105 protein-coding genes, 4 tRNA genes, 1 other RNA gene, 1 pseudogene and 2 riboswitches (1 of these 113 only partly in view) are annotated in these 115343 nt (G+C 44.5%); of the genes and pseudogenes, 93 read left to right on the top strand and 18 right to left on the bottom strand.

Going from position 1 to position 115343, the window contains the following annotated elements; all coding sequences use genetic code 11:
• The 3 genes from DYE66_RS08835 to yghU all read right to left on the bottom strand — a co-directional run.
• Nucleotides 1–279, bottom strand: partial view of an FAD:protein FMN transferase gene (locus DYE66_RS08835; protein WP_002996453.1) — the beginning only. It extends 669 nt beyond the left edge of the window; the window shows 279 of its 948 coding nt (coding positions 1–279); its start codon is at nt 277–279; its stop codon lies beyond the left edge, outside the window.
• Nucleotides 263–1207, bottom strand: coding sequence for a DHH family phosphoesterase (locus DYE66_RS08830; RefSeq protein WP_115325128.1), 945 nt, complete (start codon nt 1205–1207; stop codon nt 263–265). The genes DYE66_RS08835 and DYE66_RS08830 overlap by 17 nt, the downstream gene beginning before the upstream one ends.
• 103 nt (nt 1208–1310) lie before the next feature.
• Nucleotides 1311–2102 carry a glutathione-dependent disulfide-bond oxidoreductase gene (gene yghU, locus DYE66_RS08825; protein WP_002996478.1) on the bottom strand — a complete coding sequence of 264 codons (792 nt, stop codon included), beginning with the start codon at nt 2100–2102 and terminating at the stop codon, nt 1311–1313.
• Nucleotides 2103–2289: 187 nt separating this feature from the next.
• Between yghU and add the strand changes: the two genes are divergently transcribed.
• From add to rplS, 8 genes are all read left to right on the top strand, one after another.
• Nucleotides 2290–3297, top strand: coding sequence for an adenosine deaminase (gene add, locus DYE66_RS08820; RefSeq protein WP_115325127.1), 1008 nt, complete (start codon nt 2290–2292; stop codon nt 3295–3297).
• A 66-nt stretch (nt 3298–3363) separates the two neighbouring features.
• Nucleotides 3364–3807: a flavodoxin gene (locus DYE66_RS08815; RefSeq protein ID WP_002997124.1), complete on the top strand. Its 444-nt coding sequence runs from the start codon at nt 3364–3366 to the stop codon at nt 3805–3807.
• Between the two features lie 141 nt (nt 3808–3948).
• Nucleotides 3949–5334: a Fe-S cluster assembly protein SufB gene (gene sufB / locus DYE66_RS08810; RefSeq protein ID WP_002997459.1), complete on the top strand. Its 1386-nt coding sequence runs from the start codon at nt 3949–3951 to the stop codon at nt 5332–5334.
• A 453-nt stretch (nt 5335–5787) separates the two neighbouring features.
• The gene (locus tag DYE66_RS08805) at nt 5788–6639 is read left to right on the top strand and encodes an IS982 family transposase (protein WP_115325126.1); all 852 of its coding nucleotides are present in this window, start codon (nt 5788–5790) and stop codon (nt 6637–6639) included.
• 360 nt (nt 6640–6999) lie between these two features.
• Complete coding sequence (locus DYE66_RS08795; protein ID WP_115325125.1) at nt 7000–7686, top strand: VTT domain-containing protein; 687 nt, start codon at nt 7000–7002, stop codon at nt 7684–7686.
• Between the two features lie 60 nt (nt 7687–7746).
• The gene (locus DYE66_RS08790; RefSeq protein ID WP_002997097.1) at nt 7747–8013 is read left to right on the top strand and encodes a chorismate mutase; all 267 of its coding nucleotides are present in this window, start codon (nt 7747–7749) and stop codon (nt 8011–8013) included.
• 158 nt (nt 8014–8171) lie between these two features.
• A complete protein-coding gene (locus DYE66_RS08785) occupies nt 8172–9359 on the top strand; it encodes a voltage-gated chloride channel family protein (protein ID WP_002997240.1) in 1188 nt (395 codons plus the stop codon).
• Nucleotides 9360–9457: 98 nt separating this feature from the next.
• Nucleotides 9458–9805: a 50S ribosomal protein L19 gene (rplS, locus tag DYE66_RS08780; RefSeq protein ID WP_002962071.1), complete on the top strand. Its 348-nt coding sequence runs from the start codon at nt 9458–9460 to the stop codon at nt 9803–9805.
• Between the two features lie 52 nt (nt 9806–9857).
• Here rplS and DYE66_RS08775 read toward each other — a convergent pair whose 3' ends face one another.
• Nucleotides 9858–10193: a MerR family transcriptional regulator gene (locus DYE66_RS08775; RefSeq protein WP_002962070.1), complete on the bottom strand. Its 336-nt coding sequence runs from the start codon at nt 10191–10193 to the stop codon at nt 9858–9860.
• A gap of 295 nt (nt 10194–10488) precedes the next feature.
• Here DYE66_RS08775 and DYE66_RS08770 point away from each other — a divergent pair, with 295 nt between their 5' ends.
• The 25 genes from DYE66_RS08770 to DYE66_RS08655 all read left to right on the top strand — a co-directional run bounded on the left by DYE66_RS08770 (nt 10489) and on the right by DYE66_RS08655 (nt 36430).
• The gene (locus tag DYE66_RS08770; RefSeq protein ID WP_002997185.1) at nt 10489–11148 is read left to right on the top strand and encodes an NAD(P)-dependent oxidoreductase; all 660 of its coding nucleotides are present in this window, start codon (nt 10489–10491) and stop codon (nt 11146–11148) included.
• A 94-nt stretch (nt 11149–11242) separates the two neighbouring features.
• Nucleotides 11243–11314: transfer RNA gene (locus DYE66_RS08765), tRNA-Arg, on the top strand.
• Nucleotides 11315–11449: 135 nt separating this feature from the next.
• Nucleotides 11450–11905 carry a class Ib ribonucleoside-diphosphate reductase assembly flavoprotein NrdI gene (gene nrdI / locus DYE66_RS08760; RefSeq protein ID WP_002997280.1) on the top strand — a complete coding sequence of 152 codons (456 nt, stop codon included), beginning with the start codon at nt 11450–11452 and terminating at the stop codon, nt 11903–11905.
• A 209-nt stretch (nt 11906–12114) separates the two neighbouring features.
• A complete protein-coding gene (locus DYE66_RS08755; RefSeq protein WP_002996425.1) occupies nt 12115–12456 on the top strand; it encodes a metal-sulfur cluster assembly factor in 342 nt (113 codons plus the stop codon).
• Nucleotides 12457–12540: 84 nt separating this feature from the next.
• Nucleotides 12541–14238 carry a dihydroxy-acid dehydratase gene (gene ilvD / locus DYE66_RS08750; protein ID WP_002996669.1) on the top strand — a complete coding sequence of 566 codons (1698 nt, stop codon included), beginning with the start codon at nt 12541–12543 and terminating at the stop codon, nt 14236–14238.
• Nucleotides 14239–14526: 288 nt separating this feature from the next.
• Nucleotides 14527–14676, top strand: a complete 150-nt coding sequence (locus DYE66_RS10825; RefSeq protein WP_002996858.1) for a hypothetical protein — start codon at nt 14527–14529, stop codon at nt 14674–14676.
• A gap of 107 nt (nt 14677–14783) precedes the next feature.
• Nucleotides 14784–15050 (top strand): hypothetical protein, encoded by a 267-nt coding sequence (locus DYE66_RS08745; protein ID WP_128861656.1) that lies wholly within the window; start codon nt 14784–14786, stop codon nt 15048–15050.
• A gap of 270 nt (nt 15051–15320) precedes the next feature.
• Nucleotides 15321–16307, top strand: coding sequence for a YeiH family protein (locus DYE66_RS08740; protein WP_115325124.1), 987 nt, complete (start codon nt 15321–15323; stop codon nt 16305–16307).
• 62 nt (nt 16308–16369) lie between these two features.
• On the top strand, nt 16370–17602 hold the full coding sequence (locus tag DYE66_RS08735; protein ID WP_002997308.1) for an FtsW/RodA/SpoVE family cell cycle protein: 1233 nt from the start codon (nt 16370–16372) through the stop codon (nt 17600–17602).
• Nucleotides 17603–17746: 144 nt separating this feature from the next.
• Nucleotides 17747–18307, top strand: coding sequence for an HAD-IA family hydrolase (locus tag DYE66_RS08730; protein ID WP_044123714.1), 561 nt, complete (start codon nt 17747–17749; stop codon nt 18305–18307).
• Between the two features lies 1 nt (nt 18308).
• Nucleotides 18309–20261: a DNA topoisomerase (ATP-hydrolyzing) subunit B gene (gene gyrB, locus DYE66_RS08725; RefSeq protein ID WP_002996773.1), complete on the top strand. Its 1953-nt coding sequence runs from the start codon at nt 18309–18311 to the stop codon at nt 20259–20261.
• Nucleotides 20262–20532: 271 nt separating this feature from the next.
• On the top strand, nt 20533–22257 hold the full coding sequence (gene ezrA, locus DYE66_RS08720) for a septation ring formation regulator EzrA (RefSeq protein WP_002996980.1): 1725 nt from the start codon (nt 20533–20535) through the stop codon (nt 22255–22257).
• Nucleotides 22258–22561: 304 nt separating this feature from the next.
• Nucleotides 22562–23800 (top strand): GTPase HflX, encoded by a 1239-nt coding sequence (gene hflX / locus DYE66_RS08715; RefSeq protein ID WP_002997293.1) that lies wholly within the window; start codon nt 22562–22564, stop codon nt 23798–23800.
• Nucleotides 23793–24446, top strand: coding sequence for a cystathionine beta-lyase (locus DYE66_RS08710; RefSeq protein WP_044123738.1), 654 nt, complete (start codon nt 23793–23795; stop codon nt 24444–24446). Before hflX ends, DYE66_RS08710 begins: the two co-directional genes overlap by 8 nt.
• 56 nt (nt 24447–24502) lie before the next feature.
• Nucleotides 24503–25432, top strand: a complete 930-nt coding sequence (gene rnz / locus DYE66_RS08705) for a ribonuclease Z (protein WP_002997191.1) — start codon at nt 24503–24505, stop codon at nt 25430–25432.
• Nucleotides 25429–26202 (top strand): SDR family NAD(P)-dependent oxidoreductase, encoded by a 774-nt coding sequence (locus DYE66_RS08700; protein ID WP_002997002.1) that lies wholly within the window; start codon nt 25429–25431, stop codon nt 26200–26202. The genes rnz and DYE66_RS08700 overlap by 4 nt, the downstream gene beginning before the upstream one ends.
• Entirely contained in the window at nt 26199–28421 is a 2223-nt protein-coding gene (recJ, locus tag DYE66_RS08695; RefSeq protein WP_115325123.1) for a single-stranded-DNA-specific exonuclease RecJ, read from the top strand. The genes DYE66_RS08700 and recJ overlap by 4 nt, the downstream gene beginning before the upstream one ends.
• 276 nt (nt 28422–28697) lie before the next feature.
• Nucleotides 28698–29246, top strand: coding sequence for a GNAT family N-acetyltransferase (locus tag DYE66_RS08690; protein WP_002997026.1), 549 nt, complete (start codon nt 28698–28700; stop codon nt 29244–29246).
• Nucleotides 29243–30523, top strand: a complete 1281-nt coding sequence (gene spxR, locus DYE66_RS08685; protein WP_002996702.1) for a CBS-HotDog domain-containing transcription factor SpxR — start codon at nt 29243–29245, stop codon at nt 30521–30523. The genes DYE66_RS08690 and spxR overlap by 4 nt, the downstream gene beginning before the upstream one ends.
• Before the next feature lie 124 nt (nt 30524–30647).
• Entirely contained in the window at nt 30648–31508 is an 861-nt protein-coding gene (locus tag DYE66_RS08680) for a methionyl aminopeptidase (protein ID WP_002996587.1), read from the top strand.
• 4 nt (nt 31509–31512) lie between these two features.
• Complete coding sequence (locus tag DYE66_RS08675) at nt 31513–32496, top strand: YihY/virulence factor BrkB family protein (RefSeq protein WP_029236785.1); 984 nt, start codon at nt 31513–31515, stop codon at nt 32494–32496.
• A 185-nt stretch (nt 32497–32681) separates the two neighbouring features.
• Nucleotides 32682–34091, top strand: coding sequence for a dipeptidase PepV (gene pepV / locus DYE66_RS08670; RefSeq protein WP_002997466.1), 1410 nt, complete (start codon nt 32682–32684; stop codon nt 34089–34091).
• Between the two features lie 146 nt (nt 34092–34237).
• Nucleotides 34238–34822 carry a uracil-DNA glycosylase family protein gene (locus DYE66_RS08665; RefSeq protein ID WP_002997110.1) on the top strand — a complete coding sequence of 195 codons (585 nt, stop codon included), beginning with the start codon at nt 34238–34240 and terminating at the stop codon, nt 34820–34822.
• Complete coding sequence (locus DYE66_RS08660; protein WP_002996582.1) at nt 34819–35580, top strand: DUF4931 domain-containing protein; 762 nt, start codon at nt 34819–34821, stop codon at nt 35578–35580. Before DYE66_RS08665 ends, DYE66_RS08660 begins: the two co-directional genes overlap by 4 nt.
• Nucleotides 35581–35860: 280 nt before the next feature.
• A complete protein-coding gene (locus DYE66_RS08655; protein WP_002997105.1) occupies nt 35861–36430 on the top strand; it encodes a hypothetical protein in 570 nt (189 codons plus the stop codon).
• 391 nt (nt 36431–36821) lie between these two features.
• Here the strand turns inward: DYE66_RS08655 and mnmE are convergent, their stop codons facing one another.
• Nucleotides 36822–38192: a tRNA uridine-5-carboxymethylaminomethyl(34) synthesis GTPase MnmE gene (mnmE, locus tag DYE66_RS08650; protein ID WP_002997096.1), complete on the bottom strand. Its 1371-nt coding sequence runs from the start codon at nt 38190–38192 to the stop codon at nt 36822–36824.
• A 148-nt stretch (nt 38193–38340) separates the two neighbouring features.
• Here mnmE and rpiA point away from each other — a divergent pair, with 148 nt between their 5' ends.
• The 16 genes and pseudogenes from rpiA (at nt 38341) to DYE66_RS11145 (ending at nt 51192) form a co-directional block, all read left to right on the top strand.
• Nucleotides 38341–39018 carry a ribose-5-phosphate isomerase RpiA gene (gene rpiA, locus DYE66_RS08645; protein ID WP_044123737.1) on the top strand — a complete coding sequence of 226 codons (678 nt, stop codon included), beginning with the start codon at nt 38341–38343 and terminating at the stop codon, nt 39016–39018.
• Nucleotides 39019–39167: 149 nt separating this feature from the next.
• Nucleotides 39168–40379: a phosphopentomutase gene (locus DYE66_RS08640; RefSeq protein WP_002996476.1), complete on the top strand. Its 1212-nt coding sequence runs from the start codon at nt 39168–39170 to the stop codon at nt 40377–40379.
• A 12-nt stretch (nt 40380–40391) separates the two neighbouring features.
• Entirely contained in the window at nt 40392–41162 is a 771-nt protein-coding gene (locus tag DYE66_RS08635) for an EcsC family protein (RefSeq protein ID WP_002996769.1), read from the top strand.
• 28 nt (nt 41163–41190) lie between these two features.
• Entirely contained in the window at nt 41191–41760 is a 570-nt protein-coding gene (locus DYE66_RS08630) for a nucleotidyltransferase family protein (RefSeq protein WP_002997117.1), read from the top strand.
• Between the two features lie 13 nt (nt 41761–41773).
• Nucleotides 41774–42583 (top strand): purine-nucleoside phosphorylase, encoded by an 810-nt coding sequence (locus tag DYE66_RS08625; RefSeq protein ID WP_002996561.1) that lies wholly within the window; start codon nt 41774–41776, stop codon nt 42581–42583.
• 13 nt (nt 42584–42596) lie between these two features.
• Nucleotides 42597–43304 (top strand): glutamine amidotransferase-related protein, encoded by a 708-nt coding sequence (locus DYE66_RS08620; RefSeq protein ID WP_002996848.1) that lies wholly within the window; start codon nt 42597–42599, stop codon nt 43302–43304.
• Entirely contained in the window at nt 43301–44533 is a 1233-nt protein-coding gene (locus tag DYE66_RS08615; RefSeq protein WP_002997033.1) for a chloride channel protein, read from the top strand. Before DYE66_RS08620 ends, DYE66_RS08615 begins: the two co-directional genes overlap by 4 nt.
• A gap of 11 nt (nt 44534–44544) precedes the next feature.
• Nucleotides 44545–45252 carry a purine-nucleoside phosphorylase gene (gene deoD, locus DYE66_RS08610; RefSeq protein WP_002996865.1) on the top strand — a complete coding sequence of 236 codons (708 nt, stop codon included), beginning with the start codon at nt 44545–44547 and terminating at the stop codon, nt 45250–45252.
• A 1-nt stretch (nt 45253) separates the two neighbouring features.
• Nucleotides 45254–46018 (top strand): hypothetical protein, encoded by a 765-nt coding sequence (locus DYE66_RS08605; protein ID WP_002996472.1) that lies wholly within the window; start codon nt 45254–45256, stop codon nt 46016–46018.
• Between the two features lie 20 nt (nt 46019–46038).
• Nucleotides 46039–46500, top strand: a complete 462-nt coding sequence (locus tag DYE66_RS08600; RefSeq protein ID WP_002997340.1) for a COG2426 family protein — start codon at nt 46039–46041, stop codon at nt 46498–46500.
• A gap of 146 nt (nt 46501–46646) precedes the next feature.
• Nucleotides 46647–47348 carry a lantibiotic protection ABC transporter ATP-binding protein gene (locus tag DYE66_RS08595; protein ID WP_002997138.1) on the top strand — a complete coding sequence of 234 codons (702 nt, stop codon included), beginning with the start codon at nt 46647–46649 and terminating at the stop codon, nt 47346–47348.
• A gap of 1 nt (nt 47349) precedes the next feature.
• Nucleotides 47350–48087, top strand: coding sequence for a lantibiotic immunity ABC transporter MutE/EpiE family permease subunit (locus DYE66_RS08590; RefSeq protein WP_115325120.1), 738 nt, complete (start codon nt 47350–47352; stop codon nt 48085–48087).
• A complete protein-coding gene (locus DYE66_RS08585) occupies nt 48087–48833 on the top strand; it encodes a lantibiotic immunity ABC transporter MutG family permease subunit (protein WP_002996543.1) in 747 nt (248 codons plus the stop codon). Before DYE66_RS08590 ends, DYE66_RS08585 begins: the two co-directional genes overlap by 1 nt.
• A gap of 31 nt (nt 48834–48864) precedes the next feature.
• Complete coding sequence (locus DYE66_RS08580; RefSeq protein ID WP_115325119.1) at nt 48865–49524, top strand: response regulator transcription factor; 660 nt, start codon at nt 48865–48867, stop codon at nt 49522–49524.
• Nucleotides 49515–50893 (top strand): annotated as a pseudogene (locus DYE66_RS08575) (HAMP domain-containing sensor histidine kinase). Before DYE66_RS08580 ends, DYE66_RS08575 begins: the two are co-directional and overlap by 10 nt.
• A gap of 194 nt (nt 50894–51087) precedes the next feature.
• Nucleotides 51088–51192 carry a putative holin-like toxin gene (locus tag DYE66_RS11145; protein WP_019782358.1) on the top strand — a complete coding sequence of 35 codons (105 nt, stop codon included), beginning with the start codon at nt 51088–51090 and terminating at the stop codon, nt 51190–51192.
• A 439-nt stretch (nt 51193–51631) separates the two neighbouring features.
• Here the strand turns inward: DYE66_RS11145 and DYE66_RS08565 are convergent, their stop codons facing one another.
• The gene (locus tag DYE66_RS08565) at nt 51632–52537 is read right to left on the bottom strand and encodes a LysR family transcriptional regulator (protein ID WP_002996828.1); all 906 of its coding nucleotides are present in this window, start codon (nt 52535–52537) and stop codon (nt 51632–51634) included.
• Nucleotides 52538–52727: 190 nt separating this feature from the next.
• On the opposite strand from DYE66_RS08565, the gene rfbA reads away from it, so the two are divergent.
• The 14 genes from rfbA to DYE66_RS08495 all read left to right on the top strand — a co-directional run bounded on the left by rfbA (nt 52728) and on the right by DYE66_RS08495 (nt 66645).
• Nucleotides 52728–53597 carry a glucose-1-phosphate thymidylyltransferase RfbA gene (gene rfbA, locus DYE66_RS08560; RefSeq protein ID WP_002996479.1) on the top strand — a complete coding sequence of 290 codons (870 nt, stop codon included), beginning with the start codon at nt 52728–52730 and terminating at the stop codon, nt 53595–53597.
• The gene (locus DYE66_RS08555; protein ID WP_002997398.1) at nt 53597–54190 is read left to right on the top strand and encodes a dTDP-4-dehydrorhamnose 3,5-epimerase family protein; all 594 of its coding nucleotides are present in this window, start codon (nt 53597–53599) and stop codon (nt 54188–54190) included. The genes rfbA and DYE66_RS08555 overlap by 1 nt, the downstream gene beginning before the upstream one ends.
• A gap of 442 nt (nt 54191–54632) precedes the next feature.
• Nucleotides 54633–55679, top strand: coding sequence for a dTDP-glucose 4,6-dehydratase (rfbB, locus tag DYE66_RS08550; protein WP_044123736.1), 1047 nt, complete (start codon nt 54633–54635; stop codon nt 55677–55679).
• A 370-nt stretch (nt 55680–56049) separates the two neighbouring features.
• Complete coding sequence (locus tag DYE66_RS08545; RefSeq protein ID WP_002996429.1) at nt 56050–56514, top strand: hypothetical protein; 465 nt, start codon at nt 56050–56052, stop codon at nt 56512–56514.
• A 141-nt stretch (nt 56515–56655) separates the two neighbouring features.
• Nucleotides 56656–57450 carry a dihydroorotate dehydrogenase electron transfer subunit gene (locus tag DYE66_RS08540; RefSeq protein ID WP_002996687.1) on the top strand — a complete coding sequence of 265 codons (795 nt, stop codon included), beginning with the start codon at nt 56656–56658 and terminating at the stop codon, nt 57448–57450.
• A 9-nt stretch (nt 57451–57459) separates the two neighbouring features.
• The gene (locus DYE66_RS08535; RefSeq protein WP_002997220.1) at nt 57460–58398 is read left to right on the top strand and encodes a dihydroorotate dehydrogenase; all 939 of its coding nucleotides are present in this window, start codon (nt 57460–57462) and stop codon (nt 58396–58398) included.
• Nucleotides 58399–58422: 24 nt separating this feature from the next.
• Nucleotides 58423–58908, top strand: coding sequence for a YbaK/EbsC family protein (locus tag DYE66_RS08530; RefSeq protein WP_002997435.1), 486 nt, complete (start codon nt 58423–58425; stop codon nt 58906–58908).
• Nucleotides 58909–59515: 607 nt separating this feature from the next.
• Nucleotides 59516–60214 carry an orotidine-5'-phosphate decarboxylase gene (pyrF, locus tag DYE66_RS08525; protein WP_002996482.1) on the top strand — a complete coding sequence of 233 codons (699 nt, stop codon included), beginning with the start codon at nt 59516–59518 and terminating at the stop codon, nt 60212–60214.
• Between the two features lie 128 nt (nt 60215–60342).
• Nucleotides 60343–60972 carry an orotate phosphoribosyltransferase gene (gene pyrE / locus DYE66_RS08520; RefSeq protein ID WP_002996781.1) on the top strand — a complete coding sequence of 210 codons (630 nt, stop codon included), beginning with the start codon at nt 60343–60345 and terminating at the stop codon, nt 60970–60972.
• A gap of 50 nt (nt 60973–61022) precedes the next feature.
• On the top strand, nt 61023–61370 hold the full coding sequence (locus tag DYE66_RS08515) for an MmcQ/YjbR family DNA-binding protein (RefSeq protein WP_002996986.1): 348 nt from the start codon (nt 61023–61025) through the stop codon (nt 61368–61370).
• Nucleotides 61371–61380: 10 nt separating this feature from the next.
• Nucleotides 61381–61881 (top strand): YbhB/YbcL family Raf kinase inhibitor-like protein, encoded by a 501-nt coding sequence (locus DYE66_RS08510; RefSeq protein ID WP_002997282.1) that lies wholly within the window; start codon nt 61381–61383, stop codon nt 61879–61881.
• Between the two features lie 9 nt (nt 61882–61890).
• The gene (locus tag DYE66_RS08505) at nt 61891–62544 is read left to right on the top strand and encodes a uracil-DNA glycosylase (protein ID WP_002997441.1); all 654 of its coding nucleotides are present in this window, start codon (nt 61891–61893) and stop codon (nt 62542–62544) included.
• 115 nt (nt 62545–62659) lie between these two features.
• Nucleotides 62660–63928 (top strand): dihydroorotase, encoded by a 1269-nt coding sequence (locus DYE66_RS08500; protein WP_002996611.1) that lies wholly within the window; start codon nt 62660–62662, stop codon nt 63926–63928.
• Between the two features lie 137 nt (nt 63929–64065).
• The gene (locus DYE66_RS08495) at nt 64066–66645 is read left to right on the top strand and encodes a 5'-nucleotidase C-terminal domain-containing protein (RefSeq protein WP_115325118.1); all 2580 of its coding nucleotides are present in this window, start codon (nt 64066–64068) and stop codon (nt 66643–66645) included.
• A gap of 153 nt (nt 66646–66798) precedes the next feature.
• Here the strand turns inward: DYE66_RS08495 and plsY are convergent, their stop codons facing one another.
• Nucleotides 66799–67440, bottom strand: coding sequence for a glycerol-3-phosphate 1-O-acyltransferase PlsY (gene plsY / locus DYE66_RS08490; protein WP_002996516.1), 642 nt, complete (start codon nt 67438–67440; stop codon nt 66799–66801).
• A gap of 152 nt (nt 67441–67592) precedes the next feature.
• Here plsY and parE point away from each other — a divergent pair, with 152 nt between their 5' ends.
• The 9 genes from parE to DYE66_RS08445 all read left to right on the top strand — a co-directional run bounded on the left by parE (nt 67593) and on the right by DYE66_RS08445 (nt 77028).
• Entirely contained in the window at nt 67593–69536 is a 1944-nt protein-coding gene (gene parE, locus DYE66_RS08485) for a DNA topoisomerase IV subunit B (RefSeq protein WP_002997362.1), read from the top strand.
• Nucleotides 69536–70666: a hypothetical protein gene (locus DYE66_RS08480; protein ID WP_115325117.1), complete on the top strand. Its 1131-nt coding sequence runs from the start codon at nt 69536–69538 to the stop codon at nt 70664–70666. The genes parE and DYE66_RS08480 overlap by 1 nt, the downstream gene beginning before the upstream one ends.
• Before the next feature lie 342 nt (nt 70667–71008).
• Nucleotides 71009–73468 carry a DNA topoisomerase IV subunit A gene (gene parC / locus DYE66_RS08475; RefSeq protein ID WP_115325200.1) on the top strand — a complete coding sequence of 820 codons (2460 nt, stop codon included), beginning with the start codon at nt 71009–71011 and terminating at the stop codon, nt 73466–73468.
• Between the two features lie 141 nt (nt 73469–73609).
• Nucleotides 73610–74632, top strand: a complete 1023-nt coding sequence (locus DYE66_RS08470) for a branched-chain amino acid aminotransferase (RefSeq protein WP_002996663.1) — start codon at nt 73610–73612, stop codon at nt 74630–74632.
• A gap of 183 nt (nt 74633–74815) precedes the next feature.
• Nucleotides 74816–75046, top strand: a complete 231-nt coding sequence (locus DYE66_RS08465; protein WP_002996503.1) for a DUF2969 family protein — start codon at nt 74816–74818, stop codon at nt 75044–75046.
• 51 nt (nt 75047–75097) lie between these two features.
• Nucleotides 75098–75178: transfer RNA gene (locus tag DYE66_RS08460), tRNA-Tyr, on the top strand.
• A gap of 150 nt (nt 75179–75328) precedes the next feature.
• A tRNA-Gln gene (locus DYE66_RS08455) sits at nt 75329–75400 on the top strand.
• 116 nt (nt 75401–75516) lie between these two features.
• The gene (gene rpsA / locus DYE66_RS08450) at nt 75517–76719 is read left to right on the top strand and encodes a 30S ribosomal protein S1 (RefSeq protein ID WP_002997242.1); all 1203 of its coding nucleotides are present in this window, start codon (nt 75517–75519) and stop codon (nt 76717–76719) included.
• 237 nt (nt 76720–76956) lie between these two features.
• A tRNA-Arg gene (locus tag DYE66_RS08445) sits at nt 76957–77028 on the top strand.
• A 108-nt stretch (nt 77029–77136) separates the two neighbouring features.
• Here the strand turns inward: DYE66_RS08445 and DYE66_RS08440 are convergent.
• On the bottom strand, nt 77137–77739 hold the full coding sequence (locus DYE66_RS08440) for a VTT domain-containing protein (protein WP_002997216.1): 603 nt from the start codon (nt 77737–77739) through the stop codon (nt 77137–77139).
• Nucleotides 77740–77814: 75 nt separating this feature from the next.
• Here DYE66_RS08440 and ssrA point away from each other — a divergent pair.
• Together ssrA and DYE66_RS08430 are read left to right on the top strand one after the other, a co-directional pair.
• Nucleotides 77815–78163, top strand: a transfer-messenger RNA (tmRNA) gene (ssrA, locus tag DYE66_RS08435).
• Nucleotides 78164–78202: 39 nt separating this feature from the next.
• Nucleotides 78203–78838, top strand: a complete 636-nt coding sequence (locus tag DYE66_RS08430) for a DUF3862 domain-containing protein (protein WP_002996643.1) — start codon at nt 78203–78205, stop codon at nt 78836–78838.
• 81 nt (nt 78839–78919) lie between these two features.
• Here DYE66_RS08430 and DYE66_RS08425 read toward each other — a convergent pair whose 3' ends face one another.
• The 4 genes from DYE66_RS08425 to DYE66_RS08410 all read right to left on the bottom strand — a co-directional run bounded on the left by DYE66_RS08425 (nt 78920) and on the right by DYE66_RS08410 (nt 82482).
• Nucleotides 78920–80446, bottom strand: a complete 1527-nt coding sequence (locus DYE66_RS08425; protein WP_115325116.1) for an IS1182 family transposase — start codon at nt 80444–80446, stop codon at nt 78920–78922.
• A 141-nt stretch (nt 80447–80587) separates the two neighbouring features.
• The gene (locus tag DYE66_RS08420; protein ID WP_002997350.1) at nt 80588–81373 is read right to left on the bottom strand and encodes a hypothetical protein; all 786 of its coding nucleotides are present in this window, start codon (nt 81371–81373) and stop codon (nt 80588–80590) included.
• An 11-nt stretch (nt 81374–81384) separates the two neighbouring features.
• Entirely contained in the window at nt 81385–82083 is a 699-nt protein-coding gene (locus tag DYE66_RS08415; protein ID WP_002996521.1) for an ABC transporter ATP-binding protein, read from the bottom strand.
• A gap of 24 nt (nt 82084–82107) precedes the next feature.
• Entirely contained in the window at nt 82108–82482 is a 375-nt protein-coding gene (locus DYE66_RS08410) for a GntR family transcriptional regulator (RefSeq protein ID WP_002960650.1), read from the bottom strand.
• 182 nt (nt 82483–82664) lie between these two features.
• Here DYE66_RS08410 and DYE66_RS08405 point away from each other — a divergent pair, with 182 nt between their 5' ends.
• The 16 genes from DYE66_RS08405 (at nt 82665) to DYE66_RS08325 (ending at nt 102278) form a co-directional block, all read left to right on the top strand.
• Nucleotides 82665–85772 carry a DNA polymerase III subunit alpha gene (locus tag DYE66_RS08405; RefSeq protein WP_002996606.1) on the top strand — a complete coding sequence of 1036 codons (3108 nt, stop codon included), beginning with the start codon at nt 82665–82667 and terminating at the stop codon, nt 85770–85772.
• Between the two features lie 81 nt (nt 85773–85853).
• Nucleotides 85854–86867: a 6-phosphofructokinase gene (pfkA, locus tag DYE66_RS08400; RefSeq protein ID WP_019783115.1), complete on the top strand. Its 1014-nt coding sequence runs from the start codon at nt 85854–85856 to the stop codon at nt 86865–86867.
• A 73-nt stretch (nt 86868–86940) separates the two neighbouring features.
• Entirely contained in the window at nt 86941–88443 is a 1503-nt protein-coding gene (gene pyk, locus DYE66_RS08395; RefSeq protein WP_002996925.1) for a pyruvate kinase, read from the top strand.
• A 268-nt stretch (nt 88444–88711) separates the two neighbouring features.
• On the top strand, nt 88712–89272 hold the full coding sequence (gene lepB / locus DYE66_RS08390) for a signal peptidase I (protein ID WP_002996498.1): 561 nt from the start codon (nt 88712–88714) through the stop codon (nt 89270–89272).
• Nucleotides 89273–89705: 433 nt separating this feature from the next.
• The gene (gene glmS / locus DYE66_RS08385) at nt 89706–91517 is read left to right on the top strand and encodes a glutamine--fructose-6-phosphate transaminase (isomerizing) (RefSeq protein WP_002997329.1); all 1812 of its coding nucleotides are present in this window, start codon (nt 89706–89708) and stop codon (nt 91515–91517) included.
• Nucleotides 91518–91873: 356 nt separating this feature from the next.
• On the top strand, nt 91874–93652 hold the full coding sequence (locus DYE66_RS08375; RefSeq protein WP_019788263.1) for a PTS mannitol transporter subunit IIBC: 1779 nt from the start codon (nt 91874–91876) through the stop codon (nt 93650–93652).
• Nucleotides 93653–93757: 105 nt separating this feature from the next.
• Nucleotides 93758–95713 (top strand): BglG family transcription antiterminator, encoded by a 1956-nt coding sequence (locus tag DYE66_RS08370; RefSeq protein ID WP_019788262.1) that lies wholly within the window; start codon nt 93758–93760, stop codon nt 95711–95713.
• 2 nt (nt 95714–95715) lie between these two features.
• Nucleotides 95716–96153, top strand: coding sequence for a PTS mannitol transporter subunit IIA (locus tag DYE66_RS08365; protein WP_019783752.1), 438 nt, complete (start codon nt 95716–95718; stop codon nt 96151–96153).
• 36 nt (nt 96154–96189) lie between these two features.
• On the top strand, nt 96190–97350 hold the full coding sequence (locus DYE66_RS08360) for a mannitol-1-phosphate 5-dehydrogenase (protein ID WP_115325115.1): 1161 nt from the start codon (nt 96190–96192) through the stop codon (nt 97348–97350).
• A 539-nt stretch (nt 97351–97889) separates the two neighbouring features.
• Nucleotides 97890–98294 (top strand): hypothetical protein, encoded by a 405-nt coding sequence (locus tag DYE66_RS11055; RefSeq protein WP_241208432.1) that lies wholly within the window; start codon nt 97890–97892, stop codon nt 98292–98294.
• 476 nt (nt 98295–98770) lie between these two features.
• Nucleotides 98771–99148 (top strand): hypothetical protein, encoded by a 378-nt coding sequence (locus DYE66_RS11050; protein WP_029236860.1) that lies wholly within the window; start codon nt 98771–98773, stop codon nt 99146–99148.
• Nucleotides 99149–99220: 72 nt separating this feature from the next.
• A complete protein-coding gene (locus DYE66_RS08345; RefSeq protein ID WP_002997323.1) occupies nt 99221–99454 on the top strand; it encodes a hypothetical protein in 234 nt (77 codons plus the stop codon).
• Nucleotides 99455–99639: 185 nt separating this feature from the next.
• Entirely contained in the window at nt 99640–99972 is a 333-nt protein-coding gene (locus tag DYE66_RS08340) for a zinc ribbon domain-containing protein YjdM (RefSeq protein WP_019788432.1), read from the top strand.
• A 158-nt stretch (nt 99973–100130) separates the two neighbouring features.
• A complete protein-coding gene (locus tag DYE66_RS08335) occupies nt 100131–100772 on the top strand; it encodes an amino acid ABC transporter permease (RefSeq protein ID WP_019788431.1) in 642 nt (213 codons plus the stop codon).
• A 12-nt stretch (nt 100773–100784) separates the two neighbouring features.
• Complete coding sequence (locus DYE66_RS08330; protein ID WP_029237197.1) at nt 100785–101414, top strand: amino acid ABC transporter ATP-binding protein; 630 nt, start codon at nt 100785–100787, stop codon at nt 101412–101414.
• 15 nt (nt 101415–101429) lie between these two features.
• Nucleotides 101430–102278, top strand: a complete 849-nt coding sequence (locus tag DYE66_RS08325; RefSeq protein ID WP_115325114.1) for an amino acid ABC transporter substrate-binding protein — start codon at nt 101430–101432, stop codon at nt 102276–102278.
• A gap of 914 nt (nt 102279–103192) precedes the next feature.
• On the opposite strand, the gene DYE66_RS08320 is transcribed toward DYE66_RS08325, so the two are convergent.
• From DYE66_RS08320 to DYE66_RS08295, 6 genes are all read right to left on the bottom strand, one after another.
• Nucleotides 103193–104389 (bottom strand): cation diffusion facilitator family transporter, encoded by a 1197-nt coding sequence (locus DYE66_RS08320; RefSeq protein ID WP_002961980.1) that lies wholly within the window; start codon nt 104387–104389, stop codon nt 103193–103195.
• 321 nt (nt 104390–104710) lie between these two features.
• Nucleotides 104711–106084, bottom strand: a complete 1374-nt coding sequence (locus tag DYE66_RS08315; RefSeq protein WP_002996819.1) for an alanine/glycine:cation symporter family protein — start codon at nt 106082–106084, stop codon at nt 104711–104713.
• Between the two features lie 134 nt (nt 106085–106218).
• A riboswitch (glycine riboswitch) is annotated at nt 106219–106323 on the bottom strand.
• A 3-nt stretch (nt 106324–106326) separates the two neighbouring features.
• A riboswitch (glycine riboswitch) is annotated at nt 106327–106417 on the bottom strand.
• Between the two features lie 202 nt (nt 106418–106619).
• Entirely contained in the window at nt 106620–107756 is a 1137-nt protein-coding gene (locus tag DYE66_RS08310) for an ABC transporter ATP-binding protein (RefSeq protein WP_002997074.1), read from the bottom strand.
• 173 nt (nt 107757–107929) lie between these two features.
• Nucleotides 107930–108766, bottom strand: a complete 837-nt coding sequence (locus tag DYE66_RS08305) for a sugar ABC transporter permease (RefSeq protein WP_002997177.1) — start codon at nt 108764–108766, stop codon at nt 107930–107932.
• The gene (locus DYE66_RS08300; RefSeq protein WP_002996523.1) at nt 108766–110127 is read right to left on the bottom strand and encodes a carbohydrate ABC transporter permease; all 1362 of its coding nucleotides are present in this window, start codon (nt 110125–110127) and stop codon (nt 108766–108768) included. The genes DYE66_RS08305 and DYE66_RS08300 overlap by 1 nt, the downstream gene beginning before the upstream one ends.
• Before the next feature lie 147 nt (nt 110128–110274).
• Nucleotides 110275–111501, bottom strand: coding sequence for an extracellular solute-binding protein (locus DYE66_RS08295; protein ID WP_002996932.1), 1227 nt, complete (start codon nt 111499–111501; stop codon nt 110275–110277).
• A 273-nt stretch (nt 111502–111774) separates the two neighbouring features.
• Here DYE66_RS08295 and DYE66_RS08290 point away from each other — a divergent pair, with 273 nt between their 5' ends.
• From DYE66_RS08290 to DYE66_RS08280, 3 genes are all read left to right on the top strand, one after another.
• Nucleotides 111775–113409, top strand: coding sequence for a glycoside hydrolase family 13 protein (locus tag DYE66_RS08290; protein WP_115325113.1), 1635 nt, complete (start codon nt 111775–111777; stop codon nt 113407–113409).
• A gap of 229 nt (nt 113410–113638) precedes the next feature.
• The gene (locus DYE66_RS08285) at nt 113639–114658 is read left to right on the top strand and encodes a LacI family DNA-binding transcriptional regulator (protein WP_002997083.1); all 1020 of its coding nucleotides are present in this window, start codon (nt 113639–113641) and stop codon (nt 114656–114658) included.
• A 70-nt stretch (nt 114659–114728) separates the two neighbouring features.
• Nucleotides 114729–115163: a DUF7679 family protein gene (locus tag DYE66_RS08280; RefSeq protein ID WP_002996635.1), complete on the top strand. Its 435-nt coding sequence runs from the start codon at nt 114729–114731 to the stop codon at nt 115161–115163.
• Nucleotides 115164–115343 lie beyond the last annotated feature (180 nt).

The raw sequence follows: 115343 nt of genomic DNA, 5'->3' as shown, positions 1-115343 counted from the left end.
ACCAATAGCAATGTTAAGATGGCTGGCGGGAGCCAGGCTATGCTTTTTGCCCAGAGCAATCAACTCAAAGAGCTGAGGATGGACGACCACAGCTTCTTGACCGGCTGCTTGATTGATGGCCATCAATTCCGAACGGTCATCATTGGCAGAAAAACGGTGGTTGTAGAGGTGGAGTAACTCCTCCACCTGATCCAAAATAGGCTGGGGGTTGCTGGCATAAATAGAGGTGTCAATGGTGGTTCCCATCAGATGAACCTGGCGATTAGTTAGGCTTAACATGGGCGACGACCTCTTTAATTTCTTGATAAATTTGCTCGTTTTCTTCTAGACTGTAGGAGTTGGCGCCACTAGCAAGGGGGTGCCCCCCCCCATCGTGCCTTTTGGCAATCTCGTTGATGATGGCCTTTTTACTGCGCAGGCGGACCCGATAGTGGCCCTCAGGTTGTTGGACAAAGATGGCCCAGGACTGGATGATATCAATTTTGCCGGGCGTGCCAACGATGGCGGAACTCTCAGCCTCGCTGACCCCAAAGTCTTCTAAAACTTGGCGACTTAGGAGGAGGCGGGCAGCCCCATTTTCATCCACTTCTAGATGCTCAAAGACATAGCCCTGGAGCTTGGCAATTTTAAAGGAAAAGCTATCCATTTGCCGAGAAATGGCCGCAAAATCAAAGTCGAATTCTCGCAAATCTGCGGCAATTCTCAGAGTTTTAGGACTAGTTGCATCGTAGAGGAAGCGTCCCGTATCACCGACCAGACCGGCATAAAGTAGGCGAGCGGCCTCATCCGTCAATTCCAGTCCAGTCTCTTGGGCAAAGTTAGTAACGATTTCGCTGGCTGAGGAGGCCTTGGTATCAACATAGAGCAGGTCACCATAGGGGTCCTCATTAGGATGATGATCTATTTTTATAAGAAAGTCTCCCTGATTAAAGCGGTCATCATCAATTCGAGGAGTATTAGCTGTATCTGTGACAATGACGAGACTGCCGATATAATCTTCGTCAGTCACTTGATCCATCTGATCCAGCCAAGCCAGACTAGGCTCATCGCTACCAGTCGCTAAAATACTTTTATCAGGGAAGTTGTGGCGCAGAATCTCTCTCAGGCCCAACTGACTGCCCAGAGCGTCAGGATCGGGTCTTTGGTGACGATGGATGATAATCCTATCGTAGCTTTTAATTTTTTCCAGAATTTGCTTGAAGGTCATAGTCGTCTCCATCCTTGTTTTTGAGGCTATTATAGCATAATTTATAGGACCTGAAAGGCCTGAAAAAGCCAGCCAAGAATCACCTTGACTGGTTTTCTAAAGCTTATTTGATGGACTTGTATTGGGCAGCCAGGCCACGTTTGACAGCAGGTCGCTGGGCAATTTTTTCGGTCCAGGCTTGCAGGTTCTTGTATTCCTTGACATTGAGGAATACACCTGCCCGATCCCAAATCTTATCTTGGGCCAGACGACCGTACCAACCCCAAATAGCTAGGTCAGCAATAGTATAATCTTGACCTGCTATATAAGGTTTTTTAGCCAATTCCTTGTCTAGGACATCCAACTGGCGTTTGGCTTCCATGGCAAAGCGATTGATGGCATACTCAATCTTTTCTGGCGCATAGTGGAAGAAGTGGCCAAAACCACCGCCCAAGAATGGGGCAGCTCCGGTCTGCCAGAAGAGCCAGTTGAGAACTTCATTGCGCTCGGTAGGGTCACTTGGAATTAATTTTCCAAATTTTTCAGCCAGGTAGAGCAGGATATTAGCTGATTCAAAGACTCGAACAGGCTTGTCACCCGATAGGTCAAGCAGGGCAGGAATCTTTGAATTGGGATTGATAGCTACGAAGTCGGAGCCAAATTGGTCACCTTCACCAATGGCAATCTTGAGGAGGTCATAGCCAGCACCCTCAACTCCCAACTCCTTTAATTCTTCAAACATGATAGTAGCCTTGATGCCATTTGGTGTTCCCAAGGAATAGAGCTGGAAGGGTTGGTCGCCCTTAGGTAAATGCTGCTCAAAGCGAGCACCAGCAGTTGGTTGATTGAGAGAGCCCCAAGTCCCCCCCATTTGGGCTGGATTTTCCCAAACTTCTGGTAATTGATAATCAGACATAGTCACATCCTCCTTCTTGTCTTTTCAGATTTTATCCTAACAGAAAGACCAAGAGATTACAAAAGTTTGACACGTGCTCGAGATGATCCTGCAAGCGTGTCTCAAACCATAAAAACTGTGAAATTGTCTCTTGAATTTCCTCTCATTTATGATAAGATAGGAAAAATTATTTGTAAAAGGATTTATCATGTATCAAAAGCTTGCCAAAACCGAACTCCACTGTCATCTTGATGGCTCACTCTCCTTACCGACTATTCGACAACTGGCTCAGATAGCTGACATTACCATTCCAGCTTCAGATTCTGACTTGAGAGCTTTGGTAACAGCGCCCCAACATTGTCAAAATCTGATGGATTACCTCAGGACCTTTGACTTTATCCGTCCCCTCTTACAAACCCAAGAGGCCCTTGAGCTGGCAGCCTATGATGTTGCCCGCCAGCAGGCTCAGGAAAATGTCATCTACAGTGAAATTCGCTTTGCTCCTGAATTGTCTATGGACCAGGGTCTGACAGCCAGTCAGACTATCCAAGCTGTTCTCGCTGGTCTCAAGCGGGCCCATGAAGGCTTTGGTATCGTTAGCAGGGCCTTGGTTTGTGGTATGCGCCAATCAGATCCGGACTTGACCTGGGACATCCTCTCAGAGGTTGCCCATCTGGCCCCTCAAGGCCTAGCTGGTTTTGACTTTGCTGGGGATGAACACGCCTTTCCGCCTGCCAAGATTCAAGAGTTAATTAAGAAGGTTCAAGACTTAGGTTATCCTCTAACCCTGCATGCTGGTGAATGTGGCTGTCCCCAGCATATCGTTCAAACCCTGGAGATGGGAATCAAGCGGATGGGGCATGCTGCCGCTATCACCCACCATCCAGAGATTATTGCTGAATTTGTGAAAGAAGGAGCAGTAGCCGAGCTCTGTTTGACCAGTAATCTCCAGACCAAGGCCGCTCCGAGTTTAACCGACTATCCCTACCAGGAATTGCGAAAGGCAGGGGCTAAAATCACCATCAATACTGATAATCGGACGGTTTCTGATACCAATTTGACTAAGGAATACCGACTTTTTAACCAGTATTTTGCCACCAGCCCAGCTGATTTTCTAACCTTCAATCAAAACGCTATCTCCGCTGCCTTTACCAGTCAGGAGGAAAAGGACCAGTTATCTCGGATGCTAGAAGAGGCTTACCAGCCCTATTTATAGGCTGACTCCCTATAAAATTTTCAGGGAATGTGGTATAATCGAAACACTGATGATTTGGAGGAAACTATGGCTTTAGCTAAGATTGTATATGCGAGTATGACGGGCAATACTGAAGAGATTGCCGATATTGTGGCTGAAAAATTAGAAGAACTGGGGCACACTGTTGATGTTGATGAGTGTACAACAGTTGATGCAGCTGACTTTGAAGATGCGGACATGGCCATCGTTGCCACCTACACCTATGGCGATGGTGACCTGCCCGATGAAATCGTTGATTTTTACGAAGATTTAGCTGATGTTGATCTTTCGGGTAAGATTTATGGGGTGGTTGGCTCCGGCGATACCTTCTACGATTATTTCTGCAAGTCTGTCGATGAATTTGAGGACCAATTCGCTCTGACAGGTGCCAGTAAGGGTGCTGATTCTGTCAAGGTAGACCTGGCAGCAGAGGATGAGGATATTGAAAATCTCGAAGCCTTCGCCCAAACAATGTCTGACAAATTAGCCTAGATAAAAAATAGAGAAATCGGCAAAACTGTCGGTTTCTTTTTCGTGAAAATTCTACTCAAAGACGTTATAATGAGAGTTAGCTAGTTAAAGCGAGACTATAAGAATCGGCAAAAGTCGTTTTTTCAGATAGATGGAGGAAATATGGCTAAGAATAGAGATTATGCTTTTGGTTTCCATGATGAGGTCAATGCCCTGGTTTCAACAGGTAAGGGCTTGACCGAAGAAGTTGTCCGTGAAATTTCTCGAGTGAAAAATGAACCTCAATGGATGTTGGATTATCGCCTCAAATCCTTGGAGCTCTTTCACAAGCTCCCCCTACCCAAGTGGGGGCCAGACCTTTCGGGTATCAATTTTGATGATATTATCTACTACCAAAAGCTATCCAAGGACCGTTCGCGTTCTTGGGAAGAAGTCCCCGATAAGATTAAGGAAACCTTTGACCGCTTGGGGATTCCTGAGGCAGAAAAGCAGTACCTGTCTGGTGCGGCTGCCCAGTATGAGTCCGAAGTGGTCTACCACAATATGAAGGAAGAGTTTGAAAAGCTGGGGATTGTCTTCACCGATACGGATACAGCCCTGCAAGAGTACCCTGAGCTTTTCAAGGAGTATTTTGGGACGGTTATTTCCAATGCCGAACATAAGTTCGCGGCCCTTAACGGAGCTGTTTGGTCAGGGGGAACCTTTATCTATGTACCTAAAGGCGTTCAATGTCCCATGCCAGTCCAAACCTATTTCCGGATTAACAGTGAAAATGCTGGCCAGTTTGAGCGCTCTCTGATGATTGTTGATGAAGGAGCTTCTATCCAGTATATCGAAGGTTGTACGGCCCCATCTTATACGACCAACAGTCTCCACGCTGCTAGCGTTGAAATTGTTGTTAAACGGGACGCTTCCTTCCGCTACACGACCATCCAGAACTGGTCGGATAATGTCTATAATCTGGTAACCGAGCGGGGAACCGTTGAAGAAAATGGAACCCTGGAGTGGATTGATGGAAATTTGGGAAGTAAGGTCAATATGAAATACCCTTGTTCCCTACTCAATGGCCCCCATGCTCGCTGTTCGGTCCTTTCCATGGCCTTTGCCAACTATGGCCAACACTTGGATGCGGGCTGTAAGGTCTATCACAATGCTCCCAATACCTCTAGTACTCTGATTTCTAAATCTGTAGCCAAGGATGGTGGTCGAACTGATTATCGGGGAACTGTTCGCTTTGCCCCAAATAGCAAGGGTTCCAAGTCCCACATCGAGTGTGATACCATTCTTATGGATGAAGAGTCAAGCTCAGACACCATCCCCTTCAATGAAATTCATAATTCAGATGTTGCTCTGGAGCATGAGGCCAAGGTGTCTAAGGTTTCTGAGGACCAACTCTACTATCTGATGAGCCGTGGCGTCAGCGAAGAGGATGCTACAGCCATGATTATCAATGGTTTCATGGATCCTATCACTAAGGAACTCCCTATGGAGTACGCCGTCGAACTCAACACCCTCATCAACATGAGCATGGAAGGCTCGGTAGGGTGATAGAAAAACATTTCTATGACCCAAAGGATCTAAGAAATGAACGGCTAGCACTATGGTGTCTAGCCTATTCCTATCACTTACTCCAAACGGGAAGCAACATCGGCTTCCCGTTTTTACGTGTCGTAACCTAAGGAAATCTAACTAAGACATAAAAGTCTTGCTAGATTACGGCAAGCACTAGGGGTGCCTGACTATCACTAACCTTAAAAGGGAAGCATTGTTGGCTTCCTTTTTTATATTAGACTTGTTCGGAAACAAGTTCACTTACCTTAAATACTTCCTTTAGAAGAAGTACAGAGATATTTAATTTACCCGTTGTGCTAGTTAACACTAGCCAAAATAAAAAACTTTGCCTATCATAAACTCAGAACAACCACGAAATGAGGGAATGATAGGCAAAGCCAAGACTATTATCTCGCAAATCCACATCAAACACAAGATATTTTTTCAGTTTTGCTAACAAAAGTGAGTACACTTTATGACCGGTTCGTTCCCTACTGCGTGAGGCATCGGCGAAACGTTCACTTACAAAAGCAACCCGATGTCATTATCATCGCCAGCTATCTCTGGGCCATTCAAGAGGGGTGCCGAACAGCCAGCTCAATTTATCGAGCCATTCGTCATAGCCTTTTTCCTAATGACTTTCCAGAACGTTCCCGCTTTTGTCGGATTTGTCAAAACCTTTCCCAAAGCATCCAACGCATACGCTACTTTATGGTATCCTCCCTTTGTGAGACCTCTTCATTTGGCCTGATTGACAGTTTTCCCTGTGCCTTATGTCATCCCATCCGTAATCTAAGAGCTAGCCTTTTATCAGAAGTCGCTAACATCGGATACAACGCCACGAAGAAGATTCACTACTACGGGGTGACGTTCTCCGTTTTAGTCAGCGATAGGGGCTTTCCTTTGGATTATGTAGTAACGTCAGCCTCTGTTTACGATAGCCAAGTGGCTTTTGAATTACTGGAACACAGCTCTATTCCACTGATTTATGGAGACAAGGGCTATATTGACAAGCAGGTTAAGAAAGAGTTGGCCAATTGTGGTATCACCTTAATTTCTCAACTCAGGAAAAATATGGCGGACTATTCTTGGTTTGAGAACTATAAAATTAGTCGATTGCGCAAACCGATTGAAACCGTCTTTTCGAGCTTAGAACAGTTTGGCATTGAGAATTTACGCTGTCGAAACCTTCAGGCATTACAGTTTAGAGTAGAAGCTATTTTACTCATCTATTTACTCATGCTGGAAAATAGTCAAAATGAATTTGGGCTGAGTTTGAAGTATTCTAAGGCTTATGCCTGATTAACTAGCACAACGGGTATTTAATTTATTAAATTTTAGGGGGGAGGTAATTGAGGTGAAGCTAGACGATACTTTCGCCGTAGTGGTATTATTAGCAACACCCCTTTTTGTTGCTAATAACGGATTTTTTGAAGAGATTTTGTCCAGAGGACAAAATCTGCCTGAGCCAAAAAAAGAAAAGCGAAGGGCTCAAAAAATAGGAATGGAACGCCAACGGTGGTCTCTTCCGTCCGCACTACTTAAGAAAGTATCAAATTTGATTTTAACTAGGCATACTTTCCGAACAAGTCTATTCTAAGGTTTTGATAAATTGATCACCCTCATCTTGAATTTCACTCAGTAATTCCCTATAATAGGCCTATGCCTTTCAAGAAAATTAATTTAAAGAGTCGGAGCTTGCGCTATTTGCTAGCCTCGCTGGGCCTGCTTATTGGCCTGATTTATCTGGGCTTTTTTGCCTATCGCTTCTGGGATAATCTGAGCGATTTCTTTAATGTTGAGAAGCAGGTAGTTTCCTTTGGTCGCCAGTTTTCGACGGCCAATCTCTTTAATTTCTGCGTTCTGATTCTACTGACAGCTCTGGGTTCGGCGGTTCCCTTTCTTTCCAATGCTGTGCTTGCGGTCTTCAATGGAGTCGTCTTTGGCCCCTGGTTGGGCTTTGTCATGAATCTGCTGGCCAATTCTTTGGGAAATTTTCTCTCCCTAAAGCTTCTCTCCAAGATAACGATTACGGAGCGAGAAAAATCCTTTTCAGATAAGCTGGATTTTCTTAAGAAAATAAATAATCCCTATCTCGCCATCAGTTTGGGTTATATGGTACCAGTTTTTCCAACTCTTCTTGTCAATTATTTGGTGATGGAAATGAACTTGCCCCTAAAAAAATGGTTGCCCTGTGTTTTAATAGGTGTCTTCCCTACCTCCTGTCTATACGCCTTTGGTGGGGATGCTATTATCAAGGGAAATATCAAACGCATCCTCGTCCTCCTAGTCTTGACCCTCTTGGTCTACCTAGTAGTCAAGTGGATGCTAAAGCGAAAGAAAGCCTAGTTTTGCTGGGCTCTTTTTGCTATAATGAGGTGTTTTGAAAATCATGAATAGGAGCTTTTTATGGATTTAGAAAACATTCGCCACAATATTGATAAGATTGATAGGGATCTGGTGGCCTTGATTGAAAAGCGGATGGAGCTGGTCGCTCAGGTGGCAGCTTATAAGAAGGCGACAGGTAAAGCCATCTATGATCAGGCCCGCGAAGAGGCTGTTTTGGACAAGGTATCTGGTCTGGTTCAAAATCAAGCCTTTGAGCCCTTTATCCGGGCCAGCTTTGCAGATATTATGAAAGAGTCTCGTGCCTATCAAAGTCAAGAGTTGAACTAGGCTAATCCTAGGCAACCAGGCAGTTCTGCTGAATTTTTGCGGGCATCGTTGTAAACCAAGAATTGGACGAATTTGAGCTCAAGCAGAAGGGTATTTCACTTGGGGGGGCTCTATCCTAAATGAGCAAAGGCTCTTGCTCTTAGTCATGGAGGAATTTTGTGTATCACTCATTAAAAAATAAGGCGCTACTGATTGTCGCAGCGGTCATTATCGGTCTGGTGATTGGGACAATTGACACGGTTTTCGGCCAGGTTTTGCTTTTTGTTAGTGCTTTTCGTGACAGTCACTTGGTCTGGACCCTACCTTTTCTAGCTCTAGCTGGTCTCGTCAGTATCTGGCTCTACCAACGCTTCGGCGGTGACGCCAGTAAAGGAATGGGCTTAGTTTTTGAGGTCGGTCATGAAAGGCGAGAGAGTATTCCTAAAGTCCTGATTCCCTTGATTATGGTGGCGACCTGGCTGACCCACCTTTTCGGAGGAAGTGCTGGTCGAGAAGGAGTAGCGGTCCAAATTGGGGCCACGGTTTCTCATTGGTTTGGCAAGCTGATTCCTCTAAAGAATAGCTCTCGTATCTTTTTGGTAACAGGGATGGCGGCAGGTTTTGCCGGTCTCTTTCAGATTCCTCTGGCAGCGACCTTCTTTGCTATTGAGGTACTAGTCGTTGGCGAGCTAGCTTTTTCAGCCCTATTGCCAGCCTTGATTGCTTCCCTGGTGGCCAGTCAGACCTCCCATGTGCTGGGCTTGGAAAAATTTGCCGTTTCCGTCTCAGTTCATTTGCAATTGGAACCCCTTGTGGTTGCCAAGTTGCTGATTTTGGGCCTTTGCTTTGGCCTTGTTGGCAGTCTCTTTGCGGCTAGTCTGGCCTGGGCCAAGAAGCAAGTGAGTCATTATTTTAAAAATCCTTATTGGCGGATTGCCATCATCAGTATTGGCTTGACCTTCCTTCTTTTCTTACTTTGGAATGGACGCTATACGGGTCTGGGAACCAATTTGATTTCAGCCAGTCTCATGGGAGGTAAGATTTATGCTTGGGATTGGGCATTGAAATTACTGCTGACGGTCATCACCCTAGCAGCTGGTTTCCAAGGGGGTGAAGTGACGCCCCTCTTTGCCATCGGAGCTAGCCTAGGGGTGGTTCTAGCAGGTTTCTTTGGCCTGCCAGTTGCTCTAGTGGCAGGACTGGGCTATGTCAGCGTCTTTGGTTCAGCTACCAATACCCTCCTAGCCCCAATTCTCTTGGGCGGTGAGGTCTTTGGCTTTGCCAATACCCCCTACTTTGCTATCGTGGCAGTCGCAGCCTTTCTCTTTAGCCATAAACATACGATTTATGCCTTGCAAAAACGCTAATCATAGTGTAAAATATTTCTATGTGTGTAATGGACACACGAAAATACGGCTAATCCGCTGGGACAAGCACCTAAGATTAGTAAGATAGGAGAAAATAAATGAATCCATTAATCCAAAGTTTGACTGAAAGTCAACTTCGTACTGACATCCCTGACTTCCGCCCTGGTGACACCGTTCGTGTTCACGCTAAGGTTGTCGAAGGTAACCGTGAACGTGTTCAGATCTTTGAAGGCGTTGTTATCTCTCGTAAGGGTCAAGGCATTTCAGAAATGTACACTGTCCGCAAGATTTCAAGCGGTATCGGTGTCGAACGTACTTTCCCAGTTCACACACCACGTGTTGAAAAGATTGAAGTAACTCGTCATGGTAAAGTCCGTCGTGCTAAATTGTACTACCTGCGTGCCCTTCAAGGTAAAGCTGCACGTATTCAAGAAGTCCGTCGTTAAGACTAATAAAAAAGGTTCCAATCGGAACTTTTTTTATTAGTCTCAACCTCAATTACTTGTCAATATCTTTCAGTTCTTCTACCAAATTTTTAAACATAGCGTTTAATGCAGCTAATCGCTTTTCAACCTTTTTAGCGGCAAAATCCAAGGTGAAACCTTCCTCAAGCATTTCCTGAATCAAAAGCATTTTTTTGATATTTATATAATCAAATCTTCTGGTACTGCCCTCTTTACTATCTTGAGAGTTAATGATACCTTTTTCTTCCCAATAACGAATTTTTCTAACTGGGATGCCTGTTATTTTAGAAACTTCCCCAATGCCAACGACTAACTTTTTTATCAAGTTAACATCAAGAAGAGCAGAATAATCATCAAAATCCTTTTTCATGCCATTTCAATCCTTTTCGCTGTAAATTTAGTTACTGTGTTATTCTATAACAATTGAGAAAAATCTACAATTTTTTCTTGACTATCGAAATAATTTTAGGTATATTATTTGTAGATTATCTACAATTAAAATAGATTATTTACAAGAAACGTAAAAAATATAGGCTAACGATTATGAAAATTGTGGTGACCAGTTTGGTTCCCTATGCAATCAATTATTGTTGTTGACATTTAAACGCTTCTTATTTTGTAATTAATGTCTACCTATGGTTAGTTTGGAGATTCAGGAGGATCAGATGATAAATGTTTTAGTTCTAGGGGCAACAGGCAGAACTGGCCGCTTAATCATAGACGAACTGATCAAACAAGACTCTGTCCAGATTTTAGCAGGACTAAGAAAAGAATCAGACAAGGCCAGATTGGCTCCCTTAAGAAAAGCAGTGAGAAGCACTGTTATTGATATAGAAGATGAAGGAAAATTGCAAAGAGTACTACATGATCATGATATTGATATTGTCGTTCAGGCTATTCGTTTAAGAGAAGATATACCAGATGACGCTTTAGTTCAATTAGAGCAGCGCCTTCGTCGAGCCTTTCCTTTTTCAAAAGAATTCCGTATAGTAACCGTAGGGGGAGCAGGAGCATTAAGGCTTGAGAATGGACAGCGCTTCTGGGAGACTGATTGTTTCCCTGCAATGACTTTGCCACGTGGAGCTGCACATGCTAAGTTGAGGGATTACTTAGAAGAATCATCTCTTAAAGATTCTTGGACTTATCTTATACCGCCCCCTGTTTATCGTCCAGATGGAAATAGGACGGGGAGCTATCAGAGGCACTCCCCAACAATGGCAGAAGATTTTTTTCTTAAGAAAGAAATCTCCTATGCTGATTTTGCCCTTGCGGTAGCGGACGCTGTCGTAAAAGAATGGCGGGGGACCTATCTCATTTCGATTTAGGAACTATGAATGATTTAAATTTGGCATAGGACTTTTTTAAAGTTGCATTCATCCGTAGTCTAGGGTACAATATAAGGGATTGGTACGTTAATGTGTCTCCTTAGTTAAATGGATATAACAACTCCCTCCTAAGGAGTAGTTGCTGGTTCGATTCCGGCAGGGGATATGATTTCAATGCTTCGCTCAGCCGAGGCTTTTCTTTTTTCTCCAAATAACTTGACCCCACCTTTGCCTAGTGCTACAATATCTTGTAGATTAAATCTAGGAATACCACAATATCTAGTGGTTGAAGGAGCAAACTGTGAAATTTGTCTATATTTCTTTGAGTGGGAACACCAAGGCCTTTGTCCAAAAGCTGGTTGATTATTTTGCTTTCAATCACGCCGAGATTCCGGTTGAGACCTTGGATGTTAAGGAGCTGGTCAAGGAGGGGCAGGCCTATCCTGACCTCGGCCAGCCCTATGTGGCTTTTCTGCCAACTTATTTGGAAGGTGGTAATGGTGTCGATAATGGCGACCAGGAGATCCTGACCACCGATTTACGCAAGCTAATTGCTAAGGGCAATAATGCTAGAAATTGTCTGGGCATTGTCGGAAGTGGCAATCGCAACTTTAACAACCAATTTTGTCTGACGGCCTACCAATACTCCGAACAATTCGGTTTTCCAGTCCTCGATACTTACGAAATGCGGGGCTTGACAGCTGATGTCGAAAGGATTGCTGAGAAAATAGTGACTGTCTACGGTTCTGAAAAATAAAGAAGGCTTACTTCAAAAGCAGCAGCGATTTAAATCGAGGGCAAACTAGAGAGACCTCTGGTTTGTCTTTTTCTTTTATCTTGAGTTGGCTTCAAGCCCATCTTATCAGACTTTTCTGACCTTCCTCAATCCTTATTTATAATGATTTTCATCTAGACAAATTGTCTGAATTGTGCTACAATTATGAATTATAGAAGGGAGGATTCTTAATGAGGGATGACATCAAGTTAAATGACCGTGCCAAGGCTCTCAGCCAAGACTTGGTTGAAAAGTTAGAGACCGTCTATGACCCGGAAATCGAGTTGGATATTTATAATCTGGGCTTGATTTATGAAATCACCATTGATGAAAAAGGTCATTGTCAGGTGGTCATGACTTTCACCGATGTAGCCTGTGGCTGTGCCGATACCCTGCCCCTTGATTTGGCTGAGGTTCTTAAGACCATTGATGGAATAGAGTCAGCCAGTGTTAAGGTGGTCTGGAAGCCGGTTTGGAAATTGACACGCATCAGTCGCTTGGGTCGGATTGCCTTAGGAATCAGTCCCCGATAAAATTTTGTTTATATTTCTAACTGATGAGGAGACCCTCCTGACGTCGGTTAGATTACTATATTTTTCTAGAGAGAAGGAAATCTTATGTCAGATGATATGAAGAAGCTTCGTCATCGTTCAGCTGTTTATGATAGTATGGTCAAGTCACCCAACCGTGCCATGTTGCGGGCGACAGGGATGACCGATAAGGACTTTGATACACCCATTGTTGGGGTCATTTCAACTTGGGCTGAAAACACGCCTTGTAATATCCACTTGCATGACTTTGGTAAATTGGCCAAAGTCGGTGTTAAGGACGCCGGTGCTTGGCCTGTGCAATTCGGGACCATTACTGTTTCTGATGGGATTGCCATGGGGACCCAAGGGATGCGTTTCTCTTTGACCTCGCGGGATATCATCGCTGACTCCATTGAGGCAGCCATGGGTGGTCATAATGTTGATGCTTTTGTCGCTATCGGTGGTTGTGATAAAAATATGCCAGGCTCTTTGATTGCCATCGCTAATATGGATATTCCAGCTATCTTTGGTTACGGTGGGACCATTGCTCCAGGGAACTTGGATGGTAAGGATATCGACCTAGTATCAGTCTTTGAAGGGGTTGGTCACTGGAACCATGGCGATATGACCGAAGAAGAAGTGCGGCAGATTGAATGTAATGCCTGCCCTGGCCCTGGTGGTTGTGGTGGTATGTACACCGCCAACACCATGGCAACAGCTATAGAAGTTCTGGGAATGAGTCTTCCAGGTTCCTCTTCTCACCCAGCAGAATCCGCTGAAAAGAAGGCAGATATTGAAGAAGCTGGTCGTGCAGTCGTCAATATGCTTAAGTTGGGTCTCAAGCCTTCTGACATTCTGACCCGGGAAGCCTTTGAGGATGCCATTACCGTTACCATGGCCCTAGGTGGTTCAACCAATGCGACCTTGCACCTTTTGGCGATTGCCCATGCCGCTAATGTTGACTTGACCTTGGAAGATTTCAACACCTTCCAAGAAAAAGTGCCACATTTGGCCGACCTTAAGCCATCTGGTCAGTATGTTTTCCAAGACCTCTACAATGTCGGTGGGGTACCAGCCGTTATGAAATACCTTTTGGCTAATGGATTCCTCCATGGTGATCGGATTACCTGTACAGGTAAGACAGTAGCTGAAAACTTGGCTGACTTTGATGATTTGACACCGGGCCAAAAGGTCATTATGCCTTTGGATCATCCTAAACGTGCCGATGGACCTTTGATTATCCTCAAGGGTAACTTGGCTCCTGATGGTGCCGTTGCTAAGGTTTCTGGAGTTAAGGTTCGTCGCCACGAAGGTCCTGCCAAGGTCTTTGACTCTGAAGAAGATGCTATCGAAGCAGTTCTGGCTGATGACATCGTTGATGGCGATGTTGTTGTTGTCCGCTATGTTGGTCCTAAGGGTGGTCCTGGTATGCCTGAAATGCTCTCTCTATCTTCCATGCTGGTTGGTAAGGGACAAGGTGACAAGGTTGCCCTGATTACCGATGGTCGCTTCTCTGGTGGTACCTACGGCCTGGTTGTTGGTCACGTAGCTCCCGAAGCTCAAGATGGTGGTCCAATCGCTTATCTGAGAACTGGTGATACCGTTATTGTTGACCAAGATACCAAGGAAATCACCATGAAGGTTTCTGAGGAAGAACTGGAACGTCGTAAGGCTGAAACAACCATCCCACCACTTTATTCACGTGGTGTCCTCGGTAAATACGCCCATATCGTTTCCTCGGCCTCCAAGGGTGCCGTAACCGACTTCTGGAACAAGGGTGAATAAGGCTTGAGGCTGGTGGATAAGGATTTTCGCTGAAGGCCAGCTCGCCTGAATCTTGATTCCTGACTAAGTTAGATAATATCATAATAGCTCAGTTTCGGCTGGGCTTTTCTATAGCTCTTAATGAAGCAAGCCATAATGGCGAAGCTGAATTTAGAGCTATTGATGCAGTTTTAGCACAGTTAAAACTACGTTCCGAATGATACAATTTTTTTGATGCCCAGATTTTCCTTGCAGGAGGTTAGCAGATTTGTTATACTTTTTATAAGTTTATTTTAAGGATGTGTTTTTATGAAAAAGTCAATGACAGTGGGAGCCTTTAGCCTCCTGGCCTTTACCCTAATTGGTCTAAGTGTTGGTCTGCTTTATCTCTTTAAAAAGTGTTTTACTATTTTATTGGGTAGGACTAAAAAAGCTGATGACTTTTCTGGTCTCAAATAACGAAGGAGAGTTCTCATGTCTGACAAAAATGATTGTAGTCGAAAGGCTGAGCAAAGGCAGAGGATTAAATTTATCTGTCTAAGCGCCTTTTTTCTTGGCCTATTTTGATGATTTTACTAGCAGCTTGGCAACTTAGAACGGAAAATCCAATGAGCAAGGCTCCCGAATCAACCTCAAGCACAAGAGAATTAACCGACCATGAGAAACAGCTGGCCTATGCTAAAAAGCATCAGGAAAAGATTAACGAGTATGTTTTGCATCATGGCCTTGGCCGAATTGAAAGTGTGCAGATCAACTGGGAGCAGACAAAATGGGAACCGGCTCCCTTCATTGGTCCCGAATCAATGATTTTGGCTGGGACGGTTAATGGTTGAGAGGATTCTAGCTGGTACCTATCCATTGTAATTGGCGATGATGACAAACCTGATATGAAAAAGAAGACCTTGTTGAGTATTACCCTAGGTGATGATGTCATCTGGGATGATGATTGGAATCATCATTTTTGATAATGAGTTTGTGAACTTTTGCAAAACCTGCCCTAATTGGCTCACTGGGCTCTTGAGTCTATCATTTAGCCCATTTTGGGCTTGATTGCTTCTTTAAAAGTGGTAACATAGAAGCGATAATATTTTTTGGAGGTTTCCATGGAAAAATTGCAAGCCTATCTGCCTGGTTTTGCATTGACAGCAAGTCTAGCTCTGATGGCCATGATTTTGGGGAATTTCTTTCCTCTAATCGGCTCTAGTGTTTTTGCTATCATTTTGGGCATTTTGGTCAATAATCTTTTTGGGCTGAAAGAAGGTTTCCAAGCGGGGGTTGCCTTTAGTGGTAAGAAAATTCTCCAGTATTCGATTATTGTTCTAGGTTTTAGCATGTCCATTCAAGAGGTCTCAAAGACTGGCTTGTCCTCCTTGAAAATTTCGATTACGACGATTTTAATTTCTTTCATGGTCTCTTACTTGGTTGGTCGCTGGCTCAAACTATCGAAAAACTTGGAGACCTTGATTGGTTTTGGGACAGCCATCTGTGGGGGTTCTGCCATCGCAGCCGCCTCCCCTATCTTAGAAGCAGAAGATGACGAGATTGCCCTCTCCATGTCCACCATCTTTCTTTTTAATATTATAGCGGTCTTTCTCTTTCCGGCTCTTGGCCACCTGATGCAGATGTCTGACTATAATTTTGGTCTCTGGGCAGGGACAGCTGTCAATGATACTTCCTCAGTTGTGGCTGCAGGGTATAGTTATAGTCGGAAGGCTGGTGACTTTGCGACCATTGTTAAATTGGCTAGGGCTCTAATGATTGTGCCTTCCTGCCTGATTTTGGCTGGTCTTAAATTCTATCAATCCAGAAAAAGTCAACAGAATTTTTCATTTATGAAAATCTTCCCTTGGTTTATCCTCTGGTTCGTCGTGACCTCTATCCTATCTTCCTTGGGAATTTTTCCTAGGGTAGCCATCCCCTATGCGAAGTCAGTTTCGCAATTTTTGATGGCCATGGCTCTGGCTGGTATCGGTTGTAAGGTTTCCTTTCAACAATTTAGGAAAGCCGGTCACAAACCTCTCTTGACAGGTCTGATTACCTGGGCAGCAGTTGCAGGGTCGAGTCTAATTTTACAATATTTTGTCTTTTAAGGTCATGCCTTTGTCATGATTACATGCTATAATGGATACTAGTTATTTTAAGGAGTGTGGCAATGCCCAGAAAAAGAAAAAGACCTTTAGATAGTCGCATTGACTATACGGTCATCCTTCCTGTTTTTCTCTTAATCTTAATCGGGATGGTGGCCATCTATACAGCGACCAGCCATGATAATCCCCATTCTGTCCTCTCGGTTATTATCCAGCAGGTCATCGGAATTGTGGTCGGCTGTATTATTGCTTTTGTCGTTATGTTTTTCGATGTCGAGCGGCTCTGGAAACTGACCCCCTACCTCTATGGCGCGGGTCTGGCCTTGATGGTTTTACCCCTCTTCATTTATAGTCCAACCCTGGTTGCTTCAACAGGGGCTAAGAACTGGGTCAGCGTTGGCTCGGTCAGTCTCTTTCAGCCCTCGGAATTTATGAAGATTGCCTATATTCTCATGTTGGCTCGAATGGGGGTCTGGTTCAAGGATGAGTATAAGGAAGAAGAGCCTTCGCTCAAAAAAGACGGCCGACTGATTCTCATCTATCTTGCTGTAACGGCTCCTGTCCTCTTGCTCTTAGTATTGCAGAAGGACATGGGGACAGCTATGGTCTTTCTGGCTATTCTGGCCGGCCTGATAGTCCTATCCGGCGTCTCCTGGCGGATTATTCTATCGGCTCTCTTGGTGGCGGGGCTCGGCTTTGGCCTTTTCCTCCTCATCTTTACTAGTGATTGGGGCAAGGAGTGGCTCTATCATATGGGAATGGAAACCTATAAGATTAACCGGGTGGCTGCCTGGCTGGATCCCTTTGCCTATGAGTCAGGCATTGCCTACCAGCAGGTCCAGGGCTTGATTTCTATCGGTAGTGGTGGTCTTTTCGGTAAGGGCTTTAATATTGCTGAGTTATCAGTACCTGTTCGTGAATCAGATATGATTTTCACGGTCATTGCTGAGGACTTCGGGTTTGTTGGCTCGATTGTCGTTATCTTGCTCTATTTAATTCTCATCTTCCGTATGATTCGAATTACGATTGAGTCCAATAATGTCTTTAACACCTACATTGCGACGGGATTCATCATGATGATTCTCTTCCACGTTTTTGAAAATATTGGTGCGGCTATCGGAGTTCTTCCCCTGACAGGGATTCCACTTCCTTTCATTTCCAAAGGGGGTTCCTCACTCATGTCCAATTTGATTGGGGTCGGTCTGGTTCTCTCCATGTCCTACCAGAATTCTTTGGCAAAGGAAAGACGAATTGACGAAGGTTTGAGCCGCAGTAGTTGGAACAAATATTGGATTTAAAAGCAGGCTTAGGAAGTTTCTTTCCTAGGCCTTTTGATTTGGAAAAAAAGTAGAGGGCTATTTGCCTCAAAAATGGCGTGAAATGGGGCTGGAAATAGGACAAGCAAGGTGCAAAATAGAGCGAAATATGCTATAATAAAGATTATGAAATTTCATGATTATATCTGGGATTTAGGCGGTACTCTGCTTGATAATTATGAGACCTCAACGCGGGCCTTTTGTCAAACCTTAAAGGAATTTGGCCAGAAGGCTGATCACGATCAGGTCTATGCTAAATTGAAGATTTCAACAGATGCGGCTATTGCTCATTTCATTCCTGATCAACCCTCCTTTCGGGCCCACTATAAGAACCGCGAAGCTCAAGCTTTAGCGAAACCGGTTCTATTTGCAGGTGCCAAAGAATTGCTGGCAAAAATTGTTAATCAGGGTGGACGGAATTTTATGATTTCCCACCGCAACCATTTGGTCTTAGATATTCTAAAGAAGGCGGGAATTAATCAGTATTTTACAGAAGTGGTGACTAGTGAGTCGGAATTTGCTAGAAAACCCAATCCCGAATCCATGCTTTATCTTAAGAATAAGTACGCCATGACTAGCGCTCTGGCGATTGGTGACCGAGAAATCGATTTGCAGGCGGCTCGAGCAGCGGGAATTGAAGCTCAGCTTTTCGATGGTGAAAAATTATTATTAGAAACGGTAGTGTAAGATGACAGAAGAAAATAAAAATCGCGAGGATCTGGCTCAGGAATATGATGCCAGTCAGATTCAGGTCTTAGAAGGGCTGGAGGCTGTTCGGATGCGGCCTGGTATGTATATTGGGTCAACTTCAAAAGAAGGGCTGCACCATTTAGTCTGGGAAATTGTAGATAACTCCATTGACGAGGCTCTAGCTGGTTTTGCCAGCCATATTGAGGTCTTTATTGAGGAAGACGATTCTATTACTGTTGTTGATGATGGCCGAGGAATCCCAGTTGACATTCAAGAAAAGACTGGTCGTCCCGCTGTTGAAACGGTCTTCACCGTTCTTCACGCCGGTGGTAAGTTTGGCGGAGGCGGCTACAAGGTTTCCGGTGGTCTGCACGGGGTTGGTTCTTCCGTCGTTAATGCCTTATCAACCTCTTTGGAAGTTAAGGTCCATAAGAATGGCAAAATCCACTTCCAAGAGTACAAGCGTGGCCTCGTAGTTGCAGACCTCAAGGTCATCGGGGATACGGACAAAACAGGAACCACTGTTCACTTCACACCTGACCCAGAAATTTTCACCGAAACGACGGAATTTGATTTTGATAAGCTGGCCAAACGGATTCAAGAGTTGGCCTTCCTCAATAAAGGGCTTAAGATTTCCATTAGCGACAAGCGTGAGGGCAAGGAGCAAAGTCAGGTTTACCACTACGAAGGTGGGATTGTCAGCTATGTTGACTACCTCAACGAAAACAAGGAGGTCCTCTTTGAGAATCCTATCTACACTGATGGCGAAATGGATGGCATTTCAGTTGAAGTGGCCATGCAATACACTGGTACCTACCATGAGAATGTCCTCAGTTTTGCCAATAATATTCATACCCACGAGGGCGGTACCCATGAACAAGGTTTTCGGACCGCTCTGACGCGGGTTATCAATGACTACGCCCGGCAAAACAAGTTGCTCAAAGAAAAAGACGACAATCTTTCCGGCGAAGATGTTCGTGAAGGCTTGACCGCTATTATTTCTGTCAAGCATCCAAATCCGCAATTTGAAGGTCAAACCAAAACCAAACTGGGGAACTCAGAGGTAGTTAAGATTACCAATCGCCTCTTTAGCGAGGCTTTCTCACGTTTCCTTTTGGAAAATCCTCAGATTGCTAAGAAAATCGTTGAAAAGGGTATCTTAGCTTCTAAGGCTAGGATTGCTGCTAAGCGAGCCCGTGAAGTTACTCGCAAAAAGTCTGGCTTGGAAATTTCCAATCTGCCTGGTAAATTGGCCGACTGTTCATCCAATGATGCCAGCCAAAATGAACTCTTCATCGTCGAAGGGGACTCAGCTGGTGGTTCGGCCAAGTCCGGCCGTAACCGTGAATTCCAGGCTATTTTGCCTATTCGTGGTAAGATTCTCAATGTGGAAAAGGCCAGCATGGACAAGATTCTGGCCAACGATGAAATCCGCAGCCTCTTTACCGCTATGGGAACAGGCTTTGGAGCTGAATTTGATGTCAGCAAGGCTCGCTACCAAAAGTTGGTCATCATGACTGATGCCGATGTCGATGGATCCCATATCAGAACCCTGCTCTTGACCCTTTTTTATCGCTACATGCGTCCTGTTGTTGAAGCTGGCTATGTCTACATTGCTCAGCCACCGATTTATGGGGTCAAGGTTGGTAGTGAAGTCAAGGAATACATCCAACCAGGCGCTGACCAAGAAACCAAATTGCAAGAAGCCCTGGAGCGCTACACCCAAGGTCGCTCCAAACCAAGCGTTCAACGTTACAAGGGGCTGGGGGAAATGGATGACCACCAACTCTGGAAAACGACCATGGACCCTGAACACCGCCTGATGGCTCGTGTTTCTGTTGATGATGCTGCCGAAGCCGATAAGATTTTTGACATGCTCATGGGTGACCAAGTTGGTCCCCGCCGTGAGTTTATTGAAGAAAATGCTGTCTATTCTACCCTAGATATTTAGTTGGAACTTTTTTTGATAAGTCCCTAGAACTATGATATAATGGGGCGTACTATGTGAAAGAAAAGGAGCAGGCTTATTGATTTTCAGCCTTGAAAATTAGGCTATGCTCTAGCAAGCCCGATTACCCTACCAGCTTAGGCCTGGTTGGAGGAATGGATTTTGCATTAAGGTATCAAAATGATAAAAAGAGAGAAGTGGGACAGGCAAGCTCAAGGCTATTGGCTTCCTTGAGCTTTGTTTTAGACCCTTCTCATGACTTAAAGGAGAGAACATGTCGAGCGGAATTGTAGTGCTGATAGTAGCCCTGGTCCTTGTGGTCATTGTCGGTTATCTTATCGGTGTTATTCTTAGAAAACGAAATGATTTACGGTTGGCACAATTAGAAGAGCGCAAGCAACAGTTGTTTGAGCAGCCAGTCGCAAAGGAATTGGAGTCCGTTAAAAAGCTGAATCTGATTGGCCAAAGTCAAACCACCTTCCGAGAATGGAATCAAAAGTGGACCGACCTGTCGACCAATACGGTTAAGGATATCGAAGCCAACCTGGTTGAGGCGGAAAATCAAAATGATTCCTTCCGCTTCCTCAAGGTCAGAAATTCTCTGGGCACGATTGAGAGCCAATTGGATTTGGCCCAAGAAGATATTAGCTCAGTTCGAGATGCCTTGGGAATTCTGAAAGATCAGGAAGACAAGAATAGTGCCAGAGTTAAGCATGCCTTGGACCTCTATGAAGATCTCAAGACCAGTATTGAAGATAACTCTGATAACTTTGGTGCCACTAAGACTGAAATTGAGAAGCAACTCAAGAATATTGAAGCAGAATTCTCTCAATTTGTTACCCTCAACTCAACAGGGGACCCTGTTGAAGCAGCTGAAATCTTGGATAAGGCTGAGGAGCATACCATTGCCCTCGGTCAAATATCAGAAAAAATCCCTGCTATTGTGGCCAAGTTGGAAGACGACTTCCCAGATCAATTGGATGATTTGGAATCGGGTTATGGCAAGCTTTTGGATGCGCATTACCACTTCCCAGAACGCAATATTGAGCGTCGCTTCCAGGATATTCGAGAATCTATTTCTAGCAATGCAGATGGCCTAGCGACCTTGGACTTGGATCGAGCACTTGAGGAAAACGAAGAGATTCAAGAAAAGATTGACGGTCTCTATGCCATCTTCGAGCGTGAAATTGATGCTAATAAGCAAGTTATGAAGGATTCTAAGATCCTGCCCAAGTACTTGGAGCATGCTAAGCACAATAATCAGGCGCTTGAAAAAGAAATGGCTCACCTCAACAGTCTTTACATTATTGAAGACAATGAGACGCTCAGTGTTAGCAAGTTTGCTAAGGAATTGAAGAAAATCGAAGACGATACCATCCCGGCAATTGAAAACTTTGACACCCAAGAGAAACCTTTCTCAGAACTTAAAAGAATCTTTGATGATGCCCTCAAGACCCTGTCTAACGTTGAGGATGGTCAGATTGAACTTAGCGGTGAGCTCAAGGGAATTGAGCGTATTGAAAATGAGTCTCGGATTAAGGCCGATGACTATGTGAACCAACTCCATGTGATTAAGCGTTTCATGGAAAAACGCAATTTGCCTGGTATTCCTCAGGACTTCCTCAGTATCTTCTTTACAACCAGCGAGCATTTGGAAACTCTCCTGGATGAACTGAGTAAAGGGCGCATCAATATTAACTTGGTAGCCCGCTTGACCGAATCAGCTGGTTCTTCCATGGACCTTCTGATTGAAACGACCTACCGTGTGGTTCAAAATGCAACTTTGACCGAGCAACTCCTGCAATACTCCAACCGCTATCGTAGCTTTGAGCCTGCAGTTCAAGAGAGCTTTGAAATTGCCCTCAAACTTTTTGAGAAGGAATACGATTATAAATCTTCCTTTGAAGAAATCTCCTATGCTCTGGAAGTTGTTGAACCAGGCGTCACCGATCGTTTCGTGTCATCATACGAAAGAACGCGTGAAATTATTCGCTTCTAATTGAGGCTTTGAATTTATAAGGACCATTAAAATGACTGGATTTTCCGGTCATTTTTTAATGGAAAAATTCAGCCTTGACCTCGTAAAATTTGCCCCTATTTGTGATATAATGAAAGTCCAAATGGGCGAAGAAAACTGGTGGTAATACTCAATAAAAATCAGAAGTATCCGAGGCAACGAACTGCAGGCAGTACTTGGGTACGGCAAAGTGAGTTAACGATGGATAGTCTTGATTTTTGAAGAGTATAAGAGCCATTTTTGCCTTGAAAAAGCTTTACCAGGCTGATAGAAAGGTGAGTGGGACATGCATGAAACGGCTGAGTCTAGCGAAAGTGTAATTTTGCTGGGTGTTGAATTGCCCAGCAGTCAAAATTTCGACATGTCCATGCAGGAATTGGCGGGTTTGGCCCAGACAGCAGGGGCACAAGTTGTCGCCAGCTACCAGCAAAAGCGTGAAAAATACGACAGCAAGTCCTTTATTGGTTCGGGCAAGCTCCAAGAAGTGGCCAGTATGATTGAGGCAGACCAGATTGATACGGTCATTGTCAACAATCGTCTAAGTCCAAGACAAAACGCCAATCTAGAAACGGCCTTTGGGGTCAAGGTGATTGACCGCATGCAGTTGATTTTGGATATTTTTGCTATGCGAGCTCGTAGTCATGAGGGCAAGCTCCAGGTTCATCTGGCCCAGCTCAAATATATGCTACCTAGGCTGGCAGGACAAGGCGTCATGCTCAGTCGTCAGGCTGGTGGTATTGGTAGTCGGGGCCCTGGTGAGAGTCTTCTGGAACTCAATCGGCGCTCTATTCGCCATCAGATTAGCGATATAGAACGGCAACTTAAGCAGGTTGAAAGAACTCGTTCCACCATACGTGAAAAACGGCTGGATTCGTCCGTCTTTAAAATCGGTTTGATTGGCTATACCAATGCGGGAAAGTCAACCCTGATGAACCGTTTGACAGATAAGGACCAATACGAAGCCGATGAATTATTTGCAACGCTGGATGCGACGACCAAGCAGATTTTTCTTAAGGACCAATTTCAGGTAACCCTGACCGATACGGTTGGTTTTATTGGCGACCTGCCGACAGAATTGGTGGCAGCCTTCAAATCAACCCTTGAAGAGAGTCGTCATGTGGACTTGCTTCTTCATGTCATTGATGCCAGTAACCCTAATCACACGGAGCAAGAAGAGGTGGTCTTAGATATTTTGAAGGACTTGGACATGCTGGATATCCCACGTCTAGCCATCTATAATAAGATGGATCAGGCCCAGGACCTAGTGGCCACAGCCTTTCCCAATATTCGCCTTTCCTTAAGGGAACCAGAGAGTCGGCAAATTCTCCGTCGGCAAATTTTGGATGAAATCGAGCAGCTTTTCCTACCCTTTAGTATCAAGGTAAGTCCAGATAAGTTTTATAAGCTCTATGATTTAAGCAAGTATGCCCTGCTGGGTTCTTATCAATTTAACCAAGAGTCTCAAGAAATTTCTGGTTTTATTGCTGAAAAAAATAAGTGGAGATTGGAAGAATTTTATGACTGATGTGATGGAATTAGCCCTCAAATACGGGGGCTTTACCAGTTTGGATAAGGTCTATCTAAAAAACAATCTGGCTAGTCTGAGCCTTGAGACCGCCCAACTCTTGGTGTGCCCGCCTCCAAGTGTCGTCAACGCCTATTTTGCTGAGCTCTATCAGAAGGAAGGCCCTCAAGCAGCGACGGCCTATTATTTGGAACTTTCTCAAGCCTTTGGTTGGTTGACCAAGCAGCCCTCTTTTGCAGAAGAAAGGCAGCCCTTTGTCCGCCTAAACCTATCTGGCAAGTCTTATGGCTTTGTTTATGAGTCGGCCCAAGAAGTGGCTCAAGTATTTTCAGAAAATGAAGAGCCCATAAGGGGTCAACTCTTGTTGGAAATAGCCCAGATTTTCCCCCACTACAAGGTTTATCAGGAGGCTGGCACCATTAAAATGAGACCGCTGGAATTCGCTGAAACCGATGTGGAGAAGCTTGACTTAGACCAATCTGCCCTCCTGACGGATGTCTACCGTTTGCAGGCTGGCTACCTCAAGATTTCTGGTTATAATGCGGATGAGGTTCTAAGTGTGGCTGACCGAGTAAGTAAAAAGGCCCAGGGGCCAATTTATTATGGCTTTAGCCAGAGGCAGTTTGTCATTTATATAAAAGAATAGAAAGAAGTTAGAAAGACTGGTCCCGGAGTTTTCTGGGACCAGCAAGAGAGTTACGTATGGAATTGCAATTTTTAGGAACAGGAGCCGGCCAACCGGCCAAGGCTCGCAATGTCTCCAGTTTAGTCTTGAAGCTCCTCAATGAAATTGACCAAGTTTGGATGTTTGATTGCGGGGAAGGAACCCAGCGACAGATTTTGGAAACAACCATCAAGCCTCGAAAGGTCCGTAAGATTTTCATCACCCACCTGCATGGGGATCACGTCTTAGGTCTACCTGGTTTTTTAGCCAGTCGCTCTTTTCAAGCCAGCGAGGAACAGACCGACCTCGATCTTTATGGTCCTGTCGGTATTCGCAGTATGGTTCTGACCACTCTCAAATTATCGGGGACCCGCCTGCCCTATCGCATTTATTTTCATGAGTTTGATGCCCATTCCCTAGGAAAGATTTTGGAGACGGATAAATTTACGGTTTATGCTGAAAAGTTGGATCATACGATTTTTTGTGTGGGCTATCGGGTGGTACAGAAGGACTTGGAAGGCACTCTAGATGCTGAAAAGCTTAAAGCGGCTGGTCTTCCTTTTGGCCCGCTCTTTGGTAAGGTGAAAAATGGTCAAGATGTGGTTCTGGAAGATGGCACAAAAATTATTGCTAAAGACTATGTTTCAGCCCCTCGCAAGGGTAAGGTGCTAGCCATTCTGGGGGATACTAGAAAATGCCATGCCAGCGTTCGCCTGGCCTTGGGGGCTGATATTTTGGTTCATGAGTCGACCTATGGTAGGGGAGATGAACGCTTGGCTAGAAACCATGGCCACTCTACCAATATGCAGGCAGCTCAGGTGGCCAAGGATGCTAGTGCCAAGAGGCTCTTGATGAATCACATCAGCGCCCGTTTCCTAGCTCGAGATGTCCGCCAATTAGAAGCGGATGCGAGAAGTATTTTTGAAAATAGCAAGGTGGTCTGGGACCTAGAAGAGGTAGAGATTTGACAGCACAAAGACAACGAGTAGTGGCCATAACAGGAGCTTCGGGAGGCCTAGCTCAAGCCATCATCAAGCTCCTGCCTCAAGACGATATTGTTCTGGCTGTGGGACGAAACCAAGAAAAAATGGCTAAGCTATATGCTGATAGGCCCAATTTCCACAGTTATGGTCTCAATAGTCGTGATGACCAGGCCCTAGCTCAGCTAGTGGACCAAGTCTATAAAGAGTTCGGTCGCATTGATGTTTTCATCAACAATGCTGGTTTTGGTGAATTTAAGGCCTTCGATACATTCGATGCTCCAAGCATTCGCGAGACCTTCGATGTTAATACCCTAGCGGCCATCAATTTTTCCCGTCTGGTTGGCGAGCGGATGGCTGTTGCTGGTTCTGGCCATATCATCAACATTGCTAGCATGGCTGGCAAGATGGCGACCGCCAAGGCTTCTGTCTATGCGGCGACCAAGTTTGCCCTCATTGGCTATTCCAATGCTCTGCGGTTGGAATTGGCTGACAGCCAGGTCTATGTGATGACGGTCAATCCTGGCCCTATCTCAACCAAATTTTTTGACAAAGCAGACCCCTCAGGGAGCTATCTCAAGGCGGTCGCTCGTTATAGTTTGACCCCCGAACAGGTGGCCAAGAAAATTGTCGCCAATATGGGCAAAAATAAGCGAGAGCTCAATTTGCCTCTAGCCATGGCCTTTGCCGCTAAATTTTACGCCCTCTTTCCCAAGACAGCAGATTTTCTTTCCAGAAAGGCTTTTAATTATAAATGATTACCTCTAAGTTCGATTGGAAACAAGTTGACCAGGCTCCTAGTGAGCCCTTTTTAGAGCTGGCAAAAACTGAGGAATTAGATGACTTGGCAGCCAAGATTCTCTACCAAAGGGGCATTGATGACCAGCCCAAGCTTGAAGATTTCCTGTCGGCTGACTTGTCCCAGCTACACGACCCCTATTTACTCCATGACATGGACAAGGCGGTAGAGCGGATTCGCCAGGCAATTGAAGCTGGGGAAAAGATTCTTATCTACGGAGACTACGATGCCGACGGCATGACCTCCAGCTCCATCATGAGGGAGGCCTTGGAAATGCTAGGAGCTGAAAATCAGGTTTACCTGCCCAATCGTTTTACCGACGGTTATGGTCCTAACCTCAGTGTCTACAAGTATTTTATTGAGCAAGAGGGGATCTCGCTCATTGTCACCGTCGATAATGGTGTTGCTGGTCATGAAGCTATTGCGTATGCCCAAGAGCAAGGCATTGATGTTGTTGTCACCGACCACCATTCCCTACCAGATAGCCTGCCAGAGGCTTACGCCATTGTTCATCCTGAGCATCCAGATGGAGACTATCCCTTTAAGTATCTGGCTGGTTGTGGTGTGGCCTTCAAATTAGCTAGTGCCCTTTTGGAAGGTATTCCCAATGAGCTTCTGGATCTGGTGGCTATTGGCACCATTGCTGATATGGTCAGCCTGACTGGGGAAAATCGCATTCTGGTCAAGTATGGCCTGCAGATGCTGGCTCATACCGAGCGCATTGGCCTGCAGGAGCTCATGCAGGTGGCAGCGATTGAGTCTAGCGACCTCAATGAAGAAACCGTTGGTTTCAAGATTGCGCCCATGCTCAATGCTCTGGGGCGCTTGGATGATCCCAATCCTGCAGTTGAGCTCCTAACTGGTTTTGATGACCAGGAGGCCCACGAGATTGCCCTCATGATTGAGGAAAAAAATGAGGAGCGCAAGCAAGTAGTTCAGGATATTTATGACCAGGCCTTGGCCATGATTGATCCGGCTAAACCCGCCCAGGTTCTGGCCAAGGAAGGTTGGCATCCTGGGGTTTTAGGCATTGTTGCTGGTCGGCTTTTAGAAAAACTTAGTCAGCCTGTCATTCTCCTGAATATTGAGGATGGCGAGGCCAAGGGCTCGGCCCGTTCGGTTGAGGCGGTTAATATTTTCGAGGCTCTCAATCCCCATCGGGAGATTTTTGAGGCCTTTGGTGGCCATGCTGGAGCAGCTGGCATGACCCTAGCAGTTGAAAATCTCGACCAGCTCTCAGATACCCTTTGTTCCTATATTCTTGACAAGGGGCTGGACCAGGCTGGCAAGAATAGTCTGGTCATTGATGAAGAGCTCCAGCTAGCGGATTTATCCCTAGAAACCATTCAGAGTTTGGAAAAATTAGCCCCCTTTGGTATGGACAATCGGAAACCTGTCTTCCTCTTAAGGAATTTCCAGGTGCTTCAAAGTCGAACCATGGGTCAAAATGGGGCCCATCTCAAACTAAAATTGGCTCAGGGAGGGGCAGAATTTGGCTTGGTGGCTTTTTCACAAGGTTCGCTGGCTCAAGATTTTGCCCAAGCTAGTGGTTTGGAGCTGGCTGTGACCCTGTCAGTCAATAAATGGAATGGTCATACCAGTCTGCAACTGATGCTGGTTGATGCTCGGGTTCAAGGGGTTCAGCTTATTGATATTAGGGCAAAGTCAGCCCAGATTCCTGAGGGGGTTCCCAACCTTAATCAAGCGCTAGAAGGGGACAGTAAGGCCCAGGCAGTCGTACTCTTAGAGGTACCAGATGAGCCTGCCCAACTCAAGCAAGCCTTTGCTGGCCAAGATTTTTCTGTTATTTATTTTAAAAATCAGATTAAGCAGGCCTATTATTTAACGGGCTACGGCACCAGAAAGCAGTTTGCCAAGCTTTACAAGACCATCTATCAGTTTCCCGAATTTGATGTCCGCCACAAGTTGAAAGAACTGGCGAACTACCTCAAGATACCTGATATCCTTTTAATTAAGATGATTCAAATTTTTGAGGAATTGGATTTTGTGACCATCGAAGATGGTGTGATGACGGTCAATAAGGCTGCCAGCAAGAAAGACATCTCTACCAGCCAGATTTATCAGGATTTAGTGGCCTTGGTCAAATACCAAGAACTCATGGCCCTGGCCAGCCCTAAAGAGATCTATGACTGGCTGATGGCTGATGAATCTGACTAGCTAAGCTCCAAACCTAGAAATATAAGGCCCAAAGAAGTGGTCGATGCTCAATAAGCTGGGCATCGGCTTTTTTGGATAGAGGACACTTAAAGAAAGTCATTCCAGTCATGGTAGAAGAAGCATCAGTCCCTCCCAGTGACTTTGAGTCTCAGAAGGTGATGGCTACCTTTGATGACTTGACTAGGGTCTTTGATATTTCTGACGCCAACGAGTGTATCTGACAAAGCAGATTTTGGTTGGTTTGACGAAGTTCCTAAAAAACTGTACTATAAAAGCATGGATATTTGGACAGCTCTGGGCAGGTATTCCCAGGTGGAAACGGAGAGCCTCTGGCTTCGTCCTTTTCGTTTTGATGACCATGAGGATTTTTATAAAATTACGCAAAATCCAGCCAATCTGGCCTTCATCTTTCCGGCCCAGGCCAGTCAGGCGGAGAGCGATTACTTCTTGGTCCATTACTTCATGAAGGAGCCCCTTGGAACCTGGGCTCTAGAGGACAAGTCCAGTCAAGAGATGATTGGGGCTATCCGCCTTGAGAAGCTCAATCTGACCAAGAATAGTGCCGAAATTGGCTACTTTGTTCGCCAGGATTTCTGGGGGCAAGGTCTGGCTACTGAGAGTTTAAAGACGATTAGCTTTCTAGCTCTTAGCCAATTCGGCTTGCAAAATCTGTCCCTCATTTGCCATCAAGAAAATTTGGCCAGTCAGAAGGTTGCCCAAAAGGCTGGTTTCAAATTGATAAGAGCCTTCAAGGGAAGCGACCGCTATAGCCACAAAATGCGAAACTACCTAGAATTTCAGCTAAAGGCGGGTGATCTATTGTGACCAAACACCAAGAAATCTTAGATTATTTAGAGGGCCTACCTATCGGCAAGCAGGTCAGCGTCCGTTCCATTTCTAACCACCTCTCGGTTAGTGAAGGGACCGCCTATCGAGCTATTAAGGAGGCTGAAAATCGTGGCCTGGTCGAAACCCGTCCTCGTAGTGGAACCGTTCGAGTGGAGCAAAAGGTTCAGGTTCGCTTGGAGAAGTTGACCTATGCTGAAATCGCCAAGATCACCGAATCAGATGTCGTTGCTGGCCGTGCCGGCCTCAAGCACGAATTTAGCCGTTTCTCCATTGGCGCCATGACCAAGAAAAATGTGGGGCGCTATCTGGTCAAGGGAGGTCTTCTTATCGTCGGCGACCGTGAAGAAATTCAAGTGCTGGCTTTGGAAAATAAGACAGCTATCCTGATAACAGGGGGCTTCGCCGTATCTGACAGGGTTTTAGAGCTTTCCCAAAAACAGGGCATTCCTGTCATGGTCACTGCCTATGATACCTTTACTGTCGCCAGTATGATTAATCGAGCCCTGTCCAACGTTCGGATAAAGACGGACATTAAGACCGTGGCTCAGGTCTACAGCCTTAAATCCCATTATGGTTATTTAAATATTAAGGATACGGTCAACGATTATCATCGTCTGGTTAGGAAGAACAACCATGTGCGCTACCCCGTTATTGATGACTGGGGAAAGGTTCGAGGAGTGGTCACCATGCGCGATGTCTCCAACCAAGATGCCAGCACTAAGTTAGCTCAAATTGTCACCAAGCCAGTCACCACCAAGCCTGAAACCAGCCTGGCTACCGTTGCCCAGAGGATGATTGTCGAAGATTTCGCCATGTTTCCGGTTGTTGATGATGACAATCGTCTACTGGGGGTCATCAGTCGAAAGCTGGTTTTGGAGAATTTGCAGGAGCTCAATCATGATGGCCTGCATACCATCAGTGACCAGATTATCGCCAGCCTCAAGCCTGAAGGTCAAAATTATGGCTTCAGGGTGGAGCCTGCCATGATTGACAATGCAGGAAATTTGACCAATGGGGTCTTATCAGAATTGTTCAAGGAAACAGCTCTGCGAGCCCTGGCTCTGGCCCGCAAAAAAAATATCATTATCGAACAAATGATGATATACTTTTTACAGGCTGTGCAAATTGACGACGACTTGATCTTGAAACCCAAGATAGTCAGGGAAAATCGTCGTTCTGCCCTAGTTGACATCGAAGTGAACTGCCAAGAAAGAGTGGTCTGCAAGGCCCTGATTACCAGTAAGGTCAATTAATCGCAAACCGATTTTTTAAAACAAGTAGAGCTTTTGGCATTGACCAGAAGTGACGAGAATTTTAAAGCGAATAGTGCTAGCTTGTCAGAGCGCACCCAAGCCTAAATAGAGGAGTTTTTAAATCATGATAACACTAAAATCACCACGGGAAATTGAAGCCATGAAGAGGGCTGGCGACTTTTTGGCCAGTATTCACATTGGCCTGAGGGACCTGATTAAGCCAGGTCTTGATTTGTGGGAAGTTGAAGAATACGTCCGTCGTCGCTGTAAAGAGGCTAATGTCCTGCCTTTACAAATCGGTGTGGACGGTCAGCTCATGGACTATCCCTATGCCACCTGCTGTGGTCTCAATGACGAAGTGGCCCACGCTTTTCCACGCCACTATAAACTAAAGGATGGGGATCTCCTCAAGGTCGATATGGTCTTGACCGAGCCCTTGGATAAGTCAGAGCTTGATGTGTCCAAATTGAACTTTGACAATGTGGCCCAGGTCAAAAATTATACCGAAAACTATACGGGTGGTTTGGCTGACTCTTGCTGGGCCTACGCTGTCGGCAATGTCTCTCAAGAGGTCAAGGACCTGATGGCCGTCACCAAGGAGGCTCTCTATCTGGGCATTGAGAAGGCCGTTGTTGGTAACCGGATTGGTGACATCGGTGCGGCCATTCAAGAATACGCTGAAAGCAAGGGTTACGGAGTTGTCCGTGACTTGGTCGGCCACGGAGTTGGTCCAACCATGCATGAGGAGCCTATGGTTCCTCACTATGGGAAGGCTGGGCGTGGTCTGCGCCTCAAAGAAGGTATGGTTCTGACCATTGAACCTATGATTAACACGGGTTCTTGGGAAATTGATACAGATATGAAGACCGGCTGGGCCCACAAGACCATTGATGGGGGCCTATCTTGTCAGTATGAACACCAATTTGTTATCACTAAAGACGGTCCAGTCATCTTGACCAGTCAAGGAGAAGAAGGAACGTACTAAACCCATGAGGAAAAAATTCGTGGATAAGCTGGTGGAAAAACTCAATTATCCACCCCTGCAGGTCTATCTCAAGCACTACCGTAGTGCCGAGATTGACCTATCCAGTATCGCTGTGGCCTATTACTTGCTGCTGACCATCTTCCCTTTGATTGTCATTGCTGCCAATATCTTTCCTTATTTAGACATTGATTTACCAGATGTCTTGTCCTTTCTAAGGGCTAACCTGCCATCGGAGATTTACGCCAATGTCGCTGGCATTGTCCGCAACCTCTTTGCCACCCCTTCCAATGGGATTCTGGGAGTTGCGACCCTGGCGGGTTTTTGGACCATGTCCCGAAGCCTGACCTCCCTGCAAAAGGCCTTTAATAAGGCCTATGATGTCAGTCAACACCGGGATGTTGTGGTAGGTCATATCGTGGGGATTGTTGCTAGCTTTTTCATCCTCTTTTTGCTGACCTTTGCCTTGCTACTGTCAACCCTGTCCGATGGGGTTTACCAGGCAGCCTTGCAGAGGAAGTATGATGTGCCCTCGGGTCTGATAAAGCTCTTGCTCCACCTCAATCGCCCCATCATGGTTCTGGTGGTTTGGATTGGCTTGACCGTTCTTTACTTTATCCTGCCCAACGTGAAGATTCGCAAGATTCGCTACACCATTCCAGGAACCATCCTCAGTGCCATCGTCATCATCTTTATGACGGGCTTGGTGGGGGACTATGTGACCCATACCTTTAACAATCTGGTGGACATCAAGTTCTTCGGGTCAATCATCATCTTTATCATCATGTTTTGGTTCGTTCTCTTGGCCCGAATACTCATCACGGGTGCTGTCCTCAATGCCACCACCCAAGAATTGGTTACTGGGAAAATGGAAGGCCGCCGAGGCGATGTTTTTGCCTTCTTGCAATCCATGGGAGACCACCAGGAAGAAAACGACCGCGAAAACCAGCCAGACAAGGAGTTTGGCAATCCTTTTAAAGAAGAGGAATAGAAGCAAATTGACACAAATTCCTAGCCTAATACAGAATTCGAAGGAGCTCAAGGCCAAGGTCTTGGGCTTCTTGACGTCTAAGACTGTTAATTCTTTCTTGTCCCGCCACCATGCCCCCTTCTTTAGTCTACCTTGCTTTTGTGCTATAATGATGGAGATTAAACCCATTAGAAGAAGGTAGTTCTATGACAGTTGATTTTAAAGCAGAAGTGGAAAAGCGCCGGGAGGATTTGCTGGCTGATTTGTTCAGTCTTTTGGAAATCAATTCCGAGCGTGATGACAGTCTGGCAGACAAGGAACATCCTTTCGGACCAGGTCCTGTCAAGGCATTGGAACATTTTCTAGCTATGGCCCAAAAAGATGGCTACAAGACTAGAAATATTGACAACTATGTCGGTGATTTTGAATTTGGTCAGGGGGATGAGACCCTAGGAATCTTTGCCCATCTGGATGTGGTGCCAGCTGGGTCAGGTTGGGATACGGATCCTTACAAACCGGTCATCAAGGATGGTAAGCTCTATGCCCGTGGTTCTTCTGATGATAAGGGCCCAACTCTAGCAGCCTACTATGCCTTAAAGATTATCAAGGAACTAGGCCTACCAACTTCTAAAAAGGTCCGCTTTGTTTTGGGAACAGACGAAGAGTCAGGTTGGGGCGATATGGATTATTATTTTGCCCACCCCGATGTTGAAAAGCCTGACTTTGGCTTTGCCCCAGATGCCGAGTTCCCGATTATCAATGGCGAAAAGGGAAATATCACCCAGTATCTGCATTTTTCTGGGCAAAATGCTGGACCTGTCGTCCTTCATTCCTTTAAGGGAGGCCTGAGGGACAATATGGTGCCTGAATCCGCTCAGGCTATCATTTCTGGTCAGCTTAGTCAGGCCCAATTGGAAGCCAAGCTAGATGACTTTTTAGATGCCTATCCTGTCCTGTCAGGCTCTATTGAGGCTCAAGGAGACCGCTTTGTCATTGAAATCGTCGGCAAGGCTGCCCACGGTTCAACCCCAGAAGAAGGGGTTAATGGAGCAACCTTCCTAGCTCTCTTCCTCAATCAATTTGACTTTGCCGGTCCTGCCAAGGCCTTTATAGACTTGTCAGCGAATGTCCTGCATGAAGACTTTGACGGGCAAAAACTGGGGCTAGCCTACACCGACCCTAAAATGGGTGCCCTGTCTATGAACGCTGGTATCTTTGACTTTGAAGAAGGAGCTAACGACAACACCATTACCCTCAATTTCCGCTATCCTCAAGGGACTGATACGGCCACCATCAAGGCTGGTCTGGAAAAACTGGCAGGAGTGGCGTCTGTTAGTCTAGCCGACCACGAGCACCTGCCCCACTATGTTCCTATGGATGACCCCTTGGTTAAAACCCTCTTGTCTGTTTATGAAAAGCAAACAGGACTGGAAGGCTATGAGCAGGTCATCGGCGGTGGGACCTTTGGCCGTCTCTTGGACAGAGGGGTTGCCTTTGGCGCCATGTTCCCAGACTATGTCAACACCATGCACCAGGCTAATGAACTTGTCGAGGTTGAAGACCTCTTCCGTGCTTGTGCCATCTATGCTGAAGCTATTTATGAATTGATTAAATAGACGACCAATTTATATACCACTGGACCAGATTAGTTGAGCTAGACTGGTCCGTTGATTTTCGAAGAGTATTAAACCATTCCAGGCTGAAAGCCCCAGGGCAACACTATGCTCCGACTTCAACCTATTTTTGAAAAGGAGAAGAGTCCATGTCATCCATGCAAGAAATCGTCAAGGCCATCATGGCCGATTCGCAAAATGAAGACTATACCAAGGCCGGAATAGAGCCACTTTTTACGGCTCCCAAAACAGCCCGCATCAATATCGTCGGTCAGGCACCAGGCATCAAGGCCCAGGACACCCGTCTCTACTGGAATGACCCTTCCGGTGATAATCTGCGGGACTGGTTGGGAATTGACCGAGATACCTTCTATAATTCCGACAAGATTGCCGTTATCCCTATGGATTTTTACTACCCTGGCAAGGGCAAATCTGGCGACCTGCCTCCTCGTAAGGGCTTTGCGGAAAAATGGCACCCCCTGATTTTGCAGGAGTTGCCTGACATCTCTTTGACCCTTTTGATTGGGAACTATGCCCAGCATTATTACCTCCAACAAAAATCTTCGGTTAAGCTGACGGATAATGTCAAAGCCTATAAAGACTTTCTCCCAGACTTTTTCCCCTTGGTTCATCCGTCCCCGCGCAACAATATTTGGCAAAAGAAAAATCCTTGGTTCAAGGAAGAGGTTCTGCCAGATCTCAAAAAATTGGTGAAAGAGATTCTCGAAAAATGACCCAGAAACTAACCTTCAATGTTCACACAGCTCAAAAGAAGCCCAACAATCAGGATAGCTGTCCCTTCTGCCAGATTGATAGCCTGGAAAAAATTATTGCCCAAAAAGGGGACATGATTTGGCTGGACAATAAATACCCAGTTCTGGCTAAGACCTATCAGACCTTGATTATCGAGTCTAGCCAACATCTGGGAGACATCACGACTTACAGCAAAGCCCACAATCGTCAGATTTTTGCCTTCGCCCTCAAGGCTTGGCGTCAGTTGGAGGATAGTGGTCGCTTTAAGACAGTCGGTCTTTTTAAAAATTTTGGTCCCCTCTCAGGTGGCTCCCTGCGCCATCCCCATATGCAGGTGATTGGCTTTGAAGAGGTTGACGCCTACGAGGCAATAGATGCTGAGACCTTCGCTGGGGCTCTGGTGAGCCAGGAAAGGACTGACCTAGCCCGAGTGACCATTTCGGCCCAACCCCTGAGCAGTTTTACCGAAATCAATGTGGTCATCGCAGATCAAAGAGATAGCGACAAGTTGGCCGACACGGTGCAGAAGGTTCTTTGCTATGTGCTTGAAGGCTACCTTGGCGGAGCCTGTTCCTCCTACAATCTCTTCTTTTATCATCAAGGAGAAGGTCTAGTCTGCAAGGTCATTCCTCGCTTTGTGGCTTCCCCCTATATGATTGGCTACCATCTGGTTCAGGTAAATTCTGACAGCAGAGTGGCAGAAGAGGTGGCGGAATTGCAAGCATTTTTGGAAAACTAGAAGACATCTGACCTAGAGATTTGGGTCAGATTTTTATTTTTATACTCTTCAAAAATCAAAACTATCCATCGTTAACTCACTTTGCCGTACCCAAGTACTGTCTGCAGTTCGTTGCCTTGGCTATTTTTGATTTTTATTGAGTATTAGTTTGCATCACAGTCTTGTCGGCTGTTCAAGAAAATGCTAAACTGTTTTTGTAGGAATAGTTTAAATTGACCTCTGGTAGAGATGAATTAGTCTGATGCAGAGGCAGAAGTCACTTGAAATCAAGGAGAAGGATATGGCTATCAGTGAAGTTGAGATTAAAGAATTGGTTGAAGCCGTTCAAGAAAAGGCCCCCGACTATCAGTTGGATTGGCAGACCTATCTGGTCGGTAACCTTTGGGGAGTCGGTGGTTTTTGGTTGGAAAATCCACAATATTTTATTTTTATTTACCTCTCTAAGAATTATCAAGCGATTGCCAAAAAAGATATTCAAGGCTTACAAGTGGAAAATCGCGAAAAGGACTATCGCCTGAATATTCGCCTGACAAATGGTCAATACTATCAGGTTGACCTTCTTAAGGGCGTCAAGGATCTTCCTAATCACGAAGAAAAACTAAATCATTTAGTGGAGCGCCTGTCACAGGACTTTGGGGATCGCCAGGACATGAAAAATCACAGCCGATACTCCGGTGGGCTATTAGCAGCTCAAATCATTCTCCTAGTCTTAACGGTGGTGGCAGCAATTGTAGGTGCCCTAACTAAATCCTTGCCAATACTTGTTTTGGCAATAGTCTGCGGCTTGGCCTACAGATTTCATGTCATTCCTCGCTTGGTTTATCGCATCCACCCACCAAAGGACCAATAATAAGCAGGCCTACAACAATTTACTTTGGCTCTGTCAAAAAGAATAGAATAATAAAAAGCTGATTCCTCCTAGAGATTGAGAAATCAGCTTCTTTTGTCTATTCAGCTTATCAATTTTATAGCCAAGAAAAATCAAAATCTGATATTTTCTATCGTAACAAGTTTATCAGCGATTAAAAATCACTGATATATTATCGCTATGGAGGTTGCCGTTTAGGAATAAGACAGAAGAGCTTTGACAGATGTTAAAATCACCCCAGCAAGGGTGACTAGCTGTCTGCTGTGGCACGAGGTGGCGCAGCAGACACCTACTGCGACATCAGTCACTTTAGTGACTTGAGGTCCTTGCTCCTTTCCTCGGGTCGTTTAATTTTCGTTGAGTATGAAGGGATTTATTTTCCCAAACAGAATTGGCTGAAGAGTTGGGTGATGAGTTCATCGGGGGCGGCATCTCCTGTAATTTCTCCCAGAATTTCCCAGCAGCGGGTCATGTCAACCTGGAGAAGATCGACCGGCATGCCGGCTTCTAGTCCCTGATTGACCTCCTGTAGGCTGGCTAGAGCCTTTTCAATCAGGGAGATATGGCGTGAGTTGGATAGGTAGGTGGCATCTTTTTCTACCAGACCGGCATTGTCAAAGAAGAGGTCGTTGATTCGTTCTTCGATGGCTTCCATATTTTGATTATTGAGAACAGAGATTGGGATGGCATCAGTTGGTAGCTGGTCCAACTCAATCTTTTGTGGCAGGTCGGTCTTATTGATGAGGATAATCCGCTTGGCCTCCTTGCTGATATCCAGAAGATCACGGTCTTGCTGGCTTAAGTTTTCAGAGCCGTTGAGGACCAGAAGAACCAAGTCCGCTTCGGCTAGAGCCTTTCTGGAGCGCTCAACCCCAATCTTTTCAACCAAATCATCGGTCTCCCGAATACCAGCCGTATCGATGAGTTTGAGGGGAACTCCTTTGATATTGACATATTCTTCAATGACATCACGGGTTGTCCCAGCCACATCGGTGACGATGGCCTTGTCCTCTCGCAGGAGATTGTTGAGAAGACTGGATTTTCCGACATTGGGACGGCCGATAATAGCCGTAGAGAGGCCCTCTCGAAGAATTTTCCCTCGCTTAGCCGTAGCTAACAAACGCGTCAGGAGCTCTTCAAACTCTTGGGTCTTTTCACACATCAGGGCCGTGGTCATTTCTTCCACATCATCATATTCGGGATAGTCAATATTGACTTCGACCTGGGCTAGGGTATTGAGAATTTCCTGACGGGTATTATTGATGAGATTTTTCAGGGAGCCATCCAGCTGGCTGACGGCAATGTTCATGGCCTTGTCGGTCTTGGCCCGAATCAGGTCCATAACGGCCTCAGCCTGGGTCAAGTCTACTCGTCCATTGAGGAAGGCCCGCTTGGTAAATTCACCCGGTTCAGCCATCCGAGCACCTGAGCGCAGGAGGAGTTGGAGGATTTCATTGGTGACAGCAAGGCCCCCATGGGTATTGATTTCAACAACATCCTCCCGAGTGAAGGTCTTTGGAGACCGCATGACAGAAACCATAACTTCATCAATAATTTCGCTATCTTCCATAATATGGCCGTAGTTGATGGTGTGGGAAGGCACGCTTTCCAAATCCTTTCCCTTAAAAACACTCTTAGCGATGGAAACAGCCTGGCTGCCAGAGAGGCGGACAATGCCGATAGCCCCTTCGCCTAGGGGAGTTGAGATAGCGGCAATGGTATCAAATTCTTTAGTAATGGACATAAGTCTTCCTTCTTGATTGAGATACTGTCATTGTATCGCAAGCCCTAAGGGATAGCAAGTCATAAAATCACCGCCCCAGTTGGTAGTTGGAGCCTTTTCATGATATAATGAATTGACTAAAAAGAGAGGGAAAAATCGCATGCAAAAGATGGATGACTTGAAGGAACAAGCGGGTATCAGAGCAGCCCAGTATGTCAAGGACGGAATGATTCTTGGTCTGGGAACAGGCTCAACCGCTTATTATTTTGTGGCTGAAATTGGTCGCAGGGTGCAAGAGGAAGGCCTGCAAGTGGTGGGCGTGACGACCTCAAGTGGGACAACGGCCCAAGCCCAGTCTCTAGGGATTCCACTTAAGTCTGTTGATGAGGTGGATGTCATCGATTTGACCGTTGATGGGGCGGATGAAGTTGACCGCAACTTCAATGGTATCAAGGGGGGCGGTGGAGCTCTATTGATGGAGAAAATTGTGGCCACACCAACTAAGGACTACATCTGGGTGGTTGATGAAAGTAAGTTGGTCAAGACCCTAGGTGCTTTTAAGTTGCCTGTCGAAGTGGTTCAATATGGGGCTGAGCGTCTCTTTCGTCAGTTTGACCAGCAGGGCTACAAGCCTAGCTTCCGCCAAAAGGACGGCAAACGCTTTGTGACCGATATGCAGAACTATATCATTGACCTAGATTTAGGAGCCATTCCTGACCCTGTCGCCCTTGGGCAAGAGCTGAAGAGCCTGACGGGCGTGGTTGAACACGGCCTCTTTAATGGCATGGTCAATAAGGTCATTGTGGCTGGCCAAGATGGGGTCAGAGTATTAGAAAGTCATAAATAAGAAGGAGAGCCGTGTTTTTGAAAAGGGCTTGGAACAAACAGCCAGAAGGGCGAATGCATCCTAGGTGTCTGTCCCGTACCCATTCAGAAAACCCCTGTCCATTCATAAATTGTTACCGATAGCTCAGCTATCTTAGAGATGAGGATATGATGTCAAAATTTGAACGTATTCACCTAGTTGTTTTGGATTCCGTTGGAATCGGTGCGGCCCCAGATGCCAATAACTTTGTCAATGCTGGTGTGCCAGATGGTGCTTCTGATACTCTGGGTCATATTTCCAAAACAGTCGGACTGGATTTACCCAATATGACTAAAATCGGTCTGGGTAATATCCCTCGCCCCCAAGCCCTCAAGACCGTACCAGCAGAAAGTCAACCAAGTGGCTATGCCACAAAATTAGAAGAGGTTTCTTTGGGAAAAGATACCATGACCGGTCACTGGGAAATCATGGGTCTCAATATTACTGAGCCTTTTGATACCTTCTGGAATGGTTTTCCTGCAGAAATCATCACCAAAATTGAAGAATTTTCTGGTCGCAAGGTTATCCGAGAAGCCAACAAGCCTTATTCAGGAACTCGGGTCATTGCTGACTTTGGTCCTCGTCAGATGGAAACAGGCGAGCTGATTATCTATACCTCAGCGGACCCTGTCTTGCAAATTGCTGCTCATGAGGACGTTATTCCCCTAGAAGAGCTCTATCGTATCTGTGAATACGCCCGTTCTATTACGCTGGAACGTCCAGCTTTACTGGGTCGGATTATTGCCCGTCCTTATGTAGGTCAACCAGGCAACTTCACGCGAACCGCTAACCGTCGGGACTTGGCGCTATCACCCTTTGCCCCAACCGTCCTTAATAAATTAGACGAAGCTGGCATTGATACTTATGCCGTCGGTAAGATCAATGACATCTTTAACGGCTCTGGCCTCAACCACGATATGGGTCACAATAAGTCCAACAATCACGGCGTTGACAATCTCATTGAAGCTATGAAGAAGCCTGAATTTACCCATGGCTTATCCTTCACCAATCTGGTGGACTTTGATGCCATGTATGGTCATCGTCGCAACCCTCAGGGTTATCGCGATTGCCTGCAGGAATTTGACGGTCGTCTGCCAGAAATCCTTGAAGCCATGCAGGAAAATGACCTGCTCATGATTACGGCTGACCACGGTAATGACCCAACCTACGCTGGTACCGACCATACCCGTGAATACATTCCCCTCCTAGCCTACAGCCCAGCCTTCAAGGGTCAAGGCACCATCCCAGTCGGTCACTATGCTGACATCTCAGCTACCATCGCCCAAAACTTTGGCGTTGATACTGCTATGATTGGCCAAAGCTTCTTGGATAAGTTGGTGTAGGGAGACGGAAAAATGGTAAATAAGAAGGTTATTTCGAGCAGTGTCAAGGGAAAGAGTACAAGATTAGTTGGGAATTCTAAGAGATTTATTTCAAAAAAATTAGAAAACTCACAAGAGATTAGTCAGGAAGCTCTTTTAAAAACTTTAGATTGGGCCTATTCTAAGACTATTGAAGGAATACCTGGGCAACAGACACTTGATGAGTTTGTAGAAGATTATTTATCGAAAAGTAGTGATAAGGATGAAGCAATTGATAAGATAATCAAATTTCAAACAACCAAAGCAGCTGTTTCAGGTTTTGTTACTGGATTTGGTGGAGTTCTGACATTACCTGTTACAGTTCCAGCAAATATAACGACCGTTATTTTGTTCCAAATGAGGATGATAGCAGCTATAGCCAGCATCAGAGGTTATAATTTACGTAGTGACCAAGTCCAGACTTTTGTATATGCTACCCTTGCAGGTTCTTCTGTGGCTGATATTGTTAAAAAATCTGGAATAACGATTGGCAATAAACTAGCTGTTAATACAGTAAGGAGGATACCTGGAACTGTTCTCACTAAGATAAATCAAGCAGTTGGATTTAGATTAGCAACTAAATTTAGAACAAAAGGGGTTGTCAATCTAGGGAAGATGGTTCCTATTGCAGGTGCGGGAATTGGTGCGATTTTTGATGTTACAACAACAAGAACCATTGCAAGGATGGCTAAAAAAACTTTTACCACTAAGGGTATTGAGTTAGGTAATGATGAGATGATTAGTAAGGAAATGGTAGATAATTAATTATCTTCTAAAGGGAAAGGAGGCGATTATGACAGCATCTATTGAAAAAGTCGAACGTTTGATTGACCAGATTAATAAGCTCCATTTGGCTTATTCACGGGACTATTTTGAAACTGGGAAAGTGGCCAAGATCAACCTTTCTCATACTTTCTCCAAGGTGCCGACCAAACATATCTTGTCCTATCGTCTCAATCTGCATGAGTCTATCAACGACTACCTTTATCGTGCCGATCTTAAGGATATTAACTTTTATTATCGGGTTAAGACAGCCGAGTCCATTTTGGATAAGATTGAGCGCTATAAGGCTCGCCAGACTCAGTATCCTGTTAATAATATTCTCAACGACATCTTTGGTGCCCGCATGATTTTGACCTCAGAACAAGTTGCCCAAGTGCTCAACTCTCTAGATACTTGGAAGGAAAAATTTGGTCTAAAAAATTGGTATTTGAGGGACCTTGATGGATATATTGGTATCCACATCTATTTCAAAAATGCCAGTAATTTCTATTACCCATGGGAATTGCAAATTTGGGATGAAAAGGATGCCGAAAATAATATTAAGAGCCATCAGGACTTTAAGCGGTCCTTTGTAAAATAAGAAAGGCTAAACTATGACACTTATTGATAAAATCAAGCAAACCCGTGACTTCTTGCAAGAAAAAGGCATGAAAGCTCCTGAATTTGGTCTGATTCTGGGTTCAGGTCTGGGTGAATTGGCAGAGGAAGTGGAGAATGCCATCGTTTTAGACTATGCTGAGATTCCCAACTGGGGGCGATCAACCGTTGTCGGCCATGCTGGCAAGCTGGTCTACGGCGACCTAGCTGGACGTAAGGTTTTGGCCCTGCAAGGTCGCTTTCATTATTATGAAGGCAATCCTCTTGAAGTGGTAACCTTCCCCATTCGGGTGATGAAGGCCCTAGGCTGTCAAGGTGTCCTCGTGACCAATGCGGCTGGTGGGATTGGTTTTGGTCCTGGAACCCTCATGGCCATCAGCGACCACATCAATCTGACTGGTCAGAACCCCTTGATAGGAGCCAATCTGGACGACTTTGGTCCGCGGTTTCCTGATATGTCCAATGCCTACAGCAAGGATTATCGGCAGACGGCCCACCAAGTGGCGCAAAAGCTGGGAATCAAGCTGGACGAAGGGGTTTATATCGGCGTTACGGGTCCTTCCTATGAAACGCCTGCGGAAATCAGGGCTTTTAAAACTATGGGAGCGGATGCTGTTGGGATGTCCACGGTCCCTGAGGTTATCGTGGCAGCTCATTCAGATCTCAAGGTCTTAGGAATTTCTGCCATTACCAACCATGCCGCCGGTTTCCAAGACGAGCTCAATCACGAAGAAGTGGTGGCTGTCACCCAAAGAATCAAGGCTGATTTCAAGGGCCTGGTTAAGGCGGTTCTAGCCGAATTATAGGAGGTGAGACTCCATGCAAGTCCATTTTGTTATCCATGAATCTTTTGAAGCCCCAGGGGCTTACCTAGCCTGGGCGGCTCTTCGAGGTCACGAAGTAGCCATCACTAAGGTTTACCAATTTGAACCATTACCTGAGACGGCAGATGACTTTGATCTGCTGATTGTCATGGGGGGACCCCAAAGTCCGACCTCTACCCAGGAGGAATTTCCCCACTACAATGCTCAGGCTGAGATTGACCTCATTCAAAAGGCTATCAAGGCCGACAAATACATTATCGGTGTCTGCCTGGGAGCCCAACTACTGGGCCAAGCCTATGGAGGGACCTGCCTAGCCAGCCCCGAGCGAGAAATTGGGAATTTCCCTATTGAGTTGACCCAGGCTGGTCGATCCGATTCTCGCTTATCTCATATTCCCCAAGGACTGGTGGTCGGTCATTGGCATGGGGATATGCCAGGCTTATCGGAGGGAGCTCAGATTCTGGCCACTAGCCAGGGCTGTCCAAGGCAGATTGTCGCCTACAGTCATAAGCATTTTGGCTTTCAAGCCCACCTGGAATTGACCAAGGACTTGGTCAAGCAGCTCTTGGCCCAAGAAAAGGATATTGAGGGCGGCAGTCAAAAATACACCTATGTCCAAGGGGCAAAGGACATCTTGGCCTACGATTATGACCAGATGAATCAAGCCCTCTATCAATTTTTAGATAAATTGACCCAATCATGAAGACCTACCATTATGGCTTACGCTTTTGGCTAGCGGTCTGCTTAACTGGTCTTTTGGGTGGTTTGGCTGGAATTGCTATGCACGAATTGCTCAATCTGGTCGAAATGCTGGTTTTTGGTCACAGCGATGATGACTATCTGAGCTTGGTGCGGTCCCTGTCTGCTGGCTCCCGCTTTGCTGGCATTTTCATTATTTCGATTATCGCTGCAGCTGTCTGGTATTGGCTACAAAAGGCCCCTTATCAGATTATTTCCGTACGACAAAGTCTCAAGCACCCCAAGAGACTTCACAGTTTTCTGCGCCAGGTCATCCATAGTCTCCTGCAGATTGTCTTTGTTGGTGCCGGTGGTCCAATCGGTAAAGAAGGAGCCCCCCGCGAATTGGGGGCCCTCTTTGCCGGTCGCATAGCTGTTGGCTTCAAATTGAAATCCAAGGATGCCTATTTGCTGATTGCCAGTGGAGCGGCAGCAGGACTGGCAGCTGTCTATCAGGTGCCCTTGTCCTCATTCTTCTTTGCTTTTGAAGTATTGGCGGTGGCCCTTTCCCTTCGCAATCTGCTGGTGGTTCTGGTCACTACCTATCTGGCGACCTGGGTCTCCAATCCCATTGTTACTAGTAATCCCAACTATCACTTGCGAGCTATGACCACTCATCTAGGGTTCTGGACTAGTCTGGGCCTCTTGCTTCTTCTGGCAATTCTGACCGCACTCCTGGCGGGGATTTTCAAGCGTCTCAATGGCCTTGCTGGCAAATGGCGACGCAAGGACAAGACCATCTGGCTCAGCCTGCCCTTGACAGGCGCTCTAGTCGGAGCGACTGCCCTGATTTTTCCAACCGTTCTAGGCAATGGTAGCGCCCTGGCGCAATCGGCCTTCAACGGTTTAAGTTTGCGGACTGCCCTTGTTCTTTTTGCCCTCAAGGCTGGCCTGGTCCTTCTTAGCTTGGTCAGCGGGGCCTATGGTGGTACCCTGACTCCTTCCTTTGCTTTAGGAAGTTTACTGGGGCTTATGGTCTGTCAGGTCGTCAGTGGCTTGATTCCTGTCCAAGGCCCTGAACTCTTTATGCTAGCAGGGGCAGCCAGTTTTTTGGCTATTACCATGAAGGCTCCCTTGACGGCTTCTGGGCTAGTGATTGGCTTCACTCATTCCCAGCCCGTCCTTCTGATACCCATCCTGTTTACAGTCACTCTGACTAAATTTTTTGAATCACGCTTATTTTATAGAAATTGAGGAATTAACTTATGTCTATTCATATCGAAGCAGCCCCAGGAGAGATTGCTGATAAAATTCTCTTGCCAGGTGATCCCTTGCGGGCCAAATTCATCGCTGAAAACTTTTTAGAAAATCCAGTCTGCTTTAATCATATCCGTGGCATGCTAGGCTATACTGGAACCTACAAGGGTCAAAAGGTCTCTGTCATGGGAACCGGGATGGGGATGCCCTCCATCTCCATCTATGCCCACGAATTGATTGTTGACTATGGTGTCAAGAAGCTGATTCGGGTGGGAACAGCCGGTTCCATTGATCCAGATGTCCATGTGCGCGAGCTGGTTCTGGCCCAAGCCGCAGCTACCAATTCCAAGATTATTCGCAATGACTTCCCTGAATACGACTTCCCGCAAATTGCGGACTTCGACCTCCTGGATAAGGCCTACCATATTGCTGAGGATTTGGGCATGACCACCCATGTAGGTTCTGTTCTGTCTTCAGATGTCTTTTATTCTAGTATGCCAGAGCGCAACCTAAAACTGGGAACCCTTGGGGTCAAGGCTATTGAGATGGAAGCCGCAGCCCTCTATTATTTGGCGGCCCAATATCAGGTCCAAGCCTTGGGCATTATGACCGTCTCTGACAGCTTGGTTCATCCAGAAGAGGACACCACAGCCCAAGAACGGCAAACTACCTTTACCGACATGATGACCGTCGGTCTAGAAACCCTGATTGCCTAAAATGGATAAGCAGACCCTAAAGGAAACCCTGGTCATCCTCATCCAGCATTACGACTATGCTTCGGCCTATCGTCTTGTGGAAAAGCAGGCGATAAATCCGGATGCCAAGACCCTCCTATATTTGATGAAGAAGCGACGGCAGTTAGCCATTAACGAACTTTATGAGCCCAAGACGATCCAGCATTTTCAAGAGGCTTATCAGTGCTCATTAACAGCCAATCCCCAAGAACAGGAGTTGTTGGCCAATTATATCATGGACCTGCAGGCCAAGGTTAGGTCTGAGGACATCATTGATTTTGTCCGAGCCGTCAGCCCCATTCTCTATCGGCTTTTCCTGCGCTTGATTGAGAGGGAGATTCCTGATTTGACAGCCTATATCAAAAATTCCAAGGACTCTAGTTACGATTCTTGGAAATTTATCCAGATGGAAGACTCACAAGATCAAGCCCTACAAGACTTTGCCAGAACCTGGCAGGATCCCAGGGTGACTTCCAGAAGTCTGGTGGCCTTAATTGACCTGCTTCCCATTTCGGGCTCGCTCAAGAAGGATGTGACCTTTCTTAGGGATATGGAGAAGTCGGTCCGCAATCCTCTGGCCCATCTCATCAAACCCTTTGATGAAAAGATTTTACATGAGACGACTGGCTTTTCCTCTTGTTCTTTCCTAGAGATGATTATCAAGTTAGCCCGCCATACTGGTATTGCCTATCAGGAAAATCCCTTTTATTTTGACCAGATCAACCAACTCATTAGCTCACTTTTATAAGCAAAAGGATAAAAAATTCTATGAAGTATTTGATTACCTTCCTCATTTCTATGATTCCCCTCGTCGAATTGCGGGGAGCTGTTCCCTATGGTATCGGCGTGGGTCTCCCCATGTGGCAGGCTATTATTATCGGCGTCATCGGTAATATGTTGCCCGTGCCTATTATCTTCTTCTTTGCCCGTCGAGTCTTAGAATGGGGGGCTGATAAGCCTGTCATCGGTGGCTTCTTTAGCTGGTGTCTCAAAAAGGGCCACAATGGGGGCCAAAAGTTGGCTAAGAGTGCTGGCGACAAGGGCCTTTATTTCGCCCTCTTTCTCTTCGTTGGTATTCCCCTACCAGGAACAGGAGCCTGGACAGGCACCCTAGCAGCCTCCATCCTTGACCTTAAGTTCAAAAACAGCATCATCGCTGTCATCGCAGGTGTTATCCTAGCTGGCTTCATCATGGGCTTTGGCTCAGTCATTGTAAAAAGCTTTTTCTAAGAAAAGAAAAAAGAGGTTCGGGGTGAACTTCTTATATCTAAATTTCATGAAAACGTTAGAATTTTTCTGGCGTTTTTTTATTAACCTGATAAAGTCCTTAAACTTTTTTTCTAAAATAGACTTAGAAAGAAGAGGAGGATAAAATCATGGATTATATGTTAGAGACTATCAAGTTAACAAAAAAATTTGGCAGGCAGGTTGCTGTCAAGGAATTATCTCTTCAAGTTGAAAAAAATTCGGTCTATGGGCTCTTAGGACCCAATGGTTCCGGCAAGTCAACGACACTCAAAATGATTACAGGAATGCTGAGAAAGACATCTGGTCAAATTCTTATAGACGGACATGAATGGGGCCGTGAGGATTTGGAAAATATTGGGGCTCTAATTGAATCTCCGCCACTTTATGAAAATCTAACTGCACGTGAAAATTTAAAAGTAAGAACCCTGATGTTAGGCCTGCCGGATGGGCGGATTGATGAAGTCTTAAAGATCGTTGACCTAACTAATACGGGTAAAAAAAGAGCCGGTCAGTTCTCCATGGGTATGAAACAGCGTCTGGGGATTGCGATTGCTCTGCTTAATAATCCCAAGCTTTTGATTCTGGATGAGCCGACCAATGGCCTTGATCCCATAGGCATACAAGAATTACGAGATTTAATTCGTTCACTTTCAGAACAGGAAATCACCGTCATTATTTCCAGTCATATACTCTCTGAGATACAGATGATAGCGGATCATATTGGAATTATTGCCAATGGCGTACTGGGTTATCAGGATAGGATTCACCAAGGCGAAGACTTAGAAAAACTCTTTACTGAAGTGGTTATGAAGTACCGAGGAGGTGAGTGAGATGCTGGGGATTTTTCAGGCAGAACGTTTAAAACTGAAGCGGACGATGGCAAAAAAGTTGCTGTTTTTGGCTCCTATATTAGTGATTATACATGGTCTTATGGTGCCTCAGTATTTGATTACAGATGCTTATAATTGGTGGTACATTATCATTTTACCGGGGCTGCTGACCTTATTTACTGCTTTAGTAAACATTTATGAAGAAAAAAAGTTACATTATCGGGCAGTGTTTCCTTTGCCAATTTCTTTAAAAAAAATTTGGACGTGTAAGATTGCTTCTTTGGCCTATTATTTGACCCTGAGCAGTCTTTTGCATTGGTTCCTCTTAGCCTTGTCTACTTTTCTTCATTATGGAGAAACTTATCCTATTAGTCAAATGCTTCTTGCTTCTATGGTACTATTGCTCAGTGTGCTTTGGCAGATCCCGTTTTGTTTATGGCTGGCAAAGAAATTGGGTTTTATTGCCACCTTGTTAGTCAATTTCACAGCTAATTTCTTGGGAGTTGCTTTTTCGACAACTGCTTATTGGTTACTGTATCCTTATGCTTGGGGGATGCGATTGATGATTCCCATTATGAAAATATATCCCAATGGATTGAAAGCTGGTTCAGAGGCAGCGGCACCGCTATTAGCAACTAGCAGCTGGTCTATTATGCTCAGTTTAATGCTGGCGTTTGCCCTCTTTGCAGGGCTGACTTGGGTAATGGCTCTCTGGTTTGAAAAACAGGAGGTTAAATAATGGTAAAATTGATTTGGGCAGAGTTTTTAAAATATAACCGTACCTTTTTGCCTTGGATACATGTACTTTTACCAGCTGGTATAGCTGTTTTAACTGCTGTCTTTGGTTTTGTGACACCTGCTTATTCTTGGGGAAGCATTACGAGTGCTTATTTGCAAGTACTGGGAGTGGCTTTTCCACTAGTCATTGCTATTATTTGCAGCAAAGCCGTTGAATTAGAGGCAGAAGCTGGTCACTTTCAAACTGTCTTAGCAAGTAGTCAGCGAAAAATCCTTTATTTTGTAAAGTTTGTCAGTCTTATCGTAATGGAAATTGTTGCTATCTGTTTAGCCCTAGTCATCTTTGGCCTCTTGTATCGGTCTAATACAGATGTCCCTTATCTTGCCTTTTATGGTTATGCGGGTCTGTTTTTATTGGCATCAACAGTCATCTTATATTTGCTTCATATGCTAATCGCCTTTTTATTTGGCAGTGGCGCAACAATTGGTCTAGGAATTTTTGAAGTCCTAGTCTCAGCCTTGCTTCTAACAGGCTTAGGTGATGGCATTTGGCAATTTGTGCCGGCTGCCTGGCCAGCACGGTTAATGGAGGATTTGTTTTACATGTTGCAATACCCAGATCAAAATCCTATGTTTGTCCAGCAGCTTCTCCTCTGGCTGGAAGTTGCCTTTCCAACGACTTTGCTTGGTTTATTTCTCAGTCTTCTTTGGTTCGACAGGTGGCAAGGGAGAAGCAGTGTTGAATAAAATATGTTATTCAAAGGGAGGAGGTTTTTCAATGACAAAAATTTTAGCTCTTGATGATGAGACCGATATTTTAGCGCTTATAAAAAATACCTTGGCCCTGCAGGGTTATCAGGTAGATACTTTTGAAAGTGCCAGTCAGGTAGACAGAGCCCATCTGCCGCGTTATGATTTAATCTTACTGGATATTATGATGCCGGATATAGATGGCTTCAGTTTTTGTCAGGAAATTCGTCCTCTGGTGGATTGCCCCATTCTTTTTCTGACAGCTAAAACCCAGGAAGCTGATATCGTGACAGGTCTGGCTTATGGAGCAGATGATTATTTGGTCAAGCCTTTTGGGGTACAGGAGCTGCTGGCACGTGTGCAGGCACATCTGCGCCGAGAAAAGCGTGAGCACCATGCGACCTTGCTCCTAGATAATGTTCGCTTTGACCTCTCTAGTAAGCAAATCATGGTCGGTGAGACAATTTTGGATGTGACTAAGTCAGAATATGAAATCTGTCAGCATTTAGCCAAGCACCGCGGTCAGGTTTTTTCTAAAGAGCAGCTCTACGACTATCTGTATGGCTTTGAAGAACGGGGGACACCTGCCGCGATAGCAGAGCATATTAAAAATATTCGGGCCAAATTTAGAGACTACGGACAAGAACCAATAAAGACAGTCTGGGGGATTGGCTACAAATGGGAATAAAGAAAAAGTTCTCTAGTTTAAGGACGATTTTTATCAGCTATTTTACAACGGTCATTTTTGCTTGTGCACTTTTAATGATAGCTAATCTAATTGTCCTATATCTTGCTTATCGAACTGGAGCCATATTTCCAGCCAACTATTCAGAACAGTACCTGATTGAGAAAAAACATTCAATTGAGACCAGCAAGACTTTGTCTAAACAGATGCTCCCGGATGATACTCGGTATCTCTTGATAAATCATTCAGGAAAAATCGTGGAAACTAATATGTCTCAGCCAATGAAAGAAGCGGTGGTGAAAAATTTCAGAGAGCAGGACAGCGGTCAGACAAAATATGGCTATTATAAGGTGTTTCAAAGACCTGATGGCAACCTTCTTGTTAATTACCAACTTAAGGAGCGCTATTCATTTAAATGGGGAAACCTTTATCTACCTAGGCCCACATGGCTAGTAGTAATTTTATTTGGTGTGGGCAGCCTGCTCATTTTTATTATAGTCACATTATCCTTTGTGAAACGGCTACAAGGGCAATTAAATCCAGTTTTAGAAGCAACGAAAAAGATTACAGAAGAAGACCTGGATTTCTCTGTTGGACATTCTCGTATTAAGGAATTTGACCAACTGTTAGTAAGTCTAGATAAAATGAGGGGTGCGCTAAAAGAGTCCCTGCTTGAGTCTTGGTCACTAGAGCAAGAAAAAAGTGACCAAATAAGAGCCTTGACACATGACATTAGGACCCCGTTGACAGTTGTTCGTGGGAATACCGAACTTCTGAGCCAGACAAATCTAACAGCGAGCAGAAAAAATTTGTTGCCTATAGTTCTAAAAATATTGGTCAAATTGAGACCTATCTGAGTGAATTATCCTTGATTGCCAAAGAAAACAATTTACGAAATTTTCAACCTGAAAAGATTTCTCTCAAAGACTTTCTCGAGGAATTAAACCAGGCAATCTTTGCTTTAGCTAAAACCAAAAGTTTATTACTTGATTGTCAAAATGCAATTTCTGGAGACCCTGAAATCAGCCTTGATAAGTCTCTATTCCAGCGAGCCTGGATGAATATCATTTCAAATGCAGTAGAGCATAGCCCTAGGAGAAGCCAGTTATTATTGAACTACAGGATAGAAGATAATTCGTTATTAATGACATGTCAGGATAGTGGTCCAGGCTTCTCTCCTGAGGCTCTGAAAAAAGCCCACTTACGTTTTTTCAAAGATGATAAAAGTCGTCATGATAACAGTCATCTTGGAATTGGTTTAACCATTGCTGAGAATATTACCCAACTTCATCAAGGGCAGTTAACTTTGGATAATGCAGAATCAGGCGGAGCAAGAGTGATTGTAAGGGTTCCCATCATTGAATTTTCATAATAAAATGAACCAGCCCTTTAATTATCAGACGAATAGAGGGCTGGTTCATTAGCAGAGAAATGTTAGCAATAAAACTAACTTCGTGTTACAATTAAGTAGTAAAGAAGTGAAGACGGTGGTTACAATCCTTTTTCTGAAAGTGAGGTGATGCCTATGCGGTACTCATCGAAATCTAACAGAGAGGAGGTAACTCTTTGACTGCTTTTGAAGTGGTAGAGACGATTTTAGGTTTTGCTATGTTTACCATAGCCCTAATCAGTCTTTGTTACCAAATCTTCAAAAATGACAGAAAAAAATAACCGTCTCAACTTTGGTACGTTGACGGTTATTTTTTAGCTAAAAACGTAGCCACCGTTTAACGGCTTTACATGGGGTCTTGTTGGCGACAAGGCCCTTTTTCTATTATCATTGTACCATAGTTGGCTGGTAATGCAAGCGTCAGATAGATGTGGAAGAAGCACTGATATTCGAATTTTTGGAACTATTGTCAAATATGCACTGGTGTATTGACTGATTATTAGAACTCACCGGTACTCTGTGAAAATAGCTAGCTTTTCCAACCACCGAGCTCGCCTTTTTACCATCTCTAGATTTTAGATGCTTATTTGCTATAAGATGTGACATGAAGCCTAGGTCGGGTCGGCCGACATTGACAACTTAGATGAAATAGTGAGGGAATAGATATTTTCTAAGGAAAATAGCGCCGTCGAACGAGCTCTCAGTGCTTAGTAAGACTGTTCAATCAAACTTCACTTCTTCCAAGAGATAATCGATAAAGCGTTCGCCCATCTTGGAGAGGTTGGCTTTTTCGTGTTTGATGTAGACGATGTCAATTTTATCGTCAACTTCCAGCGGAATAGAGACAATATCATCGCCGTTGAGGTTGCTGTTGAGAATCCCTGTGGCCACGGTATAGCCGTCCAAGCCAATCAGGAGATTGAAGAGGGTGGCCCGGTCCGAGACCACGATGGATTTTTTGTGGGGAATCTGGGACATGATTTCTTCTGAGAAGTAGAAGGAGTTGTGCAAGCCTTGCTCATAGCTGAGATAGGGAAAATCCTCTAGGTCGCTGAGACTGACGGATTTTTTGCTGGCTAGGGGATTGGACTTGCTGACAAAAATATGGGGCTGGGCGACAAAGAGGTTGGTATAGGTCAGGTGATTGTCATCAAACATCTTGGTCAGGACATCCCGATTGTAGCTGTTGAGAAAGAGAACCCCGATTTCTGAGCGGAAATTTTTGACATCATCGATGATTTCATAGGTTCTGGTTTCTCGCAGGAAGAGCTCGTACTGGCTCATATCGGCTCCCTTGAGTAGGGAGACAAAGGCATTGACGACAAAGGCATAGTGCTGGGCCGAGACACTAAAGAGCTCGCGGTTGTGGTCCTTACTCTTGTAGCGTTCTTCCAACAAATTGGTCTGCTCCACCACCTGGCGAGCGTAGGAGAGAAATTCCACCCCATCCTGGGTCAGGGTAATCCCCTTAGGATTGCGGTTGAAAATCTTGATATCCATTTCCCTTTCCAAATCCCTGATAGCATTGGAAAGACTAGGTTGGGTAATATAGAGTTGCTTGGCAGCCTCATTCATACTACCCGTTTCGACGATTTTGATAATATAATGTAATTGTTGAATACGCATAGGCTTATTGTAACATAAAGCAGATATAGTTTCAGACTATAACAGTAATAGAACTTATAGGTCCAACTATAGCAATCTTAGCAGATAGAGAACCCCAGGAAACGCTCCTCACAATCCCTTGTTTTTACTGACATTTGCAAGGGCTTGTGATATAATTTTATCAGACAAATTCTGAAAGGAAGCTTTTTCGATGAAAGGTATTATTCTTGCAGGTGGGTCAGGAACTCGCCTCTATCCATTGACCCGTGCGGCCTCAAAACAGCTCATGCCTGTTTACGATAAACCTATGATTTATTATCCCCTCTCAACTCTCATGTTGGCAGGGATTAAGGACATCTTGATTATTTCAACACCGCAAGATTTGCCTCGTTTCAAGGAATTGCTTCAAGATGGTTCTGAATTCGGCATCAATCTTTCTTACGCTGAGCAACCGAGTCCTGACGGTTTGGCTCAGGCCTTTATTATTGGTGAAGATTTCATTGGCGATGACAATGTTGCTTTGATTTTGGGTGACAATATCTACTACGGTCCAGGTCTCAGCCGGATGTTGCAAAAGGCAGCCAGCAAGGAAAAAGGGGCAACCGTCTTTGGTTATCAAGTCAAGGATCCTGAGCGCTTCGGGGTTGTTGAATTTGACGAAAATATGAATGCAATCTCCATCGAAGAAAAGCCAGAACACCCTAAGTCTCACTATGCTGTGACGGGTCTTTATTTCTATGATAATGATGTCGTCGACATTGCCAAGAATATCAAGCCAAGCCCTCGGGGTGAATTGGAAATTACCGATGTCAACAAGGCCTATCTAGAGCGTGGCGACCTCTCGGTGGAAGTCATGGAACGTGGCTTTGCTTGGTTAGATACAGGAACTCATGAAAGCCTCTTGGAAGCGGCCCAATATATCGAAACGGTTCAACGCATGCAAAATCTCCAAGTGGCCAACTTAGAAGAAATAGCCTACCGCATGGGTTACATTAGCAAAGAGCAGGTGCGTGAACTAGCCCAACCGCTCAAGAAAAATGAATATGGACAATACCTCTTGCGTTTGATTGGAGAAGCCTAATGACCGATAAATTTTTTGAAAAAGAACTGGCAGCTCGTAAAATTGAAGCTATCCCTGGCATGATTGAGTTTGACATTCCTGTTCACGGCGATAACCGTGGCTGGTTCAAGGAAAATTTCCAAAAAGAAAAAATGTTGCCACTCGGTTTTCCAGAAAGCTTCTTTGCGGGTGGTAAGTTGCAAAATAATGTTTCCTTCTCTCGCAAAAACGTTTTACGGGGTCTCCATGCCGAACCTTGGGATAAGTATATCTCGGTAGCTGATGAAGGAAAGGTTCTGGGCTCTTGGGTTGACCTGCGTGAGGGCGAAAGCTTTGGTCATACCTACCAAACCATCATCGACGCCTCCAAGGGTATCTTTGTTCCTCGTGGTGTTGCCAATGGTTTCCAGGTCCTTTCTGACAAGGTTTCCTACAGCTATCTGGTAAATGACTACTGGGCACTGGAACTCAAGCCAAAATATGCCTTTGTCAACTACGCAGATCCAGCTTTGGGCATTGAATGGGAAAATCTAGCAGAAGCAGAAGTCTCTGAAGCCGATAAAAATCATCCAATGCTCAAAGATGTGAAACCACTGAAAAAAGAAGATTTGTAAGAAAAGACCCGATAGGGTTTTCCACGGCGAATATAATAGGTGAGCCTAGCGAACCTCTATCTGATACTTTTCTCTGTAACGAAAAAATCAATATAAAAAGACGAGCAAAGCGAGCTAGAACCGATAGTTTCCGCCGTGGTGGAATGATGGGCATTTCTGAAACCTTGGGTTCAGAAATGAGTCAATGAAATCCAGTCCTTAGAGTGACTTGAAAGTCCTTGGCAAGGAAGTTGACAAGAAAGACTTTCATAGACACTTTTAGACTTAGTTCATGACGCCCCCACCACCTAAGGAAACTGTCAAAAACAAAAAACTAAAAAAGGGAAATCGAACCCGCCCTAAAGGCTGTGTCAAAAAGAGAAATCGTCTAGAAAATCAGGATTTTCTGCCGATTTCCTGTTTTGCCTTTGCCTTTTACGGGCTTAGTATCTTAGGAGTAATCATGTCTGAATACAAACACATCATCGTTACCGGTGGCGCAGGCTTCATCGGTTCCAACTTTGTCCATTATGTCTACAACAACCATCCGGACGTTCATGTAACGGTTTTGGATAAATTGACTTACGCCGGCAACCGTGCCAATCTCGAAGAAATTCTTGGCGACCGCGTTGAGTTGGTGGTTGGTGATATTGCGGACGCTGAATTGGTGGATAAATTGGCTGCCAAAGCGGATGCCATCGTTCACTATGCTGCGGAAAGCCACAATGACAACTCGCTCAAGGACCCAAGTCCCTTTATCTATACTAACTTTGTTGGGACTTATACACTCTTGGAAGCGGCTCGCAAGTACGATATCCGTTTCCACCATGTGTCAACGGATGAAGTGTATGGTGACCTTCCTCTTCGCGAAGACTTACCAGGTCATGGTGAAGGTCCAGGCGAAAAATTCACCCCAGACACTAAGTACAATCCTTCATCCCCTTATTCATCTACCAAGGCGGCTTCTGATTTGATTGTTAAGGCTTGGGTGCGTTCATTTGGTGTCAAGGCGACCATTTCTAACTGTTCCAATAACTACGGTCCTTACCAACACATCGAAAAATTCATTCCACGTCAAATCACTAATATCTTGTCTGGTATCAAGCCAAAACTTTACGGCGAAGGTAAAAATGTCCGTGACTGGATTCACACAAATGACCACTCAACTGGTGTCTGGGCTATTTTGACCAAGGGACAAATCGGAGAAACTTATCTGATTGGTGCCGATGGCGAAAAGAATAATAAAGAAGTGCTTGAGCTCATCTTAGAAAAAATGGGACAACCAAAAGATGCCTACGACCATGTGACAGACCGTGCAGGTCACGATTTGCGTTATGCCATTGACTCAAGCAAGCTCCGCCAAGAACTGGGTTGGACACCTGAGTTTACTAACTTTGAAGCTGGCCTAGAAGATACCATCAAGTGGTACACCGACCACCAAGACTGGTGGAAGGCTGAAAAAGAAGCGGTCGAAGCTAACTATGCCAAGACACAAAAGGTTTTGAAATAAGCTATAGCCCCAAGCCTTTCTATAGAGGATTGAGACTAGAAATCATAAAGACTAGAAATAAAGAAAGCGAGCTTAAGGGCTCGTTTTTTGCTGGGCGGGTAGATTGCTTGTGTAGACTCAATGGGGGTCAAGAATGGCGACCTAGATGAGGGAGAGGCGTTACTCTTTTAAGATTATAGTAGGAGTAAAAGGGGCTTAACCTCTAAGTCTATTTTTTTAAATTTTGGCGAGTATCAATCAAGACAAGCCAATGTTGATAGAAAAATCTGGGCAATCTTTGCTGGTCTGCTCATTTTGTGAGGGCCTTGGTCTTAATTTTATTAAGCATTTATGGTAAAATGAAAGAAAATAAGAAGTAAGGTAAGTCACTATGGAGCAAGTCCTACAAGATTATCAACAACTATTGCACAAACTGGCCGTCACGCGGCACTATTTACATCTCTTTGAAGCAGAATTATCCATGATTGAACAAGAGCCTTCGCTCTTAGAGTTTTCTGTTGAAACGGTTCTGATTAAGCCAGAAATTGACAAGATTTTGGAAGCCTGCCAACCTCTCAAGCGTCAGGAGGAGAAGGTTCAAGCCTTGGCTTGGTACGATGAGCCCTCTTTTCGTTTGATGAATGAATCTCTGGATGTCGTGGGGGATTGGCTGTCCCAACTGGCCTTTTTGGAGGAGGTAGCGGTTGCCCAACCGTTTTTCTACAGTCTACTAGACCAGGATCGGGCTAAATCCTTTGGTATTTTGGTGGATCTCTTTGGCAGTTTGCAAGTTGCTGGTGCAGCCCTTAAGGAAGAATATGAACGCCCTTATGAGGTCTTGACCGACCAGCCTTAAATATTAGAAAGAAATAGTTGACCTTTAAATGAGTCCAGAGAGGCTCCAAGGCAGGCATTTTACGGATGGGGAGAAATTTCCCACCTCTATTTGTGTGACCTTGCTCTCTAGGCAGGGTCTTTTTGTTGGAAAGGAAACCTTATGCAAGCACAAGAAAAGCCCAGCATTCTCAAGGAAAACTTGAGAATCAGCAGTCAGACTGAAATTGCTCCTAAAATTTTTAAGATGGTTTTGACTGGCCAGATGGTTGAGGAGATGAAGGAGGGGCAATTCCTTCACCTGCGGGTGCCAGACCCCAGCAAGCTCCTTAGGCGGCCAATCTCAATCTGTGATATTGATAAGGAAAAGCAAGAAGCTTCGATTATCTATCGGGTTCAGGGCATGGGAACAGAGATTTTATCCCATTTAAAATCAGGTGATTTTATTGATACTATGGGACCCCAGGGCAATGGTTTTGACCTATCAATGGTTAATCAAGATGACAAGGTCCTGCTGATCGGTGGGGGTATCGGTGTTCCACCCCTCTATGCGACCGCTAAGGCCTTAGCTAAAAAGGGAGCCCAAGTGACAGCCGTGCTGGGCTTTGCCAATAAATCTGCCGTCATCTTGGAAGAAGAAATGAAGCAGGTGGCTCAGGTGACGGTGACTACGGATGACGGTTCTTATGGCATCAAGGGCTATGTCTCGACGGTCGTCGATGAATTAACCGATGATTTCACAGCCATCTATTCCTGCGGAGCACCAGGCATGCTCAAGTATGTGGATAAAAAATTCGCTGACCACCCCCATGCTTATATGTCCTTGGAAGAAAGGATGGCTTGCGGAATGGGGGCCTGCTATGCCTGTGTTGTCCATCTCAAGGATAGTTTAGAAGCTGCAAATAGGCGGGTCTGCCAGGACGGGCCCGTCTTTGAAACAGATAGTGTTGTGCTCTAGGAGGTAACTATGACTAAGAATCGTTTAGCAGTATCCCTGCCAGGCTTAGATTTGAAAAATCCCATTATCCCAGCCTCGGGTTGTTTTGGATTTGGCCAAGACTACGCCAACTACTATGACCTCAATAAACTGGGTTCCATTATGATAAAGGCCACGACCCAAGAAGCTCGTTTTGGCAACCCCACCCCTCGGGTGGCAGAAACTCCATCTGGCATGCTCAATGCCATTGGTCTCCAAAATCCAGGTGTGGAAGCTGTCCTTACGGAGAAACTTCCTTGGTTGCAGAAGCATTATCCTGACCTCCCCATAATCGCCAATGTCGCTGGTTTTTCCAATGAAGAATATGCCAGTGTCGCTGGGAAAATTTCCCAAGCTCCCAACGTCGAGGCTATTGAGCTCAATATTTCCTGCCCCAATGTAGACCACGGCAATGCTGGCCTCTTGATTGGTCAGGTGCCTGAACTGGCTTACGCGGCGACCAAGGCAGCTGTTGAGGCATCTCAAGTTCCCGTCTATGTCAAATTAACGCCAAGTGTGGCTGATATTAGCCAGATTGCTAAGGCAGTAGAAGATGCTGGCGCAACTGGCTTCACTATGATTAATACCCTAGTGGGCATGCGGTTTAATCTGCAGAGCCGTAAGCCTATTATTGCCAATGGGACAGGTGGCATGAGTGGCCCAGCTGTCTTTCCTGTCGCCCTCAAACTTATTCGCCAAGTTGCCCAAAATTCTAAGCTCCCTATCATTGGGATGGGAGGTGTTGACTCAGCAGAGGCAGCTCTTGAAATGATGATAGCAGGGGCTTCCGCCATCGGAGTTGGTACTGCCAATTTCACCGACCCCTTTGCCTGCCCTAACATCATCGCTGACTTGCCGAGAGTAATGGATAAGTATGGCATTGAGACCTTGGAAGAGCTGAGAAAAGAAGTGCGTGAAAGTCTACTTTAACAGAGTTTGAAAAAGGAGTTGGTTATGGCCCTAGCAAATGAGACGGAAGCTTATCAGATTTTACAAGAGTTAGACATCGACTATCAGCGTTATGATCATCAGGCGATTACTTCGGGGAAGAATTTGGATTTTTCTTTGCCCAATCCTCCGGTGAAAAATCTTCTGTTGCAAAATAAGCAAGGAAAGCAGTTCTACCTCTATCTCTTACCCAATGAAAAACGAGCTGATTTATCGGCTTTAGCCCAAGTTTTAGAGGAAAAGCGCCTAACTTTTGCTAAAGCGCAACAATTAGAGGAGCTCCTCCATGTGTCAGCGGGAACCGTAACACCCTTGGGACTGATGTTCGACAAGAAAAACCGAATCAAGTTGCTTGTCGACGAAAATCTTAAAGAACTGGGCGTGATTAGTCTCCATCCCTTCGTAAATTCAACGACCTTGTCAATCTCTTACCAAGATTTTGAAAGACTCATGCTTAGACTGGGCCATGACAGTAAGCTTGTGTCAGACTAAGAGGGGCTGTAGAAACTCAAAGTGTTCCTTTATGGGATCCAGAAGGCCAACTTTTTAAATGAACTTTGTAGACTTCGAAAGTATTTGTAGTTTATTGTCCTTGAAGCTAGGAAAGACAGCATTTGATTGACAGTTAAGTACCTGTAAGTTAAAATAGAACTGATGAGATAACCTTTAAGTTGGTCCAGAGAGGCGAACAAGGTAACGGTAAAATATGGGGAGAGGACTACCCTGATTTTTATCATACCTTGCCCCTCCGGCAAGGTTTTTCTATGGCCCTTGGTGAGTGTTGAAAACAGAGCCTAGGGCCATTGACCCAGTTTGAACGGCGTGAGAACTAGGTTCCTCGATTTCTTAATGAAATAAGCCAGAATGGCGAAGCTGAATTTAGAGCTATTGATGCGTCAATGTGTGTGATGTTGAAAAAGTAATGAGGCAAGGATTTTTTTGTCCCAACCTCTACGTTCCTAAGTTTTCTTAGCGAAACGAGTTAGTTGATTTATAACGAAGTTGAGCTTAGAAGTTTTTAGAACTGGACTAGAAGCAAGTTCTGCCCAGTTTCACCTCTTTCCCTTACGTTTTTTGCAGAAAGGATACAAAGACCGATATGAGAGAGTCTCGTCCCCTTGTTGCCCTTGACTTTCCTTCTTTTGAGGCTGTCAAGACCTTCCTAGAGCGTTTTCCGCAGGAAGAGAAACTTTACGTCAAGATTGGTATGGAGCTCTATTATGGGGCTGGCCCTGAGATTGTTTCCTATGTGAAATCTTTGGGGCATTCGGTCTTTCTTGACCTGAAGCTACACGATATTCCCAATACGGTTAAATCTGCCATGGCAGTCCTAGCCAAGCTGGGTGTTGATATGACCAATGTTCATGCAGCTGGTGGTGTCGAAATGATGAAGGCGGCAAGAGCAGGTTTGGGCCAAGGTCCAAAATTGATTGCCGTTACCCAGTTAACCTCGACCTCGCAAGAGCAGATGCAAGATTTTCAAAATATCCAAACTAGTTTGGAGGAATCAGTCCTGCATTATGCTAAAAAGACCCAGGAAGCTGACCTAGACGGTGTAGTCTGCTCAGCCCATGAGGTAGCTAAAATCAAGGCAGCAACCTCTGAGGATTTTATTTGCCTGACCCCAGGCATCAGGCCTGCTGGCTCAAGTGTCGGTGACCAAAAACGGGTCATGACCCCTGCCGATGCTTACAGAATCGGTTCTGACTATATCGTGGTTGGTCGCCCCATTACTCAGGCAGCTGACCCAGTCGCTGCTTATCAGGCAATCAAGGCTGAGTGGAATTCTCAAGCATAGCAGACAGAAAAGAAAATGATTTGTTAGCTGGGCAGGTAGAAAAAAGTTTGCCCTCAGGTATGGGTAATTAAGCCCGCGAATACCTTTGTCCTCATAAGAAAATCCCTCAATTTAGAATGGAGAAAACAATGACATTAGCATCCCAAATCGCATCCGATTTATTAGACATTAAGGCCGTCTATTTAAAACCTGAGGAGCCTTTCACCTGGGCGTCAGGGATTAAATCGCCGATTTATACCGATAATCGCATTACCCTTTCTTATCCAGAAACAAGAACCTTGATTGAAAATGGTTTCGTTGAAAAAATCAAGGAAGAATTCCCAGAGGTTGAAGTGATTGCCGGAACAGCAACAGCAGGGATTCCCCATGGCGCTATCATCGCCGACAAGATGGACCTGCCTTTTGCCTACATCCGGAGTAAACCCAAGGACCATGGAGCTGGCAACCAAATTGAAGGACGCGTTGCCAAGGGTGAAAAGATGGTCATCATTGAAGATTTGATTTCAACTGGTGGCTCGGTCTTGGATGCTGTTGCAGCAGCCGAACGTGAGGGAGCCAAGGTTCTTGGCGTTGTTGCTATTTTTACCTATGAGTTGCCCAAAGCCGATAAGAACTTCGCCGATGCGGGTGTTAAATTGGTGACCCTATCCAATTATTCGGAACTCATCAAGGTAGCTAAGGTCCAAGGCTATATCAATGCAGATGGCTTGCAGCTCTTGAAGAAATTCAAAGAAAATCAGGAGTCTTGGCAAGACTAAGCTGACGAGTTTTCCTGATTGTATCGATTTGAAATGATTTGGAGGTGCTTATGGCTTTCGAAAATTTTTCTAAGCGAGAACTGCTGGATTGGCTGGTGAACTTGACGGGGGCAGAAGAGGCCTATCCGTTTACGCGTGAGAAGAGCAAGTACACCCCAGTCATCCGGCACCGCCGCAACCAGAAAATGCTGGCATTGGTAACACAGAAGGAAGGAAAACTCCTGCTTAATCTCAAACTCAAACCAGAACAGGTTGAGATTTTGTTGGACACTAAAGGGGTTATCCCGGCTTACCATATGAATAAAAAACACTGGCTGACCGTCTTGGTCAATGGGACCGAGCTGAGTGAGTCCGAACTCAAGGCTATGGTGCTGGAAAGCAGCCGTTTAACCAGTTAGGAGGATGGTTATGAAAATTATAGTTCCTTTTGAAGAGCACATTATTCCAGAACGATACAGCAAGCACACCAATGAACTTGAACTGGGCAATGCTATTGTATCCTTTCCTTTTTCAATAAAAGAAGAACCTGCCGAAACTAAGACCTTCGCTTGGACTCTGGTAGATTATGACTCCATTCCAGTTTGTGGCTTTGCTTACATACACTGGGTTGTGGCCAATGTGCCCGCCGCAAAAACAGAGATTGAAGCTGACTTTTCACGACTTGATAACCAGCATCTTCATGGGAAGAACAGCCTTGTCAGCAAGTTTTTAGCAACAGATTTTTCGGCCATTGAGAATAATTATATGGGGCCGTATCCGCCAGATAAAGATCATTTTTACACATTAACGGTTTATGCTCTGGATAAAGAATTGGACTTGGCTGATGGTTTCTACATGAATGATTTTTTACATCAATTAGAAGGGCATGTGTTGGCAAAAGCGAAGCTCGATTTGATCGGAAAATGTTAGGAGTAAAGTATGCAGCATTCAAGTTGGCACCAGCTCATTAAGGAAAAATTGCCTGAACATTACTTCGGACAAATCAATGCCTTTATGGATCAGGTTTATAGCCAAGGAGTCGTCTATCCACCGCGGGAACAGGTCTTTAATGCTATCCAAACGACGCCCTTGGAAGACGTTAAGGTGGTCATTATTGGTCAGGATCCCTACCATGGTCCTAAGCAGGCTCAAGGCTTGTCATTTTCCGTCCCCGAGGAGCTTCCAGCACCGCCATCTTTGCAAAACATTCTTAAAGAATTAGCTCAGGACATTGGTCCCAGAGACCACCATGATTTGACCCCCTGGGCTAAAGAGGGTGTGCTCTTACTCAATGCCTGTCTGACAGTGCCAGCAGGTCAAGCCAATGGTCACCAGGGTCAGATTTGGGAACCCTTTACCGATGCCATCATTAAGGTGGTTAATGAAAAGGAGACGCCGGTCGTCTTTATTCTTTGGGGCGGATTTGCGCGCAAGAAGAAGGGGCTCATTACCAATCCTATCCATAGAATTATCGAGTCCCCCCACCCCAGCCCTCTATCGGCCCATCGGGGCTTCTTTGGCTCCCAACCTTTTTCTAAAGCTAATGCCTATTTGCAAGAAGCTGGTCAGGAGCCCATTGATTGGTTGGCTTAATTCTTTAGGGGACTTCAAAAACCTTCTATTTTTATAGTTTTAGTTTTTTAAGGTTTACTTTGTCCAAATAGGAATAATTGAGAATTTAGAGTGCTAATTGGAGAGGGAGTTTTACATGTTACTCATTAAAAACGGTCGGGTCTTAGACCCTAAGTCTGGTTTTGATCAGATTGCTGATGTCTTGGTCGACGGCAAAAGAATCGTCAGGATTGGCCAAAACCTAGACCAGGATGCTGAGCAAGTCCTTGATGCGACAGGTCTAGTGGTGGCACCAGGACTGGTGGATATCCATGTTCATTTTCGTGAACCTGGTCAGACCCACAAGGAAGACATTCACACAGGTGCCTTGGCTGCCGCAGCAGGTGGGGTTACAACGGTGGTCATGATGGCCAATACCAATCCGACCATCTCTGATGTCCCCACCCTCAAGGAAGTTTTGGCCAGTGCAGCTAAGGAAGACATCCACATCTATACCAACGCTACCGTCACCAAGAACTTTGATGGTCAAAATTTGACAGACTTCAAGGCCCTTCTCGAAGCAGGTGCCGTTTCCCTATCGGACGATGGAATCCCCCTGCAAAGTAGTAAGCTAGTCAAGGAGGCCCTAGAATTAGCCAAGGAAAATAATACTTTCATTGCCCTCCATGAAGAGGATCCTGAGCTCAATGGCATTCTTGGGTTTAATGAAGATATTGCTCGCGATAAATTTGGTTTCTGTGGAGCAACAGGTGTGGCAGAATACAGCATGGTTGCCCGTGATGCCATGATTGCCCATGCGACCCAGGCTCACCTCCACATTCAACATCTGTCCAAGGCTGAGTCCGTTAAGGTGGTTGAATTCGCTCAGCAACTTGGTGCACCTGTGACAGCCGAAGCGGCCCCTCAACACTTCTCGAAGACTGAGGATTTGTTACTAGTCAAGGGAGCTATGGCCAAGATGAATCCCCCCTTGCGGACAGAAAAAGACCGTCTGGCGGTTATTGAAGGTCTTAAGTCGGGAGTCATCTCCATCATTGCGACTGACCACGCCCCCCACCATGCTGACGAGAAGGCAGTTGCTGATATAACCAAGGCCCCATCTGGCATGACAGGGCTGGAAACCTCGCTTTCCTTGGGCCTAACCAACTTGGTTGAAACGCGAGAGCTGACTCTGTTAGATTTCTTAGCCAAGATGACCAGCAACCCAGCCGACCTTTATGGATTTGATGCTGGCTATCTGGCTGAAAATGGTCCAGCAGATATTCTTATCTTTGCGGACAAGGAAGACCGCCTGGTTTCAGACCAATTTGCTTCCAAGGCCTCAAATTCTCCCTTTATCGGAGAAAAGCTCAAAGGCGTGGTCAAATATACCATCTGCGATGGTCGAATTATTTATCAAGCATAAGCCTCTAAGGACTGGGTTCTTTCAAGTGAACTTGGTCTTTTTTGACGGGAAAATATTATTTTTTCTGAACAATCTCATTTCAAATTATTACTATTTATTGTATAATAGATAATACTAATATTATTCTGGAGTTCTTCATGCGCAAGCAAACATTCTTAATCCCGACCCTATCTGCCCTCTTATTCTCGACGGCAATTTTATCAAATAAAACCTATGCCAACGAGGCTAATTTGGCCACTGGGGTAGATGGACAGGTGGACTCTATCCAAGTGTCACAGTCGCAAGAGGAAGAATCCAGTCAGAAGGCTTCTTCACCAAGCTCACAGTCGTCCTCAACGGACTCGAGTTCAGAAGAAGAAAGCCAGACCCAAAAAGCCAAATGGATTTTGGTCAACCCACAATCAGACCAAGAGCCTACAACTCCAGAAAGCCAAGAAAAAACTAGCCAAGCGGACTCCCAAGCACCAGCGTCAAAGTCAAGTCAGGACATCACGATTCTTCATACCAATGATGTCCATGGACGGATGGTGGAAGATGACAAGAATGGTGTTATTGGCGATGCCAAATTAGCTAGCGTTGTAGAAGCCTCTCGTCAGCAAGGTCAAACCCTAGTTTTTGATGCGGGTGATTCCTTCCAAGGCTTACCGATTTCTAACAGCAGCCAGGGTGAGAACATGGCTGACGTCATGAATAGCATTGGCTATGATGCTATGACTGTCGGTAATCATGAGTTTGATTTTGGTCTCTATCAATTGAAACGTCTCAAGGAGAAGTTGCAGTTTCCAATCATCAGCTCCAATATCTATGTTAATGGAACTCGGCTCTTTGAACCATCGACCATCATTGATAAAACCCCTGACCAGGATGGTGATGAATTTGTTGTCATCGGGGTTACCACCCCAGAAACGGCGACCAAGACCCATCCCGATAACATCAAGGGAGTAACTTTTGCAGACCCAATTACAGAGGTCAACAATGTTATTGCTCAAACCGAAGCTAACGCAAAAGCCCAAGGGAAGACCTATCATAACTACGTCATCTTAAGCCACCTTGGCGTGGATGCAACTACCAAGACAGAATGGCGTGGTGATAGTCTAGCCCAGGCCTTAGCGCAAAATGAGCTGCTGAAAGATAAGAATGTCATTGTTATTGATGGCCATTCCCATACGGTTCTCCAGCTGACGGATGGCCATGTTACCTACAATCAAACAGGAAGCTACCTCCACAATATTGGCTATATTACCCTAAATTCTGATCGTGTCCTGTCGGCAGGTGTCTTATCGGCAGACCAATTAGAAAATGTCACACCAGACCCTGCAGTCGCAGGCTTGCTGGAGAAAATTCAGGCCAAGTATGAGGCAGAAAGTGCCCAAGTCATTCGAGAAGACAACCCTGTAGAGTTAAATGGCGATCGGATGAATGTGCGTGTGCGTGAGACCAATCTAGGGGACTTAGTTGTGGATTCCCTGCTAGCTTATGGTCAGACAGGCTTTAGTCACAAGTCTAATCTCGCTGTGACCAATGGTGGAGGTCTGCGAGAAACCCTTAAAACAGGCCAACCTATCACCAAGGGTGATGTCATTGCCGTCCTTCCTTTTGGTAATACCGTTACACAAATTCAAGTAACAGGTCAAAACATTGATGATATGTTTCGGACCTCGCTGGGGTCCATCGTCCAGGTTGATAAGGATAACCAGCCTATCTTAGATGAGGAAGGTAACCCAATTTTGGAACCTAGTGGTGGCTTCTTGCAGGTTTCCGGTGCTCGTGTCTACTACGATACGAATTTAGATCCAGATAAACGGATTCATGCCATCGAAGTTTGGGACCCTGAAAGTGAAATCTACCTGCCTTTAGACTTATCCAAGACCTATTATTTGGCCACCAACGATTTTCTGGCTGCTGGTGGAGATAATTACACCATGCTGGGTGGTCCTCGTCAAGAGGGACCGTCAATGGACCAAGTCTTGGAGGATTACCTCAAATCAGACATCGATTTGCTCCAGTATAAGGAGATTAATCCAAATAAGCGACTTATATCGATTTTGGCTCTCCATTACTATGATCCAGATTGGATCAAGAAGCATATTGGCCCTTCGGAGCATTCTTTCAAACCAGCACCCTTGGCTCCTCGGCGAGATGGCGGGCGAAGTGATGGTTTCCAACCGAGGGCACCAAAAGATTCTAAACCGGATTCTAAGCCCAATCTAAATCCAAATGATTCAGAGAAACCAGAAGGTCCGGACCAGCCAAAGATTGATGGGGGAGTGGACAATATTCCTGATGAAGCGCCTAGTAAAAAGTCCGATGCGACAATTGAGCAAAAGATTCCTGAGGAGCTTCCTCAGTTGGATAAGGCGATTGACATCGGTAAGCTGGCAGATAAGCCTGAGGAGGCTATGAAGCAGGCTAGTGACAAGTCAGAGCAAATGACAACTAACTCAAATAAGCCAACTTCGCAAGATATTGACCTTCCTGATGTTAGCTCACAATCCAAAGGACTGGGAGCAAATTCTGCTGCAGGTTCTAGCGGACGTGGCCAATCTGGGTCTGGCTCAACTGGCTCAAGGATGGAAGCAAGTGCTCAACCCCATGTTTCGGCTTCTAACACTGCTGATAATACCCGCTTCAACGAAGTCTTGGTTAGCTTCGTTGGCGTTACGGTTATTGCAGCAGGAGCCGTAGTGGACCACCTACGTGTCCGTAGACATAAATGAATTAAAGACTAAAAAGGATATCCTTCGGGATGCCTTTTTTCTATGGCCGAGAGATTGCTAGTTGATAATTCCAATTAAACCCAAAAACAACAAAAAAAAAAAAAAAAACAGATTAGGCTTGGCTGAATCTGCTTGAGTGATATTCTATAAATTTTATTTCTTTGGGTGCTGATGGGTCAGGTCGAGGCCAAATGGCACAAGATTTTCTTCCTTATTTTTTATCCGAACCATATTGTCCTTATGCCGTATGATAATAATCAAGGCCAGACAAGAGACAATCAGCGTAAAGAGCCAATCGTAGCTCGGCAGGATAAAATGAAAGGCCGGGAAGGTAAAGAGGGTGATGAGTCCAATGACCGAAACCGCTATACTGGAAAAGGAAATCATGCTGGTCAGAAACAAAATGGTGAAGAAAACAGCCAGTAGGAAGAGGCAGTAGAGGGGGGTGAAGCCTAGGAGGACACCAGCACTAGTAGCTACCGCCTTGCCTCCCTTGAAGCCAGCAAAGATTGGTAGGGTATGGCCCAGAACGGCGAAGAAACCAATAACCAGGGGTGAGATAGCCGTTGCCCCAAACCAAACAGGCAGTAGGACCGCCAAGGTCCCCTTAAGCATATCCATCAGGAAGGTAATGGTTCCCGCCGTTTTTCCTAAGACACGAAAGGTATTGGTCGTGCCAGTATTTCCGCTACCGTAGTCACGGATGTTTTTGTGGTAGAAAATCTTACCAATCCAGAGCCCTGAGGGAATAGAGCCCAGCAGATAGGCAATCACAATAAAAATAATAGTTTCCATGCTGTCATTATATCAAAAATTAAGGCCTGATTACAGGCTTTCTTAGAGAAAGCTGATAGAAAGGCCTCTTTTGTGGTTCTAAGGCCAAATTCTTTTGCAAATTCCCCCAAAAACTTGTAATATAAGAGGGATGAATAATTGGGAGGTCAATTTTGACGAAAAAAGAAATTTCAATTACAAATTATAATGATGATGCCATTCAGGTGCTAGAGGGGTTGGATGCGGTCCGCAAGCGTCCCGGTATGTATATTGGCTCGACTGATGCTACGGGCCTTCACCACCTAGTTTGGGAGATTGTCGATAATGCGGTCGATGAAGCCCTGTCTGGCTTTGGGGACCGGATTGAAGTTGTCCTCCATCAGGATGGCTCGGTCAGCGTTACCGATAGTGGACGCGGAATGCCAACGGGGATGCATGCTACTGGCAAACCGACTGTTGAAGTCATTTTCACCGTTCTTCACGCTGGTGGTAAGTTTGGCCAAGGGGGTTACAAGACCTCTGGTGGCCTGCACGGGGTTGGTTCCTCCGTGGTTAATGCCCTGTCCAGCTGGTTAGAAGTCGAAATTACCAGAGATGGTGCCATTTACAAGCAACGTTTTGAAAATGGTGGCAAGCCAGTAACTGAGTTAGAAAAAATTGGCACGGCTCCTAAGTCCAAATCAGGGACCAAGGTCACCTTCAAACCAGATGATAGTATTTTTTCAACCACTGATTTTAAATTCAACACCATTTCTGAGCGCCTCAAGGAATCCGCCTTTCTTCTTAAAGAGGTGACTTTGGTTCTCAAGGACGAGCGCACGGAAGAAGAAGTTGAATTTCATTATGAAAATGGGGTTCAGGACTTTGTTCACTATCTCAATGAAGATAAGGAAACCCTGACCCCTGTTATCTATTTTGAAGGGGAAGACCAAGGCTTCCAAGTTCAGGTGGCCATGCAGTACAATGATGGCTTCTCTGACAATATCCTCTCCTTTGTCAATAACGTTCGCACCAAGGATGGCGGTACCCACGAAACGGGCCTCAAAACAGCCATCACCAAGGCCATGAACGACTATGCCAGAAAGACCGGCCTGCTCAAGGACAAGGACAAAAATCTGGAAGGCTCTGATTACCGTGAAGGCCTGTCAGCTGTCCTCTCCATTTTAGTTCCCGAAGAGCACTTGCAATTTGAAGGCCAAACCAAGGACAAGCTGGGAAGCCCGCTGGCCCGTCCCGTTGTCGATGGCCTGGTCTCTGATCAGCTGACCTTCTTCCTTATGGAAAATGGGGAGTTGGCTTCTAGCTTGGTCCGCAAGGCCATTAAGGCTAGAGATGCCCGAGAAGCAGCCCGCAAGGCCCGTGACGAAAGCCGTAACGGCAAGAAAAACAAGAAGGACAAGGGCCTCCTTTCAGGAAAGCTGACTCCTGCCCAATCTAAGAATCCCAAGAAAAATGAACTCTATCTAGTCGAAGGGGACTCAGCCGGTGGCTCCGCTAAACAAGGCCGTGACCGCAAGTTCCAGGCTATCCTACCCTTGCGAGGTAAGGTCCTTAATACCGAGAAGGCCAAGATGCCTGACATTCTCAAGAATGAAGAAATCAACACCATGATTTACACCATCGGAGCAGGTGTCGGCCCTGATTTTAGTTTGGATGACATCAATTACGATAAGATCATCATCATGACCGATGCTGATACCGATGGGGCCCACATTCAGACCCTCCTGCTGACCTTCTTTTATCGCTATATGCGTCCCTTGGTCGAAGCGGGCCATGTCTATATCGCCCTGCCACCTCTTTATAAGATGTCCAAAGGAAAGGGTAAGAAGGAGCAGGTGGAATACGCCTGGACAGACGGTGAGCTAGAAGACCTTCGTCAGAAGTTCGGCCGTGGTGCTCTCCTGCAACGCTACAAGGGGCTGGGGGAAATGAATGCTGACCAGCTCTGGGAGACCACTATGGACCCAGACAACCGCACCCTTATCCGCGTGACCATCGAAGACCTAGCTAGAGCCGAACGCCGCGTCTCCGTCCTCATGGGCGACAAAGCAGCCCCCCGCCGCCAATGGATTGAAGACAACGTCAAGTTTACATTGGAAGAGAGCGGAATATTCTGATGGGAAAGAAAAGAAAACATATTAAGGTTGGAAAGCTCATACCTTTTTTAAACAAATTAAAGCTATGGTTAAAAAAATTTTGGTGGACATTGATTGTAGCATCATTAATAGTTCCTGTAATAAAGGATTATTCAAGCCATGTTATGAATAATCACTATGACAATTCAAAAGAAATTGTCATATCGGACAATGATATTTCAAATATAAATAATAAAACTGGAATGGTAGAATCCGTTACTACAAATCCAAAAATTTTTTCCAATTTTATTTTGAATAGCTTAACCGTTGAAAATAAGCGAGCAACTTCTCAGGCTATAACGAAAATCGAATTGTATGGGATAAGAAAAAAGCCTTATAAAATAAAAGATTTACAATATGATGGAGGATTTTTTGAGGACAACCAAAAGTTTGTTTTGTTGACTTACAATAATGGTAATGAGAAAGCAGCCACACCTAGCTACCATATAAAATATATTGCGTATGAAAAAGGCTTATCGAAAGATCATCTCTTAAAAGATCAAGTTATTAAAAAAACAAATGTAAACTCAGGAGATGTAAAAAGTCTAGCGATTGAAAATTTTGAGCAATTTCGCAGTGAGTTTGAAACTAATGATAAATTAGAAAATCTGAATGTTGTTATAACAAATAACAAAGGAGCTCAAGTCAAAAATTTAAATCTAATTGTCAGATATGATAGGAATAAGAAAAAATTTGTTAAACCACAAGTAGGTTCTACAGGTCCCGGTGTCGGGGATGTTCCATTATTGAATTTAACTTCTAATGTCAAACAGCAGTCTGCCTCATGTTCACAGATTCTAAAACATGGAGCAAATAATGTTGGTTTTACGGTCTTAGTTGATAAAACCTGTCAGTTAGAGTATAAGGTTAAGATTGAAAGTGGAAAGAAAATAATTACTAATAACAAATCCTATAATGTCATAATGAGAGTTCCAGTCTATACTCAAGAAAATAGTGGCTTCTATGGCGATTTTTATGAATTTCTATTAAAACACAATACTGAGTTAGACAAACCGATTTCATATAACAAGAAGTTGATTAGTGAATTTGATAAAAAATTAGTTTTTGATAAATATAAAGCTGCTAGAAAATTTTCCAAAGCACAAATTTAAGTAAGTTAATAATAAAAACAAAGCTCTTAAAGAGAGCATTATCTAATAATCGTTGCCGTGATGAAAAGACTGTTTGGATTTTCCAAACAGTCTCGGAAAATTGGAGACTGTTGGCTCCAATTTTAGCCATGGAATTCCGTAGGAAGTCACTGGCGTCCGCATCACTTAAAACGATTATTAAAAATTAAGATAATAAATAGATAATCTATACAGAAAGGAAAGTTCAAGTTTGTTGAACTGAACACGCCTACGGCTCTGTGAAAAAAGATAAACTTTCCTAGGTGCAAGCACCTTCGTCAAGTTTCCTATTTTTCTTTGAGTCGCTTAATGGCTTTGTATCTTATGAGTAACATTCAAAATATGTCCCTCGAGGACATCATGGGAGAGCGTTTTGGTCGCTACTCCAAATACATCATTCAGGAGCGGGCGCTGCCAGACATTCGTGATGGTCTCAAGCCTGTTCAGCGTCGGATTCTTTATTCTATGAATAAGGACGGCAATACATTTGAGAAGGGCTACCGGAAGTCGGCCAAGTCGGTCGGTAATATTATGGGGAATTTCCACCCCCACGGTGACTCTTCCATCTATGATGCCATGGTCCGCATGTCTCAGGACTGGAAGAATCGCGAGATTCTGGTCGAAATGCACGGGAACAACGGTTCTATGGATGGTGACCCACCGGCTGCCATGCGTTATACCGAAGCTAGGTTGTCAGAAATTGCGGGCTACCTCCTGCAAGACATTGACAAGGACACCGTGCCCTGGGCCTGGAACTTTGACGATACCGAAAAGGAGCCAACGGTTCTGCCGGCGGCCTTTCCAAACCTCTTGGTCAATGGGGCAACAGGGATTTCCGCTGGTTATGCGACTGATATTCCACCTCATAATCTGGCTGAGGTCATTGATGCAGTTATCTATATGATTGACCATCCCAAGGCTAAGGTTGATAAACTCATGGAATTTCTCCCTGGGCCTGACCTGCCGACTGGCGCCATTATTCAAGGAGCGGATGAAATTCGTAAGGCCTATGAAACGGGTAAGGGACGGATTGTCGTTCGCTCACGGACGGAAATTGAGCCCCTCAAGGCTGGTAAGGAGCAGATTGTTGTCACCGAGATTCCTTACGATGTCAATAAGGCCGTCCTAGTCAAGAAGATTGATGATGTCCGTATTAACAATAAGGTTCCTGGTATCGCCGAAGTGCGGGACGAGTCCGACCGTGAAGGCCTGCGGATTGCCATTGAGCTCAAGAAGGATGCCGATAGTCAGGCCATTCTCAACTACCTGCTCAAGTACACCGACCTGCAGATTAACTATAATTTCAATATGGTGGCCATTGATAATTTCACGCCTAGACAGGTTGGCATTGTTCCCATCTTGACCAGCTATATTGCCCACAGGCGTGATATTATCGTGGCTCGCTCCAAGTTCGACAAGAAGAAGGCTGAAAAACGCCTCCATATTGTTGAGGGACTTATTCGGGTTCTGTCCATCTTGGACGAAGTCATCGCCCTGATTCGGGCTTCGGAAAATAAGGCGGATGCCAAGGAAAACCTCAAGGTCTCTTATGACTTTACCGAGGAACAGGCGGAAGCCATTGTTACTTTGCAACTCTACCGTTTGACCAATACCGATATTGTGACCTTAGAGGAAGAAGATGCTGCCCTGCGGGAAGAAATTGCTACCCTCAAGGCCATCATCGGTGATGAACGAACCATGTTCAACCTCATGAAACGTGAACTTCGTGAGGTCAAGAAGAAATTCGGCAACCCCCGTCGTTCTGAATTGCAGGCTCAGGCACAGGCTATTGAAATTGACACAGCCAGCCTGATTGTTGAAGAAGATACCTATGTCAGCCTGACCCGCAGTGGTTACCTCAAACGCACCAGCCCCCGCTCCTATAATGCCTCAACACCTGAGGAATTGGGCAAGCGTGATGACGACAAGGCTGTTCTGATTGCACCAGCCAAGACCACCCAGCACTTGCTGATTTTCACCAATCTGGGTAATGTCATCTATCGGCCAGTCCATGAATTGACCGATATTCGCTGGAAGGACATCGGTGAACACCTTTCGCAGACCCTGACCAATTTTGCCACGGACGAAGAAGTCCTCTACGCTGAAATTATCGACGATTTCACACCTGAGACTTATTTCGCTGTGACTAAGATGGGCCAAATCAAACGAGTAGACCGAACCGAATTCCAGCCATGGCGGAGCTATAAGACCAAGTCTAGCAAATATGCCAAGCTCAAGGGTGATGAGGACCAGGTGGTCGCTATGGCCCCAATCAAGTTGGATGCCGTCATGGTCATCACCGAGAAGGGCTATGCCCTTCACTTCCCTATTGAGGAAGTGCCAGTAGTCGGTAGCAAAGCAGCTGGTGTCAAGGCCATCAACCTTAAGGATGGCGATAGCGTCAAAGCGGCCTTCATCGCCAATACCAAGTCCTTCTTTATCCTGACCCAGAGAGGCAGTCTCAAGCGGATGGCTCTGGATGACATTCCTCTAGCTAAGCGGGCAGGGCGTGGTCTCCAGGTTCTGCGAGAACTCAAATCCAAGCCACATCGTGTCTTCCTGGCAGGACCAGTCCTTTCGGATGCCAATACCCAAGACTTGGACCTTTTTAGTACTGAGGTTGAAGAATCCAAAGACCAACAAATCCTTGAAGTTATGTCTAAGACTGGTAAGCTTGAGCAAGTCAATCTGGTAGACCTTGGCCTATCCGAACGCACCAGCAATGGTAGCTTCATTTCAGATAGCATTTCTGATGAAGAAGTTTATCAAGCAGAAGTGAAATAAAGATTTTAAGAAGTTAGACGAGCTCATCGCCTGGCTTCTTTTATTAACCAAATTTTCTGAATTTTTCCACAAAAGCCTTGAAAAAGCTTGGAAAAAGGTCTACAATAAAACCACATTATCTGATAGAAAGAGGGATTGATTATGACAGTTGATTTAGATTGGGAAAACCTAGGCTTCGCCTATCGCAAGCTACCTTTCCGCTACCTTTCCTACTATAAAGATGGCAAGTGGGATAATGGACAGTTGACTGAGGATGCAACTCTCCATATTTCCGAAAGTTCTCCAGCTCTCCACTATGGGCAACAAGCCTTCGAAGGGCTCAAAGCCTATCGGACCAAAGATGGTTCTGTTCAACTTTTCCGTCTAGACCGCAATGCGGCCCGCCTGCAAAACACGGCTGACCGTCTGCTCATGCCCCAAGTACCAACAGACAAGTTCATTGATGCTTGTAAGCAGGTTGTCAAGGCCAATGAAGACTATGTGCCACCTTACGGTACAGGTGCCACACTTTATCTGCGCCCTCTCTTGATTGGAGTTGGTGATGTTATCGGTGTTCACCCTGCCGATGAATATATCTTCACCGTCTTTGCCATGCCAGTAGGTAATTACTTCAAGGGTGGTTTGCAGCCAACCAACTTCTTGATTCAAGACGATTATGACCGAGCTGCTCCCCATGGTACAGGGGCTGCTAAGGTCGGTGGTAACTATGCGGCTAGCCTCATGCCTGGTGATATTGCCCATAATTCTGGTTTCTCAGACGTTATCTATCTGGACCCAGCAACTCATACTAAGATTGAAGAAGTGGGTTCAGCTAACTTCTTTGGTATTACCAAGGATGATGAGTTCGTCACACCACTAAGTCCATCCATCCTACCATCCATTACCAAGTACTCCCTTCTTTATTTGGCAGAGCATAATCTTGGCCTCAAACCTGTCCAAGGCGATGTCTTCATCAATGACCTAGACCGCTTCAAAGAAGCAGGTGCCTGCGGTACCGCAGCTGTCATCTCACCAATTGGTGGCGTTCAACACGGTGATGATTTCCATGTTTTCTACAGCGAAACAGAAGTGGGACCTGTCACTCGTAAGCTCTATGACCTCTTGACAGGTATCCAGTTCGGTGATATTGAAGGACCAGAGGGCTGGATTTATAAAGTTGATTAACATTAGTGAACTTCTTGCAATAGATTTTGCAGGAAGTTTTTTGCTAAAAAGTGGAGACCTCTCAAAATCCTATTAGTCAGTTTAGAAACTCTACTAATTAGAAATAATTCTCATTTCATCTTGCAAGCTTGAGGCTTTTTGTGTAAAATTAATAGGAAATTTATCAATGCAAGGAAGTAAGTCATGGCAAAGAAAGACAAAAAAATTGAAATTCAATTAGCAGATGCCCAGATTCTTGTTTCAGGGAAAAAACTGGCTGGATATGCCTTAACCATTGGAAAAAGGACGGTTGGTCAGATTGTAGAAGTAGATGGTCAGTTTGCAATCGTTGAAGATGAAAGCATCAAAGATTCCTATAAGGACTTGGATCAAGCAGTCCAATCTATTATCGAAAAATACAATCTAAATCATTAAAAACTGTTGACATTAAGGGTTCCTTTATGTTAGAATGAACCCTAGTTGCATGGAAGGGTAGCGAAGAGGCTAAACGCGGCGGACTGTAAATCCGCTCCTTCGGGTTCGGGGGTTCGAATCCCTCCCCTTCCATTAGGATACTAAAGGCGTTAAGAACGCACAGCAAAAATAGGGAGTTGACGCTAAGTCACTTGGACTTTAGGAAACTCATCTTTTTTGCCCAGCGTTTAGCCTGAGTTCAACTCTGTTTAACATGGAGTCAAACTCGTAAGTATTAAATTTTGGGGTATAGCCAAGCGGTAAGGCAAGGGACTTTGACTCCCTCATGCGTTGGTTCGAATCCAGCTACCCCAGTCTGAGGTTATGAGGTTAGCCCTCAAACCGTCAAGTTTGTCCTTGCGGGTTGCCTTAAGAAAATATAGTGTTGTCAAGTGCTGGATAGACCAGTTCTTGCTGGAGGTTTTTTTAGAATGAATGAATTTGAAGATTTGCTAAACAGTGTTAGCGAAGTTAACCCTGGTGATATTGTCACTGCTGAAGTTTTGACAGTTGATAATGGTCAAGCAAACGTAATCATAGAAGGTACTGGTATCGAAGGTGTTTTGACTCTTCGTGAATTGACTAACGATCGTGAAGCTGACATCAATGATTTTGTTAAGGCTGGCGATAAGATTGAAGTTCTTGTCCTTCGTCAGGTTGTAGGAAAAGACACAGATACCGTTACTTATCTTGTCTCTAAAAAACGCTTGGAAGCACGTAAGGCTTGGGATAAACTTGTTGGCCGTGAAGGCGAAGTCGTTACTGTTAAGGGAACTCGTGCTGTTAAAGGTGGCCTTTCAGTAGAATTTGAAGGACTCCGTGGATTTATTCCAGCATCAATGCTTGATACGCGTTTTGTTCGTAACACTGAACAATTCGTTGGTCAAGACATCGAAGCTAAGATTAAAGAAATTGATCCTGCTGAAAATCGATTCATCTTGTCACGTCGTGAAGTTGTTGAAGAAAAGAATGCTGCTGCTCGTCAAGAAATTTTCTCAAAACTTGAAGTTGGCTCAATCGTTACAGGTAAAGTTGCTCGTTTGACAAGCTTTGGTGCCTTTGTTGACCTTGGTGGTGTTGACGGACTTGTTCACGTGACTGAATTGTCTCATGAACGCAATGTATCACCTAAGTCAGTAGTTTCTGTAGGCGATGAAATTGATGTTAAGGTTCTTGCTATTGATGAAGAAGCAGGACGCATCTCACTGTCACTTAAGGCAACAACCCCTGGACCTTGGGACGGAGTTGAACAAAAATTGGCTGCCGGTGATGTTATTGATGGTACTGTTAAGCGTCTGACTGACTTTGGAGCTTTTGTTGAAGTTCTTCCTGGAATCGATGGACTGGTTCACATCTCTCAAATTTCACACAAACGTGTTGAAAATCCAAAAGATGTCCTTTCTGTTGGTCAAGAAGTCCAAGTTAAGGTCTTGTCAGTTGATGCTGATGCTGAACGTGTATCCTTGTCTATCAAGGCCCTTCAAGAACGCCCGGCTGATGCTGAAGGTCAAGGCCAAGGTGAAAAACGTCAATCACGTCCACGTCGTCAAAAACGTGAAAAACGCGATTACGAATTACCAGAAACCCAAACAGGCTTCTCAATGGCAGATCTCTTTGGAGATATCGAATTGTAAGCAAAGAAAAGCAGCTTTCGGGCTATTTTTTTCTGGCCTTTAGTAGAAACTCCATCTAGCTGAATGTTTTGTAGGGAAGTAAATGGTAAGCTAGCCTTTGATTTGCTAGGCTTAATTCATAGACAAACTTCTAATTTTTGACATTAACTAGAACTTCCTTTGAGAACTTAGGCATTCCAAAATCTTGGATTTTCCTATAGCAAAATCTAATTGAACATGGTATAATAATATCCGTTGCCACTCTTAGTGTAATGGATATCACGTAAGATTCCGGTTCTTGAGATGGGGGTTCGATTCCCTCAGAGTGGAAAAGAATAGATCGTTAGTTGAGCTAGCGGTCTTTTGTCATGCCTTAAAGTTTGCTAGATTTGGTATTGGCTCAAAATAAAAGAACCTGTCCAGCAGGTTCTGATGTCTTTATTTCTTCGAGAAGCCAAAGAGGTAGTAGGCCCATTTGCCACCTAGTTCCCAAATCAGATTATAACCGATGACGGAAAGGGGCTTGGTCCAGAGCATAATCAAGCTGAATTTTTTCAGGGACATATTGGTTAGCCCTGTTACCATAACCATTAAGTCAGCTGGTGAAACTGGGGAGACCATACAGAAGATAAAAAATCGTTCATAGCCTGGGCTCTCTAATTTTGCCTCATATTTAAGAAAGGTCTCTTCCTTGACGAAAAGAAGGATAAACCTGCGACCGTATTTTTGAACTAGGGCGAAAAGGATGATACTCCCAATAATAATCCCGACTGAATTGTAAATCAGCCCCTGCCAAAAGCCAAAGACGGCAAAGCCGACGATAGTGGTCACGCCACCTGGAATGATGGGGAGAACGACCTGGATGATTTGAATGAGGATAAAAATTAAGGGAGATAGTATCTTATACTGGACAACCCAGTTTTTGAAACGATCAAAGTCGCTTAAGGTGCCATCTTTAAAGAGCCAGATTACTAGAATGGCAGAGATAATTAGGATAAGCCAGCCCAGCCATTTGATGGCCTTTTTCGTAAATTCATACATGCTAAAATTATACCCTAATTCCCTTATTTTTGCTATTTTTAGGTGGATTTGTTATAATGAGCCAAGTAATCATTAGGGGTCGTTACGGATTCGACAGGCATTATGAGGCTTGTTTTGCAACCCATCGGCAGATGTAAAAATGCCAGTTAAATATAACTGCAAAAAATACAAATTCTTACGCAGTAGCAGCCTAAACACCTGCCTGTGTGACTAATAGCGAATGGCTTGTGTTTGCTCATTAGTCTTAAAAACAGCAAGCTACGTTGGGATGCAGTCAGGTCATCCTAAAAGAGATTCACTGACTCGCAAGATTTGGGCTTGAGTTATGTGTCGAAGTCTTGTTAAAACAATACATAACCTATGGTTGTAGACGAATGAGTTAGCAGGTGTTTGGACGTGGGTTCGACTCCCACCGGCTCCATAGAGAGAAAATATATATTCGAATAAAGGGAAGGTTTCAAAGATGAAAAAAGTATTAGTGGCTCTGGTGGCTTTGTTAGCTGCCCTTGTCTTGGTCTCTTGTAAGAAAAACAATCAGGATAAGACCTCCTCTTCATCCTTTAGTTTGAATTCTAGTACCTTGCAGAGTTCTGACAATCATGATGGCGTTCGTAAGAACTTTGATAAGGTTAAGGTTGGTAAGGCTGAAAATGATTTTACTGGTGGTACTAATCTGGCCCAGTTGAAGCAATATTTTGGCGAGCCTAAAAGTCACAAGCAGGAGAAGCCTGCGTCTGGTAATATTACCCTGGATGTTTATACTTGGAATGTTGGCAATATCACAGTTGAAGTCAAACTTTTCAAGGATAGTACCCTGGTTCGTTCCATTAAGGGCTACACCTACCAAAGGGATGCTAATTTTTCTGCGAAAGACTATAAGAATTTGAAGAATGGCTATGCTTATTCAAGCATGGTTGCCAAGTACGGGGCACCAGATAGCCTTTCAGAAGCAGCATCGTCTGATAAAACTGAGATCCAAGCTGTTTGGTCCAGTAATCTTAAATTAGCCAAAGGCCAAAAGGAGGGTCAGATGATTCTAAACTTTACTAATGGCAAATTGACCGATAAGGAGCAGTCTGGATTAGGTCAAGCAAAATAAACAACAAGAAAAAAGAGTCTGGGACAAAACCCATTTGCCCCCATAAAAACAGAGGATCACTTGTTGGTGACCCTCTATTTTTTAGGTTCGGTTGCTTCTCCTGTTATATTTGATGAGATTATTGGCCATAAGGGCCAATCCCATGTCAATCTTGACCTGTCGTTTCCCCCGCAGATGACACCTTTTGTAACCCAAACAAGCCTTTATCTGCCCAAAGACAGGCTCCACATCAACCTTGCGTTGTGCGAAAACTTGACTGCCCTCAGGAGATAAAAGCGCTTGAACTTCTTTTTGCTTTAAGTATTGGTACCGTTCATTGATGTAAAGCCCCTTTTGAGGAGCTAATTCAGGCTCCTCAGCCTGGTAGACCTTAATCTCTTGTTCAAAACCTGTTTGCGTTTTCTGGTGTTTGAGATGATGAAACACATATTTCCAGCCCTCCGGATGGGTGTAGCTATCCTCTTTTTCATTATAGTGCCAATTGGCTAGATTCTTGTCAGACTTTCTGTAGCCCCTCTTTTGTTCCTTATCAAACCGACCATACTTAATCAAGTGATTAATTTCCTCTTGGTCAAGAGTTAGTAGGTTCTCTTCACTACCATAACCAGCATCTGCGACAATAGTCTTGGCGTCATGGGGATAGGAGTCTAAAAATGGTAAGAGGGTCTTGGTGTCTGTCGGATTTGGGAAGATATCATAGTGGAGAACAAATTGATTCTCAGTAGCGATTTGGAGATTGTAGCCAGCCTTCAGTTGACCATTTCTCATGTGGTCGTCTTTCATCCGCATAAAAGTGGCGTCTGTATCTGTCTTTGAAAAACTATTGCGACCAGTGAAAGTGGCTTGATAGGTCTCATACTTTTGTGCACGGGCTGAAAAATCATCCCTTACCTTTCGAAGGACTTTCTTGAGTTTCCGACGCTTTGTTTGACGCTCATCCTTTCCTTTGACAGGATTTTCTTCGATGGCTTGGTTAACTGATTTCAATTCTTCCTCAAGGATTTGAGAAAACTCTGTCAATTGTTCAGAAGTTACAGGCTCTTGGTCATCTAAGACAATGGCCTCTTGAATCAAAGGATTAATTTCCTCTTGAAAATAGGTTTTTAGAGTCGCTTGAAGTTTGGCAGAAAATTTATCAACAGCCTTCCGCCAAACAAAACTGTACTTGTTAGCGTTAGCCTCAATCTTAGTCCCGTCAATAAACAAACACTCTAAGGACACTAATTCCTCCATTTTCAACTGAAGGTTGAGGTCAATAAAGAGATTACGAATCAGCTCCTCCATCCCAGGAGCCACACGAAAACGATTGATTGTCCGATAAGAAATCACCAGCTGACCTGTTAAGTATTGCATGGCAAGATTTTCCACCATCATTTTTTCTATCTTTCGTCCGGAAAAGATCCCTTGAGAATAAGCAAATAAAAGGGCTGCTAGGAGTAATTGGGGATGGTAAGAAGGCCGCCCAACCTCATGATAAAAGTTTAGAAAGGCATTATCATCTAGTTTATTGACCACCTTTTCAATCGTAAAAACGAGATGGTTGTGGGGTAAGAATGCGCTTAATTCTAGTGGCAGAGTCGTTTGATTTGTGTTATAGTGACTGTACATGAGGTAGCCTTTCTATTATTTTTTTGTCAACGATATTTTATCAAGACTACCTATGTCAAGCAAAAAGCAACGGTATCAAAACCGTTGCTTTTTCGTTGGCTGAGGGATAGTTTTGTCCCAACCTCTTTTTTCTATAATCAGTTATTGAATATCGACTTTGTATTTTATGATATAGTGGGTGACCTGATACCAGATGAAGGCGAGAACAGCATCAACAAGGATTCCGACTATTACCCGTGTGTTATAATCCACAATAATATTTTCATTACCAGTTGCTATTTGAAGGAAACTATTGACAAAGGTGAAAATCCCCTCAATAACAAAGTAGCTAATGAAAGCCATTAAAACCCGATGATTACGGAAAAGTTGACCAACAGAAATAGCAGCATAAATTAAGAGAATATTTGCGACCCGTCCGACAATTGACCCTAATAACCATAGTGGGACACTGTTATGAATGGCAGTGACTGTTGCCTTAGGTAAAGAAGCATAAATTCTACTAGAGAATTCAGAAACTTCTTGCTGATTAATAAAGAGATAGATTAATCCCATAGCTAAGGCAATAACCAAATAATTACCGATAGTTAAGGTCAAAGCCACCGACAGTTTTGAAAAAATCAGCTGACTTTCTTTAACTGGCAGAGTTAAACTCAGATAGCCTTCTCGGCCAAAAAGATGGCTATAAAAACGACGAATGATTAAAATCAGAGTGGCAATTAATTGGCCGACAATCAAAACGATAAAGGCAAAAACAAGCAAGATAAAAGTTACAGCTAAAAATCCACTATTTTCAAACAAGTCGTAGTGATGACTAATATAAGAAGCATAGAAACCCAAGGCCAGACTAGCCAATAGAATTAAACCATTCATGGCTAAATACCAGTGTCCGACTGCCTTAAATTCATACTTAACTAATTTACTAAACATACGGAGACCTCCTAGTTCTGGAATATTTCTCTAAAGAGTGAATCAATGGATTTTCCGTGTTCAAAGCGGATATCATCACTGTTACCCTCAAGGATAACTTTGCCCTCTTTTAGAAAAATCACATCATCAAGAATTTGTTCAACATCAGCTATTAGATGGGTAGAAATAATGACTGAAGCATTTTCTGAATAATTGTTGATGATGGTTTTAAGAATATAATCCCTTGCGGCTGGGTCAACTCCACCGATAGGCTCGTCTAGAATATAAAGTTTGGCCTTTCGACTCATGACCAGGATAAGTTGAACTTTTTCCTTGTTACCTTTGGATAAATTTTTAATCTTCTCTTTAGAGTCAATACCGAGGTCTTCGAGTAGATGCTCAGCCTTTTGATAATCAAAATCTTCATAAAAATCTTTGAACATATTCAAGGCTTGTTTGACCGAAAAATTTTCGTTTAGATAGCTAGTATCTGGCAGATATGAGATTATCTTTTTGGAGTCTGCAGAAGGGTGGAAGCCATCAACAACGATGTCACCACTTGTCTGCTTGAGTAAACCGTTGATGAGCTTAATCAGGGTAGTTTTTCCGCTCCCGTTTGGTCCTAGTAATCCAATAATTTTACCACTAGAAATAGTCAAGCTTACGTCATCCAATGCTTGATGTTGGCCATAAGCTTTTGAGACGTGGTGTACTTGTAGTAATTTCTCCATGTTTGTCTCTCTTTCTTGATTGGGCTACTTTTCTGACTGATTCATCAGATATTTCTTGGTTTCTTCTAAGATTTCTTGATTAGAAAATCCGATATTTGCCATATTTGAAGCAAAGCCAGCAATTTCATCTTCGGCAAGTTCAACTCGCTTTTCCTTAATAAGCTCTTCGTCTTCGGTAACAAAGCGGCCAGCAGTTCGACGAGAGAATACGATTCCTTCACGCTCTAGTTCGGTAAAGGCTCTCTGCATGGTGTTTGGATTGACACCGGCTTCCTGAGCGTAGTCTCGAACAGTTGGCAATTGTTCTCCTTGCTTCATTTCTTGGCTAACGATTTTGATTTTAATGTTTTTTGCAATTTGCAAATAGATTGGTGATTTTTCATCAAAGGTCCAAGCCATATAGTCTCCTCCCAATTTATAATTGTCATAAATAAATAATACAGTAAAATTATTTAAATATCAAGTTCTATTCCTTGTAATCTAAGAGTATAATAAGCTAAATCTAGGGCTTGAAGGAGAAAATTCTTTGCTTTCATAGTATAATAATAATTAACTAACAAACAAGAAAGAAAGGATATGAGATGTTTGCACCCATAGATACTAAGACAGTCTATAGCTTTATGGATAGCTTAGTTAATCTCAAATCTTACGTAAAAAGGGCCAAGGAATTGGGTTACAGCCATCTTGGCATTATGGACCAAGACAATCTTTATGGGGCCTATCATTTTGCTGTTCAAGCCAAGGAAGCCGGCTTACAAGCGATAGTTGGTTTAGAGCTAGACTTTAGGCTTGCGGACGAAAGTCTTCTTAAGGTAAAACTACTGTCTCTGGATACCCAGGGCTATCGGAATCTCCTTAAACTCTCAACTCTTAAAATGAGTGATGGTCTTGACCTGACGGACTTGCCCAACTATTTGAATGGGGTAGCCCTTATTATCCCTTATTTTGAAGGGCTGGATTCGCTCAGTCTTCCCTTTGATTATTATATTGGAGTGGGTCTAGATAGCCCTGAAAGGGCCTATAAGAAGCCGATTTTACCTCTCCATACGGTCCGCTACTATGAAGAAGCTGATCGGCAAACTCTGCAGGTTTTGCATGCTATCAGGGATAATTTGCCCTTAAGGGATGTCCAGCCAGTTCCAGCTGGTCAATACCTTCGCTCCTGTCAGGAGATGCAAGAGGCTTTCGAGGAGCGTTTCCCGGAAGCGCTGAAAAATTTAGAAGCACTATTAGCACCGATATCCTATCACTTTGACCACCAGTTAAAACTGCCTCGTTTTAATCGGGATAAGGAGGCCGTTCTTGAGTTGCGAGAGCTGGCAGAAGCAGGACTAAAAGAAAAGTGCTTGCTAGCTAGCACTTATCAGGAGCGCCTAGATAAGGAACTAGCCACCATCCATCAGATGGGCTTTGATGATTATTTTTTGATTGTTTGGGACCTTTTACGCTTTGGCCGCTCCCGTCATTATTATATGGGAATGGGGCGCGGTTCAGCTGCAGGTAGCCTAGTGGCTTATACCCTAGACATTACAGGTATAGATCCTGTGAAAAATAACCTCCTTTTTGAGCGTTTTCTCAATGAAGAGCGTTACTCTATGCCCGATATTGATATTGATCTGCCTGATGTCTACCGAAGTGAGTTTCTCCACTATGTTCGCGATCGTTATGGCAGTCGTCACTCGGCCCAGATTGTCACCTACTCGACCTTTGGTGCCAAGCAGGCTATTCGAGATGTTTTCAAGCGTTTTGGAGCGGCTGAATATGAATTGACCAATATTACCCGTAAGATTGGCTTTCGTGATGATTTGGCTTCCGCCTATGAAAAAAATCTGTCCTTTCGCCAGATGATTAACAGTAAGGAGGAATATCGAAAGGCCTTTGCCATTGCCCAAAAGATTGAGGGACAACCCCGACAGACCTCTATCCATGCGGCTGGAATCGTTATGAGTGATGACGACCTGACCAATCATATTCCACTCAAGTCTGGAGAGGATATGATGATCACCCAGTATGATGCTGGGGCCGTTGAAGCCAATGGTCTCTTGAAAATGGACTTCCTGGGTTTGCGAAATCTAACCTTCGTTCAGCGGATGGCTGAAAAATTGGCTGAAGAAAAGGGAATCCAGTTAGATATCAGGTCTATTGACCTAGAAGACCCTGGAACCTTAGCCCTTTTTGCCGCTGGTAGAACCAAGGGCATCTTCCAATTCGAGCAGGCTGGTGCCATTAATCTCCTCAAACGGATTAAACCTGCTAAGTTTGAAGAAATTGTTGCGACGACCAGTCTAAATCGGCCGGGGGCTAGCGATTACACCGAGAACTTTATCAGACGTAAGTATGGTCAGGAAGCTATTGACCTCATTGACCCCTTAGTTGCCCCGATTTTGGAAGGAACCTACGGCATCATGCTCTACCAAGAGCAAGTTATGCAGATTGCCCAGGTCTTTGCAGGTTTCACACTGGGCAAGGCCGATCTCCTGCGACGGGCCATGTCCAAGAAAAATCAGGCAGAGATGCAAAAGATGGAAGCCGACTTTATGCAAGGGGCCAAGGCCTTGGGACGAAATCTGACGACGGCTAAAGAGCTTTTTGAGCGCATGGCTAAGTTCGCAGGCTACGGGTTTAACCGCAGCCATGCCTTTGCCTATTCTGCCCTAGCCTTTCAATTAGCCTATTTCAAGGCGCATTACCCTTCCATCTTCTATGATGTAATGCTTAATTACTCCAGTCCTGATTATATCAGTGATGCTCTTCAGGCTGATTTCAAGGTTGGTAGCCTAAGTATCAACACGGTTCCCTACACGGATAAGATTTCTGACGGCATTATTTATATGGGCATGAAAAATCTCAAAGGCCTCCCTAGAGATTTGGCCTATTGGATTATTGAAACAAGACCCTTTTCTTCCATTGAGGATTTCCTAACCCGTCTGCCTGAGAATTATCAAAAGTCAGACTACATCAGGCCCTTAATTCAGATTGGCCTCTTTGACCAGTTTGAGCCTAATCGTCGTAAGGTGGAAGAAAATTTGGAGTCTCTCTTTACCTTTGTCAATGAATTGGGCAGCCTCTTTGCAGACTCTTCCTATAATTGGCTTGAGGTAGAAGACTATTCCCCAAGTCAGAAGTACGATTTGGAGATGCAGTGGTTGGGTGTGGGTATTAGTCCCCATCCTCTGGTTGGCCTGGCCAAGGAGCGAGAAGGAACCTTTATTCCTTTCGATGAGTTGGTTACAAACGAGCAAGTACGAGTACTGGGGCAAATTGAAGCCGTTCGTGTGATTCGAACCAAATCTAAGGGGCAACAAATGGCTTTTGTTAGCCTGACTGACACCAAGCAAAAATTAGATGTGACCGTCTTTCCAGAAAGCTATCAAAAGTGGCGAGACTGGCTCAAAGAAGGACAAATCTATTATATGACTGGAAAGGTGCGAGAAAGAGATGGCCACCTGCAACTCATTCTTCAGGCTATTGAGCCCTTGGCAAAGGAGAAATTCTGGATACAGTTGGCCGACCACACCCATGATAGGGAGGTTGCTAAGATTCTCAAGGCCTTCCCTGGGCAGATTCCTGTTCTCCTCCACTACCAGGATAAAAACCAAACCTTGCAAAGTAAGCAATTATTTGTAGCCAAATCTGACCGTCTCCAAGAAGAGCTGAAAGGCTTTGCTATGAAAACGATTTATCACTAAAAAAATTCCGAAAAAAGAGCATTTTAAAAACGAATGTGCTATAATTAAAGGGTTAAAAATAATAAAGGAGTAACAGGTATAATGAAACGTATTGCTGTTTTAACCAGTGGTGGTGACGCCCCTGGTATGAACGCTGCCATTCGTGCGGTCGTTCGTAAAGCAATTGCCGAAGGCATGGAAGTCTTCGGAATCAACCGTGGTTATGCTGGTATGGTTGAAGGAGACATTTTCCAATTTGATAGTCAAGCTGTCTCCAATGTAATCAACCGTGGAGGTACTTTCCTTCAGTCCGCTCGCTATCCAGAATTTGCCACTCTTGAAGGCCAATTAAAGGGAATCGAGCAACTTAAAAAGTATGGTATTGAAGGAGTTGTTGTTATCGGCGGTGACGGTTCTTACCATGGTGCCATGCGCTTGACAGAACATGGTTTCCCAGCTGTTGGTCTTCCAGGTACTATCGACAACGATATCGTGGGTACAGATTACACGATTGGATTCGACACAGCAGTAGCGACAGCGACTGAAGCCTTGGATAGACTTCGGGATACTGCCTACAGTCATGGTCGGACCTTTGTTGTCGAAGTGATGGGCCGTAATGCTGGTGACATCGCTCTCTGGTCAGGTATCGCAGCTGGTGCGGATCAGATTATTGTTCCAGAGGAAGAATTCGATATCAATGACGTTGTTGCTAAAGTTAAAACAGGCTATGAAAATGGTAAGAAACGCCATATCATCGTTTTAGCTGAAGGTGTCATGGGGGCTCAAGAATTTGCGGCCAAGATGAAGGAAGCAGGAGATACTAGTGACCTTCGTGCTACTAACCTCGGCCACATTGTTCGTGGTGGCGCTCCAACAGCTCGCGACCGTGTTATTGCGTCTTGGATGGGTGCCCATGCAGTTGAATTGTTAAAAGCCGGTCGTGGTGGTTTAGCTGTTGGTATCCACAATGAAGAATTGGTTGAAAGTCCAATTCTCGGAACGGCTGAAGAGGGTGCCCTATTTAGCCTAGCAGAAGATGGCAAGATTATCGTCAACAATCCGCACAAGGCACGCTTAGACTTTGCTGATTTGGCTCGTGACTTGACGACCTACTAATCGGTCAAACATTTATCAATCTAGTTAATCCTATCCCTAAAGGGATAAAAAATAGAGGGAGTTCATATTTATCATGAATAAACGCGTAAAAATCGTTGCAACACTCGGTCCTGCGGTAGAAATCCGTGGTGGTAAGAAATTTGGTGATGACGGTTATTGGGGTGAAAGCCTTGACCATGAAGCATCAGCGCAAAACATTGCTAACCTAATCACTGAAGGAGCTAATGTTTTCCGTTTCAATTTCTCTCACGGTGACCATGCCGAGCAAGGTGAACGTATGGAAGTTGTCCGTAAGGCAGAAGAAATTGCTAGCCAAAAGGTTGGTTTCCTGCTTGACACTAAAGGACCTGAAATCCGTACAGAATTGTTTGCAGATGACGCTAAAGAATACTCTTACAAGACTGGTGACAAACTTCGTGTCGCAACCAAGCAAGGTATCCAATCTACAAAAGAAGTTATTGCTTTGAACGTTGCTGGTGGTCTTGACATTTTTGATGATGTTGAAGTTGGTAAGCAAATCCTTGTCGATGATGGTAAACTTGGTTTGCGTGTCGTAGGAAAAGATGCTTCAAGTCGTGAATTTGAAGTAGAAGTTGAAAACGACGGCATCATTGCTAAGCAAAAAGGTGTTAACATTCCAAACACCAAGATTCCTTTCCCTGCCTTGGCAGAACGCGATAATTCTGATATTCGCTTTGGTCTGGAACAAGGTCTTAACTTCATCGCTATCTCATTTGTTCGTACAGCTAAAGATGTTAATGAAGTTCGTGCTATCTGTGAAGAAACAGGTAATGGCCATGTTAAGCTTTTGGCTAAGATTGAAAACCAACAAGGTATTGAAAATATCGATGAAATCATTGAAGCAGCTGACGGTATCATGATTGCTCGTGGTGATATGGGTATTGAAGTTCCATTTGAAATGGTTCCAGTTTACCAAAAGATGATCATCACCAAGGTCAATGCTGCTGGTAAAATCGTTGTTACAGCAACAAACATGCTGGAAACCATGACGGACAAACCACGTGCAACTCGTTCAGAAGTATCTGACGTCTTCAACGCTGTTATTGACGGTACTGATGCAACTATGTTGTCAGGTGAATCTGCTAATGGTAAATACCCACGTGAATCTGTTCGCACCATGGCAACTATTGACAAGAATGCGCAAACCCTTCTTAGTGAATATGGTCGTTTGGACTCTTCTAAGTTTGAACGCTCAACTAAGACTGATGTTGTAGCTTCAGCTGTTAAGGATGCGACTAACTCAATGAACATCAAGCTGGTTGTTACCATTACGGAATCTGGAAATACAGCTCGTTTGATTTCTAAGTATCGTCCAGAAGCTGATATCTTGGCTGTTACTTTTAATGAAATTACACAAAAATCACTTATGCTCAACTGGGGTGTTATTCCGGTTGTAACGGATAAGCCTGCGTCTACTGATGATATGTTTGAATTGGCAGAACGTGAAGCTGTTAAATCTGGCCTTGTTGAAGCAGGTGACGACATTGTTATCGTTGCTGGTGTTCCAGTTGGTTCAGGCGGTACCAACACCATGCGTGTACGTACTGTTAAATAAGCTTTGTTATAAGCACAAGAAAGCTACCTCAGATGGTGGCTTTTCTTATGTCCGGAATTTGCCAGTAACATGGAAAGCTATCTCCTACTTACTGGAAGTGATGTTCTATCCTTGTACTCGAAAAAATACTCTCACTAGGTTTCAAACTGCCTTGAATTTTCTTAGTCTCGTTATCATTCTGTCGCCTTCTGAAAGGGATTTGTTAAGTCGCCGACCTTTTCTATTTGCCTAAGAAATGTTATAATACTGGGTATTGGAAGGAGTTTCTATGGTTAAGCGAGATCTTATCAGAAATATCATTATTCTTTTAGTCATTGTATTGGCAATAATACTTTTGCGAATTTTCTTATTCTCAACGGTCGAAATCAAGGCGGATTCAGCTAATTCCTTTTTGGCTAAGGGAGACTTTGTGACAGTCGCAACCAAGGGGGAGCCTGTTGACAATGACTTTGTGGTTTATAAGGTTGACAATAAGGAATATGTCGGTCGGGTCGTAGCCCAACCTGGTCAGAAGGTGACTTCTGTAGATGATGTGCTCTACATTAATAATAAGGTCAAGCATGAGCCCTATTTGAAAAAAGAATATAATCACTTTATGAAGAAGTCTCAACCTGGTCAATATTTTACAGAAGATTTTACAACAGAGACCATTGGTAAGAGTGATAAGGTCACCAAGGTTCCCAAGGACTCCTATCTCGTTTTAAATGACAATCGCCAGGATAAAAATGATAGTCGCAAGTTTGGCTTCATTTCGAAAAAACAAGTAAAGGGAGTCATCTCCTTCAGACTCTGGCCCCTAAATAAATTTGGTTTTGTAAGAGTTGAGTAGCCTCTGGGCTACTTTTTTTATGCCTCTTAGCGATTGCGAAACAGAGCTTAGAGGAAATGACCCAGTTTGCGCTAAGTGATAACTAGCTTCCTTATACTCTTCGAAAATCAAAATTTACCTTCGTTAACTCACCTTGCCGTACTCCAGTACTGTCTTCGGTTCATTTCCTCGGCTAATTTCGATTTTCATTTGAGTATTAGTTAAAAAGGAGTGAAAAAGTCTCCAAGTTTCAAACAACAAGCGCTTGTCGCTTCTATTTTCTCTACTGCTCAGCCTGATTTCACGAATTGAACTAGACCAATTTTTCTCTTGACAAAGTGAAAACATTTAAATATACTGTATTTATCGTCCTTGGTCTGAGTAAATAGACTAGACCAATTTGAAACGAAATAGAAAAAGGAGTAGTAGCCTAGGCTACACAAAAAGTAAGACTATGTGTGGAATTGTCGGTGTTGTCGGAAATCCAGAAGCAACAGATATTTTAATTCAAGGGTTGGAAAAATTAGAGTACCGTGGTTATGATTCGGCTGGCCTTTATGTGACTGATGGTCAAGAGAGCCATCTGATTAAGGCCGTTGGACGGATTGCTGAGCTGAGTGATAAGGTTGGCGATACAAAGGGAACTGCCGGTATTGGCCATACCCGTTGGGCAACCCACGGGCCAGCCAGCGAAGTCAATGCTCACCCCCATCAATCACAAACAGGACGTTTTACCCTAGTGCATAACGGTGTGATTGAGAACTACCTAGAAATCAAGAATAACTACCTAGCTAATCACGATTTTAAGGGACAAACGGATACTGAAATTGCTGCCCATCTGATTGGTAAATTCGTCGAAGAAGACGGGCTTGACGTCCTATCTGCTTTCAAGAAGGCTCTATCAATTATTGAAGGTTCTTATGCCTTTGCCCTGATGGATGCTAATGACAGCCAAATGATTTATGTAGCTAAAAATAAATCCCCTCTTTTGATTGGCTTGGGTGATGGTTACAATATGGTCTGCTCTGACGCCATGGCTATGATTCGTGAAACCAATCAATTCATGGAAATCCATGATAAGGAGTTGGTCATCGTTAAGGCGGATAGTGTAGAAATTCAGGACTATGACGGAAATGTCCAAGAACGTTCTAGCTATACCGCTGAACTTGACCTTTCTGATATCGGTAAGGGTACCTATCCTTTCTATATGTTGAAAGAAATCGATGAACAACCAACCGTTATGCGAAAGCTCATCAATACCTACGCTGATAGTAAGGGTCATATGACAGTTGACCCTGCCATCGTTAAGTCAGTCCAAGAAGCTGATCGTATCTATATCTTGGCGGCTGGGACTTCTTATAATGCCGGCTACGCTGCCAAGTCCATGTTTGAACAATTGACGGATACGCCTGTTGAACTGGGGGTTGCTTCTGAATGGGGCTACAACATGCCACTCTTGAGTAAGAAGCCAATGTTTGTCCTCCTCAGCCAATCTGGTGAAACGGCTGATAGCCGCCAGGTATTGGTAAAGGCTAATGCCATGGGTATCCCAAGTCTGACCGTGACTAATGTACCCGGCTCCACCCTTTCTCGTGAAGCCAGCTATACCATACTCCTTCATGCTGGACCAGAAATTGCGGTTGCTTCAACTAAGGCCTATACTGCTCAAATTGCTGCCCTAGCCTTCCTAGCCAAGGCTGTCGGGGAAGCCAATGGCAAACAAGAAGCTCTTGACTTTGATTTGGTCCATGAACTCTCTATCGTTGCTCAATCCATTGAGTCAACCCTGTCTGAAAAGGACAGCATTGCTGAGAAGGTTGAAAAACTCTTGCCAACTAGTCGCAATGCCTTCTATATTGGCCGTGGTACAGACTATTACGTAGCTATGGAAGCCTCTCTCAAACTCAAAGAAATTTCCTATATCCAGTGTGAAGGTTTTGCTGCAGGTGAATTGAAACATGGTACCATTTCTCTGATTGAAGAGGGTGTGCCAGTCCTAGCCCTTATCTCCGCTAGTCCAAAGGTGGCTGCCCATACTCGTGGTAATATCCAAGAAGTAGCAGCTCGAGGAGCCAGTGTTTTGACCATTGTTGAAGAAGATTTGGCTAATGATTCGGATGATATTATTGTCAATAAGGTTCACCCATACTTGGCACCAATTTCTATGGTCATTCCAACTCAGTTGATTGCCTACTATGCCTCTCTGCAACGGGGCTTGGATGTCGATAAACCACGAAACCTAGCTAAAGCCGTAACTGTAGAATAATAGAGGTAGTTAGCTAAGTGCCAAGCACTTGCTAACTAACGAAAACCGCTATAGCAGCTTTTCTACCTCTCTTACTAATTCAAAAAGTTTGCCATGTCGGGCAAACTTTTTTCGTGTCGTAACCCAGCGATAGAGAGCAAAGTGGTGTTGATGTTTGTACTTGGCCTAGAGGAGATTTTTATTTTAGTTATAAAAGTTTTGCCAAAGACTTCCCAGGGTGGCAAAAAATCTTTGCCAAAATTTGAGTGGTCTGGCAAAAAGAAAAGTCCTATAATAAAATTGTAGTAAAAGGAGCCTAGGGACAAGTCTTTATCAAAAGATTGGTTACTCTAGGCCAGTAAAAAGGAGGACTTGAAATGTCTAATGGAAATTCCTTGAAGGTTAGAGTCCAGAAGTTAGGGACTGCCCTTTCTAATATGGTCATGCCTAACATCGGAGCCTTCATCGCTTGGGGGGTAGCAGCCTCCCTCTTCATTGATACAGGATATTTGCCAAACAGTGGTTTGAATACCAATGTTGTTGGCCCCATGCTTAAATATGTTTTGCCCCTCTTAATTGGATATACAGGTGGCTATAATGTTCATAAACAGCGTGGTGGTGTTATCGGGGCTATTGTATCCTTTGGTGCCATAGCTGGTTCAACCGTCACCATGTTTATCGGTGCCATGATTATGGGACCTTTATCCGCTTGGATTTTGAAGAAATTTGATGAGAAGGTTCAGCCAAAAATCAAAACTGGTTTTGAAATGTTGGTCAACAACTTCTCCCTGGGCTTGATTGGTTTTGCCCTCATGGTGCTGTCCTACTTCATCATTGGTCCAGTCGTTGCCCAATTGACCGAGTGGGTTGGTATTGGAGTAGAAGCTATCGTCAAGGTTCATCTCCTGCCTTTAGCTAACCTGATTATCGAACCTGCTAAGATTCTCTTCCTCAACAATGCCCTCAACCACGGTATTTTCACCCCACTTGGTACGGAACAGGTTCAACAAGTTGGTAAATCTGTCCTCTTCCTCTTGGAAGCAAACCCTGGTCCTGGTCTTGGTGTGCTTTTGGCCTATGCCTTCTTTGGTAAAGGTTCAGCCAAGTCCTCTTCATGGGGAGCTATGATTATCCACTTCTTCGGTGGTATCCATGAAATTTACTTCCCTTACGTTATGATGAAACCAGCCATGTTCTTGGCAGTTATCGCTGGTGGTTTGACGGGTACCTTCACCTTCCAAACCCTGAATGCAGGTTTGACAGCACCGGCTTCGCCAGGTTCTATCATCGCCATCATGGGGATGGCTCCTAAAGGTTGGGGTCCTCACTTATCCGTCCTAGCAGGTGTCTTTGCTTCAGCTATTGTCTCCTTCTTAGTGGCTTCCGTTATTTTGAAAGCTGATAAGTCTGAGGATGACTCTCTGGAAGCTGCCCAAGCAGCGACCCAAGCAGCTAAGGCCCAATCGAAGGGTCAAGCTAACCAACCTCTGGCAAACTCAAAAGAGATTACTGCTAATAATATCCAACAAATTATTTTCGCCTGTGATGCAGGTATGGGTAGCTCGGCCATGGGAGCTTCTATTCTACGTGATAAGGTTAAGAAAGCAGGGCTGGATATTCCAGTTAGCAATCTCGCCATTTCTAACCTGACCGACAAGGATCATACCCTGATTGTCACCCAGGAAGAATTGGCAGCTAGGGCTGGTGAAAGAACTCCAAGTAGTGTTCATGTTAGTGTGGACAACTTCTTGGCTACACCTAAGTATGATGAAATTGTTGGGCTCTTGTCTGGTCAAACTGGTGCTAGTCCAGCTCAAGAGACTGCCCAATCCGAGGTGGCTGGTCAAGAATCAGACGATTTAGATTTGAACTATATTGATGAAGTCATCTTTGCTCACGGCAAGGCTCAAGGTTCTGCAACCATGGGTCAAGCAACCTTAGAAAGTATCTTTAAAAATAATAATATCGGTATCCCGGTTGCGAAGATTGCTAACGAAAAGTTGGGTGACTTCAATGCAAAAAATATCTTAGTCGTCACAACCATTGCCAACCAGTCAGAGGCTCAGGCCTATGCTCCTCATGCCCAATTCTTAGTGGTTGACAGTCTAGTCACAACTGCAGAATATGACAAGATGGTAGCACGGATGCACAAGTGATACCTAGTTACGGGATAGAAAGCTAGAGAAAGTCAGGCCTGCTTGCCTTTCTCTAGTCATAGGCCTTTGATTTTCATGTCTCATTAAATATAGTAGAATGTAGCTATGATATTTACCAAACGTGAAGAGAAGTTGATTAAGGCCTTCTTAGATGTGGGAAAGCTCTCAGTTGAAGAGATTCAAAGGCTCTTAAATGTCTCCCAAAGGACAGCCTATCGCACCCTTGCTGATTTGACAAAGAGTCTAGCAGAAGTAGGGGTAGATCTTCGTAAAAAGGAGAAAAAGTTCCACCTAGAGGGAGACTTGTCCCAGTTGGGTTCTCTATATGGTCAAGAGGACTACAGTCGTAGTGAACGGCTTAACCTGATTTGTCTGGCCCTTCTTGAGGCAGACAGGCCACTGACCAACGCCCATTTTCAAAATGAACTCAAGGTCAGCAATGTGACCATTATTCAGGATATTACTGATGTTGAAAACCGTTTGGCTGAATTTGGCATTAAGCTGGAGCGCAAGCAGGGTTACCAATTAAGATTGACAGCTGAGGAACACCGCTACCTCTTGTCTGTTCTCCTCACCCATATGATAAGCTCAGCTGATTTTAAATCAGGTCAGTTTGAATGGCTAGCAAGTGAGCAAATGGCCAGCGCTATTAGGAAGGCTAGACAGGCTGTTCGCCAGATTCAGGCTTTTATGCCAGAAATGGATGGCAAGCTTCTGCAGTTCTTTACCATTCTTTTGGCCCTTTCCAAACAATTTGGGCAGGTCAAGACGGTCAGCCATGTCAGTAAGCAGTCACTAGAATTAGCTCAGAAGCTCTTTGCCAGCTACTCTAAGCTGACGGCCCAGGCCTATACCATCAATGATATTGTCTACTGGGCTGGTCAGTTTGATAAGTTTTACATCAAGCGGCAGGAAAATCCCCTATATGTGGAAGATTTCGATAGTCAGTACTTTTATAGTGTGACCAATTTGATTGATAAGGTGTCCTCCTTTACTAAGATTAATTTTCTTAAGGACAAGACCCTCTTTCATTTCCTCTTTCATCATCTGCGCCTGAGTTTGGCCATTCCTCACCTCTTTCCTGATCAATCGCTGTCCCAGCCAGCTCACCTGGTTGCCTACCAAAATGATTTCCTCCATCGGATTATTCGCTTGGTTCTTAAGGATTTATTTCCGGCCTATTTGCAAAATGAAGCAGAGTATGAGTTAATCACCCTTCACTTTGCCTCCAGCATTAGACGGAGCCCGGATATTTATCCGATTCAGATTCTGCTCTTAACCAACCAACGCCCTCTGGCAGTTGAATTGCTTATCAGCAGGATTAAGTCGATTGCTCCCTTTGTTCAGTCGGTTCAGGTCAAGCGCTTAGATGAATATTTGGAGTCGGACCGAGAGCAGTTTGACTACGTTCTAGCAACCAGTCCTAATGATTATCCTGGTGTTGAGTTGGTTTCTATCTATCCTAACACGTCTGAGATTTTACACCTGCAGGAACGCCTTCAGGCTGTTCAATTGGAGCGAAATCAGGAGAGGAATCGTCATGTTGAGATTGTCGGTCAGACAGACCTCCAGTACTATCTAGAAGCCAGTCAAGATTTGTTGGATCGTTTTTACCTGAAAGGGTTAAACAATAGACCTTCCTTTGAGGAAACGGTTGCCCAGGTTCTTGAGGATTTACCCTTTATCTCAGACCAAAACTATTTGACCAAGAAGCTACTCAAACGTTTTGCCATTAGCCCTTTTGCCATCCCTGAAACTGGCTTGGTGCTTCTGCATACGCAGTCACACGCTGTTGAAAAGAGTCAATTTGTGGTCTATCAACTGGAGCAGACCATTGAAGCCCTGTCCATGAACCACGAAAAAGAAAAAGTGAATCGCTTTTTGGTCATGCTGACTAAGGATAATAGTATGGAAGCCGTCAAGGAGTTGATGTCAGCTATTGGTCAATCCATCATTGAAAATCACCTCTATACAGAAATTTATAAAACAGGTAATCAAGGGATTATCTACCAATTACTCAATAAGATTTTTACAGAAACAATCAAAGATTTGGAGACTTAAGTATGGAATTTGAAAAAAGTCTGATTAAACTCAATCAGCAATTTACCAATAAAGAAGAAGCCATCCGTTACTGCGGGCAGTTATTAGCAGACGGTGGCTATGTCAAGCCAGACTATATTGACGCCATGGTTCGTCGTGACCAAGAACTATCTGTCTATATGGGGAATTTCATCGCCATTCCTCACGGGACCGACGATGCTAAAAAGGAGGTTCTTAAGACTGGCGTGACCGTTGTCCAAGTTCCTAAGGGGGTTAATTTTGGTACGGAAGAAGATCCGCAAATCGCAACCGTTCTCTTTGGTATCGCCGGTCTAGGAAACGAACACTTGGAATTGATTCAAAAGATTTCTATCTTTTGTGCCGATGTTGATAATGTGGTTAAATTGGCAGATGCCCAGTCTCAAGACGAAATTATTCGTCTCTTAAATAGTGTGGAATAAGGCTAGTCGCCTAGTAAGGAAAAGAGGTTTAGAAAAATGAGTAAAGCAGTACACTTTGGTGCCGGAAATATTGGGCGTGGTTTCATCGGAGAAATTCTCTTTGAGAATGATTTTGACATTACCTTTGTGGACGTTAATGAAAAAATTATTGACGTCCTCAATGAAAGAGCTAGCTACGAAATCGAAATCGCTGAAGATGGCAAACGCCATATCGCAGTTTCTGGTGTTTCCGGAATTAACAACGGCAAAGATCCAGAAGCCGTGGTCGCAGCTATTACCCAAGCGGACATTATCACAACGGCTATCGGTCCTAACATTCTGCCCTTAATTGCAGGCCTGATTGCTCAAGGAATTGAAGCTCGTCAAGCGGCTGGTAAGGAAGAACCGATTGATATCTTGGCCTGTGAAAATATGATTGGGGGGTCCCAATTCCTCTGGGAAGAAGTCAAAAAGCACCTCTCCCAAGCTGGTCTAGAATATGCTGAAAACTATGTTGGTTTCCCAAATGCCGCTGTTGACCGGATCGTACCTGCTCAAAGCCATGAGGATCCTCTCTTCGTTGTCGTTGAACCCTTCAAGGAATGGGTAGTCGAAACAGGTTGCATGAAAAACAAGGGCCTTAAATTGACTGGTGTCCACTACGAAGAAGAACTAACACCTTTCATCGAACGTAAGCTTTTCTCAGTAAACTCTGGTCACGCAACCTCTGCCTATACGGGTGCCCACTACGGTGCTCAAACCATTTTGGAAGCTCTCAAGAATTCAACCGTTAAGGCCAATGTCCAAGCTGTCCTGGCTGAAATTCGTAGCCTCTTGATAGCCAAGTGGGACTTCAAGGAAGCAGACCTCTTGGACTACCACAAGGTCATCATTTCACGGTTTGAAAATCCTTATATCGTGGATGATGTGACACGGGTAGCTCGGACACCAATTCGCAAACTGGGCTTTGACGAACGCTTCATTCGCCCAATTCGCGAACTTAAGGAACGCGGACTAGCCTATGACAATCTGCTCAAGACAGTAGCCTATGTCTTTGAATACAAGGATCCAAATGATCAACAATCCGTCGAATTGCAAGACCTCCTAGCCAATAAGCCATTAGCAGAGGTTATTACTCAAGTGACCGGTCTTGAAGACCAGGACTTGATTGCCGAGATTGAGTCGGCAGTAGAAGCTTTGGAAAATCTACTCTTATAGCAAAATAAGGTTTGGTCAAGTTACCAGGCCTTATTTTCTAGGCTCATTGTACTGCCGGCAGAGCTTTGTCTAAGGGGGCTAGCTAGGCCAGGGGCTTAATTGAATTGTAATTTCTTTTGGCTTAAAAAATGCTATAATCAATATGCTTATTAACTGATAGATAAGGATTAGGAATAATGGCAAGAGAAAAGGACTTTGATAGGGCTTTTGAGACTAATGAGACCGATTGTTTGGCCTGGTCGGAAAGGATTCATACCAAACTGGGCGTGACCCTAGGCCAGATTCTACTTGCGGCTGTTCTGGTTTTCTGTCTTCTTGGATTCTTGGGCTATTCAATTTATTCAGTTGAAGGTGTCCCCTATTTTGCTAAGCAGCACTTGCAATTGGAGAAGGGAAAGGAACCCCACCATTGGACCTACCAGGAGTTTGATAGTCTTAAGCTCAGTAGCGACGAGCATGAGACGTCAGGATATTTAGCTGATAAGATTGCTCAGCGATTTGGTAAAGCTGAAATTGATACGTCAGTGAACGATCTAACCATGACCTATAGTCCTTCTTCCAAGTCTTATGGAGGTAACCCCTTCACCGAAGTGACTCTGACCTTCTGGAGAGCAAAGGGAAAGTATTACCTCAGCCGTAAGGAGGCAGAAAATATTCAGGATGGAAAAAATTTCCGCTTGCAGGAAAAAACGTCAGTAACTGATGAGGCTGCCTATGAGAGCCTGAACGTTGGTAATTTTGATGACGGAGAGGGCGGAGACACCTACCAGTCTGTTGTCAAACAATTTGGATTCCCTCAGTCCAATCATATTGATGTCATTAATAACGGACATACAAACCTAACGATTGACTACCGCTGGAATGAGGGCAATCATTATTACGACCAAGAACTGACCTTTAGTAAGCATAAGGATGGTCATTATTACTTAAAGTCTCGTCGTTAGATTTGACCTAGAGATTGATGGGTTCTAATCAAAAGGAGATAAAGATGCAGGAGCAGATTTTTCAAGACCAGAATAAAAGAAACAGCAGTCAGAATCCTCAAGGAGGTTCCAATAAATCTGGCTGGAGCCTAAAGAAAAAGATTTTACTTGGTCTGGCCACGGGTCTTGGCTTGATAATCATCTTCGTAATGCTCTACCAAACCAATTCGGTAGCCTTTTTGACCCAATTGCGTTATCAGAATCATTCGGGGCAGGAATCGTCTAGCCTGACTTATAAGGACTACCAAGGCGTTAAACAAGGGGATTTACTTGATAGTGTTATTGAAAAATTTGGTAAAGGTAAAGTCAAGGTGGAGCGTGCTCTTAATCAGGACCATGATTCTAGTGGGGATGAAACCGGGCGGGTCTCTAGGTCCTGGTTTCGGGCAGCTGACTTAGATGTAGGTTACGGCACTTCCTACGATAAGAAAACCTATGTGTCATTCCATTTTAAAAGAGAGGGGCTAGGTCGATATGTCTTGGATTATAAATTTATTATCAATGCTCAAGAAGGCAAGACATTTCGATTAGAAGATTCTCCTAAAAAGCGAATCAGTCGCTCTGATTTTAAGAAACTCCATGTTGGCGACTCCTACTCTGGTCAAGGAGGGATGACCTATCAGGAAATTATCAATCGAATTGGTTATCCTACAAGCAATCAGATTACTGATTATATCAGTCGAGGTAGGGAATTACGCATTAGTTATTATCGTGATAAGTCGGATGGAAGAAAAGATTACTCTGTCTCCCTAACCTTTGAGCAAGCACAAGATGGCAAATATTATCTCAAAGCAAAAGATGGCGATTTTAAGTAAAGTTACTAATGAAAAATAGCAGAGGGCGCCTTATTATCAATCAGGTATTTTCAAATAGAGAAAGGATAAAAGATGACAGAAGATAATGAATTCGAGTCAGCCTTTTCGACGGGTCAGGAACTTGAATCTCCGATTTTTTCAGGGCGAGCCCCTAAAGCGCCAAGATTTTCCAAGTCACTGCAGTTAGAACCTGAAAAGATGGATGCTAAGGGCTTTAAAAGGGGGCTCCTGCTGGCTTTTATCGGCGTTGTAGGTGTCACAGTTTTAATAGCCCTTCTTGCTCTTTTAGTAACTAACCTTACCTAAAGTTGTCGTCTAGTCATGCCTATTTGGAGCTTTGAGGAGACTCAAGCCTTAAAACCTGATGACACAATAATATAGCTTGCCATATTGGCCTATAGCCATTCTATATCTAATTTTGTAACCAGTTTGCCCTCTTACTGGATTTAAGGTAAAATAGATTTGTCAGTAATTTTAGAAAAGGAAAATCTATGTCACTACCAAATTGCCCAAAATGTAACTCGGAGTATGTTTATGAGGATGGTGTCCTCTTGGTTTGTCCAGAATGTGCTTACGAGTGGGATCCCAACCAAGTTGAAGAAGACCAAGGTTTAGTCGTTCTTGATAGCAATGGGACTCGCCTAGCCGATGGCGATAGTGTTACTATTGTCAAGAACCTCAAGGTCAAGGGTGCTCCCAAGGAGCTCAAACAGGGTACTCGGGTGAAAAATATCCGTCTGGTTGAGGGTGACCACAATATTGATTGTAAAATTGATGGCTTTGGGGCTATGAAGCTCAAATCAGAATTTGTCAAAAAAGCATAAGTTAAGGGCTAGGAGCTAAAGGCTTCGAGCCTTTTATTATGATTTGAAACTTTTGCATATTTTCCAAGAAGAGTTGTATAAATATAAAAACTCACTCTTCCCAATTGTATGACAGTTTGATATAATAAGAGATATTACCTAAGAAGTGAGGAAGTTCTATGTCCTATGTTTTGGAAATCCTGCCAGCCCTCTTAAATGGAGCCTTGGTGACCCTGCAGGTTTTCTGCATTGTCATCATCCTGTCCATTCCTCTAGGGATTATTCTGGCTTTTTTGATGCAAATCAAATTCAAGCCCCTCAACTGGCTCTTGACCATCTATGTCTGGATTATGCGTGGGACGCCGCTTCTCTTGCAGTTAATCTTTTTCTACTATGTCCTGCCTAGTGTCGGCATTGTTTTTGACCGCTTGCCGGCGGCTGTTCTGGCCTTTACCTTCAACTATGCGGCCTATTTTGCAGAAATCTTCCGCGGAGGGATTGGTGCTATTCCTAAAGGACAATATGAAGCAGCCAAGGTTCTGAAATTCAGCCAACTCCAAACCATCCGTTATATCATCCTTCCGCAGGTGGTCAAAATCGTCCTGCCTAGTGTCTTCAATGAAGTCATCAATTTGGTCAAGGATTCTTCCCTAGTCTATGTCCTAGGTGTCGGTGACCTCCTGCTGGAAAGTCGGACGGCTTCCAACCGTGATGCTAGTCTGGCGCCAATGTTTGTAGCAGGTGCCATCTATCTCCTTCTAGTGGGTGTGGTGACCTTGGCTTCTAAACGCATTGAAAAGAAATTTAACTTTTATAAGTAGGAGGGGCCTATGTTGTTAGAATTAAAAAATATTTCCAAGCAGTTTGGCCACAAGCAAATCTTCAAGGATTTCAACCTAAATGTGGAAGAAGGAAAAATCCTGGCGATTGTTGGTCCTTCTGGCGGTGGTAAGACAACTCTTTTACGGATGCTGGCTGGCCTTGAAACCATTGATTCTGGTCAGGTTATCTATCAGGGACAAGAAGTCCCCCTCAACCACTTGGAGTCTGAAAATATTCTGGGCTTTGTCTTTCAGGATTTTCAACTATTTCCTCACCTAACCGTTCTAGAAAATCTGACTCTATCTCCCATCAAGACCATGGGCGTGACCAAGGAGCAGGCCTCGAAGAAGGCTCAGGAACTCCTTGCTAAGCTGGGACTGGAAGAACACGGCAGTGCCTATCCATTTTCCCTTTCTGGCGGTCAAAAGCAAAGGGTAGCCTTTGCTAGAGCTATGATGATTGATCCTAAAATTGTCGGCTATGATGAACCGACCTCAGCCCTGGATCCCGCCCTTCGTCAGGAGGTAGCTAAATTGATTGTTCAGAATCGCGATTTAGGGATTACCCAGATTGTGATTACCCACGATATGGATTTTGCCCAAGAGATTGCTGACCATATCGTGACCATCAACCCTAAATAGATAAAGGGGTAAGACATGAGAAAATTATCCAAGAGTCTAGCTTTGGGGGCCTTGTTTTTCCTAGTGGCTCTGGTCCTTGCCTCCTGTAGCTCTCGTTCCAATTTTGCGACTGAGACCGACCAATGGCAGACCTATAGCAAGGAAAAAACTATCAAGATTGGCTTTGATGCCACCTTTGTCCCCATGGGCTTTGAAGAAAAAAATGGCAAATATACCGGCTTTGATGTTGACTTAGCGAATGCTGTCTTTAAGAAATATGGGATTAAGGTTGAATGGCAGGCTATTGACTGGGATATGAAGGAAACCGAGCTTAAGAACGGAACTATCGACCTGATTTGGAATGGCTATTCCGTGACCGATGAACGTAAGAAGGAGCTGGCCTTCACTGAGCCCTACATGGTCAACCAACAGGTTGTCGTGACCAAGAAGTCTCCGGGGATTTCTAGCATCGCCATGATGGCTGGCAAGTCCTTGGGAGCACAGGCAGGTTCCTCCGGCTATGATGCCTTTGAAAGTCAGCCTGACCTCCTTAAAAACAAGGTCAAGGATAAGAAGGCGGTTCAGTATTCCACCTTTACCCAGGCTTTGATTGACCTACAGGCGGGTCGGATTGATGGCCTCTTAATTGACCGAGTTTATGCCAATTACTACCTGGAGCAGGAAGGAAAATTAGACCAGTATCACATTATGCCGGCTGGTTATGAGGCAGAAAGCTTCGCCGTCGGGGCTCGCAAGTCTGATAAGACCCTGGTTAAAAAAATCAACCAAGCCTTTAAGGAACTCTATCAGGCTGGCCAATTCCAGAAGATTTCCAAGAAATGGTTTGGTGAAGACGTGGCTACCAAACAAGTCAAAAATAAATGATAAGAATAAAAGCTAGGCTCAGCCTGGCTTTTTTGATAGTCTTTGAAAATCAAAAGAAGGATAAGCCAAACCATCAGCCAATAAAGGAGATGTAAACTTATACCCAATTAAAATCAAAGTTTGCATCTTTGATACTTTCTAACGTAGCAAGCTCATCAGCGATTAAAAATCACTGATGAACTACGGTAATCGCTATGGCGACTTACCTAGCTACCTTACTAATTCCCTTTTCAAAATAATATCGATTTTGAAAAGGGAATGTCGTTTAAAAGTGCGGACGCAAGAAGAAATTATCCAGTGGATGATTTCTTGGAACTCACGTAGTTTCATTGCGACACTTGGTTAGGCCAGTCGATTTTACTGGCCTAACCGAGTTAATCAGGGGGCTAGCCAATCACTATTGAGATTGGCGTTAGACATCGCTACTTTAGTAGCTGATGGCTTTGCCCCGTGATAAATTTTGAGCCCCTTCGCTTTCGAGTTTTTAAGCTCAGGCAGATTTAGTCCACCGGACTAAATCTCTCTCAAAATTTCCGTTCTTAGCAACATCTGTAGTTGTTGCTAAGAATACCACTTTGGCGAAAGTATCACTTTTAGAATGACTCCATTAGTTAATGATTTATGTTAATTTTCCAGATGTAGTCGTATTGAGATAGTAAATTGCTAATTTTGAATTTCAAAGAGTATTAGGGCTTTAGCTAAAGTAGCCGACCTTGCCCATCGAGAATTTCGAATTCTTATACTCTCTGATGTTTAAAATTGTCACCTGACAGTTCAAACCAAGTCAGATCTGAGTTACTTAGTAGTTACAAACAGAGTGATAGTTCTGATTTTAACCCGGTATTAGCCCTGCTTGACTAATCTATTTTGAAATTTTCCAAATATGTAGTAAAAAGAGCTGGCCAAGCCAACTCTTATCTTTCTGTTTCTGGGGTGATTTGGTGGAAGAGGAGTTTCCAAGTTTCATGCCGCCGCCAGATGCTGACGTGCTGTCTGCCTTCCAGACGATAGGTAATAAGCTTGGTCTTCTGACTGATGGAGGTCATCTTGAAATATTGGAAGTTGCTGGAGTAGTAGGGAGCCAAGTCAAGGAAGCTTTGTTCCGTTAAGACTTGACCATACTCATTGACCAGCATAAAGTCTTCAGCAATATAAGTTTCGTAGTCTGGAATTTTGGCCAAGACAAGTTTTTCAAATTTATAGAGCTTGTGATAGACATTATCAGGGATTTCGTCTTCGGGAATAGGAGCAGGTTCAACATGGATATCGACATCATAGACTTGAAAATCATCATGGAGGAGTTGCTCCACTTGCTCGGTAATGGCATGGCTCTCATAGACAGATAGGTCAGGATTCATTTCCAGAACCAGGTCGAGGAAGATATTGGAACCGTAAGTCCGCCCCCTCTGGGATTTGACGGCTGTAATCTTGGGGATTTGTAAAATAGCCTTCTCATATTGGGACAACTGCTTATCATCAAAGCCATCAGATAGACTGAAGGTGGCCTGGATAAAGATGTCATAGGCTGTCTTGAGGATGAAGTAGCAGATGATGATGGCGGCGATCCGGTCAACGATGGACAAGTTCAGAGAGCTGGCCACAATGGCAACCGAAGTTCCAATCGAAGTGACGGCATCTGACAGATTATCCTTGGAAGCTGCCAGCAGGGCTGAGGACTTGACCTTCTTAGACAAGTGGCGGTTGTAGAGGTAGACACCATACATGACTAGGGCGGAAATGACACCAACCAAGGCCCCCAATGGATCAATCTCAGTTTGACTGTTGCCGATTAGCTTTTTAATGGTTTCAAAAAGAACCTGAAAGCCAACCAGAAACATGATAAAGGAAGTCAGCAGGCTGGCTAAATCTTCAATTTTCCAATGGCCGAAGCGATGGTCTTCATCAGCCGGCCGACTAGCCAGATAGAGGCCAACCAAGAGGATGACATTACTCATGATGTCTGACAGGTTATTAAAACCGTCGGCAGTCAGGGAGGAAGAATTCAGCAGATAACCGAAGACCAGCTTACCAACGGTCAGGACCAGATAGGCGAAGATGGAGACAATGGGCCCCCGCCTTGCAAATTTTATATTATCTTCCGCAGTTGCCATAAGTCCTCCTTGATTTCTAATACCCTATATTATAGCAGAATTGCTGGCTCCAGGCCAATGGGGCCGGAAATAAAAACTCCCCCAGACTGATTGTCAAGAGGAGAGTAATCACATTTAGCTCAAATCCAGCTGAGACTTAGCAAAGTATTTCTTGGTTGAGGCAATAATGATTGAGGGAGAGGTCCAGCAGCATTATCAGATCTGGGAAAACCATGAGACCGTTGACGATATCAGCAATGGACTTCTTTATAGAAGCTACTTGTAGTTTCTGTCATGCAAAGCAGGAGAATTTTGTGTGGCAGTTGCTACTATAGGATTAACTTATTTGCTAGCATCAACGTGATTTTTAACTCCTGCCATGCGCTTAAAATAGGATTTAGTTTCCTTGATGATAATAGGTGATAGCACTAGGAGTGCGATCAGGTTTGGCAGGGCCATAAGACCGTTAACAATATCGGCAATTTTCCAGATAACCTGCAGTTGCAGGTAGCCTCCCAAGGCCACCATGAAAACAAAGATACAGCGGTAAATGGTAATTCCCTTGGTGCCAAAGACAAATTCTACGCAACGTTCGCCATAGTAAGACCAGCCAAGAATAGTAGTAAAGGCAAAAAGAGCCAAAGATAGGGTCAGAACCAAACTACCAATATTGCCAAAGACTGAAGAGAAAGCTGACTGGGTGACAGCTGCTCCCTCTAAGCCTTTGACTGACCATTGACCCGTAATCAGGATGGATAGGCCTGTCAATGTACAGATGATAATGGTATCAATGAAAGTGCCAGTCATAGAGATCAGCCCTTGTTCAACTGGCTCGTGGGTCTTGGCAGCCGCAGCGGCAATAGGAGCAGAACCCAGTCCAGATTCATTAGAGAAGACTCCCCGAGCGACCCCCAGGCGAATGGCCTGCATGACCGTAGCTCCTGTGAAACCACCGACAGCAGCTGTCGGTGTGAAGGCTGATTTAAAGATGGCCACAATGGTTGGAACAAGGTTTTGATAGTTAATTGCAATGACACTGAGGGCAGCCAGAATATAGAGTCCTGCCATGAAAGGAACGATTTTTTCTGAAACCTTGGAGATGGATTGAATTCCTCCAAAGACAATGATGGCGACAAAAATGGCAATGATAATGCTGACCACTTTTGGTGACCAATTGAAGCTGTTTTGCAAGGACCCTGTAATCGAATTAACTTGAGAGAAAGTCCCAATCCCCAGAAGAGCCACTAAGATACCAGCTAGGGCGAAGAAATAGGCCAGAGGTTTGGCGATGACTTTCAATCGGCCGGTAATTCCATTGATGATGTAATACATGGGTCCACCGGAGACTTGGCCATTGTCATCCTTTGTCCGGTACTTGATAGCCAGCAGACCTTCGGCGTACTTGGTAGCCATACCGAAAAAGGCAGCCATCCACATCCAAAAGAGGGCCCCGGGACCGCCAGTTCCAATGGCTGTCGCCACCCCAACTATATTACCAGTTCCGACGGTGGCAGCTAAAGCCGTAGCCAAAGCTGCAAAGCTGGAGATGTCTCCTTCACCTTTGTCCTCTGCAAAAATCAATTTAAAAGCCTTAGGTAGGCGGAGTACCTGCAGGAGTCCCAGTCGAATGGTCAAATAAATCCCTGTTCCGACTAGAAGAACCAGTAGGGGTGGTCCCCAAACAAAATCGTCAATTTTTGTAAAAAAGTCTAGCATGACTAATCCTCCAAAGTATTAATATCATCAGCAACCAATGGAATCGAGGAATATAAAAGGCCCAGACTAGCTGAGGTCTGGACCATGGAGACTATAAACAGCACGACAAAAGTCTAGGCAGTTGTGGGCTGAATTTCTGTCCTTTTGCCTGAGAGTTTGAGTAGTCTAGGCTACCTTGCCCCTTCGGCGTTCTCTCTGCACTTAACAGCTTGGTCAGCACAGAGAAAATCTCTCCAGAAGTCCGTCCATCATCAGTCCTATTCTATGGCTAGAAACCTGAGAGCATTACTCCTTCGGCGAAAGACCTGGTCTTTTCTCTCCTGATGATTTCAAACGGTTATTGATAAATATGTTACTAGTTTAGCGAAAAATCCGAATGCTGTCAAGCCTGTTTTAAGGGAATGACGATGAAATCCGAATGATTTTAACGAAAATTTGTCAATCAAGGAATCAAGGGCCACATTCGTTCGTGCCTCTCGAAGGACCGTAAAAAACCCCGAGAGCTAGAGGCCCTTGGAGCTTGGGATGATGAGTGTTAAGCTTCAATGCGTTCGGTGGTTTCCTTGTCGAAGAAGTGTCCCTTAGCAACATTGAAGGTCAAGTTGATGTGCTGGCCTGGAGCCAGGTAATCGCGGGCATTGACCCGAGAAGCAAATTCTTGATTACCCGTCTTACAGTAAAGCACGGAGTCGCTGCCTAGCAATTCGGAAATTTCTACGGTAGCCTCGACGACGGCAGAAGGGAAGGTAGCCCGGGCAATTTCAGCTGAGGAAATGTCTTCCGGACGAATACCGAAGGTAACTTCTTTCCCCATATAACCCTTGCTTTCCAAAAGTTTCTTTTGGCCTTCTGTCAAAGCAATTTCGAAGCCCTTGCCATCTGAGATGGTGTCCTGATTAACGGTGACATCAAAGAAGTTCATGGCTGGACTGCCGATGAAGCCAGCAACGAATTTATTAGCAGGCTTGTTGTAGAGCTCTTGCGGTGTTCCGATTTGTTCAACCTTACCGACAGTACCCGTGCCAGCCTCGTTTTTGGTTGCTGACATGATGACAATCCGGTCAGCTAGGGTCATGGCTTCAGTTTGGTCATGGGTAACGTAGATGGTGGTTGCCCCAATCCGACGGTGAAGTTTAGCAATTTCAGCCCGCATGGATACCCGCAACTTGGCATCTAGGTTTGACAGGGGTTCGTCCATGAGGAAGACCTTGGCATCGCGGACAATAGCCCGTCCCATGGCAACCCGTTGCCGTTGACCACCTGAGAGGTCAGCCGGCTTACGGTTGAGCAATTCTTTCAGCCCGAGAATGTCGGCGGCTTCCTCAACCCGTTTGCGAATGTCGTCTTTCTTGTATTTGCGCAATTCCAGACCAAAGGCCATGTTTTCAAAGACGGTCATATGAGGATAGAGGGCGTAGTTTTGGAAAACCATGGCAATATCACGGTCTTTAGGAGATTTGTCATTGACCAGAACATTGTCAATATAAAGCTCTCCCTTGGTGATTTCTTCCAGACCGGCAATCATCCGCAGGGTGGTTGATTTACCACAGCCCGAAGGTCCTACGAAAACAATAAATTCCTGGTCCTGAATATCAAGATTGAAATCTTCAACAGAGTAGTAGTCGCTGTTGGGATATTTTTTATAAATATTATCAAGTTTTAAAGTCGTCATAATTATTTCCTTTTACAATATACACTGAATTGAGTTCAAGCTACAAACTCACAAACACGAAAGTTAAACTGAACTCGCCTACACCTCTGTGAAAATAGATAAACTTTCCTAGGTGTTTCATCACCTTCGTCAAGTTTCCTAAGATCTTTGAGGTACTTGACGGCTCTGTATCTTTATTTGACCGAACCGCTGGTAATCCCTTCCACGTAGTACTTTTGCATATACATGAAGAGGAGGGTGATTGGGATAGCGATAATCACGGAACCAGCAGCGAAGGCCTTGAACCATTCATTAATGGTATCTTGTTCCAACATGGCAAAGAGTCCGATAGCAACGGTGTATTTTTCGGTGGCATCGCCCAGGATAATCTTAGCAAAGATAAAGTCCATCCAAGGAGCGATAAAGGCAGTCAGAGCCGTATAGACAATGATAGGCTTAGACAGAGGCAGGGTTATCTTAAAGAAGATGTCCTTACGGGTTGCCCCATCAATCATAGCTGATTCATCCAAGGAATAAGGAATGGTATCGAAGAAACCTTTGGCGATGTAAAAGCCGAGGGCAGCTCCAGCTGAATAAACCAGTACCAGAGCGGCCAAGGTTTGCGTCAAATCAAGGGCCTTGAGGATGTAGTAGATGGCAATCATGGACATGAAGCCAGGGAACATATTAAGAACCAGGGCCAGTTTCAAGAAGCCATTGCGGTACTTGAATTTAATCCGACTGAGCGAATAGGCAATGGCCACCGTGATAAAGGTCGAAATGACACAGGAGAAGATGGCAACAACCAAAGTGTTCATGAACCATCTAGCAAAAGGAAAGGAATCATTGTTAAAGAGCTTGATATAGTTATCTAGCGTAAAAGTTTTTGGAATAATGTAGCTGACAAAGGCCGTCCCTTCGCCACGGAAGGAGGTCAAGACTACCCAAAAGATTGGGAAGAGCCAGACAATGGATAGGATTATCAGCAAAATATAGGTTAGACTTAAATTGATACGTTTTTTGGTTTTCATTATTTGACAGCCCCTTCCTTATAAGAACTTGTTCTTGTGTAGGTCAGCAAACTAAAGACAGCAGACAGGATGAAAATCAGGATACCAATAACGGAAGCTAGATTGTAGTCCTTGGCTGAAACAGTCAGCTTGTAGAGCCAGGTTACCAAGAGGTCGGTTGAACCCGCTTGATAGAAGTTAGGGTTATCTGGACCACCACCAGTCAGGAGGTAGATAACGTTGAAGTTATTGATATTACCGATGAACTGTTGGATAAGGGTAGGGGTCATAATAATCAGGATTTGTGGGAAGGTGATGCGTTTGAAAATTTGGAACTTGCTAGCCCCGTCAATTTCAGCCGCCTCCAATTGTTCCTGAGGCAGATTCATAATGATAGAAGTCGAAACCAGCATGGTATAAGGAATACCGACCCACATATTGACAATGATGATGGAAACCTTGGCCCAAGTTGGATTGGTCAAGAAAGGCAGGGGATGATTGGTCAAGCCAAAGTTCATCAAGAGCTCATTGAGCGGTCCGCCAGGTGCCAGGAGGTTCTTCATAATCAAAAGAGAAATGAAGATTGGCACGGCAATGGTGATGACGAAAATGGTCCGCCAGAGCTTCTTGAATTTCAGTCCCTTGGTGTTGATAATCAGGGCTAAAACAATCCCGAAGAAGAAGTTGGTGACGGTTGCAAAGACTGCCCAAATCAAGGTCCAGGTCAGGATTGGGAAGAAGGAACCTGCCATCCGGCCGGTCAGGACATTACCAAAGTTTGAGAAGCCCACCCAATGGAAGAGACTTCCAGGTGGGAGGTGGTTGTGGTCAAAGTTGGTAAAGGCCAGGCAGACCATATAAACCAGAGGGACAATGGTAAAGAGGAGCACTCCCAGAAGGGGAATGGACATCATGGTCATATGGAAACGACCATCAGCCAGGCTGGAAAAATCTTCCTTAAAGCTAGGAACCTTGAGCCCTTCAGATTTCATGACGTAAAGATTGCGGGCACTCTTTAGATTACACCAGTAGATGTAGGCAAAGACACAGCAGAAGACGATGGCAGCAATCCCAAAAATTAGGAGCAGCATGGAATTGTCTCCTTCAACGGTCTTGGTAATTTCAATCCCGTCGACTTTTTCGGTAACCGTCCCTTGGGTGTGGGTACCTAGGGTAATCAAGCCCTTAAAGGCCGGAATGACCTGTAGGACCAAGCTAATCAGAAAGACAATTTCTGAAAGGAGAAAAAGGAGTCCTTTAATAATCTGCTTATTAGCGAGATTGGGCGTTCCCATAATGATGGCAGACAGTTTAATGTCTAAGCCCCCCTTCTTGAGGGCCTCTCGCACAGGAACCTTTTCGTAGTAGTTAGAGTTGTTCATGTGTAACCTCCAAAAGGTAATGCAAACAATACCATCTGGTCAGGGGCTATCCATGACCAGTATGTTCATTTCTCTCAAGATAAGATAAGGAGGTTAGGATTCCTATCCCAACCTCCCGGTCATTTCTATTTAAGAAAGGTATGAGACTTATTTGGTTGCAGCCAAGTCTTCATCAAATTGTTTCAGTTTAGCCATGTAGTCAGCTGGAGCAATTTTACCAGAGTAAGGTCCGCTAAGCAGAGGAGCTGAAACATTCCAGAAGGTTGACATTTGGCTAATCTTAGGCATAACGACCGTGTAGTCGCTTGAGCTAGTCATGGTTGCCACAACCTTAGCCAATGGGTCAGACGTTACAGCACTTGAGGATTGAACTTGCTTGTTTGAAGGGACGATGCTACGAGTCTTGAATTGGTTGGCTTGACTATCTTTAGAAGTCAGGTAAGAAGCCAACTTGTAAGCAGCAGCGATACGTTTGGCATTACCCTTGGCAGGAGCTTGGTTAACGGCATAGAGTTTAACCCCCATGAAGGCCTTTTGTTGGACTTCTTGGTCACCGATTTTAACGGTTGGGTAAACAGCTACGCCCATCTTATCTTTGCCAAGTGCTTTAACTGCATCTGGGTAGTTCCAAGGACCAGTTTCGATGGCATCAACTGCGCCGTTACCGAATTTAGAAACAGCTTCATTGTCAGGAACATTAACAAAACCAGAATTGTTCTTTTGATCAGCCAGCCATTGCATAACCGCAACACCTTTTTCGTTTGCCCAATTGGTTCCCTTAGCATCTTCACCGTTAGCTCCGAAGAGGGTGTTACCGACTGATAACATCAGAGGTGCAACAGAATAAGCATTGACTTCGTTGAAGCTGTTACCAAATTTGGCCTTAGAGGTCATGGTTTCATAAGATTTTACATCTTCAGCAGATAATTTATTTTTATTATAGAGGAGAACTTGCGATTCAACTCCAAATGGGAAAGCATAGGTTTTGCCCTTATATTGGGCACCAGTTACGGCATTTTCAACATTGTTGGCCTTGACTTCCTTGACATACTTGTCAGGAATTGGTTGGATGATTTTGGCTTCTACCAGCTGACCCAGTTGGTCGTGAGGCATGGAGAAGACATCAGCAGCAGCGGCAGCATCTTTGGAAACAACCTCTTGTGCCTTAGAGTCATTGGACTCCTTGACTTCAATCTTAATGCCCTTATTATTCTTTTCAAATTCCTTGACGGTTGCCGAATAAGAATTTTTGGCACCGGTTGGAACCCAGAGCTTAAGGGTTGTGTCAGAAGACTTGTTACCAGAACAAGCTGCTAGAGTTGCAACAGATAGAAGAGCGACTCCACCTGCAACAATCTTTTTCCATTTTTTCATGTTTATTTCCTCCTAAAACATAAAAATTTAATTTACACTCTTATTATGAAATCGTTTGCAAAAAAAGTCAAGTATTTTTAGAAAAATTTTTAAATGATTTTACGGAAAAGTTAGTGGAAGCCTCTTAAAGAGGGTAGTTAGAGGCCTAGGGAGATTTTTACAAAGATTACAAATTTTCAATGCAATCGCTTGCAGAAACTCTTGCATTTTTGAAAAATAGGTGCTACATTAGAATCAAGTAAAACGCTTACAAAGTTATTTTGGAGGTAGGCTATGGCTGACAAGTGGTGGCAAGAGGCGACGATTTATCAAATTTATCCCCGTTCCTTTAAGGATAGTAATGGGGATGGCAAGGGAGATCTGCCAGGTATTCTTGAAAAACTTCCCTATCTAAAAGAACTGGGAATTGATGTGATTTGGATTAACCCTGTCTATGCCTCTCCAATGGTAGATAATGGCTATGATATTTCCGACTATTATGCTATCAATCCTGAATTTGGGACCTTGGATGATTTAAGGGAATTATTAAAACAGGCCCACGCACTAGGGTTAAAGGTTATCATGGATTTAGTGGTTAATCACACTTCGGACCAGCACCCTTGGTTTAAGGAAGCCAGAAAGTCTAAGGATAATCCTTACCGTGACTACTATCTTTGGCAAGCTGCCAGTCCTGATAAAATGCCCAATAATTGGAAGTCCTTTCAGGGGACTTCGGCTTGGACTTACGACGAGAAAACCCAAGAAGCCTATTTCCATATTTTTGATGCCAAACAACCCGACCTGAATTGGAAAAATCCCCGTCTACGCCAGGAAATCTATCAGATGATTGCCTACTGGTTAGACTTTGGCCTGGATGGTTTTCGCTTGGATGCCATCAGTCACCTTCAGAAAGAGCCCTGGGATTTTCAAATCAAATCTTGGGAAGGAGACGGCCCTTGGGCTCCCTTTATGAATGTCAAGGGAATCGAAAGCTATATGACTGAAATCAAGGCCATCTTTGATCACTATGGAGCCTTGAGTGTTGGCGAAGCCTCTGGTGTTACCAGTCAAGAGGCGCCAGCTTGGACCGATGCAGAAACTGGCTTTATGACCATGATTATTGAGTGGGAGCATAATCGTCGCACCCCAGATAATCAAGGTGATGTGGCAGGCCTAATTGCCGTTCTTAAGCGCTGGCAGGAGGACTTGAGCCAGCGAGGCTGGAATGCCCTCTATCTGGAAAATCATGATATTCCCCGAATTATTTCTGCCTTTGGGGATGCTAGCCAAGCTTGCGCAAAGGCTTTTGCTGTCGCCTATTTCCTCCTGAGAGGCACCCCCCTAATCTTTCAGGGGCAAGAGATAGGTATGACCAATGGCCTCTTTACCTCAGCAGACCAGATAGACTCAAGAAGTGTCAAGCTGACCTACCAGGACTTGCTGGCCCAGGGACTGAGTGAAAAGGAAGCCCTAGCTCAGGCTACCCAGTGGAGTCGAGATCACGCTCGCTTGCCCATGCAGTGGGATGCCAGCCCTCAAGCTGGCTTTACGACTGGTCAGCCTTGGATGGTGCTCAACAGCAATTACCAGACCAGAAATGTCCAGTCCCAAATGGCCCAAGAAGGCTCACTCTTTTATCTCTATAAGCGTTTGATTGCCCTTCGCCACCAGGAAGCTGTCATTAGCCGAGGGAGTTTTTCTGCTCTAGAGACAGGCCAAGACCGAGTTTTTGCCTACCAGAGGGAGCTGGATGACAAAGCTTATCTGATTTTAGTCAACCTAGCTCCGCAAAAGTTGACCCTAGACTTATCCAACCTGGACCTGGCAGAGTGGCAGGAGCTGGATTTGTTCAACCAACCTCTAATCTTGCAGGACCAGCTTGATTTAGATGCTTATGACTACCATGTCTATGTTCGTTCCAGAAAATAAGGGAATGTTCGGGAAAAACAGCTAGCCTCAGCTCCCTGGTTGAGCTTTTAGGTCACAAGTTGTACAATGGCGAAAAAGTCCCTTCTTTACTTCAGAGGGTCGATTTGAGATTAGCCCTAGCTGGTTTCTAGGACTAGCGGAAATAAAACAGGTTTAGAACAGCCTTACCTTAGGAGTAGGGGAGCCAGGTTGGGAGATTATCAGAAAGTTTTGAAAGGAGGCAAATATTATGGTAACCATCAAGGATGTAGCCGAACGAGCTGGTGTCAGTCCTTCTACGGTCAGCCGAACCCTGCAGGATAGCTCTGCCATTTCCCAAAAGACCAAGGACAGGGTTAATAAGGCCATGAAGGAACTGGGCTATGTTCCCAATATTGCTGCTAAGATGCTGGCCAGTAATGATAGCCAGGCCATCGGTTTGGTCTTTCCGCCCATCACCAAACAGGAGCGTCACAGTCAGCCCTTCAACATGGAAATCATGACGGTGATTAATCATGAAGCTAAGGAGAACAACTATACGGTATCGATTGCTGTAGGTCCTTCGGTCCAAGAGTTGGAGGAGCAAATCAAGCGAATGTACGCGGAAAAACGGGTGGACGGCTTTATCGTGCTTTATACCATGGCAGATGACCCCGTCCAGAAATTTCTTCTGGCCAATCAAATCCCCTTTGTCGTGCTGGGAACACCTGTTGATTATGAAAACGAAACCACCTATGTTGACAATGACAATAAGCTCATGGCCCGCACAGCTGTTGACCATTTGGTCCAAATGGGTCACCGCAATATTCTCTTTATCACAGATGACCTGACCAGCGAGGTCTACCTGGAGCGCTATATCGGCTACGGGATTGGCACTAGTTTAAATGATTTGCCCCGACACCCGTCCTTTTTATTTGATAAGTCGGATAGTAAGACTCTAGACAAGCTCTTGGATTATGTCCAGAGCCAGGCTATCAGCGCCTTGGTTGTTATCGATGATTTGACGGCCCTTAAGGTCATGGAATTTTTTAACCTCCACGGTTTGCGCGTGCCTGAGGACTTGTCCCTAGTGTCTTTCAATAATTCAGCCTATGCCCAGATTCTTCACCCCTATTTAACCTCCTTTGATATCAATATTAAAAATTTGGGGCGAATTGCCTTTGAGCGGGTTTGGGCTTTGGTTCAACAAAAGTCCAAGGTCAGGGCCAAGGTACTGGTTCCCTTTGACCTAAAAAAACGTGAAAGTGTCAAAAATATCCGAAAATCTTAAGCTAAAGCACCACCCTTGACTTAAAATTTTTGCTATAATGGCTCTAGTTTTAAGTGGGAGGAGAGAGCTCATGTCAAGACGAAAGAAGATATTTTATGTGCAAGTGGAATTTTTAAATGGCAAACGCTGGCATTATCAGCTTCCCCGTGACCTGCAAAAGCCCATGCGGATATATTTTCACGAGCATCCCAAGGACTGGAAAAATCTGCTCTACGGTGCTCTTATCAATGTTCCCACCGATGTCTATAAGGAGGCCAATAACTACCAGCCCCTCATGCATCTGGCCCGGGTTCGCAAGCTCTATTACCGCTATGAAGAGCAGTATTGGCGAACCAGGGGGCAGTTTTTGACCAGAGAAAATTGGCAGACAGCTGGTCTCAAGCACTTTCGCCAGAGCCTGCGCTTTCTCCGCCATGATTTTAACTGGCGAAACAAGATGACCATTTCTCTGGATTATTACCGCTGGCGGTTGCGCTACCGCAAATCTTTAGAAAAAATCGGCTAACAGGAGTTTCTTTAGTCTCATTTAAGTAAGAGTCGCTATACTATAGTCATCCTAAATAAACTTTTCTTTTTCATAATCTCCGAGGAGAGGTCCAGTTGAACTGGGCTTCTTCTTTTTTGTGATTAAGGAAATAGTACTCAATAAAAATCAAAATCTGAATTCTATACAAATAAGCTACAT

This window comes from Streptococcus downei MFe28, assembly GCF_900459175.1.
In the GTDB taxonomy this organism is placed as follows: domain Bacteria; phylum Bacillota; class Bacilli; order Lactobacillales; family Streptococcaceae; genus Streptococcus; species Streptococcus downei.
Note: the sequence above shows the minus strand (reverse complement) of the source record. Positions and strands in the feature narration are given on the sequence as shown.

Excerpts from the sequence above, each read along its gene's own strand:
- DYE66_RS08830 (WP_115325128.1), bottom strand. The coding sequence starts at position 1,207 with ATGACCTTCAAGCAAATTCTGGAAAAAATTAAAAGCTACGATAGGATT.
- yghU (WP_002996478.1), bottom strand. The coding sequence starts at position 2,102 with ATGTCTGATTATCAATTACCAGAAGTTTGGGAAAATCCAGCCCAAATG.
- add (WP_115325127.1), top strand. The coding sequence starts at position 2,290 with ATGTATCAAAAGCTTGCCAAAACCGAACTCCACTGTCATCTTGATGGC.
- DYE66_RS08815 (WP_002997124.1), top strand. The coding sequence starts at position 3,364 with ATGGCTTTAGCTAAGATTGTATATGCGAGTATGACGGGCAATACTGAA.
- sufB (WP_002997459.1), top strand. The coding sequence starts at position 3,949 with ATGGCTAAGAATAGAGATTATGCTTTTGGTTTCCATGATGAGGTCAAT.
- DYE66_RS08795 (WP_115325125.1), top strand. The coding sequence starts at position 7,000 with ATGCCTTTCAAGAAAATTAATTTAAAGAGTCGGAGCTTGCGCTATTTG.
- DYE66_RS08790 (WP_002997097.1), top strand. The coding sequence starts at position 7,747 with ATGGATTTAGAAAACATTCGCCACAATATTGATAAGATTGATAGGGAT.
- rplS (WP_002962071.1), top strand. The coding sequence starts at position 9,458 with ATGAATCCATTAATCCAAAGTTTGACTGAAAGTCAACTTCGTACTGAC.
- DYE66_RS08775 (WP_002962070.1), bottom strand. The coding sequence starts at position 10,193 with ATGAAAAAGGATTTTGATGATTATTCTGCTCTTCTTGATGTTAACTTG.
- DYE66_RS08770 (WP_002997185.1), top strand. The coding sequence starts at position 10,489 with ATGATAAATGTTTTAGTTCTAGGGGCAACAGGCAGAACTGGCCGCTTA.
- DYE66_RS08755 (WP_002996425.1), top strand. The coding sequence starts at position 12,115 with ATGAGGGATGACATCAAGTTAAATGACCGTGCCAAGGCTCTCAGCCAA.
- ilvD (WP_002996669.1), top strand. The coding sequence starts at position 12,541 with ATGTCAGATGATATGAAGAAGCTTCGTCATCGTTCAGCTGTTTATGAT.
- DYE66_RS10825 (WP_002996858.1), top strand. The coding sequence starts at position 14,527 with ATGAAAAAGTCAATGACAGTGGGAGCCTTTAGCCTCCTGGCCTTTACC.
- DYE66_RS08745 (WP_128861656.1), top strand. The coding sequence starts at position 14,784 with ATGATTTTACTAGCAGCTTGGCAACTTAGAACGGAAAATCCAATGAGC.
- DYE66_RS08740 (WP_115325124.1), top strand. The coding sequence starts at position 15,321 with ATGGAAAAATTGCAAGCCTATCTGCCTGGTTTTGCATTGACAGCAAGT.
- DYE66_RS08735 (WP_002997308.1), top strand. The coding sequence starts at position 16,370 with ATGCCCAGAAAAAGAAAAAGACCTTTAGATAGTCGCATTGACTATACG.
- DYE66_RS08730 (WP_044123714.1), top strand. The coding sequence starts at position 17,747 with ATGAAATTTCATGATTATATCTGGGATTTAGGCGGTACTCTGCTTGAT.
- gyrB (WP_002996773.1), top strand. The coding sequence starts at position 18,309 with ATGACAGAAGAAAATAAAAATCGCGAGGATCTGGCTCAGGAATATGAT.
- ezrA (WP_002996980.1), top strand. The coding sequence starts at position 20,533 with ATGTCGAGCGGAATTGTAGTGCTGATAGTAGCCCTGGTCCTTGTGGTC.
- hflX (WP_002997293.1), top strand. The coding sequence starts at position 22,562 with ATGCATGAAACGGCTGAGTCTAGCGAAAGTGTAATTTTGCTGGGTGTT.
- DYE66_RS08710 (WP_044123738.1), top strand. The coding sequence starts at position 23,793 with ATGACTGATGTGATGGAATTAGCCCTCAAATACGGGGGCTTTACCAGT.
- rnz (WP_002997191.1), top strand. The coding sequence starts at position 24,503 with ATGGAATTGCAATTTTTAGGAACAGGAGCCGGCCAACCGGCCAAGGCT.
- recJ (WP_115325123.1), top strand. The coding sequence starts at position 26,199 with ATGATTACCTCTAAGTTCGATTGGAAACAAGTTGACCAGGCTCCTAGT.
- DYE66_RS08690 (WP_002997026.1), top strand. The coding sequence starts at position 28,698 with ATGGATATTTGGACAGCTCTGGGCAGGTATTCCCAGGTGGAAACGGAG.
- DYE66_RS08680 (WP_002996587.1), top strand. The coding sequence starts at position 30,648 with ATGATAACACTAAAATCACCACGGGAAATTGAAGCCATGAAGAGGGCT.
- DYE66_RS08675 (WP_029236785.1), top strand. The coding sequence starts at position 31,513 with ATGAGGAAAAAATTCGTGGATAAGCTGGTGGAAAAACTCAATTATCCA.
- pepV (WP_002997466.1), top strand. The coding sequence starts at position 32,682 with ATGACAGTTGATTTTAAAGCAGAAGTGGAAAAGCGCCGGGAGGATTTG.
- DYE66_RS08665 (WP_002997110.1), top strand. The coding sequence starts at position 34,238 with ATGTCATCCATGCAAGAAATCGTCAAGGCCATCATGGCCGATTCGCAA.
- DYE66_RS08660 (WP_002996582.1), top strand. The coding sequence starts at position 34,819 with ATGACCCAGAAACTAACCTTCAATGTTCACACAGCTCAAAAGAAGCCC.
- DYE66_RS08655 (WP_002997105.1), top strand. The coding sequence starts at position 35,861 with ATGGCTATCAGTGAAGTTGAGATTAAAGAATTGGTTGAAGCCGTTCAA.
- mnmE (WP_002997096.1), bottom strand. The coding sequence starts at position 38,192 with ATGTCCATTACTAAAGAATTTGATACCATTGCCGCTATCTCAACTCCC.
- rpiA (WP_044123737.1), top strand. The coding sequence starts at position 38,341 with ATGGATGACTTGAAGGAACAAGCGGGTATCAGAGCAGCCCAGTATGTC.
- DYE66_RS08640 (WP_002996476.1), top strand. The coding sequence starts at position 39,168 with ATGTCAAAATTTGAACGTATTCACCTAGTTGTTTTGGATTCCGTTGGA.
- DYE66_RS08635 (WP_002996769.1), top strand. The coding sequence starts at position 40,392 with ATGGTAAATAAGAAGGTTATTTCGAGCAGTGTCAAGGGAAAGAGTACA.
- DYE66_RS08630 (WP_002997117.1), top strand. The coding sequence starts at position 41,191 with ATGACAGCATCTATTGAAAAAGTCGAACGTTTGATTGACCAGATTAAT.
- DYE66_RS08625 (WP_002996561.1), top strand. The coding sequence starts at position 41,774 with ATGACACTTATTGATAAAATCAAGCAAACCCGTGACTTCTTGCAAGAA.
- DYE66_RS08620 (WP_002996848.1), top strand. The coding sequence starts at position 42,597 with ATGCAAGTCCATTTTGTTATCCATGAATCTTTTGAAGCCCCAGGGGCT.
- DYE66_RS08615 (WP_002997033.1), top strand. The coding sequence starts at position 43,301 with ATGAAGACCTACCATTATGGCTTACGCTTTTGGCTAGCGGTCTGCTTA.
- deoD (WP_002996865.1), top strand. The coding sequence starts at position 44,545 with ATGTCTATTCATATCGAAGCAGCCCCAGGAGAGATTGCTGATAAAATT.
- DYE66_RS08605 (WP_002996472.1), top strand. The coding sequence starts at position 45,254 with ATGGATAAGCAGACCCTAAAGGAAACCCTGGTCATCCTCATCCAGCAT.
- DYE66_RS08600 (WP_002997340.1), top strand. The coding sequence starts at position 46,039 with ATGAAGTATTTGATTACCTTCCTCATTTCTATGATTCCCCTCGTCGAA.
- DYE66_RS08595 (WP_002997138.1), top strand. The coding sequence starts at position 46,647 with ATGGATTATATGTTAGAGACTATCAAGTTAACAAAAAAATTTGGCAGG.
- DYE66_RS08590 (WP_115325120.1), top strand. The coding sequence starts at position 47,350 with ATGCTGGGGATTTTTCAGGCAGAACGTTTAAAACTGAAGCGGACGATG.
- DYE66_RS08585 (WP_002996543.1), top strand. The coding sequence starts at position 48,087 with ATGGTAAAATTGATTTGGGCAGAGTTTTTAAAATATAACCGTACCTTT.
- DYE66_RS08580 (WP_115325119.1), top strand. The coding sequence starts at position 48,865 with ATGACAAAAATTTTAGCTCTTGATGATGAGACCGATATTTTAGCGCTT.
- DYE66_RS08565 (WP_002996828.1), bottom strand. The coding sequence starts at position 52,537 with ATGCGTATTCAACAATTACATTATATTATCAAAATCGTCGAAACGGGT.
- rfbA (WP_002996479.1), top strand. The coding sequence starts at position 52,728 with ATGAAAGGTATTATTCTTGCAGGTGGGTCAGGAACTCGCCTCTATCCA.
- DYE66_RS08555 (WP_002997398.1), top strand. The coding sequence starts at position 53,597 with ATGACCGATAAATTTTTTGAAAAAGAACTGGCAGCTCGTAAAATTGAA.
- rfbB (WP_044123736.1), top strand. The coding sequence starts at position 54,633 with ATGTCTGAATACAAACACATCATCGTTACCGGTGGCGCAGGCTTCATC.
- DYE66_RS08545 (WP_002996429.1), top strand. The coding sequence starts at position 56,050 with ATGGAGCAAGTCCTACAAGATTATCAACAACTATTGCACAAACTGGCC.
- DYE66_RS08540 (WP_002996687.1), top strand. The coding sequence starts at position 56,656 with ATGCAAGCACAAGAAAAGCCCAGCATTCTCAAGGAAAACTTGAGAATC.
- DYE66_RS08535 (WP_002997220.1), top strand. The coding sequence starts at position 57,460 with ATGACTAAGAATCGTTTAGCAGTATCCCTGCCAGGCTTAGATTTGAAA.
- DYE66_RS08530 (WP_002997435.1), top strand. The coding sequence starts at position 58,423 with ATGGCCCTAGCAAATGAGACGGAAGCTTATCAGATTTTACAAGAGTTA.
- pyrF (WP_002996482.1), top strand. The coding sequence starts at position 59,516 with ATGAGAGAGTCTCGTCCCCTTGTTGCCCTTGACTTTCCTTCTTTTGAG.
- pyrE (WP_002996781.1), top strand. The coding sequence starts at position 60,343 with ATGACATTAGCATCCCAAATCGCATCCGATTTATTAGACATTAAGGCC.
- DYE66_RS08515 (WP_002996986.1), top strand. The coding sequence starts at position 61,023 with ATGGCTTTCGAAAATTTTTCTAAGCGAGAACTGCTGGATTGGCTGGTG.
- DYE66_RS08510 (WP_002997282.1), top strand. The coding sequence starts at position 61,381 with ATGAAAATTATAGTTCCTTTTGAAGAGCACATTATTCCAGAACGATAC.
- DYE66_RS08505 (WP_002997441.1), top strand. The coding sequence starts at position 61,891 with ATGCAGCATTCAAGTTGGCACCAGCTCATTAAGGAAAAATTGCCTGAA.
- DYE66_RS08500 (WP_002996611.1), top strand. The coding sequence starts at position 62,660 with ATGTTACTCATTAAAAACGGTCGGGTCTTAGACCCTAAGTCTGGTTTT.
- DYE66_RS08495 (WP_115325118.1), top strand. The coding sequence starts at position 64,066 with ATGCGCAAGCAAACATTCTTAATCCCGACCCTATCTGCCCTCTTATTC.
- plsY (WP_002996516.1), bottom strand. The coding sequence starts at position 67,440 with ATGGAAACTATTATTTTTATTGTGATTGCCTATCTGCTGGGCTCTATT.
- DYE66_RS08480 (WP_115325117.1), top strand. The coding sequence starts at position 69,536 with ATGGGAAAGAAAAGAAAACATATTAAGGTTGGAAAGCTCATACCTTTT.
- parC (WP_115325200.1), top strand. The coding sequence starts at position 71,009 with ATGAGTAACATTCAAAATATGTCCCTCGAGGACATCATGGGAGAGCGT.
- DYE66_RS08470 (WP_002996663.1), top strand. The coding sequence starts at position 73,610 with ATGACAGTTGATTTAGATTGGGAAAACCTAGGCTTCGCCTATCGCAAG.
- DYE66_RS08465 (WP_002996503.1), top strand. The coding sequence starts at position 74,816 with ATGGCAAAGAAAGACAAAAAAATTGAAATTCAATTAGCAGATGCCCAG.
- rpsA (WP_002997242.1), top strand. The coding sequence starts at position 75,517 with ATGAATGAATTTGAAGATTTGCTAAACAGTGTTAGCGAAGTTAACCCT.
- DYE66_RS08440 (WP_002997216.1), bottom strand. The coding sequence starts at position 77,739 with ATGTATGAATTTACGAAAAAGGCCATCAAATGGCTGGGCTGGCTTATC.
- DYE66_RS08430 (WP_002996643.1), top strand. The coding sequence starts at position 78,203 with ATGAAAAAAGTATTAGTGGCTCTGGTGGCTTTGTTAGCTGCCCTTGTC.
- DYE66_RS08425 (WP_115325116.1), bottom strand. The coding sequence starts at position 80,446 with ATGTACAGTCACTATAACACAAATCAAACGACTCTGCCACTAGAATTA.
- DYE66_RS08420 (WP_002997350.1), bottom strand. The coding sequence starts at position 81,373 with ATGTTTAGTAAATTAGTTAAGTATGAATTTAAGGCAGTCGGACACTGG.
- DYE66_RS08415 (WP_002996521.1), bottom strand. The coding sequence starts at position 82,083 with ATGGAGAAATTACTACAAGTACACCACGTCTCAAAAGCTTATGGCCAA.
- DYE66_RS08410 (WP_002960650.1), bottom strand. The coding sequence starts at position 82,482 with ATGGCTTGGACCTTTGATGAAAAATCACCAATCTATTTGCAAATTGCA.
- DYE66_RS08405 (WP_002996606.1), top strand. The coding sequence starts at position 82,665 with ATGTTTGCACCCATAGATACTAAGACAGTCTATAGCTTTATGGATAGC.
- pfkA (WP_019783115.1), top strand. The coding sequence starts at position 85,854 with ATGAAACGTATTGCTGTTTTAACCAGTGGTGGTGACGCCCCTGGTATG.
- pyk (WP_002996925.1), top strand. The coding sequence starts at position 86,941 with ATGAATAAACGCGTAAAAATCGTTGCAACACTCGGTCCTGCGGTAGAA.
- lepB (WP_002996498.1), top strand. The coding sequence starts at position 88,712 with ATGGTTAAGCGAGATCTTATCAGAAATATCATTATTCTTTTAGTCATT.
- glmS (WP_002997329.1), top strand. The coding sequence starts at position 89,706 with ATGTGTGGAATTGTCGGTGTTGTCGGAAATCCAGAAGCAACAGATATT.
- DYE66_RS08375 (WP_019788263.1), top strand. The coding sequence starts at position 91,874 with ATGTCTAATGGAAATTCCTTGAAGGTTAGAGTCCAGAAGTTAGGGACT.
- DYE66_RS08370 (WP_019788262.1), top strand. The coding sequence starts at position 93,758 with ATGATATTTACCAAACGTGAAGAGAAGTTGATTAAGGCCTTCTTAGAT.
- DYE66_RS08365 (WP_019783752.1), top strand. The coding sequence starts at position 95,716 with ATGGAATTTGAAAAAAGTCTGATTAAACTCAATCAGCAATTTACCAAT.
- DYE66_RS08360 (WP_115325115.1), top strand. The coding sequence starts at position 96,190 with ATGAGTAAAGCAGTACACTTTGGTGCCGGAAATATTGGGCGTGGTTTC.
- DYE66_RS11055 (WP_241208432.1), top strand. The coding sequence starts at position 97,890 with ATGACCTATAGTCCTTCTTCCAAGTCTTATGGAGGTAACCCCTTCACC.
- DYE66_RS08345 (WP_002997323.1), top strand. The coding sequence starts at position 99,221 with ATGACAGAAGATAATGAATTCGAGTCAGCCTTTTCGACGGGTCAGGAA.
- DYE66_RS08340 (WP_019788432.1), top strand. The coding sequence starts at position 99,640 with ATGTCACTACCAAATTGCCCAAAATGTAACTCGGAGTATGTTTATGAG.
- DYE66_RS08335 (WP_019788431.1), top strand. The coding sequence starts at position 100,131 with ATGTCCTATGTTTTGGAAATCCTGCCAGCCCTCTTAAATGGAGCCTTG.
- DYE66_RS08325 (WP_115325114.1), top strand. The coding sequence starts at position 101,430 with ATGAGAAAATTATCCAAGAGTCTAGCTTTGGGGGCCTTGTTTTTCCTA.
- DYE66_RS08320 (WP_002961980.1), bottom strand. The coding sequence starts at position 104,389 with ATGGCAACTGCGGAAGATAATATAAAATTTGCAAGGCGGGGGCCCATT.
- DYE66_RS08315 (WP_002996819.1), bottom strand. The coding sequence starts at position 106,084 with ATGCTAGACTTTTTTACAAAAATTGACGATTTTGTTTGGGGACCACCC.
- DYE66_RS08310 (WP_002997074.1), bottom strand. The coding sequence starts at position 107,756 with ATGACGACTTTAAAACTTGATAATATTTATAAAAAATATCCCAACAGC.
- DYE66_RS08305 (WP_002997177.1), bottom strand. The coding sequence starts at position 108,766 with ATGAAAACCAAAAAACGTATCAATTTAAGTCTAACCTATATTTTGCTG.
- DYE66_RS08300 (WP_002996523.1), bottom strand. The coding sequence starts at position 110,127 with ATGAACAACTCTAACTACTACGAAAAGGTTCCTGTGCGAGAGGCCCTC.
- DYE66_RS08295 (WP_002996932.1), bottom strand. The coding sequence starts at position 111,501 with ATGAAAAAATGGAAAAAGATTGTTGCAGGTGGAGTCGCTCTTCTATCT.
- DYE66_RS08290 (WP_115325113.1), top strand. The coding sequence starts at position 111,775 with ATGGCTGACAAGTGGTGGCAAGAGGCGACGATTTATCAAATTTATCCC.
- DYE66_RS08285 (WP_002997083.1), top strand. The coding sequence starts at position 113,639 with ATGGTAACCATCAAGGATGTAGCCGAACGAGCTGGTGTCAGTCCTTCT.
- DYE66_RS08280 (WP_002996635.1), top strand. The coding sequence starts at position 114,729 with ATGTCAAGACGAAAGAAGATATTTTATGTGCAAGTGGAATTTTTAAAT.